The sequence below is a fragment of the Enterococcus raffinosus genome (assembly GCF_019175485.1).
Taxonomy (GTDB): Bacteria; Bacillota; Bacilli; order Lactobacillales; family Enterococcaceae; genus Enterococcus_A; species Enterococcus_A raffinosus.
In genome coordinates this window covers 115,343-229,570 of record NZ_CP072888.1, presented here as the reverse complement: position 1 = coordinate 229,570, position 114,228 = coordinate 115,343, and the positions used below count along the sequence as shown (strand labels likewise).

Here is a 114,228-nt window from a genome sequence, read left to right as displayed (position 1 = left end):
TTATTCGGGAAGGCCATCCAACCTTGCGGGCGGTTGCCAAAGAAGTCCCGATTCCTCCAACCGCTGAAGATGTGGAGCTTGGCAAAGAAATGCTGCAGTTTCTTAAAAACAGTCAAGACCCCGTAAAAGCAGAAGAATTAAATCTACGAGGCGGTGTCGGCTTGGCCGCTCCCCAGTTAGACATCTCAAAACGGATCATTGCTGTTCATGTTCCGAGTGTTGATCCAGAAAAACCTGAGAACGGAATCAGTACAGTGATGTACAATCCGAAAATTTTAAGCCACTCGGTCCAAGAGGCCTGCTTAGGCGAAGGAGAAGGCTGCTTATCGGTTGATCGAGAAGTACCAGGTTATGTTGTTCGTGCTGCACGCATTACTGTTTCTTATTTTGATGCAGAGGGCGAGAAACATAAAATACGTTTGAAAAACTATAACGCAATCGTTGTACAGCATGAGATTGATCATATTAATGGCGTCATGTTCTACGATCACATCGATGAAAAGAATCCGTTACAACTAAAAGATGGCGTTTTAGTCATCGAATAGAAACACCATTCACTACGAATGGTGTTTTTCTTCATATAGAATCCCTTTTTCCGAAAGCGCCTGTTTGATTTCTGCTAAATCTTCTAACGTTTCATAGGCAATCGTGTGTAAATGAATCCCCGCTGTCAACTCGGATAAGAGGGTTACTTGCAGCTCATTCGCTTCTTTAATAAACGTATCCACGTCTTGCTGCGTTGTAAGATGCAAGCCTCCGACAAGTTCACCATACAAAGGGTGTTCTACGACGACATCAATCACTTCACCGCCATGTTCAACGATCGTTCGCAGTTCTTCCTCTGTCTGCTGTGGCGTATGTTGTACTGCTATCTTACTAATTAGCTTTTCAGATTCACGTTCTAACAGATAACCGCGGGCAGTTGCGATGATATTTTCTCCTGAGGCTCGCAATAATGCGACATCACCAACTACGATCTGACGGCTCACGCCAAATTCTTTTGCAAAGCTGGTGGCACTGATTGGCTTTTCCGTTTGCTGCAGCGCGCGTAATATTTCAGCTTTACGTTTATCCCCATCCATCATGCTATTTCAACCGCCTTTCTTGATAATTCCGTGATTGTTTCATAATATCCTTAAATGTCTCTACAATCGTTTCTCGATAGTTTTCATCCTTTACCAAATTCGCGACATTTTCCAACACTGCTTCTTCTCGATTAGTGTCTAAGACCGCTTTTTTTGTTTGCGCTTTATAAGTAGTCACTTCACTAACTGCCGACATTCGTTTTTCTAATAGACTCACGAGCTCCTGATCAATTTGATCAATTTTTTCACGCGCTTGAGTTAAGGCGTCCTTTTCCTTGTCTTCCTCGATCGTCTTGATAATCCGCGCTGGATTCCCCCCTACCACGACATTGTCTGGGAAGGACTTCGTCACGACTGCACCCGCAGCAACAACAACATTATCACCCAAAGTCACACCTGGAATGATGACAGAAGAGCCGCCGATCCAAACATTGTTCCCAATAGTAATTGGTTTGCCAAGTTCTTGTCCGCTGTTCCGTTTTCCTGGCTCTAATGGATGACTAGCTGTATACAATTGAACATTCGGTCCAAACAGGCAGTTGTCGCCAATGGTAATTGGACAAATATCTAAGAAAACATTATGGAAATTACAATAGAAATTCTCTCCAACAAAAATATTGTAGCCATAATCAAAGGAGATCGTCGGCTCGATGTATACACGGTTTTTAGTCCCGCCAAAAGTCGCCTTTACCAGTTCCTCGCGTTTTTTCTTATCCATCTCTTGATTGATTGCATACAATTTCACTCGTGCATCTTTACGGTCGGCTACTAATTCAGGATCACCGGCAAAATATAATTTGCCTGCGATCATTTTTTCTTTTTCTGTTAACTCCACTCATCTTCCTCCTAGCTTTTATGTCACAATACTCTTCTATTCTCTTAAAAACTGCAGATGGGACAGATAGGTATCTACAATTTACTAAAAACTGCTACACCATTTGTTTGCACAAAATTATACTCGCCTGCCAATTGAATCGGTGTCTGGTTTATTACTAAAACATTCGCAGACTGTTGTTTTTCATAAATTAAATCACAAAACGGATGAACTTGAAAGCTTGTTCCTACGATAACCACAAGCTCAGCATTTCCAACTGCTTGGATTGCCTGCTGAATCACCTTCTCTTCAAATCCTTCACCGTATAAAACAATGTTTGGCCGAATCTGTCCACCGCATACGCGATGCCGATCACTTTGTGAATACTCTTCCCATGGCACGTCTTCTCCGCAATTACGACAATAACAGTCATATAACGAACCATGGAAATTCACTAAATGCCGACTTCCTGCTGCTGCATGCAGACCATCAATATTTTGCGATACGACCCAGATTTTTTTCGTTTTTTCCATTTCCGCCATTGCTAGATGAATACTATTGGGTTGCGCCTCTTCATGGTATAAATGCTTTACAAATTGATAAAATTTTTCTGGCTCATGAACCAAGCACGCATTACTTAAAAGATATTCTGGTGCCTCAAGTCCATGATACACCCCTTGCAGCGAACGATAATCAGGGACTCCAGAAGGCGTTGAAACACCTGCTCCTGTTAGAAATGTAATACTTTTGCTTTGTTGAATCATTTCTACAGTTTGATCAACTGTGATTTCCATTTCTATCACCTCAAGAATCAGTATAGTATAAATTCAACACAAAACAAAAAGAGTTCCCCCAATTAAAAATTGAGGGAATTCTTTTTTATAGGCTGTTTAGTTGTTCTAAAATTTTCGTCGTCGTCAAGCCAAATTCCTCCTGTAGGAAAGCTGGCGTTCCTACTTGACCGAAACGCTCATCAACACCAACTCGTTTCAAAGGTATCTCCAACCCGTTATCGGCTAAAACTTCGGCCACAGCACTACCAAGGCCACCAGTAATCGAATGATTCTCAATCGTGATAACGGCTTTCTTTCCAATGAATCGTTCCAGCAGCAATTCCTTATCTAAAGGCTTGATAGTAAACATATCAATGACTTCGACTGATTCTCCCTTCGCTTCTAAGGCGTTCGCTACTTCTAATGCTTCAGAAACAAGCTGGCCTGTGGCAACAATCAAATAGTCTTGTCCTTCTCGCAATACATTGCCTTTACCAAGCTTGAAGGTCGAACCGGGTGCATAGATATTTTTTACGCCTTTACGATTACCGCGAACATAGTGTACACCTTTTAATCTAGCGAATTCCTTGATGATCCAATCCATCTGCACTTCATCGGCGGCGTCGCATATGATGACTTCTGGGATTGAACGCAATAGTGCGACATCCTCCCATGTGGTATGTGTCCCGCCATTATGCCCCGCAGTAAAGCCTGGATCTGAACCATAAATATTTATCGTGTTGTCTGAGTAAGCACCAGATAGATAGATTTGATCTAACACACGACGCGTCGCAAAAGGACCAAAGGTGTGGATAAATGGTGTGTAGCCAGTCAGACTAAGTCCTGCTGCCACCCCGACCATGTTGGCTTCAGCAATTCCAACATTAATAAAACGTTCTGGTGTACTTTGAGCAAGCTCTGTCCACTTACTTGCGCCGCCCAGGTCCGCATCCAGTGCGATGATTTTCTCATCTACTGACATCGCCGCTTTCAAGGCATCTACTACCGTTGCCCGCAATTCTTTACCAACCTCATGATTATCTGCTAAGGTGAACATATTAGGCACGCCCCTTTCTTAATTCCTCTAGAGCTTGATCTGTAGCTTCTTGAACGGCATCCTTATCAAATTTTACTGAATGGTTGGCCGCCATTTCTTCAAAATATTTTACCCCTTGCCCTTTTACGCTATCTAAAACAATACAAACTGCTTGGTCTTCAATTTTTTTACATGCTTCAATCGCTTGATCAATGGCGATTAGATCGTTTCCTTTGGCTTTTTGTACAGCAAAACCAAACGCGCGCATTTTTTCTGTAAGATCAAACGGATTCAATATTTCCTGTGTCGTGCCATCCAATTGCTTCTTATTTTCATCAATGATTACGATGCAGTGATTCAATTTGAAATGAGCGATGTATTGAAAAGCTTCCCAGCATTGCCCCTCATTTAATTCGCCATCCCCGACAATTAGATAGACATAGCTCTCGCTCTTTTGCAGTTTCAATCCAGTAGCTATCCCTGCCGCTAGAGAAGTTCCTTGTCCTAGTGAACCTGTAGTAGCATCCACACCAGGAGTTTTTCTTCGGTCTGGATGTGAGGGCAACTTGGTTCCCCCCTCATTCAATGTCCATAACCATGCTTCTGGAAAGAAGCCAACTGCCGATAATGCACTATACCAAGCTGGACCCGCATGCCCTTTTGACAATACTAAGCGGTCACGCTTTTCCCACTGAGGATTTTCGGGATCATAAACCATTTGCTTCCCATAAAGCACAGCTAATAGTTCAACAATTGATAGCGAACCCCCGATATGCCCCGCTCCGACTTTTCGAATAGCTTCAATACTATTGATTCGAATTTTTGTCGCCAAATCCTCTAACTCTTTGATTGTCACATTCTTCATTCCACACTTCTCCTCTTACTCTGAGACAGCTTTTGATTTTTTGTTTTTGCTTATAGCCGTTAATCCAACCAATACCGCTAAGACAGCCACAATTCCAGAAATGACTGCGATTTGTCCACCAGCATTTGCTAAGTTTCCTAAGAAGATACCCACGACACCATAGTCGGTATCTGAGAAGGTGGATCCCTGGAAGCCTAAATCACCCATAACCGGCATTAAAAGAATCGGCATAAAGCTGATAATTACTCCATGAACAAAAGAACCAACGACCGCTCCTCGCAGTCCCCCAGTAGCGTTCCCGTAAACTCCAGCTGTTGCTCCGCAGAAGAAATGAGGTACGACACCAGGAATAATCACTGTCGTTCCAGTAAGAACCATGATCACCAAACTTACAATCCCACCAACAAAACTAGTCAAGAACCCGATCAATACGGCATTTGGCGCATATGGAAATACGATTGGACAATCTAATGCAGGTACTGAATTTGGGACTAATTTCTCTGAAATACCTTTGAAGGCTGGAACAATTTCCGCTAAGATCAAACGAACCCCAGCTAAGATGACGAAGACGCCCGCCGCAAACGACCCAGCTTGTTGTAAAGAATAGATGATGTAGTTTGTCCCATCACTTAAATTAGTCGTAACATAAGAATTTCCGGCGAAGAGAGCCACAATCACATAAACAACAGCCATCGTGATCGTGATACTGACAGTAGAATCTCGTAGGAAGGATAAGCCTTTCGGAAAATTAATATCCTCTGTTGATTTTTCCTTGTTGCCAACATATTTTCCGATGAGACCACTCAAGGCGTAGCCGAAGTTTCCAGTATGTCCTAAGGCAACGGTATTATTCTTCGTAATTTGCTTTGTAAATGGTTGAGCCACCGCTGGGAAAATAGTATTGGCTATCCCTAAGGCTAGACCGCCAAACAGCACTAATGGAACGGCACCCATTTTCGTTACGCTTAAAATGACACCAATCATACAAGACATATATAAGGTTGCATGCCCAGTCAAATAAATATATTTGAAGCACGTAAAACGTGCGATCAAAATATTAAAAATCATTCCGACTAACATAATAAGTGCTGTATACGTGCCATACTTCGTTAGAGCCAGCGCTACGATAGCCTCATTATTTGGTACTACTCCCTGCATGTTAAAGGCGGCTTGAAACATCTCGCCAAACGGTGCCAATGAGCCCTCAACTACACCAGCACCCGCAGTTACTACCAAGAATCCAACAAACGTTTTAATTCCGCCTTTAACAATAGACGCTGTATCTTTTTTCTGCAAAACATTCCCTAAAATGGCTATTAATGCAACCAATAAAGCAGGTGTACTGGCAATATCGATCAAAATATCCAAAATTCCGTTCATTTGTATTCCTCCTATATCGTTTTCAAGTAATTCTTTTGCTATCCGTTCAGATGGCTAAGAACAAGATTTCTTTACTATCTAGCAAAAATGTTAGGAAAGAAGGCCCTTTTCTTGGCAAACCGCTTGAACCTTCGTTTTTAATTCATCCATATCAATAATGCTGTCTAAAACAACGACTTCTCCAAGATGCTTCGCGCTATCTGCTAAGTCTGTCCCCACAAAAAAGACATCCGCTAGATCGGGCGCGGCACTCCCCATATCGTAATGAGCAACTTCGACGTCTTTTACCCCTAATTCTTGTAATACACTGTTGATATTCATTTCTACCATAAAGCTTGAGCCCAAGCCTGAGCCGCATACTGCTGCAAATTTCATTAGTTATTCTCTCCTCTAGTTAAAATAGTTGTGATTTCTTCTTTGGTTGTTGATGCCAATAGATCATCCAAGTTCTCTCGATTGGATAATAGTTTAGTTAGACTAGACAATGCACGCAAATGAGCTTCGTTGTCGACTGCTGCTAAACAAACAAATAATTGAATGGCATGCTTTTCATCATTTAATAGTAAAACGGGCTTCTCCACCTTTAAGAGCGACATTCCTAGTGCCTTCACGCCGTCTTCAGGTCGTGCGTGGGGCAAAGCGATCCCTTTACCGATATGGATAAATGGTCCATACTGTTTTACTTTTTCAATCATTGCCTCCGAATAACGATCCTCGATTTTTTGGCTATCTACCAAAGGCTGTGCCGCCAAACGAATCGCTGATTCCCAATCCGCAACCTCTGTGCTGATTTGGATCATATCCGGAGTTATAAGTTCTGTTAACATTGGACGATTGTCCTCCTTTTTCTCAATTAATCGATTCATTTTCTTATTTAACACTTTGTACAGCTTTTCTTCCGTCACCCCTTTTTTCAAATCAATATAGGGGTTCAGTGCCTTGAGTATTTCCTCCGCACTGGGCAGTGAATAACCAGGAACAAGCAATTCTTCCTGAACATGATTGATCAATTGATTTTTTTCCAGCTGCGACATTAGCGGCTTAACAAGATACACACGTTTCTTGCTATTCAATGGAATGGTTGAGAAAACCGCATCATAATTTTCCTCCGAAATATTCTGCAGCTGATCGATCGAGCCAGCTTCCTGGAAGCGAATCGTCGAAAACATTTTTTTTAACTCTGTTTGTAAGATCAAAGAAGAGCTGATCCCACTTGGACAAACAATGAGCGCTCGGACTTCCTTTTCAGCTTCTTCAGCCTTCTGGTTGGTAATCGCTCCACCAAACAAGATGGAAAAGAAACCAACTTCTTCAATGGGAATTTTTTGTCCTACAACTTGCTCTAACGGATAAAGTGCTTGTTTTGTAAAATCGAAAATCTCCGGATAATCCAGTTGAATATTTTCAATCAAAACATTAGGCAAGTAAAAACCGAACCGAATGCGAAAATAAGCGGGAACTAGATGATAAAAAAGATTCATCAATAATTCTCTAAAATTTGAAAATTGAATTGCTGAATAATTTTCCATCCGATGGATAATTTCTGCCGAACAGCTTAGTAAGAAATCCAGTTGTAAATCACGAATTTCTCCTTGTACGATAGTCATTAATACCATCGTCAGATAGCCTGTTTCAATCGGATGATTTTTTTCAAAAAAAGTATCAAAAAATTGTTCACTAGCTTGATGGACCGTTAACGACTGTAAAATGTCCAAATCAGTCAATTGAGTCAAACGCTGTTCCTTGATACGCTTATAGGACAATCCGATCAATAAGCAGACTTCCTCAATTCTACTTGGTACAATGGTCAGCCCTAGGTTACTCGTTAATTTCTGAATATGATCACGAATGCTCGCATACAATGTCAGATCAAACTGATTCAACCAATAGAACAAACCAAATTTCCCCGTCGTTTCCTGTACTAAACGAGCAACAAAATTTTGCGCCACTCGCCGAATCTCCAGTTCATCACCAGTTAGATAAAATCCTGCTCTTCTGGAATACACCAATTCAATCCCTTGGGTGGATAAATAGGTTCGGAGCTTTTTAACGTCAGCGATCGCCGTGCCTTTTGAAATCTCTAAAAAATCTTGAAAATGAAACAGTGACAATTCCTCAAACGCAGAGTAACTCAACAAATAAATCAATGCCTGACGCTGCTCCTCAGTATAAACAAGGTATTCATACGTATGATTCACAAGTTTTCGTGTCCACTGCTCGATAGAGAGCGGCTGAATGAACACATGCTGTTCTTCTGAAACTGCCCCGCTTTCAACGGTCAAATTTAACTCTGCTAATTGAGTCGCGAGCTCATTAGTAGATAATCCCGTCTGCTGGGTCGCTTCTTTTAATGTTACGTAACGATTAAAATAATTGGATAGGAGATAGCTCATTTTGTAATTCACTTTCTCCTCACCTCCTGACTAAAGTATAGAGTGTAACCGTTTTATTATCGAACCTTCTTCAGTACAATTTACGTTTTGAAAATCAAAATGATTGTACCGAAAGCAAAATTATGTGCTGAGGCTGCCTAATCGTATTATTCAGAACGAATAGTACTGTTGCAATACTTTTATCCAAACGAAAAAAGGCCTTTTTTACTAAAAGAAAAATTATTTGCCAATATCTTTGGACTTTTCGAACAAATAATTCAAAGTAATTAAAAAAACGAACAAGTTTTTTGTTCGTTTCAAATGATTTCCATTGACTTTTTCATTTCTAGGCTTTAGACTGTGAAACATAATAACTGAATACGAGATGCCTCAGAACAATGAGGTAGAGGTCGCGAACCTTATTAACCCTATGGAGTGCAGAGACACGTTGAAATAGGTCTAGGAAGTTTCGCCGAAATGTACAAAATTCTCTTTGTTTTGTACGTTGGGACGCAAGCGAATAACTTGCGGACTGTCTTAGCAGTGATGCTAAGTTGCGCTATGTTTTTGTGAGAGGGAACATCATCTTCTTATTATCTGCAAGCGGCCTTATACACAAATCGGCGGCTTTTTTTGTTGCAGATTTTCAAAGACAGCCCTTACCCAATCTCGTGATTTCAAGAAAGGGAGAAATTATGAATAGAAGAAAATTTTCAGTTATCGCACTCATTGCCTTATTTATTTCATTTCTAGGAGCCCCGCTAGTCACTCGGGCAGATGAAAAGACCCCTGAAGGAGAATTACGCGTGGGCATGGAAGCCGGCTACGCTCCTTTCAACTGGACACAAAAAGATGACCGGAACGGTGCTGTCCAAATCCAAGGAGACAAGGCTTACGCCGGAGGCTACGACGTTCAAATGGCGAAAAAAATCGCTGATAAGATGAACCGCAAACTGGTCATTGTAAAAACCGAATGGGACGGATTACTCCCTGCACTGCAATCTGGCAAGATCGACGCGATCATCGCCGGAATGTCCCCGACGGCTGAACGCCGGAAGGAAGTCGATTTTTCTGATCCTTATTACGAATCTCAACTAGTCATCGTCACTCGTAAAGATACAAAGTATGCAAAAGCAACTTCAATTAAGGATTTTGCTGGCGCAAAAATTACCGCTCAGTTGAGCACGTTCCATTATGATGTCATTCCTCAGATCCCTGACGTAAACAAACAGGAAGCCATGGATAATTTTCCAGCGATGCGCGTCGCTTTGGAATCTGGAACCATCGATGGCTATGTCAGTGAACGACCTGAAGGGGTGACCGCTGAAAGTGTCAACCCTGATTTAAAAATGGTTGAGTTTGATAAAGCCGATGGTTTCCAAACCAATCCTGAAGATGTACAAGTATCTGTGGGGATGCGCAAAGGAGATTCTGATATGGCACAAGTCAATCAGATCCTAGCTGAAATTCCACAAGATGAACGTGTTGACATCATGGATCAAGCCATCAAAGACCAGCCAGCGACTGACGAAACACAAAGCTCTTCAGGTAAAAAGGAAAATGTCTTTGTTCGTATCTTAAAACAAAATGGTTCGATGTTTCTTCGCGGTACAGGAATGACCTTACTCCTTGCGATTGTCGGTACGACTGTTGGTACCTTAATTGGTTTATTAGTGGGCGTTTTCCGGACGATTCCAGAATCGGACAACCGTGCAAAACGTGGTCTGCAAAAAATCTTTGGCTGGCTGCTGAATGCGTATATCGAAATTTTCCGCGGTACCCCAATGATTGTTCAATCAGCGGTTATCTATTATGGAATCGCGATGGCCTTCGGAATTGATTTAAATCGTACCGCAGCTGCGCTATTCATCGTTTCGATCAATACTGGTGCTTACATGTCTGAAATCGTCCGCGGCGGAATCTTCGCTGTTGATCAAGGTCAGTTCGAGGCTGCTCATGCCATCGGGATGACCCACGGGCAAACAATGCGTAAAGTCGTTTTACCGCAGGTTTTACGAAACATCCTGCCAGCAACCGGAAACGAATTAGTCATCAATATTAAAGATACCTCTGTATTGAGTATCATCTCTGTCTCTGAATTGTTCTTCCAAGGGAAATCAGCGGCTGGTACAAACTACATGTTCTTCCAGACCTACTTCATTATTTGCGTGATTTACTTCGTATTGACCTTCACGGCCACACGTATCCTACGAGCGGTAGAGAAAAAGATGGATGGTCCCTCCGCTTATGTCCGTTTAGACGATGTAGATGTAGCTGTTGGTGAGGATAAATAGGAAATTTCTATACGTTTTTCGCAGTTTGTTACTATGAAAGAATACTTATCCAAGGAGGATCATTATGAGCAGTATCATTGAAATCGAACATTTGAAAAAAAGTTTCGGCGATAATCTCGTCTTAAAAGATATCAGCATGAACGTCAACAAAGGAGAAGTTGTAACGATCATCGGTGCATCAGGTTCTGGTAAATCAACCTTCCTTCGTTGCATCAACTTGTTAGAAACACCAACAGATGGAAAAATCATGTATCAAGGAGAGAATGTTTTAGCTCCGGGCTATAATCTCCCAAAATACCGTACACATCTAGGCATGGTTTTCCAATCCTTCAATCTCTTTAATAATATGAACGTTTTGCAAAATTGTATGAGCGGTCAGGTCACCGTTTTAGGCCGTAAAGAAGAAGAGGCTCGGAAAATCGCATTAGAAAATTTAGAAAAAGTTGGCATGGATCGCTTTATTGACGCGAAACCAGCACAGCTTTCCGGTGGTCAGAAACAACGTGTAGCAATTGCCCGTGCTCTGTCCATGAACCCTGAAGTGATGCTGTTTGATGAGCCCACTTCTGCCTTAGATCCAGAGATGGTCGGTGACGTGCTGCAAATCATGAAAAAATTAGCCGAAAGCGGCCTTACAATGGTGATTGTCACTCATGAGATGGCTTTTGCCAAAGAAGTCTCAGATCGTGTGATCTTCATGGACAAAGGCGTCATCGCTGAAGAAGGACATCCAGATGATATTTTCGGCAATCCGAAAGAAGCACGAACCAAAGAATTTCTACATCGTGTACTGCATCCAGAACCTTAAAAAAATCACGACGGAAGTGAGCCGACCCCCAAAAGTTAGACCAAAATCTAACTCTTGGAGGTCGGTACTTTTTATGGCTAAATATAGTTTTGAATTCAAATTGAAAGTCGTTCAAGAATACTTAGATGGGAAAGGAGGTTATAGCTATTTAGCAAAGATACATTCGGTTAAGGATAGGAAACAAATACTAGATTGGGTGAATTCCTACCGGGAATTTGGCGAAGAAGGTCTTCTCAGAAAACGTAAAAATGCGAATTATTCTGTTCAATTTAAGTTGGATGCGATAGAGTTATATCAAACTAGTGAGCTGTCTTATCGTGAAATTGCCAATGTACTTAAAATGAATAATCCGTCTCTCATTGCCAGTTGGATGAGAAAATTTCGGGATGATGGTATCGATGGACTCACAAAAACGAAAGGACGTCCATCTACCTTGGCTGAGAAAAAAGAACAGAAAAAGAAGCGTTCAATTGAGTCAACACCGGAAGAACGAGACCGTATTAAAGAATTAGAAAAACAAGTGCGTTCCCTTCAGATTGAGAATGCCTTTTTAAAAGAGCTGAGGAAGCTGCGAAAACAGGAAGCCCAACAAAGACGAACGAATCAATCGCACGAATCATCAACAGCCTCCGAGGATCATTCAAATTAGTTGAGCTTCTTGAGACGTTAAACTTTCCTAAAGCGACGTTTATGTACTGGCAAAAACGATTTGACAGAGACAATCCCGATCAAGGAATCGAAGCCGAAATGCTTCGTATTCGTAAAGAACATAAAAATTATGGCTGTTTACGAATGACGAATGAACTAAAAAATCGCGGATTTCATGTCAATAAAAAGAAAGTTCAACGTTTGATTCGAAAGCTAGGGATCGAAGTCCGTTCCTACACACGTAAATCACGTCGCTATAATTCTTATCGAGGAAAGATTGGAAAAGTGGCGAAAAACCGGATTCGTCGTCATTTTTATACGAGTATTTGTCATCAAAAAATTACGACAGATACAACAGAATTCAAGTATTTTGAAATAGATACCAAAGGCGTGATCCGACAAAGAAAGTTATACCTAGACCCGTTCATGGACATGTATAATAGCGAGATTCTTTCGTACCGCATTTCAGAAAAGCCGAATGCCTTGGCAATTATGGAAGGTTTAGAAGAAGCGATCGCGATCACGGCTGATTGCCCCTATCGTCGCACCTTCCATTCTGATCAAGGTTGGGCTTATCAAATGAAGTCCTATCGGCAAAAACTAAAGAAACAGAAAATCTTTCAAAGTATGTCTCGCAAAGGAAATTGTTTAGATAATTCAATCATGGAGAACTTCTTCAGTCTTCTAAAACAAGAAATCTTTCATGGGGAAACCTATCACAGTTTTGATGAACTAAAAACGGCGATTGATGACTATATCTATTACTACAACAATCACCGGATGAAACAGAAATTGAATTGGAAAAGCCCTGTTCAATTTCGAAAAGCTGCACAGAAAGCGGCGTAATTGCCATGTTAACAAACAAAAAACGGAGTAGATTTCTCTACTCCGAAATAAGTCTAACTTTTTGGGGTCACTTCAAAGTGTTCAACTTCTGTCGTGATTTTTTTTGCCAATGATTCTTTGATAGTATTGATCGGCTTTACGATAGGAAACAATCCAAATGCCAGAGACCAAAAATCGTCCAAAGATACCGATGGAAGGAAAAAAGAAGACTCCTGCTAAAACAGCCAAATTGATGATCATGGATAATTTGCTTCGTTGATCTCTTTTCAAAACCTTCACTACATGACTTTCTGGAGCATTCGCTTTGATGATTTGCTTCGATAAAATCCCATAGGAAAAACTCCACATCGTGTAGACGACGACATAGGAAAATTCAGGCCAAAAATGGTCAGGATTACGACCTACCCAACTCGTCACTGCGGGGCATAAAGTTAGCCAAAATAACCAAAAAATATTCGCCCAAATAACACGATAATTAATCTTTTCTGCCATTTGCATCATCCGATGATGGTTTACCCAGATAACTGCAACAAAAATGAAGCTAACCACGTAAGCAAATAATGTATTCGTAATACTTAGTAAAGAAGCCAAAGTTGGCGCATCTGGTATTTGAATATCCAATACCAGAACCGTTAAAACAATCGCGACGACTCCGTCTGTAAATGCCTCTAAACGTGACTTTGTCATTTTTTCACCTTCTTTCTTAGAATAGCATGAAAATTGTTTTTCTCTATATAATTTTACTCACTTTTTACCAGTTAATAACTGACAGGTTTTTGTAAATAAAGTACAATATAGGAGAAATATGCTTAAAAAAATTCAGATTAATCGCCTAATTTAATAAAGGAGGAAAACAGATGTTATATGAGGAACTTATGTTTGATGCGTCGCTCCTCTTGCGTTTTAATATCTTCAAATATTTAAACCAATCCACAAAACAAGTGCTTGCAATTAGCCAATTGTCAGAAGATATGGATTTAAATTATCAACAAAGCGTTATCGAACTAAATGAAATAGATCAAGAATTGGCAGAAATCCGACCGAACCACGAAACCATCATGATGCGTGCCGGAAAAGTAAATTTGGAAAACCTTAATGCTACTGTTGATGAATATCGTTACCATTTACTCCAGCAGGCTGTCCCATTCCAGTTCATGTTATACTTTTTGAATGAAGAAAATCCAACAATTGAACAATTTTGTGAGAAATATTTTGTGAGTCGTTCCACAGTTTCTCGAAAAATCGATAAGCTAAAGAAACATTTGAAACGATTTAATATTCGCTTTACATATACAGAAGCCGGCATGTCAGGAGACGAACGGTTGATTCGCTTAGCTCTTTTCAATCTTCTATGGCTGGGAACTCGAGGAATCGAATGCCCGATCAATGTTGATCAGCAACAATTAACGCGAATCATTGATACTTACAAGGACTATTTTCCGCTATCACGAACTTATTTTGGCACACAAGAAATTAAATTGTTCACCAGTATTAATTTGACTCGTGTCAATAATAAGAAATTTGTTAAATACGATCCCCGCTATAATTTCTTAATGAAGGACAATCCTTATTACGACTTTACTTCATTACGCGATCTAGTGGATGTTCCGATGACCACACGACAGTTAAAGGGCGAATCTAGCTTTATTTATTTCCTAGCTCACTATTCCCCATTCTACACGATTCGTGATGATCAAAGCATGAAACAAACGATTCATGACTTTGAAGTACGAGCAAATCCGGTCAACGATTTTGTGACTGAATTTCGTAATTTCGCGAAAAAGGCGCTCTTCCCAGATCGGCCTACCGTCATGGATGACCCGCTGATTGTCGCCAACATGTTAAATATTACCTTTGGCTATTTTATTTTCCGTCAGCCATTTCCAAGTATTATTGAACTAGTCATGGACCCTAATGAAAAGCAAACTCGCGGTGAATATATTTTGTATCAAAATATCCAAAACTTTATGCAGATGAATAAGGACAATCCATCCTATAGTTTTATCAGTTCTGTTCATCCAATGATTACCCGAGCATTTAAACGATTGTTGCTGCCTTATTTCAATCAATTTCCTTATGCTCAAAATTTGAAGGTAGGCATCGCTCTCGAACACAATGCGATTTTTGTCCGAGATTTGTATCGCTTCTTAGAGGATTTGCGTTTTATCGATGCAGAACCTTACGACGTATCCTTGAAGGATGATTATGATTTGATTATTAGCTCTTCATCATTACTGAAAAAGGAAAAACCAAATATTCAGCTGTATCAGCTTGATTTTCCATATACAAAAAACGAGTTGGTTCCACTTTATTTGGAGCTGCGGAATATTTACGACAAGAAAAATCGAGTGTATGAATAAGAAGAAGCAGGAGCGATGCGCTCCTGCTTCTTTATTATAGAATCCGTCCTAGCTTTTCAACAATAAAGACTCTGCATCCAATTATCTATAAAAATCGAATAGGAACAACTTTCATTTTTATTGTTTATCGTTGATTCATTCAAATTTTTTTAATCACAGCGTTAATTATCCTTATACATGTATATAAGTGAGCTTTATTTTTTATAAAATTAATGGTTTCGCTAGTCTTTCATCATATTTTATTCATAACTAGTTGCTATTATATAAGCATACCAACAAACAACCCTAACACTTTTTCATTTTTTAACTCCTTTGCTCATCGGCCACCCACCGATGAGCTCCTTTTTTTATAAAAATAAAGACGAATAAATTATTCCGTTAATTATTGTTCAATTTTTTTATAGATTTTTTAATTTTCGAACAATCATCGTTCACACTTTTTTCACAACTAGTTGCTATTATATATGTATACCAACAAACAACCCTAACACTTTTTCATTTTTTAACTCCTTTGCTCATCGGCCACCCACCGATGAGCTCCTTTTTTTTTATAAAAAATAAAGTTCTGTCATCTTTTTTTTGACCTACTTTTTTTATTTTTCTGCCAAGCTTCGTTCACAAATAATTCACAACTAGTTGCTATTATATAAGCATACCAACAAACAACCCTAACACTTTTTCATTTTTTAACTCCTTTGCTCATCGGCCACCCACCGATGAGCTCTTTTTTTGCCATGAACACAACAAAGAAGCGTTCCTTTTTTCAGGTACGCTTCTTTTTCTTCGATTAGACTTCCAGCATTTTTTCTGCGATCTGACTCTCTGAGCCGACACTATTGCTGAATCGATCATAGATTTGTCCATCCTTTAAAAAAATGACCTCATTCGCCGCCTGAGCGACCTTACTATCATGAGTAATCATAACGATCGTAATCCCTAGCTCTTGATTGATTCGTTGAAAAATTTTAATGACCTCTGCTCCTGCGTTACTATCTAGGTTTCCTGTTGGCTCATCCGCTAGAATTATTTGTGGTTCATTCATAAGGGCGCGACAAATGGCGGCTCGCTGTTTCTCACCGACAGATAATTCATGTGGAAGTTTCGCTAATAAATGTTCAATTCGCAAAATTTTGAAAAACGGACTCATCCGCTCCTCTGCCTTTTTCGTATCCTGCTTATCCAAAATTGCCGGCAAAAGAATATTTTCTTTAACAGTGATACTTTCCATTAAGTTAAAATCTTGAAAAACAAAACCGATTTTCCGTCTGCGGATATCAGAAATTTCATCAGGAAATAATTCATGGGTCGCCCGCTTTTCAAACATGACCGCCCCTGTAGTTGGCGGATGCATCAGTCCTAAGATTTTTAATAGTGTCGTCTTACCACAGCCTGAACGCCCCATGATACAAGTAAAATCACCATAGTTGATGGCCAAATTGATCCCCTTGAGCACTTCTTGTCGGCCATAATTTTTAGTAATGTCAGAAGCTTTGATAATAGGCTCCATGTCTCGTTACCTCCACTTTTCAATTCTGCGATAAATCAATGCCCCAATGATTCCCCAGCTTATTAAGTAAACACTGTAATCCATTAAGAATAATCGACCAAATTCCAGCCATTCTCCAACTGAAAAGAAGCGTAGCGTACCCATAATGCTAATAAAAACAACACTCACCAGTAATCCAGCAACTATTGGCAGCACAATAAAGAAGCTTACCTGTTTTTTCAAAACCCTTCGCTGTTCTTTTCCTCTCATCCCTAATTGATCCAATAGTCTTCTTCGAGAAATCAGCAGACCCTGCTCACTCTCAAATTTTGCGACGAGTATTCCTGCATTCATGAAGATACAGATAGCTAACGTGAAGATCAAAAGTAAGACCTGCAGATAATTTTCAGTAACCACATTGTCTCGTCGCTGTGTTCGCTCATATATCGGCTCAATCGTGGCATCCCAACGTTTATCCTCAAGATAAGTATCCTTCAAGAAAGTCAATGATTGAAGGATGCTTTTATCGCCATTAATCAGAAATAATTGTCGCGGATTTTCTTTTTTTGTCAGTTTTTCAAATTCATCATTTGAAAAAACAAGAATATTTTCTTGTAACCCCCGTTGAAACATTCCAGTCAGTATCAAGCGTTCTTGACTCTTGATAGTTCGCATAGGAAAAATCAGGTCGACATTGTTTGTATTATAGCTTTCTAATGGGGTTCCGATTCGCAAACGCGGCCGCACACTTTGCGGATCCCAATCGATCGGCTGTGCGCGGATACTGATGGCCTGTTGATAAACCACATGCCATTGCCCCATTTTTAAATCTAGTGGATGATTTTCTAACTCGGTGGCCTGTCGCAACTGTTGATAAGTGGTCTCAGAAATACCGATATGCTGTCCTTGAATAAACATCACCGGGCGACTGGTACCGAAAGTTTCCCATTCTGGATCACCATCTATAGAAGTGACTGAAAAAAATGGGTACTTTTTCCACAATGCCTTCTCTCGAGTCAATATTCCTTCCACTTGCTGAACTTCTGGCTGCTTCACCTTTGCAACCACCTCGTAAGGAAATAAATTTTCCACAGTCGTTTGTTGAAATGTCACTAGCCGCGGTAAAAAGAAGCCGACTATTAAAACATTCAACAGGGTCGCTAATGTTAAAACATTGATACTCTTATGGAATCGATAAAATAAATCATTACGAGAAAGTAATAGGTCGGTCTTTCCCCGCCTCTGTTTCACATAAAGCCCACCGCCGCCAAGGAATAGTCCCCATAGGGCAGCGATCAGTGTTGCAATTACTAATAATGTTTCTGCCGATTTCCGCCGATGGAACCACAAAAAAGTAATGGTTAACATGATCAGACCCGCCAATAAAAACAGCGGACTCCAGCGTTGATTGGGCTGATCCGGTTTGGCTTGTTCCCGTGGTCTAAACTGAATTAAACGAAGGATTTTTTCTTGATGGAACGCCATCGCCAAAATGACCAAACCTGCATAAAGCGGCAGAGCCCAACCAAAGCTTGCAAACTCTCTAGTAAGTACTAACCCAATGGTGCCCCCAAGCAAAATTCCCGTTAAGGCGCAGAAGCCGAATTCTTCCAAAAGCATCATTAAAAAGGTTCGTTTCCGAATGCCCAGCTGGATAAACAATTCCATGTGTTTTGCCTTAAAATCAACGTATAACCCGTCCATGAACGTTAGAAATAGCAATAACAATAATAAAAGAACGCCGCCTGATTCGATAAAAATACGTAGCAGTCCCGTCTTATCAAAGATAGATTCCTGTGTATGCATCCCACTAAAATCACGATACGTAAAGAAAAGAATGATCAGTGAAAAAAATACCAGCGCGTTAGCAAAAATCAGCAGCACGTAATTCTTATGATAAAAACGAAAATTTTTTCGAATTATTTGGTGAAACTCTGGCGGATACTTACCAGGAAAGGCTAAACGTCGCTTACGATCCTCATTGTAGGCTTTCTCAACTTTTTGTGACGCCGCATACTTCTGGTCACGCGCGATTTTATCCTCTAAATACCGATTCAACAGGAACTCCATCGCACCAACAATCAAGAATAGAACCAACCACATACTACTTGTGTAAAATTGAATAAAGATAAAATAGAAAAACATCGTAAAATAGAGCCACGCTGATTTAACAGCGTCCAAAAAAGACAGCTTTCGCTGACAGGTGATTAAAACAGCATCGGCAATATAAATGATGGCTAGTAATAAAAACATTGCTGTCCCTACTAAAACACCCATTCCAGAAGAAAAGCCTGTCCGCCAAAAATGTAGAAAATCTCCGCTGATCAAGCTGCGAAACCAAGCTCCTATTAAACTGAATCGCTGCTGTTCGCCGCCGATTATTTTAAAAAATAGCGCGATCACTAACATCCCGTAGCCGGCTACCAGGGAAATCCCATTCATTCGCTTTTGCATAATGCCCTCCTGCACTGTTCTTCTATCTATCATCATAGCAGAATAGGAACACGCTGAAAGCGTTTGTTAGAAAATAATTCATTGCCAAAAAATGAATCTAGCATAAAAAAACTAGGTACCCTACGGAGAGTACCTAGTGAATCAATCAATTATTTTTTATGTGTTTCGAATAATGGGCTGACTGGTTTATTTTCGTGGATACGTTTGATCGCATCCCCCATTAATTCACCCACACTGATTTCATCAATCTTATCGATTTTTCGTTCATCTGATAAGTAGATTGAATCCGTTACAACTAAATGTTCAATGGCTGAATCTTGGATTCGTTGCATTGCTGGTCCAGATAAGACAGGGTGGGTACATGAAGCGTAGACTTGTTTCGCACCAGCTTCTTTTAAAGCGTTGGCAGCTAACGTAATCGTACCGGCAGTATCGATCATGTCATCGATAATCACACATGTTTTGCCATCGACTTTCCCAATAATATTCATTACTTCAGCAACATTCGCTTTTGGACGGCGTTTATCAATGATCGCAATCGGCGCCTTTAAGAATTCAGCTAATTTACGAGCGCGTGTTACCCCACCATGGTCAGGTGATACCACCACAACGTCATCTCCGCAAATTTCTTTTTCTAAGAAATAATCGGCAATCAATGGTGCACCCATCAAATGATCGACAGGGATATCAAAGAATCCTTGAATTTGTGAAGCATGTAGATCTAGCGTCAATAGACGAGTCGCGCCAGCTTTTTCAATCATGTTAGCAACAAGTTTAGCAGTGATTGGTTCCCGTGCACGTGCTTTACGGTCCTGACGGGCATACCCGTAATAAGGCATTACGACGTTGATTGTTTTTGCACTCGCACGTTTCAAAGCATCGATCATAATCAAAAGTTCCATCAGATTATCATTTACTGGACTGCTTGTTGACTGAACGACATAGACATGACAACCGCGAATACTTTCTTCAATGTTTACTTGAATTTCACCATCACTAAATTGGGTAACTGAACTTTTTCCTAATTCAACACCAACTTCTTCAGCGATTTTCTCAGCTAGGGGACGATTTGAGTTCAAAGCAAAAATTTTCAATCTTGGATCAAAATAATGTTTCGACATGGGGACCTCCACTTTCTTTTTAAGCATACGTTACCGATTATATACCATTTCAAATAAAATACTAGTCATTTCCATTTAAGAAATCAAGAGAATTCCCTTAAAAAGGCAGATGATTAGCATAACCTTCTTTGTTGACTTGACGAGCGCGAGCAATAGCCATATCACCTTCAGCGACATCATCAGTAATTGTTGAGCCTGCTGCTGTTACACTGTTATCGGCAATGTTGACTGGTGCGATAATATTCGTGCTAGAACCAATAAAGACATGATCTCCGACATTGGTATGGTGCTTGTTTTTGCCGTCATAATTGACAAAAACTACCCCGCAGCCAACGTTGATATCTTTTCCAAGCGTCGCATCACCCACATAGGTCAAATGACCCACTTTAGTGTTTTCACCAATAGAAGCTTTTTTGATTTCCACGTAGTTACCAATATGAGCATTTTCACCAATATCCGCTTGTGGACGTAAATGTGCATTCGGGCCAACATCCGCGTTTTTACGAACAATACATTCTTCTAATACAGAAGCGGTGATCTCCACATTGTCTTCAATTGTACTATCAACGATTTTTGAGTGAGCACCGATAATACAATCGGAACCGATCACGGTATTTCCTTGGATCTGCACACCAGGTTCAACGATGGTATCAGAACCGATTTTGACACCCGCATCTATATAAGTGGTTGCAGGATCAATAAAGGTTACACCGTTAACCATATGCTGACGGTTGATCCGGCGACGCATGATTTCATTCGCATTCGCTAAAGCGATCCGATCATTTACCCCTAAGGATTCTTCAAAATCCTCTGTTTGATAGGCCGCCACTGTTTGTCCATCATTTTTTAAAATCTCAACGATGTCAGTTAAGTAGTATTCACCTTGTGCATTATTCGTACCGATTTTTTCCAATGCTGCAAATAATTGTTCGTTGTCAAAGCAATAGGTTCCAGTATTGATTTCTTGCGTACGCGCTTCTTCTGGTGTCGCGTCTTTTTGTTCTACGATCTTTTCTACGATACCAACATGGTCACGTAAAATACGGCCATAGCCTGTTGGGTCTTCTGCATGAGCAGTTAGGATCGTCGCACTGGCCTTTTTACCTTGGTGGTAATCAAACAGGTTGTTTAATGTTTGCGTCGTAAGTAAAGGAGTGTCTCCACTGATAACTAAAGTAGTTCCTTTTTTGCCTTTTAAGAATTCTGCGGCCTGCATCACGGCATGGCCCGTTCCTAATTGCTCTGCCTGCAGCGCATATTGACTGCGTTCGCCTAGCTGCTCTTTGACCATTTCTGCACCATGCCCTACGATAGTCACGATATCTGTCGGCTGTGTCTCAACCACTCGTTCGATAATGTGTTCCACCATTGGTTTTCCCGCCACTGGGTGCAGCACTTTGTATAATTTTGATTTCATGCGAGTTCCCTTACCCGCCGCTAAAATAATCGCATAACGATTTTCCAAAAGAAGTCACTCCTATTTCGTTTTAATGTATTCATTTTTCTCAGATGAAAAATGAGTCTGATTCTCAACACGTATATCATTCTACTAATGAACTAAAAGTACATAGTAGAACTGACATCCTATTTCGTTTTAATGTATTCATTTTTCTCAAAAGAAAAATGAGTCTGATTCTCAACACGTATATCATTCTACTAATGAATTAGAAATACATAGTAGAACTGACATCCTATTTCGTTTTAATGTATTCATTTTTCTAAAAAGAAAAATGAGTTTGATTCTCAACACGTATATCATTCTACTAATGAACTAAAAGTACATAGTAGAACTGACATCCTCATTCATATTAATGAAATAATTTTTCTAAAAAAAATTATCTCTGATGTTCATTCCGTATATCATTCTACTGGATTGTAGAATGGATTTTCATTTATGAAGTTCTTGCTATTTTAAACGCTTATCCCATTTTACTAGCCAGACGCAAAAAAGGCTAGCCCGTTAGACTCTCCATTAAAAATTCGGGAGAGTCCAAACAGCGTAGCATTTCTTTCATCTATTTATCGAAGCAGTTGCCAGGTACGACCGAAATGGTTTTTGTACTTGTATCGACATCCTGTACAAATAATAATGAATTATAGTCGTCGATCGCGCGTTCACCTTTAAATTTAGATTCCGCAAAGACTGTAATCCCTACAAGCTCCGCCTCAAATTCTTCGATCAGACTCTTCATGCCATTGACGGTTCCGCCGCCTTTCATAAAGTCATCTACGATCAGAACTTTCGAGCCGCGTTTTAAACTGCGTTTTGATAATTCCATTTTTTCAATGCGTTCAGAAGAACCTGACACATAATTGACGCTGACCGTTGACCCTTCGGTAATTTTCGAATCCCGACGAACGATCACAAAAGGTGCGTTCAAATAATAAGAGACCGCTTGGGCGATCGGCACTCCTTTTGTGGCCACAGTCATGACTGCATCAACCTTTTTATCTAAGTATTGAGCCGCAATAATTCGACCGACCTTGCGTAACAAGTCGGGTTGGCCTAACATATCTGATAAATACACGTAGCCGCCAGGCAGCAACCGATCTTCTTCTGACAAACGTTCTGCCAAAGAACCGATATATTCTTGCGCCTCTTCATCCGTGATACTCGGCGTAAAGACAACTCCACCTGCTGCTCCAGGAATCGTCTCTAAGAAGCCTGTTCCTCGTTCTTTGAAGGTCTTCTTCACAATGGCTAAATCTTCACTGATAGAAGATTTGGCTGAACCGTATCTGGCCGCAAAAAAAGTCAATGGGATCAAGTCATGTGGATGATCCAACAAATATTGTGTCATGTCGATTAATCGTTCGCTTCGACGCACTTTCACGTAATTCACTCCTATTTCGTATTTAGTATAATCATTTTTACTTGGAAAAATAATTTTGATTCTCAACGCGGATTTTTGCACCGTTTCTTTAAAAGAAGCGCGCATGACCCCGATTCTGATTTATCGTTTCCCATTATAAGGGTTTAGCCAATAAAATTCGAGCATTTTCTCGTTTTAAAGTCGAAAAGTTCGGAATTTATTAATTATTACACAAAAAAAGAGGAAAAGCTTTCGCTTTCCTCTATTTTTGAACTTGTTTTCGTTGAATCAGGATTCGTAATTGACGAATCCCATTAAGAATCAGAAACAATAAAATGAAGCCAAGCGTAATCGTCGCTCCTGGCGGCGTATCTAAATAATACGAACCCGTCAGTCCGCCGATCATGCCAACAAAACCAACCAGCACACTAACGAAGATGACAATATTGAAGCTTTTGCCAACGCGCATTCCGATCGCCGCAGGCAATACCATAATCGCTGAGATCAGCAGAGCTCCTGCGATAGGAATCATAATAGCGATCGCCACACCAGTGACAACATTAAAAATCATCGACATCATGCGAACGGGCAACCCATCCACGGCGGCAATATCTTCATCAAAGGTCAAAACATACATTGGTCGTTTGAATAGCAAGAACAAAATACCTACCAGAACAAACAAGATGCCTAAAAATAATACCTGCTGCCAAGTGATCGTCACGATCGAGCCAAACAGATAAGACTGAATGCTGACCGCCGAACTGCCAGGCGCTAAACTCATCAGCACTAGTGCGACTGCTAAACCCGCCGCCATCAAAATGGCGATGGATATTTCCGAATAGGAACTGTACATATTCTGCAGGTATTCCATGATAATCGCAGCAATCACAACGACTAACAGTGTTGTACCTGTTGGATTCAAGTTTAAGAAGAAGCCCAGCGCGACTCCTGCCAATGAAACGTGGGATAGCGTATCAGCCATCAAAGATTGACGACGAATGACAAGAAAGACACCTAGCATAGGCGCGATTCCTGCTATAAAGATCGCAGCTAGAAAGGCACGTCTCATGAACTCATATGAAAGCAACGCCATTTAGAATTCTCCTTTCGTACCAATCGAATATGCCGATCAATATATTTTTTCGTATCCTCATGGTCATGAGTGATCATTAAAATGCTCTTTCCATGGGCATGAGCGCTGTGTCGCAACAATTCATAAAAATCATTCCGAGATTTTTCATCCATCCCTGTTGTCGGTTCATCCAAAATCAACAGATCAGGATCTTTCGCAAATAAACGCGCCAAGCTGATCCGTTGTTTTTGACCCCCGGACAGCTCGCCGACCTTTTTATGGCGCATGTTCCACATATCTACTGACTCTAATGCCTTTTGTACATGCTCATGATCTCGGGGGGATAATTTTTTGAACCATTTTCCTTGTGGGTAGCGTCCGGAGGATACTAGCTCTAGCACCGTGCTGGGAAATCCAGCATTGAAGGATGCTACCTGCTGAGGAATATAGCCGATACTCAATTTTGTTCCTTGGGCATTTTTTTTCGCAATCGTCACTTTTCCACTGCTAGGCTTTAATAAGCCTAATGTCGCTTTGATCAATGTCGATTTTGCGGCACCATTTTCTCCAGTCAAAATGACGAACTCCCCCGGATCCACATGGTAGGAAACATTTTCCAAAACCGGTTCGTTATCATAATAGAATGAAAGGTCTTCCACCTCGATATACGACATGTTCGTCTCTCCTTTAATCATTGTTTTGCTGTTATTGGATACTTTCCTTCAAGGCGTTCAAATTCTCCCGCATAACAGAAACGTAATCTTCACCGTCTTTGATTTGTTTGTTCGTTAAGCTTTCCAACGGATTCAACACTTCTAATTTCACACCAGTCTCTTTCGATAATGTCTCGGCAACTTTTGAAGAAGCATTTTCCTCAAAATAGATCACTTTCACTTGATGATCGTCCACATAATGCTTCAACTCGCTTAAGCGACTTGGAGACGGCTCTTGATCCGGGGAAATACCAGCAATTGCTTCTTGCGTTAACCCGTATTGCTTCGCTAAATACCCGAAGGCCGCATGCTGTGTCACAAATGTTTTGTTCTTCGCATCTTTAAACGCCGCTTGATATTCTTTGTCCAACGTTTTTAGTTCTTCGATATAGTTCGCAGCATTTTTTTCAAAATCCGCTTTGTCATCTGGATATTTTTTGCTTAATTGGTCCTGAATCGTTTCAACTTCTTTGATCGCTAGAACAGGATCTAACCAAACATGGGGATCTAACTCATGGTCGTGTCCGTGTTCTTCATGTTCCTCTGCATCATGATCCTCATGGGCTTCTTCGTGATCGTGCTCGGCACCATCCATTAAAGTAATCTCTTTAGAGGCTTGGATAATCGCTGTCTTCTTCGTATCAATCGTGTCCGTCAGGTTGTCTGTCCATGTTTCCAACTCTGGACTATTATAAACAAACACATCTGAATCAGAAATTTTTGCTAAGTCTTTAGCAGAAGGTTCGAAATCGTGAGGCTCTGTTCCAGCGGGAATCAACAATTCCACGTCCCCCTTATTTCCTACTACCTGCTTAGTGAATTCATACATTGGATAAAATGTTGTCATCACTTGGATTTTATCATTAGATGAGGCTTCTTTCTTCTCTTGACTACCGCAAGCAGTCAGCAAAACTGATAGTAACACAGTTCCGATTAAAAGCAGTCCTTTTTGCATCTTCATTTATATACGCACCTTCTCTTCTCTTTTTAAGACAAGAATTAATTTAACAAATGTTTTTCTATCCGTCAACTTAAAACGTAAAAATTACGATTTAACTCAAAATAATGCTGTTAAATCGTAATATAGATGATATACCATTCATATGAAGAGCAAAACCTGTATCCGGTTCATTTTTATTACATTGTTATTTTATAAAGAGCTTCAATTCCTTTTCATTCCACAAAAAATAGACCCCGCGGGATCTATTTTAACGTGCGAACAAGATAGACTTCCTCACAAAAGCCCTTCAATGCATTAAATACATGCTTCGCTCGTGAGTATTTGTGGCACAAGGCATAAACGGTTGGCCCACTGCCGCTCATCATTGCAGCATCAGCACCATATTTCAGCATCCGATCCTTCAGTTGCTGAATAACTGGATGCTTTCTGATCGTTACGACCTCCATAGAATTGCCTAAGTTTTCCGTCATTTTCTGATAATCATTTGCTTCAATCGCAGATACAAGCGCCGCAATATCCGGATGATACAAATCTTCCATGACGATTTGCGCAAAGATCGTTCGTGTTGAAACACTCATTCGTGGTTTCACTACTACGACCCAGCATTGGGGCATCGGTGCAATCGGCGTGACCTTCTCTCCGAAGCCTTCAACCAAGGATGTTTGCCCGTAGACACAATAAGGAACATCCGAACCGACTTCGGCACCTAAGCTAGCTATTTCTTCAATGGACAACCCCAAGTCCCACAGACGATTCACTGCACGCAAAGCCGCCGCAGAATCTGTCGAGCCGCCGCCAAGACCGGCTGCTATGGGAATCTCTTTATGAATTTTAACCCGCAAACCTTTTTTTATTTCAAAGCGTTCTTTAACCAGTTCCAACGCTTCATAAACATGATTCTTTTTATCCGTGGGTAAAAAAGCCTTGTTGGTCTCAATAATGATTTTATCTTCAGGAATTTCTTCCAAATACAAACGATCCGCTAGGTCGATGCTCGCCATGACCATCGCCAGCTCATGCAACCCATCCGGTCGTTTGCCTAAAATGTCGAGGCCCAAATTGATTTTCGCAGGGGCTTTCTCCATAATTTCCATTTTCTCACCCGTTCAAATTTTTCACTAGACGATTCTATCATAGCCCATCCTAAATGTATAGATAATTCATTCTAGCATAGCCACCCTAAATTAGTTGAATAATTCCTCCTAAGGCTTTACCATGAAGTTAGAAGAATCGGTCTGTAATGTATTTATGTGTTGTCAGAAGGTTATTCATTACGAATTAGGAGGAAGCTGTATGAATCTACTACCGAAAAATGATTGGTTAGATGGAGAAGATTTGGTTGGAAAGCTGATGAATACGTTTTGGGATGATCGAAAAATGAGCGTGGACATTCGCGATTTGGATGATCACTATGAGGTAAAAGCGGATCTGCCAGGCTTTGATAAATCAGAAATTTCCGTTCATTACAACAACGATATCCTTTCAATTGATGCAGAACACACGGCTGAAAACGAAGTTAAAGACGATGGTCGATTCGTTCGCAGAGAGCGATCCAGTAGTGCCTACCATCGTCAATTTGCTGTAAAAGATATTATTGAAGAAAAAATCAATGCGAAATTCGAAAATGGGGTTCTTACCTTAATACTGCCAAAAGCAGAATACGAAGAACGAAAAGGCAAAGCGATTACGATTGATTGATGGCTCTATAATTTCTAGGACTGATAGAAAATCATTCTATCGGTCCTTTTTGAGCATGAAAAAACAAAACATACAGAAGCTCCGTTAGAATTGAATCACCACAACACAATCAAAGGAGCGTTCTGTATGCCTGATCTTCATCATATCAAACTACTACTTGGAATCAAAGATAAAAACATTTTCATCACAAATGTGGAATCGAAGAGCATTAAGAATATCAAGAGTCTTGTTGTTTCTGCGACGTTAAGTAAAGAAATTCGTCGCTGTCCTTTGTGTAAACAGATGAATCATGAAGGCATGATCGTTAAGAACGGAAAGAAAAAATCGCTCATTCAACTTAATAAATGTGCGAACCAACTGACTTATCTTGCTTTAGCGAAACAACGCTACCACTGTCGTGGCTGCCACACCTATTTTACGGCGAATACCTACATTGTCGATAGAAACTGCTTTATCGCTAAACAAGTGCGCTATAAAATTTTAGAAGAGCTAACGGAAAAACAAGCAATGACGACAATCGCTAAGCATTGCGGAGTTTCTTGGTCGACCGTTTCTCGGACACTCGCTTCTCTGATCCCCATGACAAAAGTAAAAAGAAATTGGTTACCGCGTTGTTTATTAATGGATGAATTTCGTTCACTGAAAAATCAAGTCGGTCCCTACTCCTTTTCTTGTATGGATGGCGATACTGGAAAATTACTGGATATTCTTCCTTCACGGAAGAAAAAGGCTCTCGTTTCTTATTTTATGCAATTTGAACGACGCGCACGATTGAAGGTAAAGGTCATCGTGACGGACATGAATGTTTCTTATGCCTCTCTGATAAAGGAATGTTTTCCAAAGGCAAAACTCGTTGTGGATCGTTTTCACATTGTCAAACATCTCATTCGTAAATTTGAGGATATTCGCGTACGAATCATGAAAAGCTTTGATCGAAACGATCCAACACAAGCCAAATATTATCGACAATTAAAGGCGTTGTCTCGGCTTCTGATCAAACGACAGGACAAGCTTGTTTATGACAAATGGACCAAATGGCGCAATTTTGGTTGGGCGTATCTCACCGAAAGTGAAGTGGTGGATCGTCTGCTTTCGATCTCTGACGAATTACGAATCGCCTATTTTTACTATCAAGAAATTCTTCAAGCGTTTCACGACAAAGAGGCGGACACTTTCTTTAAACTTGTAAGAACGATGCCCAATTCCGTTCCAAAAGAACTGCATTCTATAAAAAAAGCTTTTATAAACTATGAATCCGGCATTCGTTTAGCCCTCGAATTGCCTTATTCAAATGCCAAAATAGAAAATCTGCATACCCACATCAAAGCATTGAAACGAGTCGCTTATGGCTTTCGAAGCTTTCGGAAAATGAAGACCAGAATTTTCTTACTAAATAATCTGATTACCTATGAATCAAAAAACATCTAAAGTAGAAAAGGAATTCTACCTTAGATGTTCTTATCTCACTCTATCAGTCCTATTTGACAAAGAGCCTGATTGATTCCAAAAAAGACGAGCCAACTGAAGATTCTGCAAACGTGTTAACTTTTGCAGAATCTTCAGACTTGGCTCGTCTTTTTATAGCTCGATCATTTCCTCTGAAATGGTTACACCTTTGTTTTTTCCGCGACCGATCAGCAACAATAATTGCAGTGCAGAAAACAGGAAGCTGCTATCTCTCCTATAAGCAAAATATCTCGGCCGCCACTGATCGACATAAATGGTTTTTTCTTCCGCCACTTGTTGAAAGGCATAGATGGAATGGCCATATTTATAGATCAGGTTCATGATTCGTTCGCCTAAGAAGGCAAAAGAGGTCTCTCCAACCTTGGCTAGCGGTGCCATCCCCTGATAAACTTCCCCATAGCCTTGCTTTTTCAGCTCATCCATTAAATGAAGCTTTAAAAACGTCGGTAATTCATTAGGAACATCATTTCGAAAACGCAGGAGATCAAAAGAAGCTTTTTCCTGGTTGATGGGCTGCTCCGTGACAAAGCCGACAATTCGATTCTGCGGATCTCGAGCAATCCCGACATTGCTGGTCTCAATATAAGAACGGTCAAAACGTCCAACAGAGAAACATTTTTCCTTTTCTCCATTCAACCATTCATCTGATATCTCCTCCAACTCATCAAATACCTCTTCAGGAAGCCTTTCAAAATAAATAAATTGATAGCCTTCATTCGTTAATCGCTTAAATTCAAAGCGATCAGAGAAAACATCCAGCTTATGTTCCGTGAAATCTGTCACCCCAGTTTCTCCAATCTTATCAAAATGGAAACCAAGATCATGTAACAGCAGCACATAGTCTTCAGAGATTTTATAAAAGGCTAACTGATAGCCCAAGCGATCGGCATGCTCCATAAACGCAAACGTCGCCGCCTGCCATTTCTTCGGATTTCCTACGGGGTCTCCTAAAACAAAACACTTATTGGCCCGCGTTTGAAAGCCAAAAAGAATTTGATCATTGCCGTTTTCTTGATAATAGAAATACTGATACCCGGACACCCGCAGATAATGACTAGCTGGTGTCCCACCATAGCGACTAATCAAATAATTGAACCTTTTTTCATCCCAAGGCGCCCCAAGCTTTGTTTCGCTTTGCGTCAAATACTGATAAAGAATCGATAAACACAGAATAGATAAAATCAAGCCAATCAGCCCAGAGAACCAAATCTCTTCTGATGGAAAGGCGAAATATTTCATTGACAAGCGTTCTGTGCTCCAAATTTGTCCACTGTGATAGCCTGCCACTGCATAAAATATAAAGAGCAAGCCGAACAGAATACCATCGAAAGCCAACGCTCCCCAAGAATAAACAAAACGTTCCCGATAAAATTCCTTCCGAGACATCCAAACAATCAGCAGAATCACTAGATAAACCACGATTAAGCGAACCGATGCTGTCCGCGCCACGGTATTGACGATCCCAAAAATCAGTAGCAGAATCGTCGGCCAAAATGCCCGCTTCACCTTTTGCGAAATGCCTCGAGCAAACCCCAGCAGCAAGAAGCCGATCAAGAGATTTAGTGTCTGATCCAAGAAATCAAATGAGAAGGGCAATAAAACTTGAAATAGCCGACTAATATTCGATAAATTGGTCAACGTTGACAACAAAATCATCATGATACCCGCAAAATAAACGGCACTTACCATAAAGACATGCGCCACTTTTTGTGATAACAGCCGCGGCAAATTATCAAAGTAACGATTCATTTTGACACTTGTGTTGGTCAAGAAAATGACGATCCCCGTTATAAAGGGCAGCAAATAATAAAAGATTCGATAAAATAAGATCCAAACAACTGCGGTACTTTGATTCAATCCGAGATGCCCTAATCCTAAAATCATCATGACATCAAAGGTTCCTGCACCTCCGGGAACCATTGTCAGCATTCCCAAGCCTGTAGCAATTACGAACATCGGATAAACTTCTCCAATGTTTAACTTCACACCCATGAGATACCCTACAATTAAAAAGACAGCTAAAGCACCTATCCATTGGCCTAAAGATGCTAAGTACAACTCAAGGATTTGCTTTAAGCGAAACTCTTTAAAAATCGTGCGGCGGCGTCCGTAAACAAAAACAAATAAAATCGGCGCAAAGAATCCGCCAGCTAATAACCAAAACCGGTAACGAACAAAGGGATTTTGCGTTCGAAAGAAGATCAAATCTAAAGACGTGATGAAGGCCATAATCGAAAGACCCGCCAACATGAAAATAGCGATCTTCGAAATCACAGCTAATACCTTCTTCTTCTCCATTCCTTTCCCGTAAAAGCTTGATCGCAGACTTACCCCAACGACTCCGCCAAAACCGGCCAGATTATTAATGGTATTTGTGGTCCAGGCTGAAACTAGCCATTCTCTTCGATTCATATGCGGCCTGCCCGCTGCTTCCAGCGTCGTGATAGCCACATGATCATATAAAAGCATGGGGAGAACGCCGCAAAGGCCGATCCCAAACATACTTAATAATGTCCTTTGATCCTGTTGTTTGATCGTTTGCCAAACGGTTTGCCAGCTCATGCCGTGGGCGATATTTTTCACCTGATTTGCGACGAAAAACAAAACAATCCCGAAGAAAATGATCTTCAGCAAGGTGGCATAGCGTTTGAACCAGCGACTGATAGTCGTCATCCTTCTACTCCCATTCTTTCTTTTCTTGTATTCTATTTTAAATGAATTCTTACTTTGAAGCTATCCTTTTAAATTTAGGATTCCCTTAAAAATTAATTCGTTATTTTTTATAGATTGCATCTGGCAAAAAGAAAAAGCCTCAATAGGAGGCTTTTTACTATTTTGCATAGTCTATCTAGGGTAGTCCTAACCTATTCTAGATAGACTCAAATGCAACCATGTCGAAGTTTATTCTTCAATTCGAAGTTCTGGAATATTCTAGTTTCTTCTATTATATATGGTCAAAGTATGGTCATTTCATTCTTAATAATTTGTTCGCTCGACAACGCGAACGTACATTCGTATAATATCGGCAAGAGGTGATCATTATGATCTATGATGATGAATCGGCAATCAAACTTTTTATGGAAGCGAAACAGGTATATGAAGATCGTGGGATGCAGAAATGGCTAAATGGTTTCTATCTGTCCGATCACACTGCAGCAATGAAAGCAGATGTCGCGGAGCGATCGAGAGTAGTCAAACAAAAACCTCAGATGGACGGTCAGGAAATCGAACAAGTATTGGAACAGGCCAGAATCAAAAACAAACCCGTGGCAGTACAATTGAATAGCTTGAACCAAGAGAACGCCTATTCTGACGATATTGTGGGATTGGTTCGTGGCTTTGATTCATTAGGCATCTATATCGATAACAAGCGGGTGCTTTATGATGAAATAAGAAACGTTCAACTATACGATTGGCACAAATGGAGTGAACTAAAAAAAGTTTAGGAGTGATCTTATGCAATCAATAACAGGAACAGTTAACAAAATTAAAATTTTAAAGATGTCGGAACGTCCCCTTGTCTATTTTAAAATAGATGACACCAACTGCTTGATTGCGGGCCACTCACTAAATTTTTTAGCAGATGTAGAAAACGCCATGCGAATTACGATTTGCGGAGATTTTAATAGTAGAAAACAATTTATCGTAAAAAAATACTCAGTTGTCGGTAAGACAAGTATCATGCTAGAATTTGAATCAAGTAGATTCCAACGGAAGAAGGTATGAAATGAAGGCTGGCGAATTACTGAGACAACTAACTGCAAATCCTTTTCATGAGGAATATACAGGGATTTTTACACAGATGGGTAGTACATTAGTTCCGCTGACTACTGCCAAACCTGATGACGAAGGAAATCTTATCTTTTTTCGCCAGAGCAGAAAGACTCCAATGAGTACTAAAACCTTATTCTCTATTTTACTTCTTCATAAGAGTAAACAGATATTCTGCTGGAATAATAGGAAGATCGCAATATATAGTTACAGAATTAATCGCGGTAAAATTATAGTATAAAAAAAGACCTTAGCTCTCGCTAGGGTCTTTAATATTGTTTTAATCAATTAATCTTGGATAATAACGGATTGAGAGCCAATAATACTCCTTCTTCTAATACTTTACTACCAAAATTTGAAAAAGAAATTTTTTGCATTACTTCATAATACATTTCTGAACATACGTCTCTTCTGGAAGAAGTTAATAGAGAACTATCTACATGTATCCCCTTTAGTTCGAAGCAATAATCACAAGCAATAATCGTGTCTCTCTTGAACGGATTTTTTTTAATATCTGCTTTACAATCCACATATCTATATGGAGGTCTATCATTTCTTAGTAATAACGGTTTTTTAGTTTGACAAGATAATATTTTCTTATTTTCACCAGCTTGAATACATAAATACATATGTGCTTTTGTAGCAAGATTAGAAGAGATGTCTGGGAAAGGTAGTTTCACTGTAAAAACATCTTTGACTTTAGTCAATTATCAAATCTCCTTCATTACCGATCTCTACATATACAGGATTAATTAAATCCTCTTCCAATGCGATCTTCTCTAAAGTAGACTTTTGTATTTCATTCAAGCTAGCAAAATCCTTTTTAGTGAATAGGAAATGCTTATCCCCAACGATTAATACTTCTGATCTATCTACAAAAGAAATATCATATAAATCGAACAATTCTTGTGCTAACTCACAATCAGAATGTGTGAAATCTTTCTCCTTCATTTCAATCTGTAATACTCCATTTTCTATTTCACTCTCGTGCGTTCTCCACATGTCAAACTGATGAGTTAGAGTAGATAATTCATCATTATTCATAATTTGAGTTAGAAAATGAGCTTTTTTCGCAGTGATAGTATCTATATTATCTAGTGTCATTTTCGAACTTTCTTCCGTAAGTTCTTCAAAGTTATATTTATAATCACCATAGACTTCACTAAAAACAGGCCCGTTCTTATACGCTTTTAATTTAGAGAAATCATAGTCTTGATTATTGATTTTTGAAAAAGACTCAAAAAAGAATAAGAACTTCTGAGTTTTGAGAGCAGAATAATACTCTTTTGGTCCATTTTTTATTAGCCAAGAGATTAATTTTTTTCTTCGTTCATTAGTCCAAATCATTCTAGTCACCTCTTTCACATTTTATCAATCATCAAAAGCACAAGAAAACAAGCGTACTTTATACATATACGCTCATCTCATTACAAAAATGACGTATACGTCATTAGCTAACTTAAGTAAACTACAAAAAACTTACGCTGTCAATTGGTGAAAACTCTTTATAATCAGTTTTCATAAATTTTACATTTACTTTAATAATGTACCCTGTAGGACTCGAACCTACGACCGGACGGTTATGAGCCGTCTGCTCTAACCAACTGAGCTAAGGGTACAAATAACCATTTGTGCAAACGTATACAAAGCGTTAGAATATAAATCAGGGATTCCTGATCTTCCCCACAGCATATCCTATTTCTCTCTCAATGGTGCTGTATCAGGAATCCCTATTTAGATAGTATTCGTATGTTGGTCGTAGAGCAATCATTTTGCTTCCAAAATATAAAAGGCTGACCAAACCACGGGGGTGGTCGATCAGCAAGTCTCTAATACTGGTATCAGCCACCAGCGGTAGTTAGTATAACTCATAAATAAAATAAGATGCAAACCCTATTTTACAAGTCGTGATACCAACGTGTTTCGTAGAAGTCTTGATGACCTCCACTTACATCACCTTTAGCGTCATTTGTGGCTCTTGTCATAACAATGACTGACTTACCACTAAACTGCTTAGCATTGAAATTCACATCATAACCGACATTCCCAGTCGTCCGATAAGCTGCATTCACATCTGGTCTTGCAACCCCTGGTGCTTTTTGACGAGCTAACTCTTTGCCGGTTGTACGATCAATGATAAACACATACTGGTACTTGTAGTTTGCTACATGCCAGCCGCGTGCTTTTAATGTATTTCCGATTCTTCCCCACTGATCAACGTGAGCATGATTTCCTTTACCGTCATTCATTACTGAATAGCCAGAGCCTGCCGTCGTTGGGTCAACTGGATTAGTTGGTGTTGGTACCGGCTTGTTATCATTTGAATCGAAGCCATATTTTACATCATGTGCAAATTGAGCTTGTGAGACACCATGACTTGCTAGATACCCATAAGGATCTGTGTGATCACCCCACCAGTTGGTTGACACATATTGATGGCTAATAACACCTTTACCGCCAATAGGACTATCTACTGTTAATGGTATACCAAATCTTTTTGCACTATCTCGAATTAGTTCAATATATACCTTATAGTTCTGTTTGAACAAGGCAGGATTTGGCGTTGCCTGCAGTTCAATTTGAACAGGTGAATTTGCATTCGCAAAAGCTCCGGCTCCATATTGTACGTATCCTGGTTCACCAACTTGGTAGACAATACCGTCACCAACAATATAGCTAGTGTAGGCATTCATCCAATTGCGCTTCATAAAGGTAGCTTCGTTACGACCTGTTGCGCTAGGATTTGCAGTATCGTGAGCAATAATGTAATTAGGATTCGCTCTAATTGGACTGCCTTCATTCGCCCCTAAATTGAACTCGTTATTGATCGTGTAAGCAGACCCATTAATAGGCAATAAAAAAAGAGCCATTAAAAGGCTCAGTAACGTAATTTTCTTTTTCATATATTCTTCTCCTATTCATCTGACGAAAACATTTTGTACGTTCGGTTAGATACACCTAACACAGTTCCTAAGAACGTTCCCAAAGCAGTGATCACAATTACTGTGATATCGGTGTAATCCCAATTAATCGCTTTGCCTACAACGCCAACAAACGTTGCTAATGCAGGAATGACAATTGCTGCCACCCATTTTAAAACTTCAAACGTCCTATTTCGCATGATCCTCACCTCCCCTCACCATTAGTTGGCGTTTCATTTCTCTTTCCTGAATAAGGTTCTAATTTGCTCATCATGCTTGCCAAGTAATACATCATGACCGTCTAACCGACGATCTTGTTTAGCTAGATCCTCATGAATGCCTCGACGGTCATTTTTACTATCTTCTAAATCTTTGTTGAGTGTTTGAATCGAGTAATTCAACCCGTCTACTGATTTCTTCATGTCTTGAAATGGTTTAGAAATTTTCTCCCCTATCAGAATTGAACCAGTCAAAATGCTGATCACTACTGCTACTGTTTGCAACAATTGCCTATCCCCTTCCTCTCTCAAAAATAAAAAGCACACCCGAAAGTGTGCTAAAAAAACTAAGTTTTATTCTTGGACTTCAAAAAAGAACATCCCGTGGTAACTTGATGCAAAATTACTAGATCGTTTCCAACGAATAGCACCATCAGTGTCAATTGACAATTGTGCACTATTCAAAGCTGATCGATCGTCAGAAGTGAGTAAAAATTCTAGATTTTTTTTTGCTTTGAAAGGCATTGAACCGATAGAAGAATCCAGGCCGCCTCCACCACGTCCATTTAAACTATTGACCATACAAAATACTAAGTTTCCAATTCTAACCCAATTCAATGACCCAGTATTTCCGCCAGTAATTGCAAGAGTCCCACTTTTTAAATTCAGAAGACTTTTTAAACTATCTGGCAAATTAAAATCAAAGTGTTGTTTGACATTAAGCGGTGTTGCAAGTTTAGTACTACTTTCGCCGACTTCTGCATCATTTTGAGAAGCGATCCTTTTGTCTATCTGTTGTTTAACTCTTTGAGGAGTCATAAGTTTTTCTGTTGCCGTCCCGCTCTCAGCTTCTGTCTGAGAAGCTATACGCGAGCTTACATGCTGCTTTGTACGTAATGGTGTCATGAACTTGTCCGTTGCCGTTCCACTCTCAGCATCTACTTGAGTAGCAGTTTCATAATTATCAACATTGCCTAAGTTTTTTTCGTAATAGGCCGCTATCAATGTCTTAAAGTATTGATTCAGTGACAATTCGATGGTTAATTCTAAGCAAGCGTAATCAATTATTACGGTTGATAATGTTGTGCCATCCGATGCCTCTGCATAGACTATATTTGATCCGAATCCGCTATCCTGAATGTAGCTGTTGATCGTATTTTCATTTTCAGATGGAAGTTCTAATTTTGTGATTGAGGATGAAGTAGTGCTTGTTCCTCCACTTTCCCATGAACCAAACCAACGTTTATGGCTCAATTTGTTTCCACCTACAGAACTACCTCGCCCATAGATAATTGGGTTAATTTTTTTTGTAATGCTTCTAATGAATCGAACCTTTTCAAGCGTTGTTGATGCTCCTTGATCTCTAAAAAAATCTACTCCTAAAACTCTAGTTAGTCCTTCAACAATATTCCATTGAATCAAGAAATAGGTCATATCTTTGTTCGCAGCAGTGTATGGATTAGTGACATTTCCATCAAGGGTGGACAGAGCGTTGTATGCATTTTGACTAACTTCACCCGTTGTTTGAGAAGGTACTGGAAGAACACTCGAAAATCCGGCTGTTGCTTTATGAGGATTTTCGATAACTGAACTAGCAATTTTTCCTTCAAAATCAAGGATGATTGGGATTTTAACTGTCTCTTTCCCAATTGCCTGATAGATCACGTTTGCGGAAGTTTCTTCTGCTGTTAATGCGCCCACTTGATGAGCTGTGACCTCGTGAGGATTCTCTTTATCATCTAGATGGGCATCAAATTCAATTTTTGTTGCTTGTGCTTCCACGCCATCCTCAATATGATTCATACGTTCAGCAGTAACAACTGCACCAGTTTCAATGTTCTCTTCTTCAGTTTTGTTATCGTCATACGAAATCCAAGTTTGCTTTTCATAAGCCATTTACTCACCTTCTTTTGAAGTCGATTTTACAGTTGTGGTAGATTGATTTAGAATTGCTCTTAATGTTGCGTTATCCAATTCTACTTGTGATATTCTCTTCAACAATTCATTAATAACTTCTTCCGCGTCTATTTCATGTCCGTTACTTTTTTCAGTCATTTAATTACCCTCTCATATGATATTAGTTTTCTTGTTTTTGTCTCTCTCATTTCTGATATGTTAAGAGGATACTGTAATAATTTAGGCGTTTTGTCATCATTAGTAGATGGCGTTTCCAGATAAAAATCCTCATAACCTTTACGATAAGCTACTAATTGCCAACTTAATTCAATGTTTGGTTTATCCGATTTTATAAAGAATCGATCTCTCTCTAAATTACAGGCGAATGCATTAGAATCATCATAGGTTGAAATAAACACATGATAATTTTCTGAATCAGTATTTATTGTTTCAAGGAAAATCGGATCTATATTAACTTCGCCATAACCATCTTCATTTGTTCTGATCTTTCCATACGTTGCAAAAAGATACTCTGGTGTTTCATATGCATAGAGTAAACGCTCGCCATAATTTTCCGTTCGTACCAAGGAACTCTTAGTCCCATTCACAGAAAACTTACCCATAACTTTGAAATCTCTTAAAGTCGAAATTGTTTGCCACGTCATGGTCAAGTTATTTGTCATGTTTCCACCAGTTGTTATAAGTGTTAATTGTCGTTGATCTCCCAGGATTTGCACTTGGTCTCTACTTGATGAACTACCATTCCCTGCTCCAATCGAAAATGTTTTTGTACTGGTATATAGCATTGAATCATCGCCATTATTACCAAATCTGATTTCGCCAAGGATTGTTCCGTCAAAAGTGTTAGAACCAGACCCTTGTTTCCCCTTAAACCATATACCGCTTCCTGAACCATCCGATCCGTCAAATACTAAATAGGGTTTATTATTTATTGTAGAGGCCATCATTGATACGGTTTTTTTATTGTCGCTTTTCCTTGTCCACCAATAATTACCTTTGCTCATAGTCATTTGAAATTCAGAATCATCTGCCACTATTTTACTACCAGTAATGGTTACTCCCTGAATATCTATAGCTTTTAGAGTTCCTGTTGTGATTTCTGACGCATCAAGATTCTTTACTTTGATTTTTGAGGCATCTAATGTACCTGTTGACATTGCTGAAGCATCAAGATTGACGACTCTTATTTTAGAAGCATCTAGAGTACCAACACTAATTGTTCCAGCATCAACTGATCCAATCATTGCCGATGTGATTATAGCTTTGTCAATCTTCGTCTCGTTAGTTAGCCATAATTTTGCGCCTTTAATTTTCAGCCACTCTTTACCATCCATCTCATCACTCAGGTTAATGGTTTTAACTATTTCGTCTTTAGGAGTCGAGTTTTCAATTTGCTCTTTGATACTTTCCTCTAAAGCGGTGGATGTCGTCATTACCCACTCGAATACTCCAGGTGCCGTTTGCTTATAAACCCATATTTCATCATCTGGTCCATTCTTTTTAAACCAGATGTCACCTTCTTTGGGATTTTTTGGTTCTTCTGTTCCTTCATAAACATTGTTCTTGCCAGCTGCATCGATTCTATAATCGATGTCATCAAGCTTTTGTTGCAACGGTCCTTTGAATGATGAGACGTTAGCTGAATAAGCTTTAGTATCAGCACTAATAGTTGAGCTGAAACCACCGTCGAAAGACATCGCATAATTTAGAACAGGAGATTTAAATTTATTTCCCTCTCTATCTGTCATAGTTACCCAGTCTCCAACCTCTAAAGCTGGATTCCCTCGCCACTTCAAACTGATTGGGTAAAAATTGATGTATCTTATTTTCTGGAAAACATCATCTAATAAAATCTGAGTCATCGCATTATTTTCCAGAGAAATCTGCGCTCCATTTGTTGATCCTGATTGAAGAATAACTGTTTCATTACTAGATTCATCAGTTTGGTTAACAACTTTACATGTAATCCCTCTAGGTTGATAAAGTAATTCACTTTTTACAAGACCTTTTAAAAAGTATTCATTTGGTTCAATCTTAAAGTTCGGGTCTTCTAGTTTTCGAATTGACAGTCTACCTTCTCTATCAAAACAAATAAACCCACCTTCAAATTGTCCGACTAAACCTATTGCTTGCCGATATGTGTATCCCTCAAACTTATTTATCGTGTAATTACTCAAATGGTTAAACGAAACAGGATCGATAATACTTCCACTTTTGTTTGCTATTTCTAAAGCAATGTCTGCTAATTTTGCTGGATATTTCAACTCGGACTCATATTTGTCTTCCAAAAAAATAAATCCGTCTCTAGCTTCAACAGTTGTAGTCTTTTCATTCCTGTCGGGATCAACTCGATCACTAATGTAAAACGTTCCTAGAGGAACAAATTCATATCTATCGGGAACATAGCTCACCAATCTTGCTCTTCCAACTTTTGCTCGATCCACTTTTGAAACATGATTGATATTTGATGGCAAGCCGGTTCCTCTTATTTTAAATCCTACTTCTACCTTGATCTCGTCTAGTTCTTTTAACCCTTCAATAATTTCAGAAAAAACAATTTTAACTGCGGCTGATTGCGTTGACCCAATCTGGAAACTTTCTCCTCCCAAGGCCCCCATTGAATAATCAATTTTCTTTATTTTGTCTTTAAGATATATGACTTTATCATTAACAATGATGCGTGCAAAAGCTTCCCTTTCTTTATCTTTACAGGCTTCAAAGAATTCATTTGAAACTATCAGCATTCAGTATTCACCTACTTTTCAATTAACGATACGGACAAGCCCTGCCACATCATCTTCGAGAATTTTTCATTCCAAGAGTAAACAGGTACTACTCTATCACCACAGTAAAATGTTTTTGTAATCAATCCAGCTTCCTGTGGATCAAAATACCTTACTGTAAAAAAGGCAGAATCAATTAAACGCAAAATTAAAGAGACCTCTGAAATTTCCAAAGGTCCCCATTTTACATCTAATTTAGTTTTTCTACCGAGAATATCGCGAACCATATCTCCATTAGCATTTCTTCCACTAGAACCACTGTCTAAGGTTTGTATGCTGACAGATAATTCTTTTGGTGTTACTACATTTGACCCTGATATCAAGAAATCCATTAGCTCATCTCCTTATAAGTTTAGTTCTACATTTCCTATCTGTTCATGATATTGATTAATGCCTCGTACAGTTACTTGTCCTAATCTAGTTGAATCTACCTCTAGAACAACTTCCAAGGGCCCGTCGTTCCCCTTCAGATCCAAATTAGAGAGCGCGTTGATAATGGCATTCGCGATTGTATTACCAAGACTTGAAAGTAGATTATCTGATAAGTTTTCCATCCCATTACCAGTAATAGAAAAACCTTTATTCTTTTTACCAGATGAACTTGAACCAGTATAACTATCAGATGAATCTCTAAATACTTCTGGCATTGTTAAATCAGGGATACCATCATACCCCATGAAATCAAGCGCTTCGTTGATTCTTTGAAAGGCTAGTTCTGGCTTAGTTACAGGAACAACCCATTCAGTGTTATTGCCTTCAGACATTTTGTACCAGCCAAACTGATCTACTCTACCTCCGTTAGCAAATCCCTTTTTCTTACTTTCGTTTTCTCGATCGAGTCGGAATAGTTCAGAAATACGATCACTCACGACACGAAAAGCACTTGATTTAATTCTCTTAGCCGCACCTAGAGCCATCGAAGCTCCTGGTTCAGGTATACCTGCTACATCAACGAATTTTTCGAATGCTCGATCTAATAAAGCACTCGGACTTATCGAACCAAAGAAATTCTTAACACTGTCGATTAATCCACCTTTATAGTGAGGAATATTATTCATAAAGTTATTGGTGTCTCTGCCATTTAGGACTTGGGTACCTTTGGGAAGGTTAACCATGTAATCCTTTTGTTTAGGGAACATGCCCATCTGGCCACTTGGCAACTTATACATCTCACGCCAGTTGCTGCCATCTCCGTCATTTACCATAGCTAATCCGCCAGGATGAAAACTCGTCCCAGTTGCATAACTGAAATATGGTACCTGCCAAGAGGATAACCTCCAGCCTGCGCCTAAACTACTCATCACCCAGTTAACTCCTGAGATAATGCCATTAACTCCTTTTCCTATACCAGACGCTAATCCATTGGCTATATTATTCATGGCTTGCTTAATCGTATTCAGACCGCTAGACAATCCTTTTGCAATATCGCCAGGTAAATCGGACGCCCATCCCCCGACTTTCTCAAATACTTCTGAAGCTATAGTTTTTATTGAATTTAAATGTCCGCCGACTCCATCCTTTAAACTTGAAAATGCGGAAACAGCTTTACTCCTGGCTGTCTCTGCGCCAGACCTAACCGCTTCAGCTGCGCTGTTCATTTTCGAACCAGCCGTTGAGCGTATTTCTTCGAATTTACTTGAAGTGGAATTCTTTAAATCAGACCATTTGCTAGAAACCCAATCTTTTGCTTGACCTGCTTTATCGCGAACTGTATTTGCAGTATTCGTAAATTTATCTTTAGCGGCGTTATAAATTTCACCTGCTTTACTAGTCACAGCATCTTTCGCTGCATTCCATTTTTCCGAAGTCCAATTTTTGACATTATTCCAAGCATTAGATGTTGCCGTCTTTATACCTTCCCATTTTTCACCGATCCAGTCTTTCAACTGGCTAGCTTTCTCTTTGATGGTATCCCAATTTTGCCAAAGAGCTACGCCTACTGCTATGGCTGCAGCAGCTGCAACGGTTAATGGTCCACCTAAAAAGGCAATTAATCCGCCAATCGCAGTTCCTACTGCTGAAAGAACTCCCGATAAACCACCAATAGCACTCAATCCAGCAAAAAGTCCTCCAACTATTTCTATTACAGTTGAAAGAGCACTAATTACCTTCAGAGCGGCAACAAAAGTTCCAAAAACCGTTACAAATGTAGAAAACCCTTCTTGATGTTCAGATATCCAATTCCCAATACCCGAAAGAGCGTCACCTAGTTTTTTCAATACATCAACGATTACTCCTCCAGTCCATTCAGCAATTGGTTTCAGCATGGAATTCCAAAAGAAATCAAAAGCGGGTTTACATCCATTGATTATCCCGTTAAGTGCATCTAGTGCACCACTTAATGCTTTAAGGAATGCTGGAATTAAATCTTGAATTGTGTATTTGGCTAAAGGAAGTAAAACATTCTTATAAAACCATTCCAAGCCAACTCCAATGTTTTTTGTCAATGGTTGTATTGATTTAAGTAATCCGTTAATAGAATTAAGAAGTGGACGGAAGTCAAGAGTCTTAGCCCATTCTGCAGTCGCTCCTGTCATTCGTTTGATCGTCCCAAGGACTGTGTCAATTATCTTCATAATCCCTTCAAAGATTGTTTGACCTCGGTTATTTTCATCCCATGCCTCTCGAAAGCTTTTTGCCAGATTTCCAACAGTATTGAAAATATTGGTAATGATCTCCATGATATTAGCTAGAATACTTTCGCCAATTCCTGAAGCAAAAGCCTTGTCAAATGCTGTCATGATTGAATTGATTAGCTTAAGAACTTCTGATAACGCGTTAAAGATAGCTTGAATGATCGCCGTCCCTCGACCGTTGTCGTTCCAAGCATTTTGAAATGCTTTACCTATAGTTTCTATTAAATGAAATAGCTTAGTATAGAATTCTATCAATTGTCTTGCAAGCTCTACCCCAGTGCCATTATTCCAAACTTCTCGGAATGACTCCGCGATATCATGCAAGACTTCTAACCACTGATTTAAGGCATTAAATATTTGCTGAATCAATTTAGTGCCTCGGCCGTTTTCTTCCCAAGCAATTCTAAAAGCCCTTGCAATATCACCAATGATATAAAGAACATCGCCCAATAATACTAAAAGATTTTCTACAAACTTTTGTCCGGTTCCATTAGTCCATACCTCCAAGAATGATTTACCAATTGCCTTAATCAATTTTCCAATTTCAGATAATGAATACTTGAACGCATCCATAACACGTTTTCCCTGAGCGTCCCAAGCTTTCTTTATTGGATCAAAGAGTTTTGACATGATGTCTTTAAATTTCTTGGCAAAATCCGTTAACCATTTCGGGGTTTCTGGAACTGCTGCTGATCCAAAGTCAGCCCAAGGATCAGATCCAGACCCACTCGGATTCTTCGGTCTTGTTGGAATTTCCTGAGGAATGAACTCATTTGATTCGTCTTCAGAGTCATCACTGAAATCCAAAATGTTTAATTCATCAAACCCAGCTAAAAGACGTTTATATTCTTTGGCTTTCCTTTCGAGCTGCTTCCGTTCTATCATGCTGATCTTTAAGTTGCTTATTTGAATCCTTGATGGATTGAGCCATCTCATCGTATCCATCTGATGCATCAGATGCAGCACTTCCAGTATCATCTAAAGCTTGGACATTGTTCATTAGTCCCTGAGCACCGTTGAATGCATCACCGATGTTCATTCCGAAAAGTGTGGATATAAATCCAGCAATATAGCCAGTAACTTTAGCTAAGGCCGACATCAAAGCATTTATCGCTGGCAAAGCTGCTTGGTAAATTGGATAAAATGCAGTTAGTAAATTGACCTTAATTTGATTTAAACTAGCTGAAAACTGTGCGTTAGTCTGTAACGCTTTAAAAAGCCCGCCAGCTAGAGTCATGATTCCTTGGTATAAGAACGTGAACAAGAATAACTGCGACCATAGCATCTTCATGGAGCGTCCAAAACCACCCATGCCTTGAGCCATTCTAGATGTTCCGCTAGTGACTTGTTTCGATTGTCTGTCAAATAAACTTCCAAATCTACCAATAGAATTACTCATCATATTTTTGAAACGTGAAAAGAGTCCTTCTGATTGTTTCGTGGAACCCGACAGATTCCTCATTCCATTTGCTGCCATACGAGCTTTTACAGGTTGCTCGCCAAGTTCCGTATTTACACTAGACAACGCTGTCTTTAGAACACCAGAACGATCTTCCAACTGAGCATATGAACGTTGCAAAGCATCATTGTCTGCAATCAATTTCTCCATTTTTGCTGATTGTTTAGAAATAGTTTCAGCGGTTTTGGTCGATTGTGGTGTATCTTGAATCCCTGTAGATTTCCACTTTCCAGATGCGAAACTTCCTGTTTCTGTTTGCTGCATCTTCATTTCATTTTTCAGAGCCTTAACTTTAGCTCTCATAGCTTCAATCTGCCGCTCATTGCCTTCCATCTTAGCTGAAATGTTAGACAGAGAATTAGGGATAGCATCATATTCGGATTTTATTCCGCGCACAATCGCTTGTGCTTGTTGTTGCGACTTGTTCATCTGAATTTGAGCTTTTGAAATTTGTTCGCCTATTCTCGATTCACTTTTAGTATCCCCAGACAACCGCGCACCATTTTTATTAGCCTGCAAGTTGGCAATTCGTTGTTGTGCTGCTTTGGCTTGCTGCATTTGCGTGTTCACTTTATCAACTGCGGTTTGAACATCTTTTGTCATTTTAACAGCGCCTTTGGATACTCCAGCAGAAAGTGACTTCCCAACTTCTTCGCCATTTTTTGACGCCGATTGATTCATTCTCTTCAGCATAGAATCAAAATTTGAATTCATTTTCTCGAATTGTTTGGTAAATTTATCGAACCCTTTTGAATCAGATAAGTTTTTTTCTACAGCGTCCATCCCTTGACCAGATGAACTCTTGACTCGGCTCATCATAGAATCCATCTTTTGTTCAAATCGTGCGACCTTTTCCTCAATGGGGTTCAAGTCACCATCAAAAACGACTTCAAGTCTATCCAGCTCCATGATCTATCCCTCCTTTTCCTGTTTATTTTTCCGCTCTCGTGTAGCTTTAATCAATTCCGTTCGTTCAATCATCCGAGCCTTCATAATTTCCCAATCTTGCGGCTGATTTGATTGTTCCTGCTTATCTTCCGTTTTCAAGAATGGATAGTGTTGATCTGGTTTAGGCATTTTCTTCGGATCATTAAAACCATAAGCATTTAATTGTGCAGCTTTGTAATCCATCATGGCTTTTTCTTCTAGCTGTTGCTTTCTAATCGCAACATTTGCTTCAGCTTGTATGACTATTTCTTCATAGGTCATTGACCAGTATTTTTCTGCGGGTATTCCTGCTTCTACTGCTTTTGGATACATCTCCTGCAGCAAATCAGAAAAGGAAGAGAAGCCTACACTAGACTCTCTTCCTCGTTTTTCTCTTCCCCAACTAGGTCTTCTTCGTCCGTCGTTTCCGACTCGAAAAAACCTGCCTTCTCCATCAATTCTTGAATGACTTCGAAAAGCTTCATCATCGATCCGCCTTTAGAAATATATTCATCATAAAGTTTCGTCATATCGGCAGACTTGATGTTTGCTGTTTGGTTCGCAGAATGCAAGATAGTTAGCATTTCACCTAATCGCGGCATTTTCATTCCACCGTTGCCAGTCATCATAATTCCAAATAACGATTTACCTAATTTCTTCTCAATGTCTACCGTTGCACTTCCATCTAATACAAGGGATAGAGTTTTAGTTCCAAAATCTACTTTCATCGGTTTCATATTTGCTAGTCCTCCTAAAATTAAATAGGCTAGGTATAATTCCTAGCCTAAATTTGTTCTCGTTAATTGTTTAAGCCCAATTTGGACCATCTGAGACAGTTACAGCTAAGGTAAATTGATAGGCTCCGTTTACTTCACCAGACCCCATTTTCACGGTTACACCACCGGTAAAAGTGCATTTCGCACCATCAGGATAAGACAATTCAAATTGTGCTTCTTTTCCTGACGTTTGCACTGCTTTTAACTTTGTAAATACAGTTTTATCATATAAGAAAGTGAACTCTAATGAATCCATATCTTGAATACCAGAAATATATTTTTTATTTGCGTCTTTTAGCGTCGTAACATCAACTTGTTCTGGATCTCCACCGATTTCAGGAACAGCTTGTAATCCTTCAATTTCAGCGAAGGCAGACTCGGAGCCTGATTTCATTGATAACGCCGTGTCCTTAGTTAGTAAACCGGCAAATAATTGTAAGTTCATCGGTAAGATTTTTGTTTTCTTCATGGTATTTCCTCCTTGTTATTGGTATACAAAAAGCGTTCGATTATCTACCACTCCTCGGAATGTTAGAATCGAACGCTTCAATGCATCTTGATTGCCATCATCACTGGCTGTATTCTTAAATCCAATCTCTTTCAATACTTTAATTATTTCACTCTGTATTGTAGATAAAGATTTGTTCCCGTATAAATCAATTTTTACTGTCCATTCAGTTAGTGCTTCTTTGTCGGATATATCTTTCTTGTGCGGCTTTGCCTTTGTCGAATAAATTGCAGCTGGCATATTCGACCATGTGTTAGGATACTCCGCAGATACGAGTTTTAGCTCAGCAACCTTTTTCAACTGAGTAACAATATCAGACTTTATGTTATAACGCTCTGTCATAGTTTCCTCAGTCCTTCCTGCACACGATCTTTATAAATGTCTTCGGCCATTTCAACCACTTCTTTCATTGAAGGATATAGCCAAGGTCTGGCGGGTTGTCCGCGAGTCATAAAGAAGTCTTGACCCTTGATAGTCACTCTTGGAATACCGTATACCGTCTCAAGGTCAACAGGTGTTTTGTGGACAGGAATGAACCACCGTTCAGTAGAATAAATAGGATTAACTCCAGGCGGCAGATCTTTTGGTGACTCTGCTCCGACTGGACCTGTACCAAACTCTCGAAACAATGCTTCCATCTTGTCTGACCACACACGCCCTATTATTTTACCTTTACCATCGATCACGACTTCCTGCTTTGGAGAACCACTTAATTCACCTGATCCATACTTAATTGACGATTGCAGGTGACTTGTTGCTCTTGCCACAGTTTCATCTACAATATCGAATGTCGCTTCAAAAACAGCGTCTTCCATCACTTTAGGAATCGCTCGTATTTTTGACATCAGTCGGTCAGCACCTCTGAACTCAACGCCCATCGTTATCACCTAGTTTCTTCAAGGTCACATTACAATGCGTAGAAAATGTTTGAATGGCTACAATTTCATAGTCTGGTTCTTTATCTTCACTCACATAAAGACAAATACCATCTTTTTCATTTTTCCCTTCTTTGATTTGATCTCCCTGATATTTACATGACTTGATATAAGGAAGACTCTGTCCATATACAGAAGCCATGACTTGTCCGCCAGCTGACTGCACACTCATTTGAAGTTCGGTTGATTCAGTCGAGAATCCTTCTTGAAAGTTCCCTTCATCGTCTTGACCAGTTAATCTCTCTTTTAAATAAACAGTTGAAAGATCACGTTTCCTTAGGCGCATAGAAACTCACGACCTTTCCCAACCGATGATTGTTCAGCCCCGATTTCAATTTATCAGGAATATCAGTAATGAATGTGTGAGAGACACCACCCTCAGAACGAGCAGCATCACCTTCATTTCCTTCTTGATTCCAAGCAATCACAACTAGTTGGCGGGCATAGTAATAAAGCTGGTCATTCATCTGTTCAGTAGTCCGATCAGTGTAATCAAGAATGAGGATAATCGCATCTTCTAGCAATGCTTTGATTTTAGTTCTCTCTTGTTCTTGAACACCGTCAAGTCGATCCATCAATACATCTGTGTGTTGTTTCAGCAATTCCTCATTCATTTTATTCACCTCCTATTCGCCGCTTCCGCCTCCACCAGGTACAGTAACATTAGGAACATAAAGTTTATGTTTAAATTGAACAATACGAACATTTTTAGGTTCGTAAACGCGTTCCCAGTTTGCTCCTGTTCCTAATTCAGCATTTGTTGGTGAAGAACCAGCAACAGAAGTATTTTTGAATTTAACTCCGCGAGGGTGAAGAATGAAATGTTGACGGTTGATTAGAATATCATCTCCTGCTAATGCGTCACGATCAGTTTCAGTCGAAACTGGTGCAGCGCCATTTCCTAAACCAATGGCGCCTTGTCCAAAGATATAAGATGTGAATACATCTCCGTCCACAGGCATCCCATCATCTACAATTACTCGTTTACCCATGTAAGTTGGAATAGGTTTATTTTCAGAATCAAACGAAAATTCAATTAAATTCTGTTTCCGAAGATTCGCATAAACTGAAGAATGAACCCCGATTGCTGTTAGCTTTTCTTCGGCATCGCCTAGTTTGTAAGAAGCATCTAAGAATGTTTCCCCAGTAAATGCAGCTGCATTCCCTGTTAACGTGGAAATATCCAATGCATTTCCAGCCATTTTAGTCCCTGAAGCGGCATAAATTCCCTTCAACACAGATAATAAAGTGACTTGCTGCCGACGTGCCCAGTAAGCAGCGACTAAATCTCCAATAGCGCGCATTGGATCATCCCCAGAAAGTGCTTTTGCTAAATCGTTTGCTTTCCAAGCTTTACCACGCATTAAAAGAACAGCAACATCTTGGCTGGCAACGATCTTATCTGTATCTAGCGGATCAGTGTCAGATAGCACTTCGTCATCGCCAGACAAATCTTGCCAGAATGGCATATTGATTAACTTACCTCCAGATGCAGCAAGTGCGTCTAACTCTGGATTTTTAGTAACGATTCCGGATTGATATAAAGCAGATAGTTCTGCTGTACGCTCAATGACATATTTGTTAAATACTTCAGGTACGATAACATCTTCAATTTTTGTCTTTGCGGCGAATAATTGAAGATTTAGTTTTAGTGATGATTTTTCCATTTTAGTTCCTCATTTCTATTTTTTGTTTGCTAATGCTTGTAAAGCTTTCGCACGTTCAGGATCTTCTTTGAACAAACGCCCTTGCTCTGTTAGGTTTAAGGTGTCTTTAGCAAAAGGATTCGCCTCTGACTTGTTCGCACCAGCCCCTAACGGATTGTCTACAGAATCCAACAACGCTTGGTCAACGGCTACTTTCAAAGCTTTATCCCATTCGGCTTTAAATGACTTCACATCTTCAATGGCTTCTTCTGCAGTGTCCCCGTGAATACGGGAAGCTAGGATACTTGGAATACCAATTTCTTGAAGCTGTTTGCCTTTTTCTACTAACAATTGTTCTTGACGGAAAACCGCTTTTTCCTTTTCAAGCTCATCCTTTTCCTTTTGAATCAGAGCTTGTTGACGTTCTTCTTCAGAAAGCTTCGCAAGTCGAGCAGCTTCGTTCTTTTCTTCTTCGATACGTTGTTCGATTTCAGTCTTTGATTCTTTTTCCCACTTAGCTTTTTCAGCTGCGATCATTTTTGCAATATCTGAACGCGTAAAAGTTTTTTCCTTCGTTTCTTCATTAATTTCGTCCTCCGAGGTTGTTTCGTCAGCCGCCAGTTCATCCTCTGCGAAGAGTTGAAGATCCCAAGAAATAAGTTGACTATTTTTCATACATTTTTCCTCCAGTCATTACGTGACCAATCGAATCTCGTTTTACGGTCGGCACCGAAACAGCTACAATTTATAACGCCCTGAGCAGTAGAGGGCAAAATAAAAAGCCTAGCAATTGCTAAACTTGCAGTTCCGGTATTAATTGTTGTTTGGCTATTTCCATCATCCCGATAGCATTAGTTGATGTGGATTGAGTATAAAACGTACTAATGACTCCATCTGGATTAATACCGACTACTACAATGCTGTCGGCCTTCTCGAAAAAATCCTTCGATCCATCCATAAACTCAGCGTTTGTCACTCCGCGCTCTTTCTTTTGCTTTAATTCAAAAAAAGTCCATTCGGCAACCTCCACTTTAGTGTGTCAATTTCCTCTCTTATCTCGATATATCTTTTTTAAATCTTGCCATCTCTTTTTATTCCCATACTTGATATCCTGATAATCGTCTAACGTTGCAGGAGTGTCGTCTTTTCCAACAACATTTTTTAGACGCTTGTATTCAAGTAAATCTTTCTTCTGATTCTGGATCTTTTTCTTTTGGATCTTTATTTCTTTGTCAGAATATTTTCCCTTAAGCTTTTTCATCCAATCATCGTAGGTATCACGTTGTTCAATGCTCATTGTTTTACCAGTAAATGGATCATTAGCAGCTCGTTTACCAGTCAATGATCGCTTGCCTATATAAGCAACTGCAATTGTTCGACACCAAGGATGGAACGGCGGGTATGTACCTGAAGCTCCATTCACTACAGCTTCGGAAACAAGATAAATCTTACCGTCTTTGTCCTGACAAATCTTTGAAGTTCTGAAATCCAAAACAGCTATAAGACGATACTCTTTTACGCCTCTATCGCGCCATGCTTTGAGCTTTGCTTGGTTTGCCATGTAATTGGCCTCAGTTCGAATTAAACGCTGCGCAACCCCAATTGAGCGGTCAAATTCGGCGGCTATCGCTTTAGCCATTTCAAACTCAGACATACCTGTCATTGACTCCACAGTAAACAACTCTTCAAGACGTTTGGCTAAAGCTTCGGTGTCCTTCCAAATCCGCTTTGAATAGTTTGATCCATGCCAATGAGAGTCAAGAATGTTCTTTGTGTATTTTGTCGAAAGCTCCTTAAACTCGTAATCAGTTGCCCTGTATTTAGGATCATTCCAAACCTCTATAGGAACGCCGCGCTTTTGGGCTTGATTGACCGTCTCTATCTTGGAGTCATATTGTTGGCCGTCCCAAACATTAATGAGCGAATCAGACTTTGCTTGATCAATCTGCTGAATCACGGCTTCTGCAGTAGCTTCATTGTATGAATCATGAATGACATCAACATAAAACTCAGTCGACTTATCCAGCTGTACATCAGCGATCTGTTTAGAAACTAAAAAAGACTTGGCTTTCAAGTCTTCGGCTCTTGTTATTCGCTCTTTAAAAGCTAGTCCATTCAATCGTTTTCTGGCTGATGCTTGGAGATCAGGATTAGATACATCATCAGCAAGTTTTCTAAGTTCTACCAGTTCGTCAGGCTGTACAGGTTGATTAAGCAAGGCTCTCGTTTCTTCTTCATCCATTCCTGCCCGTTGCTTTGCTCGACTGAATAAATTTCTAGCTTGTCTTGTTAAATAGCTTTGAGCTTGACGGTAGGCAGAAATAACTTTTTGTTCGACTTGTTGAGCGGCATCATTGATCTTTTTCTCTTGCTTTATACCGCGATCGAGCCAATAGAAGTCATTTTGTTTTTGTTTCTTTTGAGCCATTTAATCAGCTCCTCGTTTTGGTATACTTTCTTTATCAACGAGTGGTCCGTTGAAATTACTAATAAGGTGGTGTTCACATGAAAAAATCAGAATTTGATAAACTTTTTCAAGACGCTATTGAGGAAGTTCAAAAAGAAAATTTTTCTCAAGAAAACTTGTTCAGTAGATTAAAAGACTATGCTAATGAAAATGGCAAACTCGATTCCGATGGTAAGTTTCTTTTTTCTGTTATGGAATCTCAAGCATACACTCAGGACTTACTAGAAAAAGTTCTTTCTAAAGTCTTAATTGATGAGTAGATAGCTTTTGGGCTAGTTCTGATATTGATGTCGTTTGCTCCTTGCTACTCTCAATAGCTTGGAGCAATTCTGCTATTTCTTTCGGTTCCCCTTCAATTTGAATTTTCATCTTCGATCACCTCTACTTTTATATTTTCTGTATATTTTTGCTGAATATCAAACAAGCCACAAAGCAACGCTTCGACTAACGCATTATCAATTTCATTAGGATTCAAAATTGATACTCGCTGATCGTGTACCTTCACATAAGATTTGCATATCAATTGATTTGTAATGGTAATAAATAGCGTGGATACACCTGCACAAACAATATCTTTCCCAGGTTCAGCAAAATAGGCATGACCGGTAACTTCATACTCAATAAATGAGCCATTACTCTTTTTGAATGTTGCTTTGATCATTAGGCTAAGCCCCGTTTCCTGAAAATAATCCAATAACCAGTTTTAGAGCTTGGTCTTCGGTGAATCCATTCGCGATACATTCATCAAACATGAACCTACTTTGCTTGGCCACCATACTCAAGCCTTTCTGCGTCTCAAAAAAAGTTGTTTCCAAAGTTCTATTATTCTCATGTACTTCAGCAAGTTTCCTGTTAATTAGCTCATTCATCGTCATTCTCCTCTTCTCCTTCTGGCGGATCATCCAAATCTGAATTACTATCTTGTGCTTGAACGCCCATTGCTTTTTTCTGAAGCTCAATCTTTTCTTCTTTTTCCAAATTCAATTGCATAATAACTTCATCCACATCATCAATGTCTGGCAACCAACTAAGTAAAACCTTTAATGGTAAAATTCCTGCATTATACGCCGCTACAATCTGATTGATGATATCGCTGGTGTTCACCGGTAAATTAGGTTTTAGTTTAATCTTCGTACCTGTTGTATCTAATGATGAATCCTTAATTTTAAGGATGTTTTCGAATAGTTGTAGGCGTTGACGTAATCCCTTGATCATATACCGTGACTTAACTGACATCAGTTGCAATAAACCAAATAACTTATATTTCATTGCTTCCCCGCTAATATTTCCTGCAAATTTTTCATCGTTCATATTAGGGACATACGTTACCTTGTGGATATCGTCCAAGATTGCTTCTCTGAGAAGGTTTACCCCATCTTCATTTAGTTCCTTTGTTAAATAATCTGCGGCAACTTCGGGTGGTTTAGCACTTGTTTGAAGCATTTTTTCGCTCGCTAACTTCGCACCGTCACCATCTTGTAATGTAAACCCTCGGATAAATAGAATCGCGTCCACAAATGCTTCTTTGTCATTCAGACGATCTGATTCAAGCAAATTATATGCATCAATTAATGAAATGGCCTGTTCAAAATCACCTTGTTTTTCCTCGTTATTTCGATATTCAATCACTGGAACTTTTTTGAAGAAATGTTGTTTCGCATCAATTAGTAAATACTCTCCGAACCCTCTCGATTGTGTTTTATAAGTGATAACACGGTTATCGTTATAATATTTTACGATGTAATGGTCAATTCCACCTTGTAAGTCGAATACAGGTTGATAATGTACAGCAAATAGAGAATTTTTGTCCACAGTATCATCTGTAACTAAAAAGATTCCTCTTGGATCAATACATTTAATTCGTATTTCAGTTGAGTTCACTTCTTTCCCTCTTGCGAGATAAAGCAGTTCATAAGCAATGCCGAATGTAGACAAGTCTTTTTCAAGCTCTGTATCATGTGAAACGATATCCAATTCGTTATATACGTCCAATACAGGTTGGATATTTTTAGTTGCATCGGAAACATAGGAGATAGGATTACCAACCATGAAACCAACGTTCATATCAACTACATACTTCGCGTGATTGACAAGTATCTTATTATTTGGTGCAGCTTCATTTTCTTTCTTACGTTTTGTGATATCATGTTTGCCATCATAATAGTCCGATAGTTTTTCTAAACGTCTCAACATTTTCATATGCTCTTGTATACAATAATTAAGCAGTTCAGCAGTTGGATTGTTTAGATCTCCAGCTATTTCTCTGTTTACAACAATTGCCATTTTCTCACTCCTTTAGTTAAACCCGAATTGTACTTTTGGAGAAATAATTACTTTCACATTTCTCATGTCTTCGCTGAAGGCATATCGAGTAGCATCAATCGTATGATTGTCTTTATCTTCAAGTCTTGGTTTAGGATTTCCATCCTTATCTACTTGGTAATCTATATTTTCAAATTCTCTTGCAATATTGGGTGTTCGCAACGGGTCAATACAAATAAAATTTAGATCATCAAGCCACTCTTCACCATATTCGACTGAATCGGGGCCTTTCTTAACTCCTCTAATTCTCCGAATCTCATGCTCACTTTGAAGTTCAGCAATTGATTTAGGCTCAGCAGAATCGGCAAATATTTCATCCGATTGATACCCTTTTGCTTTTGCTTGATTTGAGAACTCTCGATTGCTCATTTTTACACCATAGATTTCATCTATAGCGTAAACCCCATTTTTCTTTTTGTCATAATGCCAACGAACGAATGCTAGCGGATCAGTAGCATATCCGAAATCGAGACCATTCCTGATGTTGTCAAAGTTCGCTACCATCTCATCCGTAATACTTCCTGGTTCTACTTGAAGATTATCGAACGGAACAACACCTGAACCGATGGCTTTGCCTAAATACTCCCAATCATAACGCCTCGAATTACGTTCTTTTGTTGCTTCTGCCTCTTCTATAAAGGCTTTAGCTATAAAGGGATTGTCTTTATATGTTGTATGGTGGACATACGTATTTTTTGGTTGAAAACTAGTCTCGTATTTTTTATTTACCCAACTTTGTTTTCTCTTCGGAGGGTTGTAGCTGTAAAAGAACTTATAAAAAAGACCATCTGCAAGCTCTCCACGTAAAAGGGAGTTTGTAATGGTCGTTACATCTTCTTCTGTTTTGAACTCTGCTAATTCTTCTATCCAAGCCATTGTGAAAGGAAATCTGCTATCCTTTAAAGACTTGATACGTTCTGGATTCTGTGCTCCACGAAAAGTAATATAGTTTCCTCTAGGCAGATATGTAATTCTCATTGGACTTTTATTGACCTTGAAATAGCTCGTTACCTGTTGTTCTTCGATTGCCCACTTCAATTGTTCAAAAACCGATAATTCAATTGTGTTGTCGACGAATCTGATAGCAACCGCGTTGACTGGATACCTCATGATTAATTGTATGATCACATGTGCAATATCAGAAGATTTACCTGAACCACGACCGCCTTTTTCAACAATATGAAGAATTTCTGGATCAATTGCTGCTCTCCACGTATTATGAAAAGCTTTTGGCAAATACTCAGATAGTTTAACCATCTGACTCACCACTGATATCATCCTCAAATATAGGTGGCTCAATTGCAGTGATTTCCTTCTTATCAACAGGAGCATATCCTCCTCGATCAAGAATATCTTTAGCTGCGTTAAAACGAACCATTTCTGATCTGGCCGCTAAAAGTTTCAACATTGTATTCAATGCTTTACCAGATGACTTACCCATAATAGTTTTTACATATTCATCATAAGCATGAGTGAAATCTTCGTCCTTTAGCCAGTTATAAAGTGTCTGTTCGCTTATCTTTAGTTCTTCAGCGATTTCAATCCGCTTTAAGGAACCTTCGAACAGTAATTCTATAGCCTTATTATGCCTCTTAGTAAGTTTCATAAAATCACCTCCAAACTAAAACAAACTAAACGTATTTCTTGATATTTTTTTGAATATGATCATCTTTCCAATAACCAAACCCACAATATACTAGCTTGCAATGATCAATCTCATCTGGCGTTGCTTCTCTGGTCATTTCTACAATTGAATACTTCGCCTTCATTTGAACAGACATAACTACACGTTTACGTTGTCCTTTCATCGGCGGCGGATATTTATTGTTTAGCGATACGTACCAGTAAGTTCTCATGTCGTTACTAATCCATTCGTACGTCCGAATAGTTTCTTGATACGGTCTAATACTTTCTTCATGGTCAATAATCACCTTTCATTGAAAAATAGAAAACGTGATGCTAAAATAATGTTTCTAAAAGTACTTCTTACATTTAGGCCGTTGCGGAAACAGCGGTCTATTTTTGTGTGCAAAATAAAAAGACCACTCAAAGAGTGATCTAATAAAAATCGGACCAACGCCACTAAAGCTCGCTAGTCCTACAAACAATGATTTGTTTTTTTTCCTTATGCATTAAGCAACCTACATAGCACCGTCATCGTGCTGATCCTCCACGTACCACTTATATCCTCGGTTGCATTAATTGACGTGGCCGGATTCGAACCGACATTGACCTACATAGCCTCTAAAGAGGACACACGTCAACTTGGAGGAGCTACCTCCTGCAAGCTTGCTTGTAATTGAGATTGACTTCTTCTGACGGTGCTAACTAAAGAAGTTCAGTACCTTTCGGCTCGGAACACAGTCTCAATCTCTAAGTCACTGGCAAGGATTCGAACCTTACATGCCTCAACTACTCATCGGAGCTAGACCTCATTCGTCAATAAGGCGGCAGTACATTTAGTTCTAGCTCGTCGGCTCGTGAATGCGTCTACCCTTTCCGCCACAGTGACATAAAGACGGCACGTGAACTTTAAACGGAAATGGAGTTTTTCAACTCCATTCATCTTTTATTTTTTTGCGTGCCGCCATTAAATCCACCAAGCTAGACGTTTGTATGTTAAGGAATATAAGGAGAAACTTCATGCCAATAAAGTTAGGTTGAGTCGTCTACTCGGTGGATTATCTACTCTATCATTTTATTACGGAAATATACGTGTTGTGTGTAGTCTTTTTACCCCGTTGTGTGCCGATTTTACGGTCACTTTAATTTAAGTCTTCTGGCTAGAGTTGTTACAATCATCGTGTCTTTTTTCTTACACGCATCTTCTGAAAGGTGAATCTGATTGCTAACCTTTACCCAATTAGGTAAATCTTTTGGTCTTCTGCATTGTTTTCCGTCATCACTCAGATATCTTGCCTGTAGCAACTCAACTGCATCATCACTTAAATCCTCAATAAGATTTTTGACAATCTCAACATGTCTTACAGTTGATAAGAACTCTTCATTTGTCCAGACTCTTTCCGCTTCTGCTTCTTGCGGGGCGATATTAGAGGATACGTGGGAACCACCGATATTTTCGTCTGCTTCTCGATAAGGATGTCTCAGACTCTCTTCGATGGATTTAATTTGCCTTGCTTCATAGTTATGACACCGTAATACTTTTCTTGCGTAATTCCTTGCTTCTTCACTGACTCTATAGAATTTCAATCACTCGACCTCCGTTACATTTTTATGCATACCCTTGTGTTGTCGCATATTTTTGCCAAAGTCCTTTTTCATAATTATTGCAACGATAAATCGTCCCTCTTAAACCACCATCACAGAAAACATAAATCAGTCCTTCGTGATGTTTATAGCACTTATAAACATCATCTAAAGTTATAGGCTCTCCAGTTTCATTTGGATAATCTACTCTTTTTAAGCCCCATGCTATTTCTAAAAATATCTCTATTGATTCACCAACTGGGCTTAGTCTTGTTTTTCCTATATTTTCCATAATTTATCACTCCTATTTTTTAGGTATATTATAATAATATTCTGATAAAGCTACGTAATAGGCTGAGTTAGATGAACTTTTTAATATCAAACTCAGCCATTAACATCTCCGTTTTTGGCATTACAAAGACTTCGCTATATTTTAAAAACTCTGTCGATTCATTTCGAATGAAATAGACTTCTTTGAATGTCCGTTCCAAACTATCACCGTGCAATATCACACCATTCATTCCACGAATAGCCATATTGAAGATTAAGAACGGAACGGCTCTATCTGACAGCTCTTCTACTTGATACCAATAGGCCCTTGAATCTAACCTATGTTCGCAAGCTTCAGCTCTGTTCTGATCCCATGCACTGATCAGTAAACCGCCTGACCCTGCTGCTGATTCGAAATAGGTTCTTGAATTTCCAGCCAGTTGATTTAATAGTTCGGCCATTGGTAATGGAGTAAAATCTTGATTAAATCTCTTACGTTCTGAATGCTCTTCTTGAAAATAATCGACAAACCAATCGCGATCTAATTCTTGTTCGATCTTTAAAAAATCATCAAATAATTTGACTCTTTCATCATTGTCTAGCATCTTTTTTAAAAGTGATTCCGGCGCCTTATAACTGTCATCGACTCCCAAAAGATCATTTACTATTTTGCTCGTTAACATATTTACGCCTCTCGTTTATATATTTTGTGCCAACCGTCTCTTTCTTTGTAAGGCATGCGTCTATAAGCAATTCCGTTTCTCGCACAATAAGAACGGACAGATTCATACTTTAAACCAAGTTTCATTGCGATTTCTTGAATGTACAATCCCTCTGAACTCAACTTTCTAATTTCATTATCATATTTTTTTAGGGTGCGGACTTTTTTAGTGATGTTTAGCGAACTTGCTTTTTTACAAACAGCATCTCCAGAACGTCCGATCCATTTACCTATTTCTTCCGCGGTTTTGTATAGATAATATTGTTTAATTATTTGAATTTCTCTGTCTGTATAATCGGGTTGAACTGAATCTAATTTCTCGTTCCTGCGCTTCATTTCATCCTTACGCCAATCTGTTATCTGTTTCGTAGTAACGCCTAAATACTCCGCAGCTGCTTTATAATTTGGTTCATCTTTACAAAAAATGTAGTAAAGCAAATAATCTTTTTGTTCCTCTGAAAATAATTTGCTTTTCCTCGCCACGACAATCACCTCACTATGCAATCTGCATCAGAACGCTCATCATCTTCTGATCGTCTTTTCTCTTTAATTCGTCTAAAACATGAGCGTATGTCTCTTGTGTCACTCCAACATCCGCATGCCCTAAGCGCGCTGATATTGTGTTGATTGATACGCCTTCAGCTAAAAGAACACTGGCATGTGTATGCCTCAAGGCATGCAATGTGATTTCTGTAATGCCTAGCTCCCTGCATTTTGACAATAGATAGTTCCCATAAGTTGAATTATGCTGCCTTTTGTATCGTCCATCAGATAGCTTTTCAATAAAAATAGGTTCATCAGATTCTAGCCCCTCTAAAAGAGGTTTAAACTGTCCGACGATCTGCCAATCAATAGCGATTTTTCTAATACTGCTTTCGGTTTTAGTCGTTTCAAAACCACCATTAGAGCTTTTGTAATTCCATGTTTTATTTATCGTCAACTGATTCGTAGTCCAATCGAAATCATCCGGCGTAATAGCTAATCCTTCTGCGAAACGCATTCCTGTTTTTGCTAGTAATAAGATGAACCAATCTTTATTGATGCCATGCGATAAATCCAAAGAGTGAACAAGTCTTGTCAATTCATCTTTCTGTAGAAACTTCATACGTTTCTTGCCAGGTTCTTTTCCTTTAATAACAGCGCGATACGTTGGGTCTTTATCAAGTACGCCATCGTGAAACGCGTCTAAGATGCACCCTTTAATGTTGTGGTGGAAATCAACGGTGGTTTGTTTCTCATGCGTTTTGGCATACTCGTTAATGATTTTTTGATACTCAATGCGATCAAAATTTGACATGAGTAATTTAGGACAAATCTTCCTTAATTGTTTGCCGGACATATAGTACTTACTAAGAGTGACTTGTTTTATTGCCCCGACCTTGTAGGTCTCAACCCATTGATCAAAATAATCGCAAAAGAGGATTTCTTTTTGTTTCTTTCTCGTCATAGGTTCTCCTTTCCTACTCTAATGGCGTGGTTACCGGAAAAAATTATCTTGAAAACTTGTATATTTTTTCAATTCATACAAATAAGATTCCATTTTCCTTTTTGTAAAACGATAAAGTCGTTTGTACTTTAAATGTGGAGCTGGAGGAAAGAAGTAGATTCCTTGCTCACCAATAGAAGCTTCACCGTTATTGTCTAGTTCCTTATCGTAATACTCCCGATAGTCATTCCCGAAAGTAGTTGCTTCCTTTGGTTCAATATAGCCCCACACATCTGCCGCAAGTTCAAAAAGCTCAGAATAATAATCATCAAAAGATTCTGTATCCATTTCTACGAAAAGTCGTACTGCAAAAGGTTTGCTTGATACATTTTCTAAGATAATCGATTTATCTTTTTTGAATCCGTGTATGAGAACTTCGTCTGTTTGTTCATCTAAAACGTAAATACTCATGTTTTTCACTCCTTTCCTACGTGAATGTGGTCGTTACTTAACTTCTGATAGCCACAGGCGACAGTAATGATCAAAATTTTTATCAATCCAATTAGCTATCGAGTCATCAGATATTTCTTCACTCGAATTGTTGAAATATGATTCTTCTGCTAAAGCTTGCTGTAAAGATTCATATCGTTTCAATGTCTGCAAAACCTCATTGGGTACACCTTTTATTAAGTCAGGAGTTTCTAAGTCCCAATGATTTTCAAGTAAAACTTCTGGGAAAAACTTTGCTAGTATTCGGATCGCTGAGTAATCGTCAGCAACTGTATTAAGCATATTGATTACAGCATCAGTAAATGGACTTACGTGACCGAAATTGAGAAGATTGTACTCCTCACGTAATCTTTCATACTCTTCAACTTCATCTTTTGATAGTTGCGCATTTCTCATAGAAATCCTCCTTTGTATCCTCCGTTAGCTGATTTTTTCCGCTTCTTCTGATTTCAATTCATAAATTATTTCTTTTTTCTCGAAATCTCTTGTCATCTTCAACCAATGTTCATTCCATTTTTCTCTAAAAGTTGCACGTAATGAAGCTTTAGGATTCTTGTAATGTTCAGAAACGATCGGAACATTTTTGATAATTTCATCCAGTGTTGCTGATCCATTCTGTTTCAGGTATTCTTTTACAGCACTAATCATAAATGAGTAATCTGTTATAGTTTCCCCGCCCTTAGAACCTCCGATATTCTTATGCGCATATGCTTTTATATGCCCTCTAAGTCCATATTGCTCAAACTTACCCTTTAGACGTTTCTTAGGTGCGTTATGGTTGAATTTCGCGTCATACGCTACTGACGCTATATACTTTGGATATGGTTCGTCATGATATTTTCTCCATAATTTTTCACTTGTCTTATTCTCGCTTACATAAATCAGTCCGATATTTTTTGGAGAAAGAAACTCGTGATAGATAAACCAGTGCGACGTTTTTACTTTTGGAACGGCAATATACACGAAATGACCCCATTGTGTAGCGTGATAAGCCTGTTCAATTACTTTGAAGTTTAGTGTTTTTTTCATTTCAACAATCACATCAGCACAACCTCTTAATCCAACTACATCAAAATTCATGATTTCTCCGTAAACGTTGCTACAACCCAGTTCTTCTAACAATAACTTTACGGGTTCAAACATATCTGTCTCTTTCAAATACTCACCTCAATTTCTACTTGATAGCCCCAAACTTGGGCTGTTTTCTCCTCTAGCTTACTTTCTGAGTAAAAAACCAATTATCTTCTTATAAACAGGGATCGATCTTTTTTCGAGTTCTTTCTGTTTCCAACAATAAAATTCGTTATCGTCAGTTAAATTTTCAATCTTAATACCTTTCTTTTTTTCAAACTTAGCTATTAGGCTCCATTCCAACTGGGCTGAGGGATTCATGATAAGATTTTTCTCGTCCTCATAACCTATCAAATTTTCTCGAATATCATTCTTGTACGTCAGTAGTCTTTCTGACAAGACCATTCATCTCCTTTAAAAAGATCTTCTATAGCCCATTTGTGGACTGTTTCCTCCGTTAGCTGACTAAGCATACCCTTGCGTGACCGCGTACTTTTGCCAGATGCCTTTTCCGTAATTTCCACAACGATATATTTCTCCGTTTAAGCCTCTGTCACAAAAAACGTAAATCATCATAGGGTGATCATTAAACGCTATATAAATATCCTCTAAAGTAAATTGATTTTTTTCATCAGCTGGATAAAAAACTCTTTCTAATCCGTTTGAATTCTCTAAAAAAATATCAACGGAACAGCCTAAACGATCAATAACCGTATCTTTAATATCTTTCAATTCTTACACTTCCTTTCCTATGCTAATGCCCCAGTTATATGAACTTTTAACACTTAAATTTGTCTATTTTAAGCAATAAAGCGCTCGTGAATCTGTTTAAAATCCATGCCACTAACATCAATGTAGCCCTGTGTTGTGCTGATCGAGCTGTGACCAAGAAATATCCTGACATTGTTGATTTCCATTCCTTGCTTTATCGCAAATGTAGCGGCTGTTCTTCGAAACTTATGTGGATGCGCGTGTCCAACACCTGCACGTTTTGCAATCTCTTTGACCATTTTTTGTATTCCATTAGCGGTCATTCCTGTTCCAACTCCATGTAATCCACAAATGATTGGACCCGTAAAATGTGGCTTCACTTTCAAATAGTTATCGATAGCTACTTTAGCTCTGGCATTTACGAAAACGCGGCGCTCCTTGTTCCCTTTCCCAATAACAGTTATCGATCCTGACTGCTGATCGTAGTTTTCCATAGATAACATTGTGAGTTCTGTCACTCGACAACCCGTCGATAGCAACAATTCAAATACTGCTTTCTCTTTTGGTTTGATACATGCATTCCGCATTAATTCAACTTCAATGGGCGTGAATGCCTTCTTAAGTCTCTTTTCGACTTTTATTGCTTCGACACGCTTTGCTGGATTCTTAGGAATATACTCCTCTTCGAACAGCCAACTATAGAACCTGCATATAGCGCCACGCTCACGGTTCAACGTCGCTTTTGATAAATGATGTTCCATATCCCTGCTTGCAATGTATAGCCGTATATCGTTAGTCGTAACTTCCTTGAAAGGTTTACGCATATAACGGTTGAAACGGTCCACTGTGCGCATAGCTAAATTGATCGTTCCATCCGCAAGCCCTCGCAATTTCATACTCACAAAATACTGCTTGTATGCTGCCAAATCTGAACTTTCGTCATATATGACAACCTCGTTCTTTGACTCCTCGATTCTAAACTTCGAAACATCCATTGTTAGGACTATTTTTAGCTTTTGAAGTTGCCTTACAGTCAACTCTGTTTCCATGTGGCGGACAACATTATTAATAAATTTTTCTGCAGGTTCCACGTTTACTCCTTTGAAGCTTTTTTCTGCCATGCGTTTGACAACCAAGCAGATCGAATCTCACTCCTGCACGGTTTGGTTTTCGCTTGAAGTCGGGATCAAGTGTTTCTCTATGAACCATGTGTTTGTCGCCGTTAGAATCCTCCACGATAATTATGTTTTTGTAGGGTTGATCTAGATATTCGATTTCTTCACCCACGATAGACTCGCCGTAGATATTTGCTATATGCATGCTAATCCTCCATTTCGTTTATCACATAGTTTCTTTCAATTCCGTATTTCCGCATCCATTGATAAATCGTTCCTTGGGACGCACCAAAATCTCGACTCGCTTTCTTCCAACCACCGCTTTTGTATGACTTTTCCAATTCTTCGGCAGTAGGAACCACTAGCTTTCTAAATTTTGGTAACTGGTGTTTGTGCCTCACATAAGCAAATATCTTACGATCAATCGTGTATACCTCATGGATCTGAGCTATTGTTTTTCCCTGTCTAATCATTTCAACTATTTTCTTCTCCATCCCTGGACGTTTGTTCAAATAGTCCTGATATTTTTCTTTTTTTCGATTTTGAGGAGTCGTCTTTGTCATCCGCTAATATGATTTTCATAAGCGTTTTATGCCTATCACTTTTTTCCCTGTCTAAATACCACTCTGGATCATTGATCAATAATAATAATTCGCCCCATGCCTGTTGCTGCGCTGGTGTTTTTCGGCTTCTCATATGAACACCTCCTAGAACGGCAGATCGTCGTCACCAATATCGATCGATGAACCATTGAATGGATCAGACTCCACATTGTTTGTATTTGTATTCTGCTGTGACTTATCATCTTGACGTTTCTCATTGTTACTACGAGATTCCAATAACTGGAAATTGTCAGCAACAACTTCTGTCACATAGACACGTTGGCCCTGCTGATTTTCATAATTTCGTGTTTGGATACGTCCTGTTACACCAATCAATGTTCCTTTTCGTGCATAGTTCGCTAGTGTCTCTGCAGACTTACGCCAAATCACACAATTGATGAAGTCAGCTTCTCGATTTCCATCTTGATTCGTGAAATTTCTGTTCACTGCTAGAGTGAATGTAGCAACCCCGGTGCCGCTCGCTGTATATCGTAGGTTTGGATCAGCCGTTAACCTTCCTACTAGAACCACATTGTTTATCATTTGTTTTCCTCCAAGCTTGTAATTTCAATTTCTATTCGCGGATTTAACGAATAGAGTTTTTGTGACGATAGTGCAGCTACCTGCCCATCATCTTTGAAGAGTATTTCATTGCTACAGTCCAAAATAGCTTTGATATAGTTATCTATGTCTGGTCGCTTATCAACATAAATCGCCTCTGATTCGAGTTCTAAGCGTTTCTTTTTCACCTCGGCTATCCGTTTAGGTGGATAGATGTAAAATGCCATAGAAACAAATATAGCGCCCTTCTCGATAATTTTAGGGTTCATCAACCTAAGCTGACTCTCGCAGTTGCGCTTCCACTGTTTCATCTTTTTGTCTTCATAGGTGCCATTTCTTCCAAAGCGTGGCCGAGATTGCGGCTTTGGTTCTAAATGCAATGTATACCTAGTCATTTTCTCTCCTTCATTTTGGGTACATGTCCAAACACTTTTTCGTACATCTTTTTCGCAAAATCAAGTTGTGTTTCATATGATTGACCATTTAGAACCCAAAAATCATATTCCTTATTTTTTTGTTGGTAATGATAGATGAAATAGCCTACCCAGTATTGTTTAAACAATTGTTTGGCTCGATCGTCAGAGACATTTCCCCCTTTTACGATATGTTGGCTATACCTTGTTAAATAAGGTATCTGTATCTCTTTGTAATCCTGAGGCAACTTATTGTGTAGTGTTTTTAGCAACTCAAAGTCATTCACTCTCTGCACCTCTTTCAGCGAGAGAACGTTCTGCCTCTGCTACCCAGTCAATGTCAGACTCTTTTTTATTCGGTTGGGTGTTAATGTGACTTGGCACCTCTTCAATACGATGTTTATTGTTTTTGTAGTTACTTTTACTAACTTTCGGTGCCAGATCGTATTCATCCTTATACCGTTCATCACGAATCCACCTAAATAATTCTTGAGGATGATACCAATCATTTAGTTCAATATATTTCAAGTAATTAAGGTACCCTTTATCAAATTCAGATAAATCAGCGTCCGATTTCACTTTCTTTTTAAATTGTTCTAACGCTTTCTTTTTTTGAGTCTTTTTTGGGTACATTTTCCAATACCCCTCGAAATCGACACTATATATATATTTATTATTCTTTGTATTATTAGATTGTATTATTCTATTAGAAGTTTTTTTCATGGGGGGCTGGAAATTTTCTTCTATACCCTCATGAAATTTATTTCTACCCCCATAGAAATCACCGCTTGTCGGAAATGGAGAAATATATATGCACCGTCTTGCTACTTCAAAAGAATTTTCTTTATACTGAAGATCAATAGTGATGTATTTTCTCTCTTCCAGTTTTGCGATCCAATTACTAATGGTCCGCTTACTAACTTTATAGAGTTCGGCGAAATACTGATTCGTGGCCCAGCAGTAACCCATCTCATTGGAGAGAGCCGTCAGTTCTCCGTACAACAACTTAGCATTACCTGGCAACTCTGAATCGTACCTAACAATTGCCGGTATTACTGCGAAATAACCTTTATGTTCCACTTTTCCCCTCCTTATCCGGCAACTGCCAATCTTTTATTTCATAATCTGGGTTGTCATCCAATTGTTTCATTTGCTTCTCGCTCATCAGTCCGAAGTCTAGAATTTGCTGATCAGAGAGCTTGATTGCTCCTACATGCCATTTTTGACAAAACTCGTCATATCCAAGTTGATGAATCTCATTGTGTAATTCGGCTCTAAGTATCATGTAATAGCGCCCTCGATGATCAACCTTAGAACGTTTTCCCATCCCTACAGCATTTACATGGTGTATGTGTAGCACCGCATCTTGTCGGCGCGCTTGAGTGACGAAACAACGGTTGTGGAGCGCTGACAAAAACATCTTTCTATTTATGTTATGGACCAAATACAAATCTTTGCCGTCAAATGGAATGTCATAACGAAAACAATATTCGACCAACCATGAGATAAACTGAATTGCTAAATCTTTGCTGCAATTCGATAACGAGAATAGTTTTTCATAAGGCAGTCCTCGATCAATACAAAACTTAATCTTTAGATCATCTTCGGTATTTTGAATAAACCACTCATTATCCGTATAGCTATCAATGTCTCTAATCAACGCATGAGCGATTTTCTGTTGCGGGCGTGTTACTTTATTCGGATTGAATGCTTGAGCCGTCAGCAACGTTTTACGTCGTTTGACGAGCAGTTCTAACTCTTCTTTACTGTCATCAATCGGTCGAACAACAAAGTCGCCGTTAGACTGCTTGCCTACGATTCTTATGTTCAACATTTCATCACTCTCTTACAGGTGGTTTGTCCTTATCGAACAATTCTTCTTGTTTTACTTCTTCATCCTCTTTAGGATCGTCAGCTTTAGGTTCTTCCGTTCTTTCAAGAATCCCTTTTAAATTTTTCAAACTCTTTATTGGTAAATCATCAATTCTTCTTCCGTTAGCTTTCCCCATCATTTCATCGAAGACAGACTTTCTCGCTGATGATTCTTCAGACATGCCTATGATATCCATCACTAATTCCCGTCTCTGTTTTTCTAGATCGATTCCCTGATCAGACCAATCATAAATTTTCCGTCCAGTTTCCAATGACACGTTAAACGGAAGATCAAACATATTAGAGTTATCTTTCGTTGCTTCGGCAATATGGTCTTGATCCATCCTCAATGCAATAGCGAATTCATATTCAAGGGCATCTTTTTGGTCTGGCTTAAGCCCCATTTTTACTATCTTCGTTTTACCTTTTTCATCCTTATCGAAATCATAGGCTTGTTTGCTTCGAGATGTAGCAATCACATAAACTGAGTTGCCAGTCACTAGTTTAAGAAATTCTTTTTCCAGTGGTTTTACTTTCGCCCAAGCCTGCATATTTTTACTTGAGTTCCCTTTGGTAAAACTTTCTACTTGTTCCAAAATCCCGCCTTCACCGCTCCAAGCGTGAGAAATTGAATCAATTATCACTACTTCGATGCCTTCAGCTTTCATTAACCGAAATGCCTGAATATAATTGTTCACTGTGTATGGAGGCTCAAAGTCCAAGTGTAAGAATTCTCCGATATATACACCAGCCACAGTGGACTCTGCATATAAAAGTGCTCTCTTATGTTCCGTATCAATAACCCCGATTTTCAACCACTGTTCCTCGTCTGATAAATCGGGATACATTTTTTCAACGATCCCTTTTGCAATTAAAAGAGCTGATACTGTTTTACCGCTCCCGCTTGCTCCAGTGATCATAATGGGAACTTTTAGCTTTTCCCGCTTCGCCTTTTTAACTTCCATGCTATTTTTCCACCTTTACGGATAATTTTTCGCCTTGCGGAATAACCTTAACCGCTTCAATTAATTCACCATCACTATTTACAATTCGTCCACCTTCAAGAACCGATACCGATTTCTTAAATGCTGCTTTATCAACTTCTTCCTTAATCCTCACGTATTCAGTCATCCCTAATTTTTTCAACTCTGCAACAGCCTCTGAAGAGTATTCCCATTTATCGGGAACTTTCCTTGTCCCAACTGTTCCATGTGGTGTTTTGATCCGAGCTTTAGGGTCATCTTTCCGTAATTTATTTAAGTAGTCACTTAGTTTCATTTCGAAAAAGCTGATTCTGTCATTATTACTTTCTGTTTCTTTTGTCTCCCAATTGGCGATTCTTTCTCGTTCCAAATCAGCGAACTTCTTAATTTCATCATTCTGACTTTGAAGAGCTGAAATTTTTCTTAACGCCCAATCAGCGCCACCGATATCATCGATAGTCCACCCTTCTACAGATGACTGTTCAAGTTCTTCAATTTCATATTTTTCAAGTGCGTTCATATTATTTTTCTCCTAACTTTTAATAAAGGCAGTTGCTGAGATTTTGTCTTGTGTAGAAAAAAGCCAAATAGTCCCTCTGCTAGACTCGATTTCTGGTTTTCCAATCATTGATGTGAATAATTCAGCTTTTTCCAAAGAATCATTATGTCTGTAAAAACTTACTGATTCACATTCTTTGTACAAAGCTAATATTTTTTGTTCTTCAGTCGAAAGATACTTTTTACGAATTCGCCTATTCATGTTATAATCACCTCAAATCATTATGCATTTGCTCACTAATTGCTTGCCGGCGTAGTGAGCTTTTTTTGTCCCCATGCTTTTCTGCGCTCGATGTTCTGTTTGGCTAGAATCGTTGATTCGTTATGATGCCACCAACGATCAGCAATAATTCTGCCAATTTGTAACGCTTCTTTTCTGTTCATTACTATCTCACCTCTTTCAATTTGATATAATGGTTTAAAAACTGGTGGTGTATGTTTTGGACAACTCCTTATCTAAAGTTCAACTCAAAATTTTGAAATCTTTTCAGCAATATTCAATAGATAAAGTCAACTATTCTGCTGATTTGATTTCTAGAGATACTAAGCTTTCGATTTATTTAGTTAAGGAAGAGTTACCTTTCTTTTTGGAAAATGGATTGATAGATATCAGTCCTTTCGGTGAGGATTCAACTTATTATCAAATTACTAGCAAAGGGAAGATCGTTTTAATTAATGAAAAGGAAAGCTTCAAAGATAAACTTATATGGTCCATCGTTGTTCCTTTAGGAACCGCAGTAATTGGTACTGTCATAACAAATTTGTTATTTCCTAATTAGTAACGTTGCGATTACTGAAATCAATAATGGAATTATTATTGAAAAGAGAAGTCTTTCGAAAGTAACTTTTTTCATCCTAGTCAGCCCCCTCGGCTGGCTTTTTCTTTTCCCATCCGATCGCTAGGAGAAAGATTCCGATGTAGCCATAAGCTGCCAGCATGTTGAAGCTTGAAATAATCGGAACTGCCAACATGCACATGATTGTTGTTGCTAAGTTGATTTGTTTCATTTCCAACTTCCTTTCTTTGATATACTCACTATAGAAAGTGAGGTGAAAATTATGACTAAAATATATGCAAATCTAATTGGAAATTGGGTCTGTCTAAACGATGATGATGACTGTTTGATGGGACCAAACATGGTATCTCCTAACGCTTGGTGGGAAGAAAATGCCGAATTATGGGCACCTATCCATAGGGAATCTCCCGATACCCTTTATCAATTTCCTTACGTAATGATTCACTACAAAGGAACAGATTATCGCGTTGCTCCTTGTCATATTCAAATAGTCTTTACTTAAAGTTTCTTTGGCAATTAGCTTCTATTTTATTTAGATCATCTTTCGTAAGTTGCACCTTATGTTGATGACTTGAATAGAAGCTTCTTGCTTGTTGAACGAGCAACTCAAACTGTATTGCGCTTATTCCGTCTAACAGTTTGGTAAACTGCTTGATTTTGCTTTCTGGTATATTCATGCTGTTACCTCCGTTCCATCATGTTCTCTAGCGCTAAACCAGCTGCTTTAAAAACAAATGTCTGATCATCTATAGATAAAATAAAGCCACCAGTGAAATCGATTAAGATCTTTCGATACTTTCCCTCTTTAGCTAGCATCATTGCTAATGCTTCTACATGTTGTTTCATCTCTTCATTCATGCTATTGCCTCCTTTACATAGCTATTTTTGTTTTCTCGAATGCCTTTCTAAGATCAGATCGTTCAATCCGAACTGTGTTCTCTCCCCACGCCATCGGTGTTGCACCATTAGCAATTAGATGATTAAGTGTATCTTCACCGATCCCTAGAGTCTTTTTGATTTGAGACTTATTAGGTGCTGGCGGAAGATCGATTATCTTATCCCAGATATCCAACTGATCTTTAATTTTTTCAAGCACAATATCAGCGGTAATATCAGCAATTTGATGTAAAATTTCATCTGGTATAAAAATTTCATTGCTGACTTGTACAGTTTTCATGAATATTCCTCCTACGCTGTTTGTTCACGTTCAATCATCGGCAAGCAATTATTCTTCTTCAATGTTTCATATAGGAAGATGTGTCCTTTTTGTGTCCATTTCATACGTGTTTTTACTTGCGGATTTCCGTTTTTATCTTCATAATCAAATGGTTCGATATGCGTGTATCCTTTGTCTTGGAACTTGCTGTATAGCAGCCATGTGCCACTTTGATTGAACTGGATACCTAACTCATGTAGCAATTTATTAAACGATACAGCGCTCATACCGTAGTTCTTAGCAATCGTACTAACTGTAACTAATCCTTTGTTGTTCAAGATTCGGTCGTAATAGTCCGCCTTTGGCTGTAATTCGTTTACTCGTTGTTCTGCAATCAGGCGTAGTGTCTTTTCTTCTTTGAGTTTGGTTGCTACTTCGATCAGCAAGTCTGGATTGTTTAGTAGTTCATCTGTTGCGTACATGCCGTGCTTTCTGATTTGCGGTAGGACTTCCGTTGCTAACCAGTCTTGGAATTTTTCGGCTAGAGCGTTATTTGCTTTGAATGCTAGTTTGTAGACCATGGGTTCGCTGATGAAGTCGTTTTTCGACACTTGTGTCGAAAGATATTTTTCAAGGTACTTATTGACTCTTTTCCAAATTACATAGTCTTTACCGTTCTTGGTTTCGGTAAATCCTAAACTTCTTGCTACCATCTCAGCGTCAAACAATGACTCACCGTTTTCTGTTTTGACTTCTAATTGAAATAGATTGTTTTCAAATTTTTGAGTTTTCATAGTATTCCTCCTTCAATATGATTTTTAATCATATCAAGATTAAAAAAATTAGACTGGTGTCTTGTCTTTTTTCTCAATACCTAAAATATCATCGCTTGATACATCAAAAAACATAGCCATTTTAATAATGTTACTAGCGTTCATTGATAAGGGATCTTTTTCCCAGTTGCTAATAGATGTTTGAGTCGTTCCGAGTTTTTCAGCCAATTCACGTTGTGACATTTTTCCTTTTCTAGCTCTAAGCTCAGCAATTCCCACCATGCGAGTACCTCCTTTCTTTGGATTAATCAAACTATAGCATGATTTATAATCATAGTCAACGAAAATATATGATTTATTATCACGTATTTTTTATTACTATATAACTAGTTGAATCACTAAAAAAACTTTTCGCACCCGCTTGATTTTAAATCATATCATGATATAATAATCTTATCATAGGAGGTGTGATATGAAAACTATTGGTACTCGTATACGTGGATTGAGAGAAAAGAAAAATATGACACAAACAGAACTTTCCGAATATTTAGGCATGAAAACTTACACAACTGTCTCAAAGTGGGAAAGTGATGACAATTTTCCAAAAGGAAAAGACCTTAAAAAGTTAGCGGAACTATTTGGTGTTAGCTCTGATTATCTATTAGGATTAAGCCAAGACACTTCTCCTTCTTCTATTTCCGACATCTACAACAAATTAGAACCACCTCGGCAAGCAAAAGTTTACAACTTCGCTGAGGAGCAATTGGAGGAACAGCAGAAAGAAAACGTTCTGGAATTCCCAAATAAAGAAAAGATCCCAACCGTTCACAATTCGGCTTCTGCTGCCAATCCAACAGAACTTGCTTACGGCGATACTGTTGTCGAAGAGGAAGAATTTGAGAGAGTTCCTAATAATGCTGATTTTGCTGTTCCTATTATAGGTGATTCAATGGAACCCGTTATCAGAAACGGACAATTCGTATTCGTTAAAGAACAACCCGATGTGGAAGACGGAGAAATTGCTATTGTGGAATTAGACGGTGACGGTGTTACGTGTAAAGAGATCTATAAAGATTATGAAAATCAAACCATCATTCTACGTTCTATAAATGAACTATATGAAGATCGAATTGTTTCGCCAGAACAGATCAGGATTATTGGTAAAGTTGTATTTTAAAAATACCCCAGTCGAATTTGCTTCTTCGGCTAAGGTTTATATATCACACTATTATATGGAAATGGGGAGTTAGAATGAAAAAAGTATTGTTAGGAATCTTAGTTTTATTATCAACATCTTTTTTGGGTGCGTGTGGTAGTGACAGTAATACCGAAAAGGATGGTAACGCCAGCCCTAACACAGAAGAAAAAAGTAAGAATGATACTGCAGATAGTTCACTACTGAAAAACAATGATAAGTTCAAATATTTAGCCATAAATAATGGAGCGGACAATGCAAAAATCGTCGATCAAAAAGATTATAAATCATCTTGGGCAGACAGCTCTTGGTCAGGAGTTAATATCTCAATTGACGAAGTAACAATTATTAAATTAGAAAACTACCAAGACTATTCAAATCGACAATACCCTGGTTTTATAATTGTGCATTATATTATAGATAATGCAGAAAGAGATATTAGCATATATCCTGAACAAGCAACCATGAGCACTAATACCGGAGAACAAAGTGAGGGCGACATTTCAATGACAGGTTTTGCAGGTGATTTAATGAGCGGTACTAAAGTAAATGGTTATGCGGCCTACTCATTAAACAATTTAGATGATGTTAACGCTATTAATCAAATTAGATTAAAATTTAATGCAAACTATTCCACCGACAATTACGACGATGAAAATGCAAACCATGAATATGATGTCACACTTGATCTTCAATAAAGAATACTAGTAAATCAAACTATCTATAATATTATTTTGTTAAGCTTCTATCTAGGAGCTTAACTTTAACTACAATAACGAACATACATTCGGAAGGAGGATTAATATGAACAAATATGAAGTAACTCAGCGACTTTGCAAGGAATTAGGCATCGAATATCTTCACTTAAATTTGGGCGGACAAAATATTTCATTTACAGAAGAAGAATATCAAGATTTCAAAAAATCATTCGCTCAATTATATCTAGATTTAGCAAAGAAAAAGGAGGAAAAATAAATTGCTATATTACGAATTTAAAGAATGGTTAGAGGAAAATGCAACAGGGCTAAAAGTTTTCGCTAAAAAAGCGCTAGAGAATGAACTAGAAAAAAACAAAAAGCGTTCCGGTAAGGCTAAATGGAATGATGCAAAAGTCCAGAAAGCCGCTGATGATGCATATAAGAGAGCAATCACTAATGCTAACGATCAAATCAAAGCTAAAAAAGGTGTACCAAAATATAACCGTGAGCAAGTATGGATTGATTTTATGGAAGAAGTAAATTTCATCGAAACGTTTAATGAAAGTGTAGATGAAGTGGAGTTTGAATAGGAGAGTTTAATTATGGCAATGATAAAGCAATATCAGAAGAAAAATGGTGACAAAGCGTGGTATTTTAAAACGTATCTTGGGATCAATCCATTAACTGGTAAAAAGCAGTACACAACTAAACGAGGTTTTAAAACTAAAAAAGAAGCCAAAATAGCTTTAGCAAAGTTGGAACTTCAAGCTAAAGATAATAAGTACACGCCGCAATCAAATATGACTTTTGGAGAAGTTGCTGACAAATGGCTCAAAGGTTACAAAAATACAGTGAAAGAAAGTTCATACAGTAGAGTGTATACTATCTTCCAAAGCAATATACTGCCACACTTTAAAGAAAAAAGAATTTCCAAGATTAATATTCCTTATTGCCAAAATATTGTTAATGAATGGTATCAGGAGTACAAAACTTACAAAGCTATTCGTTCTTACACATCGGCTGTCTTTGACTACGCAAAAGAACTACGTCTTATAGATGATAACCCTATGGAACATGTGCCTGTTCCAAAGAAAAAGAAGGAGGTAATCAAAGAAAAGAAATTCTTCGAAAAGGAAGAACTTGAACGATTCCTAAAATGTTGCTCTGAGGATAGCTACCCTTTAACATATCCTTTATTTAGACTTCTATCTTTTACAGGAATACGTAAAGGAGAACTCTTAGCATTAACATGGAACGATTTAGATTTCGATAATAAAACCTTAGACATTAATAAAACTGCAGCAAGAAATTATAATGGTCGACCTATAATTACCGATCCTAAAAATCATAGCTCGAATCGCCGAATCTCCTTAGACAATGAAACAATCAAAATTTTAAAAAAATGGCGAATCGATCAAAGGAAATATTTATTGAGTTATGGTATTAATTCGTTAGCTCCCAATCAATTGGTTTTTTCAAGCAAGTCTAATCAAATTCTAGATCACGCAAGAATAAACCGCATTTTATCTAGAATATGTAAGGCTAACAATTTTGAAGATATAAAAGTTCATGGACTTAGACACACTCATTGCAGCCTTCTGTTTGAAGCGGGCTTGTCCATTCAGGAAGTTCAATATAGATTAGGTCATAGCAACGCTAGAACAACCCTCGAAATATATTCCCACGTAACAAAAAATCAGCAAGAAAAATCTGCTGAAAAATTCGCGAAATACATCAACTTTTAAATGGTATGGTCAAAAGTATGGTCAAAACAAAAAAAGAAGCGCTAAACCCCTTGATATAAAGGAATTTAGCACCTTGTAACTATTTTGCATAATCGGTTGCTCGTGTTTCTCGAATAACCACTACTTTTATGTGCCCTGGATAATCCAGTTCATCTTCGATTCTGCGACGAATATCGCGAACCAAACGAGTTGCATCTAAATCAGAGATTTCCTCTGGTTTAACCATTACACGAACTTCACGTCCTGCTTGAACAGCGAAGCTTGAGTCTACTCCGTCAAAACTATTCGAAATATTTTCTAAGTTTTCTAAACGACGGATATAGTTTTCTAATGATTCACTACGAGCGCCTGGTCTAGCAGCGGAAACTGCATCGGCAGCAGCTACTAAAACAGAGATGACTGATGTTGCTTCAGTATCCCCGTGGTGAGAGGCAATCGCATTAATCACAACAGGATTTTCACGATATTTGGCAGCAAGTTCTGCACCGATCTCAACGTGGGATCCTTCGATCTCATGATCCAGCGCCTTACCGATATCATGCAGCAATCCTGCCCGTTGCGCTAACTGAACGTTTTCACCTAACTCTGCAGCTAAAACGCCGGTCAACTTGGCAACTTCGATCGAGTGATTCAACACATTTTGACCATAGCTGGTCCGGAAATGCAAACGACCTAAAATCTTGATCAAATCTGGATGCAAGGTATGAGCGCCTACTTCAAAGGCTGCCTGTTCCCCATATTCACGAATACGTTCATCCATTTCCTTGCGAGATTTTTCAACCATTTCTTCGATCCGTGCCGGATGAATCCGACCGTCTTGAATCAATTTTTCCAACGTCATACGGGCAATTTCCCGTCTGATTGGATCAAATCCGGATAGAACGACTGCTTCTGGCGTATCATCGATGATTAAATCAATGCCCGTCAATGTTTCCAATGTGCGAATATTCCGACCTTCACGTCCAATGATGCGACCTTTCATCTCATCGTTTGGCAGTGTAACAACCGAAACAGTCGTTTCAGAAACAGCATCAGCGCCGCAACGTTGGATAGCCATTGCCAAAAGATTTTTGGCTTTGCGATCGGCTTCTTCCTTCGCACGTTGCTCAGATTCCTTGACCATTACTGTTAACTCATGGTTCAATTCCTCTTCCGTCTTCTTCATAATTACTTCTTTTGCTTCATCTTTCGTTAAAGAAGCAACTTGTTCCAATTTTGTTTGTTGTTCTTCAATCAGTTGTTCTACATCTTTTTCTCGCTCGTCAATTAATTGCTGTCTAGCACTGATTTTTGTTTCTTTTTCTTCCAGTGAGTGCTCACGCTTCTCGAGAGAGTCGTCTTTACGATCTAAAGTCTGTTCTCTTTGAAGCAAGCGATTTTCTTGCGATTTTAATTCTTGTCTGCTTTCTTTCAACTCACTTTCAACTTGTGCGCGATACTGCTGGTTTTCTTCCTTGGCTTCCAACAAAGCTTCTTTCTTCAAGGTTTCCGCTTCTTTATTTGCATGCGTGATGATCCCTCTAGCTGTGTTTTGTGCCCCATCAATTTCTTTTTCATGACGTGATTTTGCTACCATGAAACCCAAACCAAGACCGACAATTAAACCGATGATAGCGAGGAGAATAGGAACTAACATTAAATCCACCTCCGTACTATCTTATTTACCTATCTGTAGTTTTTTGATAAACGAATGTCAAATTATCAATATGCCTACTTGCATATGTGTGAGAGTCACACAACTTTATTCTAATGTTTGTCTGATAGCGTGTCAACTTTATTTCTCTTTTGCTAAATCCACAAATAAAGCGCTTTGATTTATTTCAAAATACTGCGCAAAAAAACACTAATGACTCATTTTGTCATTAGCGTTTTTCGTTTTTTATTCATCTAAAGGCAATTCTTCTTGTCCTGCTTCTTCAGCATCTGCTGCTGCCGTATCGTCGCCAATACCGTACGCAGCTCTGACACGAGTAGCAACTTCGGCCATCATTTCTGGATGATCAGCCAAATATTTCTTCGCGTTCTCACGCCCTTGACCAATACGATCTTCTTTATAGCCATACCAAGCACCACTCTTATCAATGATGTCTTGTTCAACAGCCATATCCAGCAATTCGCCCTCTTGTGAAATCCCAAGTCCGTACATAATATCGACTTCGGCTACCTTGAATGGCGGCGCTACCTTGTTCTTAACAACTTTGATCTTCGTGCGGTTGCCGACAATGTCAGTCCCGTTCTTCAATTGCTCTGCACGACGTACTTCTAAACGAACTGTTGCGTAGAATTTCAACGCGCGTCCACCAGGAGTTGTTTCAGGGTTCCCAAACATTACGCCGACTTTTTCACGGATTTGGTTGATGAAGACCGCGATTGTTTTGGTTTTGTTAATCGAACCAGACAACTTACGTAACGCTTGAGACATCAAACGTGCTTGCAAACCAACGTGAGCGTCTCCCATCTCTCCATCGATCTCGGCACGCGGTACTAAAGCCGCTACTGAGTCGATAACGATGATATCAACAGCGCCACTGGAAACTAACGCATCAGCAATCTCTAGACCCTGTTCCCCAGTATCTGGCTGTGAAAGCAGCAGCTCATCGATATTTACACCTAAACGCTGTGCGTATTGAGGATCCAACGCATGTTCAGCATCGATAAAGGCTGCGGTACCACCATGCTTTTGGACTTCCGCGATGGCATGTAATGCCACCGTTGTTTTACCAGAACTTTCTGGTCCGTATACTTCAATGATTCGTCCGCGAGGGTACCCGCCAACACCTAACGCAACGTCCAATGCCAAAGAGCCACTCGGAATCGTTGAAATTTGTTGATCGACCTTCTCACCTAACTTCATGATCGAACCTTTACCATAATTCTTTTCAATCTTCTTCATTGCAGCATCTAAGGCTGCCTTGCGATCATTTGCCAATAGCTGATCCTCCTATTTCCTATAATAAATATGCTTTCCACACCATTATTGCTTTTTCAATATCCCTAGTTTATCGGTTTGAAATCAAAAAAGCAAGCAAAAAACGAACAAACATTCGCATTTTTAATTTTTGTTTAGAATTGCTCTTCGCAGCATATCTAAGCCCTTCATGACTGAACTATGGCGAACATACGAACGGTCACGGGTAAAATGATTTTCTGTAATCAGGGTCTCACCCTCTTTTTGTGCCAATCCGATATAGACTGTTCCCTTCGGCTTTCCTTCTAACTCATCAGGACCAGCCACACCTGTAAAGGACAATGCATAATCGGTTCCAGCAAGACGCAGCGCGGCTTCTGCCATCTCTTTTGCACATTCTTCACTAACTACACCAACACGGTCTAGCAGCGTAGAATCGAGCCCTAAGAAGCTTACTTTTGTTTCCTTGGAATAGGTGACAAAGCCTCCAGGAAAGACTTCAGAAACACCTGGAATTGTTCCCAGCGTTGCTTGGAACTCTCCAGCAGTTAAACTTTCTGCCGCCGTGATACTTAAATTGTTTTCCTTTAATAGATCAACAACGACTTCAACTAAGCTATTTTCTTCTCCATAGCCGTAAAAGAATTCGCCGACTTTAGCCATGATTTCAGCCTCTGTCTGATCCAATAGAGCATTGGCTGACAACTCATCCTCTGTCTTCGCAGTGATCCGCAACGTGACTTCGTTCGGCTTCGCATAAGGTGCAATCGTTGGATTTGATTGCTGTTCGATCATTTCTGCCAAATCTGTCACTAGTTTTGATTCTCCGATTCCGAAGAAACGTAACACACGTGAAGTTAATTTTTCCGTTGTTGGAAATTCTTTTTCTAGTAATGGACGTGCTTGCTCCAAAAACATCGGCTTCAATTCACTAGGTGGCCCTGGTAGTAGAATGTAATTGTTCTTCTCCCCTTTATATAAGCAGCCGATTGCTAATCCTGTCCGATTCGGTAAAGGAATACCATCTTGGAGAGTTTCGATTTGCCTTAAGTTATTCGGCGTCATAGTGCTTTGACGCTGCGCAAAGAACGCATTTAATGCTTCTAACCCTTCTGTATTTTGAACCAGTGGTACCCCTACATGATCCGCCAATACATTTTTGGTTAAATCATCATCTGTCGGTCCCAAACCACCACATAAAATGATCAATTCACTGCGAGTATCTGCTAATTGAAGCAACTCTTCCAATCGTTGAGGATTATCCCCTACGACTGTGTGGAAATAAACCTCGATCCCCATATCCGCTAATTTCTCTGATAAGAATGTCGCATTCGTATTTACGACCTGTCCTAATAAAAGTTCTGTGCCCACGGCAATAATTTCTGCTCTCATTTTCTCTCTTCTTTCTTAACATACGCCATTTTTCCTCAACTATACCAGAAAACGCTAAATTTAAGGAGTGATTGGCAAACTTATTTACTGTCACACCCGACAAAGGCGCTTTTTATCTCGATGTTTTCTTCAAACATACGCAAAAAAAAAGAACGACACCGAAAGCATCGTTCCATTTCTTATTACATCGAACCTTTGAAGATCGATGTGTTTTTAGCAAAGTAATCGTAACCTGAATAGATTGTAAAGAATAGGCAGATGTACAACATAATCTGATCCATTGGAATACCAATAAAATTGAAGGGAACATTATTTAGATAAAGCAATACGATCCCTACCATTTGTGTCGCTGTCTTAATTTTTCCAGGCATGGCTGCAGCCATAACACCACCGCCCTGCTCTACGATCAATAAACGCAGACCTGTTACCGCTAATTCACGACAAACGATGATAGCAATCACCCATGAAGGGGCTTTGCCTTGCTCTACTAAAATAATGAAGGCTGTCATCACGAGCATTTTATCCGCTAACGGATCCGCGAACTTTCCAAAGTTCGTGACTAAGCCGCGTGCTCTGGCAATTTTACCATCTAGATGATCCGTGTAGCTGGCTACCGCGAAAATTATCGCTCCGACTAGCTGCGTCACCGCTAAACTCGTATTTCCGATTTGTAATGTTCCCCAGTCCCATGGGGCTAGAACAACGATCATGAACACTGGAATCATAAAGATTCGAATGACAGTCAATTTATTGGGTAAATTCATTGTTGTTTCCTCCTAATTCTATTTACGCATCCCTTTAAGATGCGTAGGCTATATTCAGAGTTACGTTCTTTTGCTGTAACGAATCTCCTGGTTGAAAATCAAGGCTTTGATCATTCACTTTGATTTCAGCATATTTCGCCATACCGACCGTAATGACTGCTTGAGCAGCATCGGCGGGTAATTCGGTGGTTTGTGATTCTCCTGGTTGTAACGTATATTGATACGTCAAAGCGCCGTTGATCTGCACACCAACCCAGACACGTTCCTTTCCGGTAAAAGTGAGTTTTAAAGGTTTTTCCGCATTGTCCACCTTCATCGTTGCCGCATTCGTTGCATTGTTCTCCATTGCAAATGCCATCTTAGGCTTCTCCGGTTTTTTTGACGATTCCGTCGTTGGTTCCGGTTTTGATGACGAAACCTTTTCTGCCGAAGAGGATGAAACATCCGAACGTTCAACTTGTACAGAACTGTTTTCTGGAATAATTGCGGTTTCTTGATGGTCCAACCAAGTTATGTAGCCTACCACAGCAATAATCGCTAACGCCACAAGTCCTAAAACGACCATCGGCATTGTTGCTCTAAATCGAGCGCGGGTAGGATTTTCAGCGTGCTTATTTTTTCTAAGCTCATCCACGGTTTCCAATTCCGGATAGCTGGGCAACGGTCGATCTTTGCCATCCAGAACATCGATCAAATGATTGCCGTCAAGCTTTACCTCGTCAGCATATTGTCGAATAAACGTCCGCAAATAATAATCGCTTGGCAGTTCTTGAAAGTCATTTTCTTCAATTGCCAGCAAATAACGTTTTTGGATTTTCGTGCGCTGTTGCAGTTCATCTAAACTGATTTTTTTATCGATACGGGCTTTGCGTAGCGTTTCTCCAATATTAATACTAGCCACTTGATTCTCTACTCCTAATTCATAGTAAGGTATTCATTTTTTTACAAAAAATGAGTTTGTTTTTCATCACGTATATCATCCAACTAAACTGTTCTGACTTTATTTTGAGTTCACACATGAGTTTCTTCTGCTTTTTGTTGACTGGCAAAAGTTGGACTGACATCCTAATTCATAGTAAGGTATTCATTTTTTTACAAAAAATGAGTTTGTTTTTCATCACGTATATCAGCCAGCTAAACATTTTGGGGGTTAACTTCTGATAAACTGATTTCTTGCTGCTATTCCATCCAGCCGCCGGCGACAGGTAAAATGATTCCTGTTGTATAGCTGGCTTCTTTGGAAAAGAGATAATTACAGGCCGCTGCTATTTCTTCAGGATCGGCTAAACGACCTAAAGGAATTTCTGCTTTCAACTCAGACAGCTCTTGTGGATCCCAATGATCGTTCATTTTCGTTTGCACAGCTCCCGGTGCCACCACGTTTACAGTAATGCCTAATGTTGCCACTTCCTTGGCGTAAGCCTTCGCAAAGGCTTCTTGTGCACCTTTAACAGCACTATAGACAGTCTCCATGCTGCTGCCGCGGTGTCCATATACGGAGCCGATGAAGACGACTCGACCATTTTTATTAGCCGCAAGCTTACTCTGCAAACTCTGCAGCAAAAGCAGAGGGGTTTTTAAATGAACCTGCCACAAAGCCTCCATTTGGTCTGCTTTGGTTTCAGGCAGCAATTCATAAAAGGTAAAGCCCGAAGCAAAAACGATCCCATCCACTTGAAATAATTGCTGTAAAAAATTGGGGATTTCCACTTCCCTCAACATGTCTAAGGATACCATAAAAAAATCTTGCTGAGGATAACGTTTCTGTAAGTCTGAAACGAAATTTAAAACTTTTTCTTTCTGCTGATTGTAGTGGCAGTAGAGGGACCAGCCTTGCCCCGCCAGTTTTTCGCAAACGGCTTGCCCGATATCGCCGCTTGCGCCCATCACTAATGCATAAGGCATCTTAAGCCTCCTTCTCCATATAAAAGCGCGTAAAGGCCTCTTCCTGGATAAACAACTCACCGGCCGCTAAAACATCCGCTAATTCGATTTCCTGAATAATTTCCGGCATATCAAACAAGGTCCATTCACCAAACAATGACTGAGTAAATTGGTTAGCAACATACTCTAAAGAATTTAAGGATTGGAAATATTTTCCCAACATTTTTTTCTTCAGTAACGCTAAATTCTCTTCGTTGATCTCTGGATCAGTTGCAAAATGCAACAAAATTTCAGTTAAACGATCGGCTAATTTTTGCGGTTCTTCACTATCTCCGCCAAAATCCGCAAAGTAAAAACTACGGTCCATTGAAAATTCATACCCAAAGCTGTCATCTAACAAGCCCTCATTGTACAAGCGCAAATAATTTTGAGAAGTCGTTCCAACTAACATTTGGAATAGCAAATCCATCGCTATTTTAAAGATCAAACGCTGCTTGTCATCTGTAGGCAACTCTGCCAGCCCTTTCACACCCACGATTGCCTTGGGCATTGTAATCGGCATTTTTTCTTCACTAAGCTTGATGATTTCCTCCGGCGTTTCTTGTGGGAAGCGACGTTGAATAGGCTCTGGCGCCTCAAAGGTCTTTTTCGCTTGATTGTCACGAATAAAGGCCATCAAGGACTCTGGATCCAGATTTCCAACAACAAATAGCGTCATATTGCTAGGATGATAAAACGTATTGTAGCAAGTGTACAAATCCTCTGCTGTAATTTCTGCAATAGATGCGACTGTTCCAGCGATGTCAATGTGCAGCGGATGCTTTGGATACATGTTTTTTAAAATAGCGAAAAACTGCTGCCAGCTTGGATCATCCTGATACATTTGAATTTCTTGACCAATGATCCCTTGTTCCTTTTGTACCGATTCTTCAGTAAAATACGGCTCTTGAACAAAGTCTAATAGTGTTTCTAGGTTCAACTCCAATTGATCCGTCGTTGAAAATAAATAGCTGGTTCGAGTAAAACTGGTAAAAGCATTCGCCGATGCTCCTTGTTCCCCAAATTTTTGGAACACATCACCGTCTTCTTTTTCAAACATCTTATGCTCTAAAAAATGAGCGATACCGTCAGGAACTTTAACATACTCTGTTCCGCCACGGGGCACAAATTCATTGTCGATTGAGCCATAATTGGTACTGAACAGCCCATATGTTTTGTGATACCCAGCTTTCGGCAGCAAATATACCGTCAAACCATTCGGTAAAACTTCTTTATATAGTGTCTCATTGATTTTTTGATATGCTACTTTATCCATTTTGACGTCCTCCATCTAAAAAGAAGATCGCTTGAAGACGAATTTTTTTCGCGACGTTCTGAACATCTTTTGGTGTCACTGCCGCCAAACGTCTCAGCCATTCTTCGTCTGTCAGCTTACTTTGCGGCAGCCACTGTGCCAAGTAAGTTGTCTCAATCGTGTTTTGCATACTGTCTAAGCCCAGCAGATAATGATTTTTCAGCATGGCTTTGGTTTGTTGAAAAGCCAACTCGCTAAAGTTACCAGCCTGCAGCTCAATCAACTGTTCATCGATCAGCCGTAAAACTTTTTCACGGTTGTTGCTATTAATCCCCGTTTGTACTTGTAAATAACCGCGGAAGGTATCAAATGAACTAGAGGCATAATAGGCTAAGCTGGCTTTTTCCCGCACATTCATAAAGAGCTTGGAGTGTGGAAAGCCGCCGAACAGGCCGTTAAAGACCAACAATGCAAATCGATCTGTATCCTCATAATAAATATCTGTCCCATAGGCCAAGTTCAATTTACCTTGTGTGACGGTTTCTTGGATCTGTTGCTCACGGATAACATTATCATTTGTTTGATAGTAATAAATTGCTGGGAAGCTCTCCTCCCGATCTACAAACGGTAGTTGCTTAAACAAAGCTACCATCTCTGCTTCTTCCACATCACCGATCACAAACAGATCCACCTGATCTTCAGTGATCATTTCATAATAATAAGCTGCTAAGCCTTCATTTGTCTCTTTTTCTAAATCCGTAACCGTCCCAAAACTTGGGATTTTTTGTGCCTCATCTGTAAAATAGGTCTCTTTGATTTTCAACGAAGCCATTGTTTGCTTGTCTTCCTGTAACGTTTCAATATAGCTTCGCAGATTTTCCTTTTCAAGCTGAAAGGTCTGTTCATCAAATTTCCCATCGTGGATATTTGGATGGAATAAAACCTCCTGCAGAAAATCCATGGCAGCTGGTAACAGCTTCGGATCATCTACATACTTCCCGTTTACAATGCCTAAGCCGATGTCCAGCCAGTGAAGATTTCCTTTGCGTCCAACATTCAAGCCAAAACTGGCCCCATACAGCTCAGCCAACTGTCCGCTTAGTTTCGTCTGATCAGGGTAACGCAAAGAACTGGTTTCTAATAGATTAGCTAACAAGGCACGTTTAGTCATGATGTCCTTTGTTAAACGAGTCGTTAATCGTCCATATAATTGAATGGTTTTGTATTTTTTTGTTGGAATGACGTGCAGACGCACGCCTTTTTTTAGTTCAATCATCACAAAGCTCCTTATTTCTTATTTTTTGCAGAAAATTAAGGCTGATATTCCTGTGACAGAATATTCAACCAGAGGTTTGCCTATTTCAGGCTAATTTAAAAAAATTCAATTTATTCTCGTATAATTTCGAGCATATCACGAAAGTAAAAAAGAGACGAATCTCCACTATTATCATTAAAGATAATTATAGCACAGGAACAGTATAAGAACTGAATTCGGACATAGCTCCTAGTCCCTTTTATTTCTAATTTTTTTCTTCTTTCGCTATACTGAAAATAAGGACGAAGAGAGGAGTGACACGATGTTTAAAGAATTTAAAGAGTTCTTGATGCGAGGTAATGTCATCGATCTTGCAGTTGGTGTGGTTATTGGTACTGCCTTTACCGCGATTGTGACAAATGTCGTCAACGGATTGATCACGCCCCTAGTGGGATTAATTGTTTCCTTATTTACGAAAGGAAAAGATTTGAACGAAGCCATGTCTGTTTTAGATTGGACACCTGTTAAGGGAGTTACCTTTGCCTTTGGCGACGTTGTCAGCGCATTGATCACATTCATTATTACTGGTTTTGTGCTATTTTTAATCGTTAAAGCTGCCAACAAAGCAAAAGATGCAGCCAGCAAAGAAGAAGCTGCTGAACCTGAAGAAACGGTTCCTACAGCTGAAGACTACTTGGCGGATATTCGTGATCTATTAGTCGAACAAAAAAAGGCGACTCGAGAAGATTTCGAAGACAAATAAAAACCATGGAGCTTTCGCTCCATGGTTTTTAAATTGCTTCTGTTAAAAATTCGATCTCTACTGTGCGAGTCAATACATCGGAATAGCTGTATGAAACACGTTCGAAAGAATTTTCTTCTGGGTCCAAATCAACTACAAAAACGGAAGGATAAGTCTCTGTTAGGATTCCTTTTCGTTGTGTTTGACGCTTGCGTCCCGTCTGAGCTACAAGCATAATCGGAGCACCAATACGATCTTCCAAGTTTTTCTTGATAGTCGCTAAAGTTGTTGGCATACAGTTCACCTCAACATATATTATAGCACAAATATAAAACTTTTCAATGTTATCATAAGATAAAAAAATTTGCAAATTCTTATTTATTTAATAGGAAGGATTCCTGTTGCGCTATTCATCTAATTCATATATTTTTTTCTTGATCTTATTCTTCGTCCGATTCAGTGCGTTATGAATCGCTTTTTCTGTTTCATTTAACTGCTGCGCGATATTTTTGGTTTCTTCGCCTTTCAGGTAAGAATGCAGCACCCGTAGCTCTAAGGGAGAAAGGACAACTTCACCCGTCAGGATCATCTCACTGATAAACATCGTCTCCTCTAAAAACTCGTGATAATAAAAACGCTCACTAAAGGTCTCCGGTCCAACCTTCTCAATCGATACAGCCTGCTGCTGTGCCAGACGCTTTTTGGCTTGTTGACGGCGTAAAAGGGAACGGACTCGATTTTCAAAAATCATTTTGTAGTACAAACCGAATGTCGTTCCACGATTTTTGCGGTAGCTCTGTATGGCATCATTTAACGCAATTCGTCCTTCTTGCAACCAATCATCGAAATCAAAATCGCGTATCTTGTAACGATTCTGCATACTGTACACAACGGGAATATATTGATTAAACATTTCTTCAAAGGCAACACTATCAAATGGTTCTGATTTTTTTAGTTCTTCCATTCCAAAAAACACCCCTCTCACAAGTAAAAGCATACACTTTGTCTAAAAATGAGAGGAGTGTTAAAAGGATATTTATTTTTTTCGACTTAATTCGTCCAGTTTTTGCGACAATTTTTGCAATTGTTCATTATTCCAAGGAGAATTTCGACGAAAATTTTTAAAATGCGTATCTTTAGTATCACCAGTTATCAAAGCTTCTGTCTCCTGAACCGTCTTGTACAGCTCACGCGCAGAAGTCCGCAAAGCTCCCTGAGAAAAAATCGTCCATTGCTCTGCTAAATCACTCGTCGCTACCGTTACCTGTGTTAACCGATCATTTAATTCGCCGGCGATTCGCTCAATGTAGCTGTCGGCCGTTTCGTCCTCTTTAGTAAAGACAACTGTTAGCTGATATTTTTTATAGCTTTGAGTGATACCAGGTACAAACTGAGCATCAAACACTACAATCGTCTCAAGCCCTTGATATTTTGCAAAGTTCGATAGACGAAACAACAAGGCTTCCCGCGCTTCTTCTAATCGATCTTGATTTTTCAAGGCTGTTAATTCTGGCCAGGCGCCGATCATGTTATACCCATCAACGATCAATAATTGTTTCTTCATTACAGCTCACTTCGCTTTCGGAAGACCTCATACATCAGTAATCCGGCAGCTACGCCCGCGTTCAAACTTTGAACATGCCCGGTCATAGGAATCGTCAGCATTTCATCGACTTCCTTCTTCAGACCAGCACTCATGCCTTTTCCTTCGTTGCCGATAATCAAGGCAATCGGTCCAGAAACCTTCCACTGACGATAGTCTGTTCCAGCCATATCTGTCCCAAAGATCCAGTAGCCCGCATCCTTCAGCTGTTTGATGCTTTGGGCTAAGTTCGTTACTCGAGCGATTGGTACATATTCCACCGCGCCAGTCGAAGCCTTTGTCACTACAGGGGTGATACCGACTGAGCGATGCTTCGGAATGATCACACCAGATACCCCGCTGGCATCTGCCGTTCGCAGAATCGATCCAAAATTATGCGGGTCCTCCAAACTATCTAAAATCAGTAAGAAGGGCGCTTCTTCAGCGGACGTTTTTGCCAACAGCTCCTCTAACGTCAAATATTCATAGGGCGTTATGCCTAGAACGATCCCTTGGTGGACGCCGCCATCACTTAACGTATCTAATTTTTGCTTGGGCACCCACTTCACCGGAACTGCTTGTTCCTTTGCTAACCTTTTTAATTGATCGATTTTCTCGCCATGTGCATCCTCTTGTAAGAATAATTTATTCCCTCGGCCTGCTTGTAATGCTTCTACACTCGCATGATGCCCAAAAACAAAGTTATTTTCTTCCGACTCAGTCACATCAATCGATTCTTTGCGACGGTCTTTCGGACGATCATTTTTTCGCTGATTGCGCCGATCATTTCCACGTCGTTGTTTTTTATCCTTCATTTGCTTCGCCCGCTTTCTCTAAACACCACTTGATCAATTCTTCCAGTCGTTCTTTTTGCTCCAATAGATGCAGGTAGCCCATCAAGGCCTCAAAACCTGTGGACATTCGATAGGTCATGATATCTGTATTTTTAGCAGAGGTATAGCTTTTAGCGTTTCGTCCACGCCGATAAATACCCTGTTCTTCTTCTGTCAGCATACCATCTTCGATCATTTTTTGGATCAACATTGCTTGGGCTTTCGCCGAAACATAATGTGTTGCCATGTGATGCAGTTTATTCGGGCGTGTTTGTCCTTCTCGTACTAAATGATCCCGCACGTAGGTTTCATAGATTGCGTCGCCAACATACGCCAGTGCTAATGCGTTTAATTGTTTATAATCGGTCATTATGCTCGTCTCCAACGGACGCCTTGAGGGGTGTCTTCTAAAATAATTCCTTGCTCTTTTAATTGATCACGAATTTCATCACTGCGGGCAAAGTTTTTGTCTTTGCGGGCTTGGTTTCGTTCTTCAATCAATTGATCAACCTCTTCGTCCAATAGACCTGCCGTTTGGAAGACAATGCCGAAAACGCCCAACATCTTCGTAAATTCCTCCAATGCTGTCGTTAGAACTGCTGCTGAAACCTGCTCCTGCTCGCTATAATGATTCAACCATTTCGCCACTTCATAAACGACGGTGATTCCATTAGCCGCATTGAAGTCGTCATCCATTTCTTCAATGAATCGATCTTTTAGTCCTTGCAGCTCAGCGATTCTCGTCGGATCGTCAGCCAATTCCGCGACTGCTGATTCTTGTCGGAACGTCGCATTTTCAAACGCTGTCCGTAATTTTTGCAAGTTCGCTTGAGCATCCTTCATGGTTGCTTCGCTATAACGAATCGGGCGACGGTATTGTGTCGTTGCCATGAAGAAACGCAAAATTTGCGGATCAATTTCTTTCACCAAATCATGCACTGTCACAAAGTTTCCTAAAGACTTGCTCATCTTCGCATCGTCTTCTCCAATCGTTACATATCCATTGTGCATCCAATAATTGGCGAAACGCTGTCCAGTTTTCGCTTCACTTTGAGCAATTTCATTTTCATGATGGGGAAATTCCAAATCCTGACCACCGCCATGAATATCAATCGTATCACCTAGATGCTTGGTCGCCATTACCGAGCACTCGATATGCCAACCTGGACGGCCTTCACCCCAAGGAGAATGCCAAGAAATCTCATCTGGCTTCGCACTCTTCCATAAAGCAAAGTCCAAGGGATCCTCTTTGATCGCTTGCTCTGCGCCAGTTCGTTGACTCGCGCCAACCTCCAGCTCATCAATAGATTGATCGCTTAATTCCCCATAGTGTTCAAACTTACGTGTTCGATAATAAACATCGCCTTCAGCTTCGTAAGCATAGCCTTTTTCAATCAGCGCTTCGATGAACGCCAAAATATCCGGAATATGGTTGATGACGCGCGGATGAAGAGTCGCTGGCTTCACATTTAGCGCAGCAGTATCTTCTTTGAAGGCCTCAATGAAACGATCCGCTACTTCTGGCGCAGTAATTGATAATTCTTTCGCCGCTTTGATGATTTTGTCATCTACGTCTGTAAAATTCGATACATAGTTTACCTCGTAGCCGCGATACTCAAAATAGCGACGAATCACATCAAAGGCGATGGAACTACGGGCATTTCCAATATGGATATAGTTATATACTGTTGGTCCGCAAACATACATGCGAACTTTATTTTCTTCTATTGGTTGAAAAATCTCTTTCTCCCGTGTCAATGTATTGTGTATTTTAATCATGTTGAACCTTCTCCCCTTTTACTCTAACTACTCTTGCTGGAACACCTACCGCGGTCGAGTCCGCGGGTATATCCTTTAAAACGACCGCTCCTGCGCCGATCTTCACACGCTCGCCAATCTCTATAGGACCTAATATCTGTGCGTTCGCCGAAATAAACGCTCCCTGACGTACCGTCGGATGTCGTTTCCCTGTATCTTTTCCAGTTCCTCCTAATGTTACCCCATGAAATAATACAACGTCACGTTCAACCTCCGCTGTTTCACCGATCACTACACCCATTCCATGATCAATGAAGACTCCGGGAGCTATTTTGGCACCAGGATGAATCTCGATTCCTGTTAAAAACCGCCAAAACTGCGAATGAATCCGTGCTAATAAAAACCAACGGTGCTGATAAAGAAAATGCGAGAACTTATGAAAGAATAATGCGTGAACACCTGGATATGTAAGGACTACTTCTGCGCCAGTTCTGACTGCCGGATCATTGCGTTTCGCCGCTGCGATTGCTTCTTGCCACCATCCCATTTACCTCAACTCCTTTATTTTCCTATTGTCAGAATCCATACTATCGAACTCTGACAACTTTTTCATTTTGTTCAAGTTTACTGACTTTCTTCGTTTTCATTAGTTAGCTGCCTATACGGCTAAAGCGTATTAGTATCAACTTTTTCAAAATGCGAAAAAGTTCGTTTGATTTTCATTACGCATACCATTCCACTAACTTGCTAAAGCAAGAAGTGGAACTGGCAGCTAGCACCTTTTGGATGACATCCTTTTTCCAAAAAACAGAAAAAGGATTTTATCGTTGCCTCGCATACGATTCCGCTAAACATCTCATTCTCAGATTCGTCAAGAAATCTTATTTAATTCTTGTACACTATATAACTGCGAAAAGCGTAACTCGCAAAAAAGCGTCTTTTGAGTTTCCTCAAAAGACGCTTCTACGTGGTCCCACTTTTGTTTGCAATGATGCCTTGAAACAGGTAACGTCTGTGAACCGTCCTTGGCTACGTATCGCCAAGACCACTCGGAGATGCATTTCGCAAGTATTGATTTGACTGCTTCCACCTCCCGCAGTCTCTCTGAAAAATCGCCACTTGCTACTTCTTCTCTTCTATGTGTTTACATTACTTGATCTAAATGTGCTAAGGCTTTTTCTTTGCCTAATAATTCAACGGTTTCTGGTAATTCTGGACCATGAACCATGCCGCTGACTGCGACCCGGATTGGCATCCATAGATTTTTCCCTTTGATACCCGTTTCTTTTTGGACCGCCTTGATTGCAGCTAAAACACTTGCAGCATCGACCGTTTCTAATCCTTCTAGCTGTGCCTTGAAGGCCGCTAATACAGTTGGTACGCCTTCGCCTGCTAAAACTTCTTTCGCAGCAGCATCAAGCTCTAAATGGTCTTGGAAGAATAAGCTAGAAACCTCTGTGATTTCCGCCGCATAGCTCATTTGTGGTTGATACAAGCTGACTACGCGTTTCACCCAAGCCTTATGCTCTGCTGTAGGATTTTCTTCGACTTTACCAGCCTTGATCAAATAAGGCAAGCACAAGTCTGTTAATTTATCCAAATCCATCGCTTTGATGTAATGGTTATTGACCCATTCTAATTTCTTTTGATCAAAGGCTGCAGGTGATTTACTCAATCGTTCCGTATCGAAGATCTTGATCAATTCATCCTGCGGGAATATTTCGTCTTCGCCCACTGGTGACCAGCCAAGTAACGCGATAAAGTTGAACATCGCTTCTGGCAGATAGCCTAATTCACGGTATTGTTCGATAAATTGCAGAATGCTTTCATCCCGTTTACTTAATTTCTTGCCTGTTTCTGTATTAATGATCAACGTCATATGACCGAATGTTGGACGAGGCCAACCAAAGGCATCATAGATCATTAATTGTTTTGGTGTATTGGCGATATGATCATCTCCACGTAAAACATGCGTAATCTTCATCAGATGATCATCTACTGCAACCGCAAAATTATACGTCGGCATACCATCACGTTTTTGAATGATGAAATCGCCGCCGACATTGTCAGATTCAAAGCTGATTTCTCCTTTGACCATATCGTCAAACGTGAAGCTCGTATTGCGAGGAACGCGGAAACGAATCACTGGCTCTAGCCCTTGTGCTTCTTTTTCTGCTTGCTCTTCAGGTGTTAAGTCGGCACATTTACCTGAATAATGAGGCATCTCACCGCGAGCACGCTGCGCTTCACGCTCTGCTTCCAATTCCTCAGATGTACAGTAGCATTTATAGGCTAAGTTACTCATTAATAATTGATCAATTAACGGTTGATAAACATCGCGTCGTTCAGATTGACGATAAGGGCCGTATTTCCCAGGATTCTCTGGTGATTCGTCCCAGTCGATTCCAAGCCAAGCTAAGTTTTCCAGCTGGCTTTTTTCGCCGCCTTCGATATTTCTTTTTAAATCGGTGTCCTCGATTCGAATGATGAATTCTCCATCATTGTGGCGAGCAAATAGATAATTGAACAACGCTGTTCGGGCGTTTCCGATGTGTAAGTGCCCTGTTGGACTTGGTGCGTAGCGCACACGAATTTTCGACATATAGTAGTTCCTCTTTCCCGCTTATTTAACAAATGAAAAACATTTGCTACTCAACACAAATTGTACAATCAATCCATTGTTTAGTAAAGCTGCACTCTTATTTTCCACCCTTATCATGAGTGTAATCTAACTTTTTCTCTGGTGAATCGTCCTTGATGTTACGGCTTGAATGTGCGGGCTTCGCAAAGATCATCCGTCCAGCCGCTGTTTGCAGTGCACTTGTTACAACGACTTCTATGTGTTCATTCATATAATGCTGTCCATCTTCAACAACGACCATTGTTCCATCATCCAGATACGCGACCCCTTGCTGACGTTCCGTTCCAGCCTTCACAACCAAAACATTCATGTTCTCACCTGGGATCACTACAGGCTTCACAGCATTTGCCAACGCGTTGATATTCAAGACTGCAACATTTTGGAATTCAGAAACTTTGTTCAAGTTGTAGTCATTTGTTACGATCACGCCATCTAGCAACTTAGCCAATTTGATCAATTTACTGTCGACTTCGCTGATATCTTCGAAATCCCCATCATACATTTCAACAGCGATGCCTTCTTCTTTTTGCAGTGAGTTTAAAATGTCCAACCCGCGGCGTCCCCGTACACGCTTCAAGCTGTCACCAGAATCGGCAATGTATTGCAATTCATAGAGGACAAAATTCGGGATCATCAAAACGCCTTCTAAAAATCCGGTTTTCGCAATATCATAAATTCTTCCGTCAATGATGACACTTGTATCCAAAATTTTATATTTATGGAAATGATCATCGGCTTTTCGTTCTAAGACTTCGCCTTCATTTGTTTCAGATTTCTTGCTTCGGCCGCTGAAGAATTTTTTCAATTCATCGATCCGCGTCGTTCCCATCCGAAAGCCTAGATAACCCAATAACAGCATGATCAAAATCGGCAAGCCGCTGTTAATGAACGGGATCGGAATCTGGTACAAAGGAGTCGTCCCGATCAATCCAAGGGTCAATCCAAGGATTGCACCTACCACTCCAAATAAGATATACGTTAAGCTCAATTCATTTAATTGTTTTTCAATTCTTTTTACACCAACTGTGATTGGTTCCACGATAGCCAAAGAAATAATATAAAAAATAATTGCACCGATCAGGCCATTCGTTAGTGAATTATTCAACCACATGTTGTCTGCATAACCAACCGCTGTCCACGCTATGGGCAGGAAAGTAATTCCTAAACTAATCCCAACGAGTAAAACGATTACTGTCAACACACGTTTCTGCATGCCATCCCTCCTAAATTCTAATAGTTATTTTTTTGAATAAAGGGCGTGCCGGAAAATCTCTCCGGCACTGCCGCTTATTAACGAAATACTTTTCTTAAGGTTTCCCCTAAGGTTGCCACAGGAACCAATTCGATTCCTTTTGGCGGTTTCCAATCGCCCATATTGTTCTTAGGCAGATAGATTTTTTTGAAGCCCAATTTGCTGGCTTCTTTCACCCGCTGTTCAATGCTGTTGACCCGACGAATTTCACCCGTCAAACCAATTTCACCGATAAAGCATTCGGTGGCTTCCGTGCCGTTTTCTTTGTAGCTGGAGGCAATCGCCACAGCCACCGCTAAATCAATGGCCGGTTCATTTAATTTTACCCCGCCTGCCGCTTTTAAGTAGGCATCTTGATTTTGCAGCAGCAACCCGGCGCGTTTTTCCAAAACAGCCATGATCAAAGAAACACGGTTGAAATCTAAGCCGGTCGTTGTGCGCTTCGCGTTGCCGAAAACAGTGGGGGTTACCAATGCCTGCACCTCAACCAAAATTGGTCGGCTGCCTTCCATGGCAACCACGATTGCTGAACCGGTTGCACCTTCTAGGCGTTCCTCTAGGAAAACCTGTGAAGGATTGGCCACTTCGACCAGCCCTCGTTCTCTCATCTCGAAAATTCCGATTTCATTAGTGGAACCGAAACGATTTTTTACCGCGCGTAAGATTCGAAAGCTGTGATGCTTCTCGCCCTCAAAGTATAAAACAGTATCCACCATATGCTCCAGCATTCGCGGACCTGCGATATTTCCCTCTTTGGTCACATGACCTACGATAAAAATCGCAATACCGTTCGTCTTCGCTAGCTTCAACAGCTCTGCGGTGGTCTCCCGAACCTGGCTGACCGAGCCCGCCACACTAGTGATATCTGGTTGTGTCATGGTTTGGATCGAGTCGATGATCACATAATCCGGCTTCAGATTTTCAATCGTTCGGCTGATTTCTCCCATGTCTGTTTCCGCATATAAATAAAAATCTGTCTCACTTGATCCTAGGCGCTCCGCCCGCAATTTTATCTGCTGCGCACTTTCTTCTCCAGAAACATACAAAACTGTACCGCCGGTTGCCGCTAATTGATGGGATACTTGCAATAGTAAGGTGGATTTCCCAATACCGGGGTCCCCACCGATTAATACCAATGAACCTGGAACCACTCCGCCGCCAAGAACGCGATTCAATTCAGCTAATTCTGTCTGAACGCGCGTTTCCTTTTTGAAGACGACATCCTTTAATTTGGTAGGTGTCGCACGCTCTCCGGTTAAACTGACACGGTTGCGTCGATCTTCGGGATGATTTTGCTCAATCTCCTCTACCATCGTGTTCCAATTTCCGCAGTTAGGACAACGCCCTAAATACTTAGGCGAAACATAACCACATTCTTGGCAGATAAATTGTGTCTTGGATTTTTTTGCCAAACCCTTCGCCTCACTCATTTAATTGATTCGTTATTTCTGATCGGATGAACCAAAGCCGCCTGTTCGCTCCGCTTCGGCCACATCATTATCGGCTTTTAGAAACGGCAGGAAGATCCCTTGACCGATCCGTTCGCCTTTTTTGATTTGTACGTCTGTCAAACCAAAATTTGAAAACTGGAACATAATATGCCCTTCGTTGTCCGGGTTATTATAATAATCGCTGTCAATCACTCCAACCCCATTGCTTAGCGTCAAGAAACGCTTCAATGGATTGCTGGAACGGTTTGCCAGCTGTAAGTATTCATCTTGTCCCATATAGGCTTTGATCCCTGTAGGAACCAATACGGGTTTAACAATTTTTTCAGATACCTCAGATCCTTTTGTAAAATGCTGAATGACTTGTTTCCAAATCGCTGGAATCACGATATCCTCTGCAGCCTCAAAATCATAGCCTGCCGCATTTTTTGTCGCCCGTTTTGGCAAGTTGATTTGTTTATCCTGGTAAGCTGCTGTTACTTCAAAACCACGTTTTTTCATTGTAATCTCCTTTAGTTCTTTGTGCCTTATTTGGCTCGTCTGTCCAGTTGCTTATTTCGCAAGAAACGTACGGAAAAAGAAGCGGACATCCTTTGTGAAATATATAGCTATTCTACCATAGAGCACGCTTCTGTTCGAAAATCTTTTACGAAAACTCTATGGAAATTTAATGAATTTTTTTCGCTTTATTTTAATTCTCGCTGATTCGTTCATCCAAAGCTGGCAAACGGTTGATATACATCTCAATTCGTTTTGCATAAGAAGGGCTCTCCTCATACGTTTTAATCTGTTTCTGCAGCGTTTTAAGATCATCTGTCACAATGCCATTCACATTTAGTGAGATCATTCGATCCATCGAATCGGCATCATTGACTGTCCAAGCATAAACATCCTTATCTTCTTGATGCGCCCGTTGAACAAAATCCCCTGTCAAGGTTGTTTCTTCCATTGTATAAGCATTTGCTGGTGTCTGGGGGAATACTAAATTATAAGGCAAGACATAACTGACATACAACTTTGGTGCCTTTTCCTTCAATTCAGTCACCACGTCATAATCCAACGAATGAATCCGGTGATGATGGGTTAAAATATTCTGTTGATACTTTTCAATAAAGTTCTCCACCATCTCTTTAGAATCTGACGAATTGGTTTTGATCTCAATCAATAGTTTTTGCTGATGTTCATTGGCAAAGGATAAGTACTCATCAAAGCTGGCAATAGAAGCAACATGACCATTTTCCACAGCTTGCAGGTCTTGAGCCTCACTCAGTGTCAAGTCATGGGTGGTTTTGTCACGCCCAGTCAACTTCCGGAAGTTTTTATCATGAAAGACGACAAATTGATGATCTTTGGTTTCTTGAACGTCCATCTCGATATAATCGGGTTTTTCTTTAATGGTTGCGGCCATTGCCGGAATGGTATTCTGTACTCCGTTGCCGTTGTCTACTCCCCGATGAGAGATAGTTAAAGGAATAGAATCTGCCAACCCTGTCAGATACAACACATTGCTAAGCAACGTTGTCCCACCTAAAAAGACAAACAAAATGGCGGCTGCGATACGTGTCCACAAGCTTGGACGGATCAAACGTAACGGACGCTCGCCGCTAATCACCAGTGGATAAAACTTTTGAACCAAGACACTAAAATAAAGCACCGTCGCCCAGGCTAGCATCAATTGACTGAAAAGCTGGATACTTGTGAGTGTGATCATCGCACCGATTGCAGGAAATGGTTTAGGCAACAAGTCCAAAACGACCTGTAGACCATAGCTCAGACCGTAGCCGAGGTACGAAACAATGGTTAAAAATACGGTCAAAATAAATATACGCCAAGCATAATGCCAGTATCGGTGATGGGTCAACGCTAGACTCTTTTCAACCGCTTGTTTTGGCGGCTCATCAGAAAAAATCATTAAGGGCAGGACAAACAGCAAGCGGATTCCGATATACGATACAACAATGGAGGCAAGAATCAATAATAGAAGAAATAATAGGTTCTCACTTAAATAATCTAAAATAAATACTGGTATCGTCACTTTGCTTAATAGAGGAGTTCGGAAAATGGCGTTAGCAAAAGGCAGGATCAGTACAAAATAAAAGAGAAAGAAAAAGAAAGTGGCCGGCCGTAAATGACGCATATGATACACCGATTGCTTAAAAAGCGCCCACAGAGAACGGTCTTCCTTTGTTTGAATACTTTTGATACTGAATAGCTGAAACGTAAATTGTAGAAAAACCAAGGTTAGCACGATGGCTAGCAAAACTAGTAAACCGGCTAAAACTCCCGGATGTTTCGTTAAAATCGTTAAAATATTAGTGCTAGATACATAAGGTATATTTCCTTGTTTTAAAATGAAGGCAATTGAAAATTGAACACACGGAATCACCAACATTTCTAATACGATATTGGTGCCAACAATCAAAAGAATGTAACTGCCCCAATGACGCAAAAATTCTCTTGAGTAGGTAAAGAAAAAACGCAGCGATGACATTTGATACCCCTTCTTTCAAATAAATAATGCAGGTAAATTTCTATAGGACGGTGAATTGCCAAAAATGATGCAAAGGCGAAAAACGAATTGGCAGCTAACTCGGTTTGAGGAAATCATTTTTCTACAAATTAGAAAAATGGTTTTATTTTCGTACGCATACCATTCCACTAAAAAGCTTGCCACTATAGCTCACTCTAACAATTGTTTCTGTTATCAACTTTTAAATAACTGCGAAAAGTGGCACTGGCAGCTAGCTCGGTTTGAGGAAATCATTTTTCTACAAACAGAAAAATGTTCTATTTTCGCACGCATACCATTCCACTAGGTTCTATGAGCAACAATTTGTTCTAACTTAATAGTTTGTTTTCTCTCTAAATAAACTGCGAAAAGTGGAACTGGCAGCTAGCTCGGTGTTGAGGTCTCATTTTTCTACAAATCAGAAAAATGGTTTATTTTCGTACGCATACCATTCCACTAAGTTCCATGAGCAACAATTTGTTCTAACTTAATAGTTTGTTTTCTCTCTAAATAAACTGCGAAAAGTGGAACTGGCAAAAAATCGGGCACACGGGTTTATGTGTCCGATTGTTGTTGGCGTTTTTGATCGTATTCTGGATCAAACTCGTCGGTTTCGATATAAATATAGGCCTTTTTATCCGGTAATGCCCTGCGAATGACGCGTTCGATTTGGTTAACCACATCGTAGCTGACGCCTTCATAGGAATCCGCAATGTCAATTTTCGCAGCGATCATGACTTCCGTTGGACCTAAATGAACGGTTTTGATATCGATGACTTTTTTGACTTCATCTCGTTTAAACGCATCTTGAATTTTTATCAGATCGTTCTTTGAGACGCTCTCGCCAATGATTAGACTGTAAAATTCTCGTGCTAAAAAGATTGAAGCAAACATCAGCATCATCCCGATCAACAATCCGCTCAAGGCATCGAACATCGGGTTTCCAGTAACCATCGTCAATACGGTTCCGATAATCGCCAACACTAAACCAATCACCGCACAAAAATCCTCTGTGAAAATAATCAGAATTTCGCTGTGACGGCTTTCGTGCAGAAACTTGAATAATGACAGCTTCTCTGTGTTCAGTTCATGGATCTCCTTGATCGCTATTCGCAACGAGCTTCCTTCTACTAAGATACCAAAGACTAAAATCGCTAATACGATTAGAGGATTGGCAACCTCATGGCTGGGATGGAATAATTTTTCCACTGCTTCCCATATCCCTAACGCCCCACCACCAAAGAACAACATGGTGGCAACAATCGTGCTGAAAAAATATTTGGCGCGACCTTCACCAAACTGATGCAGCTCACTTTGACCGCGAGCAGCACGACGATCACCAAATAATAGTAAAATTTGATTGCTGCAATCCACTACACTGTGGATACTTTCATTCATCATCGCGGCACTGCCGCTAAGCATGTAACCGACAAATTTACTAACAGCCACTAACACATTGGCCAATAAGGCCGCCAGTACCGCCATCGATCCCTGCGTCTTTTTCTCTTCCATTTGATTCACTCGCTTCCTAATGCCTCTATTATAAAGCAGAAGCGAAAAATCATGAAAGCAAAGCCCTTCAAGTCCGCTATTGTTTTCATGATTCTTTTAATAAGCAAGTAGACATCCTTTAGTTTACGTCTTGAACTCCGTCATATTCCCGCGAAAACGCAACGGTAAATGATTGCGCTGCGCCACATAATTGGCGCGTTCATCGATTGTAACTGCCCGCAAGAAGGTTTTCCATTGTTGACGAATATCCTGTTCATTACTCGCTTCGGCAAATTCTGGGCAGCTGGTGTTTTCCATTAAATGGATATTTCCATGATCGATGATCCCCAATAGCTCGTGGGTCTCATCATAGATCATGATTTTTTCCTGAGGATATCTTTCCGCAAAATGGGGACAAAGATAAGGCATCACATAATGTTTGGGATTAATCTTACTAAAGAGCACATCGCCGACATACTCAAAACGAACAAAGCCTGTCAACAAATGATTTTCTCCCAACAGCGTGCGGATACTTTTTCTCAGGGCTAAAATCGAAGGGTGTCCTAAATGATTTTCCAGCAAATCTTTTGTCTGCAGCGCGATCTCGATGGCATCTAGCAAATAGCGCTCTTTGCCTTCAAGCGTGGCGTAAAAACCATTTTGAATAAACAAAAAATTTTCTGGGCGCAGACGTTGCCGCAATCGGCGATAGATTTTCTCGCCTCGTACTGGATCGGTTGCGACCCATTCTGCCAAAAACAAGCTTTCAACCGCGGTTTCCGGCGACAAAATCAGGGTTGGAAACTTTTTCTCACGAAAGCTGCGATCCACCACCGTCATAAAGCCAAGAAAACTGCCGTCATATTCCCAATGTTCCGCAGATTCTTGCATCCTAATCACCTACTCTTCGCATGTTCAAATCGTTCGACATCAAATAATGATAACTGTTCACTGACTGATTGTGTATTGTGCTTTTTCAATACTTCATATTGCTTTGAGGAAATCAAAGAAGTAATGATCCACTCAGGGTCTTTGATTAAGCCGGCAGGTGTTTCATGATTGCAGGCAATAAAATATTGTGCCCGTTTGATCACGATGCCTAATTTCTTTAAGTCGGTCAAATGGAGCCGATAATATTTACGCGCCTTGACAATATTTTGCGCACTTTTTGGACCGATTCCCGGAACGCGCAGCAGCTGATCATACGTCGCAGTCTGGACATCTACGGGGAAGCGTTGATAGTTTTGGACTGCCCAATTCGCTTTAGGATCAAGATAAAGGTTGAAATTTGGCTTGTCCTCAGATAAAATCTCATCCGCTGTAAACTTGTAAAACCGCAGCAGCCAATCCGCTTGATACAGGCGATGTTCCCGCAGGAGTGGCGGTTCTGTCGTTACCGCTGGCAATAAATTGTCCTGATTGACTGGGATATAGGCCGAATAATACACCCGCTTCAACTGATATTTTTGATACAAATTCTCGGAAATCTTCACGATCGACCGATCACTCTCAGGACTGGCTCCGATAATCATCTGTGTTGACTGTCCGGCAGGCACGAAGCTCGGACCACGGCGGACCGCTGGTAAAAATTCCTGTTCTTTCTTTACCGTCGTAATTTGCTTCATTGGCTTATATAAGTCAAACGGATCTTTGTCCGGAGCCAGTAATTTCAGACTTTCGCGGGAAGGAAGTTCGACATTGACGCTCATTCGATCCGCCAGAAAGCCTAACTCCTCAATCAATTTTTCATCCGCGCCGGGAATCGCCTTGACGTGGATATACCCGCGAAAGCCCTTTTCTTCACGCAAAATTTTCAAGGTCTTAATCAAGAGCTCGCAAGTGTAGTCCGGATTTTTAATAATCGCCGAACTCAGAAATAAGCCTTCAATGTAATTGCGCATGTAAAAATCCATGGTTAAATCCGCCACTTCTTGCGGCGTGAAGGTTGCTCGTGGAATCCCGTTAGATTTACGGTTAATACAATAGTGGCAATCAAAAATACACGCATTGGTAAACAGCAGCTTCAATAACGAGACACATCTGCCATCTGGGGTGAAGGAATGACAAATTCCCGAAACCTGTGTGCTGCCTACCGTTCCTGTCCGTGTATTATTTTCGACACCGCTGCTGGAACAGGAAACATCGTATTTCGCTGATTCCGCTAAAATTTCTATTTTTCTTTCCAGTTCCATCGAAAATCACTCCTTATACATACGGATGCCATCATTATCAAAAAAAAAGCATTTTATACGAACATATGTTCTTATTTAACCAAAAAAAGGACGAATTGTCAAAAAAGAATTTGAGAGATACTCCTAAAGACGGATGAAGAAGGCGCAGAATTTGCTATAATTTAAAGCATCCAGTAGGACATAATAAAAGGAGTGGGAATAATGGAAAGGAAACAATATGTTTGTGATAAGTGCGGGTCGCAGCACTATACGTCTGACCAGTTTCAAGCAACTGGCGGAAACTTTGCGAAGATTTTTGATGTTCAAAACAAAAAATTTACGACCATCAGTTGTAAGCGCTGTGGGTATACGGAGCTTTACCGCGGAGAAACCTCTGACGGCTGGAATATCCTCGACTTCCTAATGGGCGGCGGGTAAATAAAAAAGCGGCGATCGCCGCTTTTTTATTTTGCCTTCGATTATCGAACGACTACCGCATATTTTCTTGCATTGTAGATGTTTTCAAAAGTCGTACGACTCAACCAATAAGAACCGCTGATCGGATCAGAGACATGGACTTGATTGCCGGCTTTATTGAAGCCATCCAAAGTGACCGCATGATTGTTGTTGGCGGCAACCCCAAAGCTCCAATTCCCCCAGCGAATCGGTTGGAAGTTGATGGTTACCCACGCCACGACTGGATTGCCGTTTTTCACTTCGTTGATCAAGGTGTTCATCGAGCTGCCGGAAATATTTTGAACATTCCCGTATTTTTGCCCCCAGCTGGTCAATGGTGCTGGATAAATCGCGGAATAGGTATAGGAATTTTCAACAAATGGCGAACCAACAAAGCCGCTGTTAGGATTACCATTTGAGGATTTCGGAATTGTATTTAAGAACGAACGCAGACTCCAATTTGTCAGCTTGCCTTTATACTGCAAGGCTTGAAGTAAAGAAGCGCCTTCGCAGCCGCTTGGTGCGCCTAATGCATATTGGTTGTAATTCTTCACTCCGAGCAGGCGATAATCTTCGTGACTCTGCTCACCACCGCCAACCGCATACCAAGCGATCCCTTCATAACGCCAGCCAAGCTTTTTCAGCTGATCGCGCTCAGAAGTAATCGGGGTGTAGTGATGGGCTCCCGCCTTCGCATTCGGATTGTATAGACGATAAAGCGGCGTACCTGAGCTTGGTGAATACCAAGAGATTCCTTCGTAACGCCAGCCAACTTTTTTCAAATGATCCCGTTCACCCGCATTTAACGTGTAGTGATGGTCCCCAGCGTTTGGATTATATAGACGATAAACAGGATTTCCACTGGCTGGGGCTTGCCAGCCGATCCCCTCATAACGCCAGCCGACTGAACGCAGATGATCCCGCTCACTGGTCGTTTTTGTATAGAAATGCTCTCCGCTGTTGGGATTGTATAAGCGGTACATCGGAACCGATGCCGCAGCAGCTCTAAAGGAGCGAGCATTGCCTTGGATCAATTCTTCTTTTGGTGCTTGTGTTTCATTGGCTTCGGTTTGCCCTTCTTTGTGAGGCGGCTCCAGCTGGACAACCTCGCCATTTACGACCGCTGTTTGCGGTTCTTCAGCAGGGGCCGAAGCTTGAGCAGCATCCTGTGGTGGTTCTGAGCTAGACGTCTCCGACGAAAGAACGCTTTCAGAACTTTGACTTTCTATTACTGAACTACTTGCTGTTTCCGTAGAACTTTGACCAACATCCTCTGCTTGAGTGACTGCGGGCGCTGCAAACGCTGCAAGAGTTACCACACAAACAAACAGTACACTTTTTTTCATTTAAACATTCCTTTCTAAAATTATAAATAATAAAACAAGCATTTATACAGCGAAATCACATACTTAACTTGCATTAATTACTATATTATACTTTTTTCATTTGATTTAGTCTTTCTTTCCGCTTGCTTTAACAATAAAAAATCCGCTAAGAATATTCTCAGCGGATAATTATTTTATTTACTGATGGATACACGCGTCGGACTCACCCAGGTGCCTGTCCCGAAGCCTAAAATTGTTTTGATTGCCGGAATAAAGGTTGTTGCTACTGTCAATGTATTCATCATCCAATAGATCAACATGTAAAAAGGTGCAAAAATCAGATATTTGAGCTTCCGACCGCCATCATCAATAATGAGTGCGGCCGCAACCTGCAGAAAACCAGCTAACATTTCAAAATTTATGAAGATGAAGGACAAGGTCAGCATATGGAAGACTCGATGGTATTCGCCCAAAATTAGTGAATAGATCATCATTCCAACAAACGGCACTGAAAACAGCCAATAATAAAGGCTCCACAAAATACTGAAGCTTTGATCTAAAAACAACAAAAACTGTTCAAAATACTTAATCGGGTGTAGCGGAACCCTCTCCATATTGGTCAGCCACACTTCCGTTCCGCCTTTTGACCAACGTTTTCGCTGACGATACAGCATCTTTAACGTGTTGGGAACACCCATGAAAAACATAATATCCGGCGCAAAGGTCGGAATCCATCCCTGCAGTTGTTGGTCCCACGCGATACTGATGTCCTCAGTTGCCCGATCTTGGCGGAACAAGCCGACATCAATCAGGGCATCCTTGCGATACATTGTATTGGCACCACTGTAAGCATACATCGTCCCAAGAGTCCCTACCTGTCCCCGTTTGATCACTCCGACAATACTTGAAAATTCGACGGTTTGCGCCTTTTCAATGATCTTCGACCGATTTTGAACATCCATATTCCCTGTCACTGCCGCCACATTTTGATCGGCATCCGTCATGAAGTAATTCATATATTTCCAAAGCGCGTCAGCTTCAGGAATAGTATCTGCATCATTACTTAATATGTACTCACCCTTGGCAAAACCCACGCCAATATTAAAGGCATGGGCTTTCCCTTTATTCTTTTCAATCCGCAGCACGCGTAATCGGGGATAGCGGCTCTGTAAACGAGCTAAAATTTCAGGGGTTTGATCGGTTGAGCCATCGTCGGTAACAAGCACCTCATAATTGTGGTAATTCAGTTCATTTAACAAATAGGTCAGTGTATCTTCGAGCACGATTTCTTCATTATGTGCCGGCACCATGATCGTCACGAAAGGCTCATCTGAAATAGGAATCTTTCTAAAGGTCGTTCGTTTATAGCGATAAAAGAAACGATAAAAAACAACCTCAATTAACCAAATAAACGCACCAAGCACTGGATAACTAACCAAGACAAACAGTAAAGTTTTCACTATCCCATTCAAAATCGAATAACTCAATTCAACTGCCATGCCGCTCTGCCTCCTTATAAAGCTCGCGAATCGTTGCATCCGCTAGATTCTTCTCCTCCGGCACAGAATAGTAACGGCTCTCATGACGGGTCTCTTCTGAGCCAAAGCGTTCCGAATAGAAAGTATTCAACGCCATTTTTCTGATGCGCAGACCTTCGTCATCGTAAAGCTTTTCTACCCGCTCGTGGTATTTGATTCGATGATTATTTCGCAGCACCAAAAAAAAGAGACCGATTGAGAGAATCCCAAGAGAAACTAAAAACTGAAAGCCAGTGTGATAATAAACCGCCTCTCCTGTACGATCCTTCCACACATGATAGACTTGTGAATTATTCTTCAAAAGTGTCGATGAAAGTGTCCAATAAACTGGAATACCTACAGCAATCCAGCCGATAATCGTTAGTATACCAATATAGAATTTATTCCCCCAATGTCCCTTCTCAAAAAAGTGATCCTTTACAAAACGCTTTTCCGCATTATGATCTTTTCTTTGGTTTTTCATATCTATCCCTTCTTCTTTCATCATTATGGCTTCGGTTTCCAAAAATACAAATTATTCGTTCTCATTCATTAGCAGTTTTTAATTTTTTCTGTTATGCAACCAAAGCTTACCAATTTTGTTATCTGAGGTTGATACTCTTTTATAGACAAATAAGTTAAAGTGTAATCAAGGGAGATGAAAAATATGAATAATCAGAAAAATCCGATCGCGAACAACCTGCGATCATTAAGAAATCGAAACAATTGGTCATTAGAATATGTCGCAGAAAAGTTAGAGGTATCACGTCAAGCCGTTGCTAAATGGGAAAGCGGCGAGTCTTTGCCAGACGTATTGAAATGTGACGCACTAGCGAATTTATACGAGGTTACATTAACGGATCTCATCAGACACAATCAAGAAGAAGAAGGGGTGCCGATTGGACCAGCCGGCAAACACATTTTTGGAATCGTTCCTGTGGGGGCACGGGGTCAGATTGTCTTACCCAAGAAAGCTCGTGATCTTTTCAACATTGAAACGGGTGATACCTTAGTGGTTCTTGGCGACACGAACCCAACTTTTCCCGGCATCGCTTTGATCGACAGCCAAAGCTTCATACAACTAACAGGAAATAGTCTTGAACCGCTTTTTAATCGAAAGGAGGAATCCTGATGAACCTGATGGAAGTCACAGAACTGACTAAAAATTATCCGACATTTTCCTTAAAAAATGTCAGCTTTCAAGTACCCAAAGGCAAAATCATCGGATTGATCGGTATCAATGGCGCCGGTAAAACTACTATTCTGAAGGCTTTATTGAACCTGATTCCTATTGATCATGGAAAGGTTACGATGTTTGAAAAACTCTTTTTGGAAAATGAACTGGCCTGCAAGCAGCAGACTGGGGTTGTTCTAGGCGGCATCGATTTTTATAAAGAGAAGAAGATCAAAGACATTACGAAAGTGACGAAACGATTTTACGAAGATTGGGATGAAGCAGCATATCAAAGCTTCTTAACGCTTTTTTCCTTGGACCCCAATAAAAAAGTCAAAGAACTATCTGCTGGGATGCGGGTGAAATATTTGATCGCCCTGGCACTGTCTCACAAAGCAAAACTATTCATTTTTGATGAGCCTACTAGTGGTCTTGATCCAGTTTCACGGGATGAGCTGATCGAGATCTTTCTTCAAATCGTTAAAAATGGTGAAAAAAGTATTCTTTTCTCCACGCATATTACCTCCGATCTGGAAAAATGCGCGGATGGCATCGTTTATATCCAGGCAGGGGAACTGGTTAAAGCAGCGCCGAAACAAGAATTCATTGATTATTTCCAAAAGCTGAAACGCCCTGAGGAAACAGAGGCGCTGAGCTTAGAAGATATTATGGTACGAATGGAGAGAAAACACTATGATTTCTAACTTACTCTATAAGGAATTTCGTCTGGCCCTTCATCCTAACTTGATTGTCTTTACACTGATGGGACCACTCATTTTAATACCTGGATATCCTTATACAATGGTTTTTCTTTTCAGTTTGATTGGGAATTTCATTAATTTGATGTATACGCGAGAAAACAACGATATCTATTATTCTGCGTTGCTTCCACTGAAGCGTTCGGAGGTTGTTTTAGGAAAATGGCTGGTTTTATTGATCTCTCAGCTATTAACGATTGTAATTTCTATTCCTTTTGCCTTTTTACGACTTAGGCTTCTATCCATGCCAAACCCTGTGGGAATCGAAGCGAATGTGGCGCTTTATGGCTTTGGTCTGATCATCTTCAGCTGCTTTAATTTCATCTTTCTAACAAGTTATTTTCAAACAGGCTACAAAGTCGGGACTTCCTTTTTAAAAGCGTTAGCTCCAGCGACTTTTATCGCGATCATCGTCGAAGTTCTTGTCCATTTTCCACAGCTGGCTTGGTTGGATTCAGTCGCTTTTGACGGACAAATCAAGCAGCTGCCTATTTTAGCTGCAGGCCTGCTGATTTATCTTGTTGCCATGTGGAGAACCTATAAAGTTTCTGTTCGTCGATTTAGTCAAGTGAATTTATAAGCTCTACGAAAAAAACGTTTTGATCGTTTGCCGATCAAAACGTTTTTTACTTCTCGAAATACCCCGTCCAAGAGAGTCCATCGTCGTTTACTTTCGCTCCGACAAACTCTTTCTGAGTGGCTTTTCTGACCAATTTTCCCTCACCGGTCAGGTCCTCCATCAGCTCTTTATGGCGCGAGTATGTCACCTTTTCTAGCTCATTTAAGTCGCGATTCGTGAAAAAATCTTCACTAGGCGCAACCTGTTCTGTCTGCGAGAAATCAGGCGTTTCCTGCTCCTCAACAGCAACATCCTTCCTTTGAGTAAACCAAAAGAATAAAAATGCTGCACCCAGTACACCAACCAGTGCCACTACTTTCTTCATTACGTCCTCCCCTGAAGCATCTTCTTACTTTTAGTATGCCACAGTTGAAAACGTTTTTGAATGAAAAATTAATTGTTTAGCGAATATTCCTTTATTTTTGAAAGAAATATATGAAGACGCCTTATTTTCCTGAAAAAAATAAAATGAAAATCAGCTTGTTTTACTCAAACTCTTCGTATTCATTCGGATCTTGACCCTCAATGCGGCCATCCGCCTTTTCTAAAAGATTGATTCGCTCAATTTCTGTTTGAGACAATTCAAAATCGTAAATAGCCAGATTTTCCCGCTGATGTACCAAATTCCGGGATTTAGGAATAGGAAGAATTCCCCGTTGCGTATGCCAGCGTAAAATGATTTGTGCCGGTGTTTTTTCGTATTTTTCGGCTAGCTCAGTAATCACTGATTCCTTCAAGGCGTCGCTGCCGCGACCCAAAGGACTCCACGCTTCAGTTATAATCCCGCGTTCCTGATTTGCTGCGACCATTCGTTCTTGCACCCAATAAGGATGAATCTCGATTTGATTAACCGCCGGTGTCACACCGGTTTCTTCAATGATCTTATCTAAATGCTCCGGTTCAAAGTTAGAAACCCCGATCGAACGGATCAGTCCTAATTTTTGCGCAGTCACTAGCGCCTGCCAAGCTTCAACGTAAAGTCCTCGTTTTGGTAAAGGCCAGTGAATCAAATACAAATCAAAATAGTCCAGTCCCATCCGAAAGAGTGACTCTTGGATCATCATCAACGCGTCTTCATAGTGATGGTACTTTCCTGGCAGCTTTGTTGTTACAAAAAATTCTGAACGAGGAATGCCGGAACGACGAATCGCTTCTCCAACAATTCCTTCACTATCATAATTCGTGGAGGTGTCTAACAGACGGTAGCCATCCTGGATCGCCGTTAAAACTTGATCAAGCCCTGCGCCTCCACGAATCTGGTAGGTGCCTAAACCAATCGCTGGTATCTGATGCCCGTCATTCATCGTAATTAATGGTGCTTTCATCATCAAAATCCTCCTTTTATTTAACCGCTCCATCAATCATGGAGCACGTTTCAATTTCTACCTTACCATCAACTTCTTCTATCTGTTAAATCCTCTGCTCACTTTAAAAGAAATACTTTCCAGATAAGGCAGAAAAAAATGCGGAAAAGAGGTATACTACTGATTGAACACTTTAGAGGGAGAAGATCACAATGGATTCAATTATTTGTATCGTTTTGGGTATGCTGTTTGCAAATGGTGTTCCCCACTTTGTCAAAGGGATCACCGCTGAAAGATGGGATGTTCCTTGGAAAAAATCAGCTTCTGCCTCCACAAATGTCCTATGGGGAATAGCAAATTGGCTGGTCGTCGTCATCCTTTACGCACTTTTCAAACCAGATGTGAATAGTTTTGATGCCGCCTGCTTTTTAATTGGTATGGGCATTACCGGCTATTACCTTGCCCTGCATTGGTCAGAAAATAAAAATGAAAATGACGCTGCCTAATTCAGCAGCGCCATTTTTTTATGCTTCAATTTCCGCTTTTTGTTTCTTCGTCAGCTTCTGATAGACTAGCTGATACGAGGTTTCTATCAGTTGCTGAATCGCGTCATCCGACAACTCGTCGCTGGCCAGCTTGATAGAGTTCCAATGATTTTTGTTCGTGTAGTATCCCGGAATCACTGTCCCGGAATAAATCTCCCGCAGCTCTTCATTTTTTTCCGGCAAGTTTTTCAAGGTAATAATCGCATCCTCGCTCGCCTGATCACTCATCATCCCGAACATCTTGCCCTGCAAATCAAAATAAAGCACTTCCCAATCTTCGCGAAAATAAACTTTCGCTCCCTTTAGCGTTTCCCCAAACGTTTTAAACCCGTCGATACGCTGCTGCATCACTGAATTTTCCATAGCTCCTCCTCTGTCACGCCCCTCTAACTCAGGAACAGATCACTTTACTAATTAAGGTATCATGCAACGAAGGGACAATCAAATACAAAAAAGCAGCCCTTCTTTTAAAAATAGAAGGACGTACTTCGACAAACGTTTTTTTAATAATTTTTTTCTTTTTACTATAAAATTTCGCGAATAACTATTTCATTCTTTACGCTACAAATCTTGTCCTTTAAACAGCCAATATGCCGCAATAAAGCCCACTATCCCTGTCAAAAAGATACTTCCCAACGTTATCAGATCATCCTTGAAGGGCAGTTCCATCAAGCTTTGAACAACTACTGCTGACCAAGGAATGAATTTTGCCATTTTGTAGGGCATATTCATGGCGAACATTTCAATTCCAGTAAATGCCAAGGCCACCATAATCGTTGGATAGAACAGCTTTCGCTGCAATACACTTACCGTTAACAACGGGATGGCTGCTACAAAACCTAAGAGACAATACTTGAGCAAGGTAGTAGTCAAAATTTTTGTTCCCGCTAAACCAAAAGTAGTCGGAAAAATCAGCCAACCGCCAATCGTATAAATGAGAACAACGCCGATCAACGTTCCTACATACCAGATCAGCCAGATTGCTAGCTTTCCCATAAGAAACCGCAGTCTAGAGGTCGGAGCAGTTAATACATTGTTAATCGTTCGGTCTTCATACTCCCGTTGCATTAAAAATGTAATGATGAAGCCGCTCATGAGAGACAAAACGGTTCCTACCACCATATACACACTCATCATCCATGCTTGATAATTTTCTGGCGGATGTTCCACAATCACCAAATCTTTGAAAACCATATAAGCAGAGACAAACAACGTCAACAACGAGCACACAGCGAAAATCCGATTACGCTTCAGTTTCATCCATTCAGCAGAAATAATATTAAGCAATCCCAACACCCCCTGTAATCGTCCGAAAGTGTTCCTCTAAGTTGTCTGAACCGATAAACAACCTCGAGACCGCTATGCCATTTGTCCCAAACAATCGATTGAGTTCTTGCGGTTCATAAGTAAAATCAAAAATTTTGATCGTATCACTTTCATCTACTGAGTAATTGGTCACATTCAAAGCTTCCTCCAATAAGCGCGCGGCCTGATGAACATCGGATACAGTAATACTAATGTAGCGTTGATTGTGCTGGGCAATCTGACTCATATCGCATTCCTCCATCAGCTCCCCTTCATGCAGAATACCAATAATATCCGCGATTTGTTCAATCTCTGACAGCTGATGACTGGAGATCAAAATGGTTTTTCCATGAACCTCTGCCAACTCCTTTAATAATTGACGAATCTCCGCGATCCCGATCGGATCTAGTCCGTTGGTTGGCTCATCCAAGATCAATAATTCCGGATCATTCATAAGCGCATTGGCAATCCCTAAACGCTGCTTCATTCCCAATGAATAGTTCGCAAAACGTTTATGCTTCGCTTGGGTCAGGTCAACCAGCTTTAAGGCCTTTTCCACACTATTTATTTGGACCTGTCCCTTCAATTTAGAAAAAACGCGCAAATTCTCAGGTCCAGATAAATACGGATAAAAGCTTGGTGTCTCGATAATATTTCCAATTCTTGAATAAACCTCCGGGTGTTTACTGGGGGCTTGACCGAATAACCGGACTTCCCCAGAGCTTGCCTTTGCTAAGCCTAAGAGTATTTTCATGATCGTCGTTTTTCCCGCACCGTTACGACCTAGCAGCCCATAGATCTTCCCCTTAGGAATTGCCATCGAAACGCCTTTGACAACAGTCTGATCATTGTATTGCTTTGACAAAGCGGTTGTTTTAATAATAAAGTTTTCCATAGCGACCATCCTTTCTATACCTTTAGCTTAGCAATGCTACCTTGTCCTAACCTTGCCGAAGTCTTGTTTTTTGCTGGTTTATTTTGGTAAGCGGACATGAAAGGTGGTTCCTTCACCTAATTTGCTGCTGGCTGTAATTGTGCCATGATGAGCGGCGACCAGCTCTTGAACAATTGCCAATCCCAAGCCGTTGCCCTTTGACCCGCGAGCTTCATCCCCTTTATACAGACGATCAAAAATACGCGGCAGATTTTTCTCAGAAATTCCTTTGCCGTTGTCGCCAATTTCAAGCTGCAGCAGCTGACCTTGCTCGGTTAACTTGATCGTCAGCTTATTTCCTTGGCTATGCTTCATGCTGTTTTCCAATAAATTATCAACAATCCGACGAAAAGCCGCGAAATCCACCTGGTAATACAGTTCCTTTTCAGAGATTTGAATATCATAGGAAAATTGCGGCTCCATCCGTGGAATCCACTCACTAACAAGCTCCCGCAGCAGCTCCGCAACATCGTGGGTTTCAAACTGATAGCGGCGTTCTCCTGATTCAAGCTTGACCCATTCAAACAGCGTGTCGATATATTTTTCCAATTCAAACGCTTTTGCCTGTGAAGCCTGTAAATACTCCCGCTGCTCTTCCTCCGTGACCAGACCATCGTTAATCGCCTCTAAATAACCAATCAAGGAAGCCAAGGGGGTCCGAACGTCATGAGACAAGCTAGTGATCAGCTGGCGGTATTCCTTCTCCGAAACCTGCAGACGACTCAGCTGCTGCTTGATTTCTACGACAATTTCATTCAAACGAAAACAAAGCGCTGCAACGTCTGAACCTTCATCCGCAATTATTTTTCGATCAAGATTTCCTTCACCGATATCCTCCAAAACCTCCATTGCTTGAGCAATCTGTTGCTTATTTGTACGAAGACGTGCCACCAGATACAAACAAGCCGCGGCCAGTAAGAGACAAAGACTGCTTAAAATCATCATTTCCTATCTCTCCTGGTTAAACCGATAGCCGACACCGCGAACGGTTTGAATGAAGAAAGGCTGCGTCGGGTCTGGCTCGATTTTCTTCCGCAGCTTGCTGATAAAGGACATGATATTACTATCATCAAAAGCATACTCATCGCCCCAAATTTGTTGATAGATTTGCCGCTTCGTAAAAATTTGCCCTTTATGGGAAGCCAAAAAGTACAAAAGATCGAACTCTTTTCCAGTCAATTCCAGCGACTCCTCCTTCAATAAAACGATTCGCGTCTGCGTATCGAAGGACAAGTGATTTAACGTCAGCGTCTTTCCTCCTGCCGCTGCACGATTAAAGGTTGTGTAGCGCCGAACCAGCGAATCAATCCGAGCCATCAGCTCCGCCATGCTAAAAGGCTTCGTCAAATAATCATCCGCCCCCAGCTGCAGGCCACGAATCTTATCCGCCTCCTCGTTCTTTGCTGTCAACATCAAGACCGGCACCACACTCTCCTTGCGAATCTCTGTTAGAATGCTCAACCCGTCAATTTGCGGCAGCATAATATCCAATACGATCAAGTGATACTCCCCTGTTAAGGCCATTTTCAATCCGCCCGCACCCGTATGAGCAAACGCCGCCTCATACTCAGCACGCGTCAAATACCGTTCAATAATCGAGCACAGCTCTTGATCATCATCAATAATCAATACCTTTATTTTCTCCTGCATCGGTCATCTCCTTATAAAAATAATGGTTTTATTCTTAATTTTAGCAAAGATCACCCTCGTTCCGGATGAAAATTACAGAGTTTAGGAATAAATGAAGAGACAAAAAACACCTTCCAGCTTGGGAACGTGCGTTTTCGGAGGTGCTATAGAATTTTTGTGGGGTTAGTGTTTTGGAATTAGAGAAGTTTCCTGGGTGAATTGGTTGTGTGATAACACAATTTGCGTTCCATTGTTTTAGATTTAGATTACAATCAAAGGGCAAGAAGTATTTCCTGGACAAGGATTTACATTCCACTATTTTAGATTTAGATGAGTCGGAATAGATCAGGGATCGTCGCCGTTTGCGGACTTTTTTCGCTCTCATGTTTCGATAATTTTTATGGTACAATGTTCTAAAATCATCTTGGAGGATCTATTATGAAAATTGGAATTATTTCTGCTATGGATTTGGAAATACAACCTTTGATAGAAATACTAGTTCCTGTACAAACATTCGAATATCTAGGTAGAAAATTCTATGTTTCAAAACAAGGTGCCCATCAATTTGTTTTACTGTGTTCCGGTCAGGGAAAACAAATAGTTCCGTTTTTACCCAAGTATTAATTGACAAATTTTCTCCAGACTTAGTTCTCAATATCGGTATTTGTGGAGGAATATCCTCTAATTCTTGTTTATCAGATATTTATCTCGGTAAGAAATACTGTCATTACGACATACGAAAAAAGCAATCGCAACTTAAATTTCCTTATCAACTCTTTTACGAAGCCGATAAAGATGCAATTCATTTGTTCTCAAAACATGATTCCTCATTAAAAATAGGTACTTTTGGTACAGGTGAAGGTTTCGTCACAGAACATAAACAAAGGTCGTCTTTAATAAATGACTTTCACATTGATTGTGTTGACATGGAATCAGCCTCAATAGCCCAATGTTGCTTTTTGAACAAAATAAGATTTTTATCCATACGTATTGTTTCTGACAAGGCTAATTCACAAGCGGTCAATATTGGCGAAATGGAGCAAAAAAAGTTGATGTCAAAAATCTTTAATTTAATCTGCCTAATTTACATAATAGAGTAAGCTTTTCTATTTAACTATTCATTCATGCCTTTCTACGTGATAGCCCCAGCTACATTTACATTCCACTATTTTAGCTTCAGATGGGTCTGAAACTTCCTCAGTTGCAGGCGTTTCGATATTTACATTCCACTATTTTAGATTCATATCCCGCCTTAAATTATACCTGTTACCATGCGGCTCTAGAAGAGACTTTCTGTCGATCTCAAGTTTATTACGTCGTCACTCAATAAAAATAACAATATACTTAATAGAAAATCCTTAGAATTCAACATTTTCATGCTGCTGTCGCAACTACAGAAATTTCTGATTTTTTGAGGTCGACAGATCCCCCCAAAAAAATAGCGCCAATTTAATTGTGATTGGTTCACTTGTACTAAGCTTTTTACTAGAAATCCTTGATGAATATTTGATTTATCAGCAGAATCCACTCCTACCCTCTCATAAACTCTATCCCTTAAAAATATTCCTCACAAATTTGTTCAATTTCACTATAACTTAACCCATAGTTAGAGTGTTTAAGCTGATTTTTAAACCAAGTAAACATTGTCTCTTTTTCTTGTATAGTCGCTTTCTCAAGAATTGCTTCCCAAACGTAGCGACATTCTGCAGACACTTCATACAACTCTCCTTCTAAATCATCCATATCTACTTGCTCAACTTCGAGAAGAATATAGTTTGTTAAGTGAAAAGCAGCAAGATGTGCCTTTTTCTCTACTAACGATACGATTTCATCGTCAATAAAACTAATTAAATCATTGACAAATTTTTCGATTTTGTCGTATTCAATATAATTTTCATCCCCCGCATGCCGAAGAACAATTTTGTCAATTCGGTGCTTTAATTGCTGCACGTCCTTTTCTGTGATTTCTGGAGAAGTAAGTCGAGTAAAACGTTGAACTAAA

General features: G+C 39.9%; 135 protein-coding genes, 1 tRNA gene, 1 riboswitch and 1 other annotated feature (2 of these 138 only partly in view). Of the genes, 25 read left to right on the top strand and 111 right to left on the bottom strand.

The window, feature by feature from the left end; genetic code table 11:
- Positions 1-545 carry the 3' portion of a peptide deformylase gene (gene def / locus J9537_RS01240; protein ID WP_218256435.1) on the top strand. Its footprint begins 19 nt before the window's first position, so only the last 545 of its 564 coding nucleotides appear in the window; the start codon falls outside the window, past its left edge; the stop codon is at positions 543-545.
- Positions 546-557: 12 nt separating this feature from the next.
- Here def and J9537_RS01235 read toward each other — a convergent pair whose 3' ends face one another.
- The 8 genes from J9537_RS01235 to J9537_RS01200 form a co-directional block, all read right to left on the bottom strand.
- A complete protein-coding gene (locus tag J9537_RS01235; protein ID WP_218256434.1) occupies positions 558-1,085 on the bottom strand; it encodes a transcription repressor NadR in 528 nt (175 codons plus the stop codon).
- Position 1,086: 1 nt separating this feature from the next.
- Positions 1,087-1,920 carry a chorismate mutase gene (locus J9537_RS01230; protein WP_245001273.1) on the bottom strand — a complete coding sequence of 278 codons (834 nt, stop codon included), beginning with the start codon at positions 1,918-1,920 and terminating at the stop codon, positions 1,087-1,089.
- A 74-nt stretch (positions 1,921-1,994) separates the two neighbouring features.
- Positions 1,995-2,693, bottom strand: a complete 699-nt coding sequence (locus tag J9537_RS01225; RefSeq protein WP_218256433.1) for an NAD-dependent protein deacylase — start codon at positions 2,691-2,693, stop codon at positions 1,995-1,997.
- 85 nt (positions 2,694-2,778) lie between these two features.
- Positions 2,779-3,729 (bottom strand): transketolase family protein, encoded by a 951-nt coding sequence (locus J9537_RS01220; protein ID WP_218256432.1) that lies wholly within the window; start codon positions 3,727-3,729, stop codon positions 2,779-2,781.
- A gap of 1 nt (position 3,730) precedes the next feature.
- Complete coding sequence (locus tag J9537_RS01215) at positions 3,731-4,573, bottom strand: transketolase (protein WP_218256431.1); 843 nt, start codon at positions 4,571-4,573, stop codon at positions 3,731-3,733.
- A gap of 15 nt (positions 4,574-4,588) precedes the next feature.
- Positions 4,589-5,953 (bottom strand): PTS ascorbate transporter subunit IIC, encoded by a 1,365-nt coding sequence (locus J9537_RS01210; RefSeq protein WP_218256430.1) that lies wholly within the window; start codon positions 5,951-5,953, stop codon positions 4,589-4,591.
- Positions 5,954-6,043: 90 nt separating this feature from the next.
- Positions 6,044-6,328 carry a PTS sugar transporter subunit IIB gene (locus J9537_RS01205; protein ID WP_218256429.1) on the bottom strand — a complete coding sequence of 95 codons (285 nt, stop codon included), beginning with the start codon at positions 6,326-6,328 and terminating at the stop codon, positions 6,044-6,046.
- Positions 6,328-8,358 carry a BglG family transcription antiterminator gene (locus tag J9537_RS01200; RefSeq protein WP_218256428.1) on the bottom strand — a complete coding sequence of 677 codons (2,031 nt, stop codon included), beginning with the start codon at positions 8,356-8,358 and terminating at the stop codon, positions 6,328-6,330. The genes J9537_RS01205 and J9537_RS01200 overlap by 1 nt, the downstream gene beginning before the upstream one ends.
- Positions 8,359-8,721: 363 nt before the next feature.
- Positions 8,722-8,895, top strand: a riboswitch (Lysine riboswitch).
- Between the two features lie 125 nt (positions 8,896-9,020).
- Here J9537_RS01200 and J9537_RS01195 point away from each other — a divergent pair.
- The 3 genes from J9537_RS01195 (at position 9,021) to J9537_RS01185 (ending at position 12,921) form a co-directional block, all read left to right on the top strand.
- On the top strand, positions 9,021-10,619 hold the full coding sequence (locus tag J9537_RS01195; RefSeq protein WP_010747243.1) for an ABC transporter permease subunit: 1,599 nt from the start codon (positions 9,021-9,023) through the stop codon (positions 10,617-10,619).
- Between the two features lie 64 nt (positions 10,620-10,683).
- Positions 10,684-11,427, top strand: a complete 744-nt coding sequence (locus J9537_RS01190; protein WP_218256427.1) for an amino acid ABC transporter ATP-binding protein — start codon at positions 10,684-10,686, stop codon at positions 11,425-11,427.
- Positions 11,428-11,500: 73 nt separating this feature from the next.
- Positions 11,501-12,921, top strand: a protein-coding gene (locus J9537_RS01185) for an IS3 family transposase (RefSeq protein ID WP_376713219.1) whose coding sequence is annotated in 2 segments (ribosomal slippage) — positions 11,501-11,978 and positions 11,978-12,921 — 1,422 coding nt in all. Because the reading frame shifts where the segments join, the coding sequence is not laid out codon by codon here.
- A gap of 81 nt (positions 12,922-13,002) precedes the next feature.
- Here J9537_RS01185 and J9537_RS01180 read toward each other — a convergent pair.
- Positions 13,003-13,608, bottom strand: coding sequence for a TMEM175 family protein (locus tag J9537_RS01180; RefSeq protein ID WP_010747245.1), 606 nt, complete (start codon positions 13,606-13,608; stop codon positions 13,003-13,005).
- A gap of 170 nt (positions 13,609-13,778) precedes the next feature.
- Between J9537_RS01180 and J9537_RS01175 the strand changes: the two genes are divergently transcribed.
- On the top strand, positions 13,779-15,281 hold the full coding sequence (locus J9537_RS01175) for a helix-turn-helix domain-containing protein (protein ID WP_218256426.1): 1,503 nt from the start codon (positions 13,779-13,781) through the stop codon (positions 15,279-15,281).
- 787 nt (positions 15,282-16,068) lie between these two features.
- Here the strand turns inward: J9537_RS01175 and J9537_RS01170 are convergent.
- From J9537_RS01170 to ispE, 9 genes are all read right to left on the bottom strand, one after another.
- Positions 16,069-16,788, bottom strand: coding sequence for an ABC transporter ATP-binding protein (locus J9537_RS01170; protein WP_218256425.1), 720 nt, complete (start codon positions 16,786-16,788; stop codon positions 16,069-16,071).
- A 6-nt stretch (positions 16,789-16,794) separates the two neighbouring features.
- The gene (locus J9537_RS01165) at positions 16,795-19,221 is read right to left on the bottom strand and encodes a hypothetical protein (RefSeq protein WP_218256424.1); all 2,427 of its coding nucleotides are present in this window, start codon (positions 19,219-19,221) and stop codon (positions 16,795-16,797) included.
- A 149-nt stretch (positions 19,222-19,370) separates the two neighbouring features.
- Complete coding sequence (locus tag J9537_RS01160; protein WP_010747250.1) at positions 19,371-20,342, bottom strand: ribose-phosphate diphosphokinase; 972 nt, start codon at positions 20,340-20,342, stop codon at positions 19,371-19,373.
- Positions 20,343-20,439: 97 nt separating this feature from the next.
- Positions 20,440-21,807 carry a bifunctional UDP-N-acetylglucosamine diphosphorylase/glucosamine-1-phosphate N-acetyltransferase GlmU gene (gene glmU / locus J9537_RS01155; protein ID WP_218256423.1) on the bottom strand — a complete coding sequence of 456 codons (1,368 nt, stop codon included), beginning with the start codon at positions 21,805-21,807 and terminating at the stop codon, positions 20,440-20,442.
- Between the two features lie 550 nt (positions 21,808-22,357).
- Positions 22,358-23,176, bottom strand: a complete 819-nt coding sequence (purR, locus tag J9537_RS01150) for a pur operon repressor (RefSeq protein WP_010747252.1) — start codon at positions 23,174-23,176, stop codon at positions 22,358-22,360.
- Between the two features lie 241 nt (positions 23,177-23,417).
- Positions 23,418-24,248, bottom strand: coding sequence for a metal ABC transporter permease (locus tag J9537_RS01145; protein ID WP_218256422.1), 831 nt, complete (start codon positions 24,246-24,248; stop codon positions 23,418-23,420).
- Positions 24,221-24,901: a metal ABC transporter ATP-binding protein gene (locus J9537_RS01140; protein WP_010747254.1), complete on the bottom strand. Its 681-nt coding sequence runs from the start codon at positions 24,899-24,901 to the stop codon at positions 24,221-24,223. Before J9537_RS01140 ends, J9537_RS01145 begins: the two co-directional genes overlap by 28 nt.
- Before the next feature lie 31 nt (positions 24,902-24,932).
- A complete protein-coding gene (locus J9537_RS01135) occupies positions 24,933-25,901 on the bottom strand; it encodes a metal ABC transporter substrate-binding protein (protein WP_218256421.1) in 969 nt (322 codons plus the stop codon).
- 242 nt (positions 25,902-26,143) lie between these two features.
- Positions 26,144-26,995, bottom strand: coding sequence for a 4-(cytidine 5'-diphospho)-2-C-methyl-D-erythritol kinase (gene ispE / locus J9537_RS01130; RefSeq protein ID WP_218256420.1), 852 nt, complete (start codon positions 26,993-26,995; stop codon positions 26,144-26,146).
- A 199-nt stretch (positions 26,996-27,194) separates the two neighbouring features.
- On the opposite strand from ispE, the gene J9537_RS01125 reads away from it, so the two are divergent.
- Together J9537_RS01125 and J9537_RS01120 are read left to right on the top strand one after the other, a co-directional pair.
- Positions 27,195-27,599, top strand: coding sequence for an Hsp20/alpha crystallin family protein (locus J9537_RS01125; protein ID WP_010747257.1), 405 nt, complete (start codon positions 27,195-27,197; stop codon positions 27,597-27,599).
- A 126-nt stretch (positions 27,600-27,725) separates the two neighbouring features.
- The gene (locus J9537_RS01120; protein WP_002302440.1) at positions 27,726-29,027 is read left to right on the top strand and encodes an ISL3 family transposase; all 1,302 of its coding nucleotides are present in this window, start codon (positions 27,726-27,728) and stop codon (positions 29,025-29,027) included.
- A gap of 150 nt (positions 29,028-29,177) precedes the next feature.
- On the opposite strand, the gene mprF is transcribed toward J9537_RS01120, so the two are convergent.
- A complete protein-coding gene (gene mprF, locus J9537_RS01115) occupies positions 29,178-31,739 on the bottom strand; it encodes a bifunctional lysylphosphatidylglycerol flippase/synthetase MprF (RefSeq protein WP_218256419.1) in 2,562 nt (853 codons plus the stop codon).
- Positions 31,740-32,107: 368 nt separating this feature from the next.
- Here mprF and J9537_RS01110 point away from each other — a divergent pair, with 368 nt between their 5' ends.
- Together J9537_RS01110 and J9537_RS01105 are read left to right on the top strand one after the other, a co-directional pair.
- The gene (locus J9537_RS01110; RefSeq protein ID WP_218256418.1) at positions 32,108-32,512 is read left to right on the top strand and encodes a hypothetical protein; all 405 of its coding nucleotides are present in this window, start codon (positions 32,108-32,110) and stop codon (positions 32,510-32,512) included.
- A gap of 10 nt (positions 32,513-32,522) precedes the next feature.
- Positions 32,523-32,792 (top strand): hypothetical protein, encoded by a 270-nt coding sequence (locus J9537_RS01105; RefSeq protein WP_218256417.1) that lies wholly within the window; start codon positions 32,523-32,525, stop codon positions 32,790-32,792.
- A 329-nt stretch (positions 32,793-33,121) separates the two neighbouring features.
- Here J9537_RS01105 and J9537_RS01100 read toward each other — a convergent pair whose 3' ends face one another.
- From J9537_RS01100 to J9537_RS00995, 23 genes are all read right to left on the bottom strand, one after another.
- The gene (locus tag J9537_RS01100) at positions 33,122-33,544 is read right to left on the bottom strand and encodes a hypothetical protein (RefSeq protein WP_218256416.1); all 423 of its coding nucleotides are present in this window, start codon (positions 33,542-33,544) and stop codon (positions 33,122-33,124) included.
- A complete protein-coding gene (locus J9537_RS01095) occupies positions 33,537-34,184 on the bottom strand; it encodes a hypothetical protein (RefSeq protein ID WP_218256415.1) in 648 nt (215 codons plus the stop codon). Before J9537_RS01095 ends, J9537_RS01100 begins: the two co-directional genes overlap by 8 nt.
- Positions 34,185-34,382: 198 nt before the next feature.
- Positions 34,383-34,456, bottom strand: a tRNA-Ile gene (locus tag J9537_RS01090).
- Between the two features lie 279 nt (positions 34,457-34,735).
- Positions 34,736-35,740: a peptidoglycan recognition protein family protein gene (locus J9537_RS01085; protein ID WP_218256414.1), complete on the bottom strand. Its 1,005-nt coding sequence runs from the start codon at positions 35,738-35,740 to the stop codon at positions 34,736-34,738.
- Between the two features lie 11 nt (positions 35,741-35,751).
- Positions 35,752-35,958 carry a phage holin gene (locus J9537_RS01080; protein ID WP_218256413.1) on the bottom strand — a complete coding sequence of 69 codons (207 nt, stop codon included), beginning with the start codon at positions 35,956-35,958 and terminating at the stop codon, positions 35,752-35,754.
- A 33-nt stretch (positions 35,959-35,991) separates the two neighbouring features.
- Complete coding sequence (locus tag J9537_RS01075; RefSeq protein ID WP_195967677.1) at positions 35,992-36,264, bottom strand: hypothetical protein; 273 nt, start codon at positions 36,262-36,264, stop codon at positions 35,992-35,994.
- Between the two features lie 66 nt (positions 36,265-36,330).
- Positions 36,331-37,872: a hypothetical protein gene (locus J9537_RS01070; RefSeq protein WP_218256412.1), complete on the bottom strand. Its 1,542-nt coding sequence runs from the start codon at positions 37,870-37,872 to the stop codon at positions 36,331-36,333.
- On the bottom strand, positions 37,873-38,031 hold the full coding sequence (locus tag J9537_RS01065) for a hypothetical protein (protein ID WP_218256411.1): 159 nt from the start codon (positions 38,029-38,031) through the stop codon (positions 37,873-37,875).
- A complete protein-coding gene (locus J9537_RS01060) occupies positions 38,028-40,637 on the bottom strand; it encodes a gp58-like family protein (protein WP_218256410.1) in 2,610 nt (869 codons plus the stop codon). The genes J9537_RS01065 and J9537_RS01060 overlap by 4 nt, the downstream gene beginning before the upstream one ends.
- A gap of 11 nt (positions 40,638-40,648) precedes the next feature.
- Entirely contained in the window at positions 40,649-41,008 is a 360-nt protein-coding gene (locus tag J9537_RS01055) for a DUF6711 family protein (protein WP_016178327.1), read from the bottom strand.
- A 12-nt stretch (positions 41,009-41,020) separates the two neighbouring features.
- The gene (locus tag J9537_RS01050) at positions 41,021-44,266 is read right to left on the bottom strand and encodes a phage tail tape measure protein (RefSeq protein ID WP_245001272.1); all 3,246 of its coding nucleotides are present in this window, start codon (positions 44,264-44,266) and stop codon (positions 41,021-41,023) included.
- Positions 44,154-45,680 (bottom strand): coiled-coil domain-containing protein, encoded by a 1,527-nt coding sequence (locus J9537_RS20570; protein WP_245001271.1) that lies wholly within the window; start codon positions 45,678-45,680, stop codon positions 44,154-44,156. Before J9537_RS20570 ends, J9537_RS01050 begins: the two co-directional genes overlap by 113 nt.
- Before the next feature lie 3 nt (positions 45,681-45,683).
- Positions 45,684-46,031, bottom strand: coding sequence for a hypothetical protein (locus J9537_RS01045; RefSeq protein ID WP_185937995.1), 348 nt, complete (start codon positions 46,029-46,031; stop codon positions 45,684-45,686).
- Positions 46,032-46,063: 32 nt separating this feature from the next.
- A complete protein-coding gene (locus J9537_RS01040) occupies positions 46,064-46,435 on the bottom strand; it encodes a DUF6096 family protein (RefSeq protein ID WP_218256409.1) in 372 nt (123 codons plus the stop codon).
- A gap of 70 nt (positions 46,436-46,505) precedes the next feature.
- A complete protein-coding gene (locus tag J9537_RS01035; protein WP_218256408.1) occupies positions 46,506-46,943 on the bottom strand; it encodes a phage tail tube protein in 438 nt (145 codons plus the stop codon).
- 15 nt (positions 46,944-46,958) lie between these two features.
- Positions 46,959-47,324, bottom strand: coding sequence for a hypothetical protein (locus J9537_RS01030; protein ID WP_010743585.1), 366 nt, complete (start codon positions 47,322-47,324; stop codon positions 46,959-46,961).
- Positions 47,321-47,860, bottom strand: coding sequence for an HK97 gp10 family phage protein (locus J9537_RS01025; protein ID WP_218256407.1), 540 nt, complete (start codon positions 47,858-47,860; stop codon positions 47,321-47,323). The genes J9537_RS01030 and J9537_RS01025 overlap by 4 nt, the downstream gene beginning before the upstream one ends.
- Positions 47,850-48,203 (bottom strand): hypothetical protein, encoded by a 354-nt coding sequence (locus J9537_RS01020; RefSeq protein WP_218256406.1) that lies wholly within the window; start codon positions 48,201-48,203, stop codon positions 47,850-47,852. Before J9537_RS01020 ends, J9537_RS01025 begins: the two co-directional genes overlap by 11 nt.
- Entirely contained in the window at positions 48,184-48,531 is a 348-nt protein-coding gene (locus J9537_RS01015; protein ID WP_218256405.1) for a phage head-tail connector protein, read from the bottom strand. Before J9537_RS01015 ends, J9537_RS01020 begins: the two co-directional genes overlap by 20 nt.
- 12 nt (positions 48,532-48,543) lie before the next feature.
- Complete coding sequence (locus J9537_RS01010) at positions 48,544-49,584, bottom strand: major capsid protein (protein WP_218256404.1); 1,041 nt, start codon at positions 49,582-49,584, stop codon at positions 48,544-48,546.
- A gap of 15 nt (positions 49,585-49,599) precedes the next feature.
- On the bottom strand, positions 49,600-50,238 hold the full coding sequence (locus tag J9537_RS01005; RefSeq protein WP_218256403.1) for a DUF4355 domain-containing protein: 639 nt from the start codon (positions 50,236-50,238) through the stop codon (positions 49,600-49,602).
- Positions 50,239-50,356: 118 nt separating this feature from the next.
- Positions 50,357-50,539 (bottom strand): hypothetical protein, encoded by a 183-nt coding sequence (locus J9537_RS01000; protein ID WP_245001270.1) that lies wholly within the window; start codon positions 50,537-50,539, stop codon positions 50,357-50,359.
- 63 nt (positions 50,540-50,602) lie between these two features.
- On the bottom strand, positions 50,603-51,991 hold the full coding sequence (locus tag J9537_RS00995; RefSeq protein WP_218256401.1) for a minor capsid protein: 1,389 nt from the start codon (positions 51,989-51,991) through the stop codon (positions 50,603-50,605).
- Between the two features lie 77 nt (positions 51,992-52,068).
- On the opposite strand from J9537_RS00995, the gene J9537_RS00990 reads away from it, so the two are divergent.
- A complete protein-coding gene (locus tag J9537_RS00990) occupies positions 52,069-52,290 on the top strand; it encodes a hypothetical protein (protein WP_218256400.1) in 222 nt (73 codons plus the stop codon).
- 92 nt (positions 52,291-52,382) lie between these two features.
- Here J9537_RS00990 and J9537_RS00985 read toward each other — a convergent pair whose 3' ends face one another.
- The 29 genes from J9537_RS00985 to J9537_RS00845 all read right to left on the bottom strand — a co-directional run bounded on the left by J9537_RS00985 (position 52,383) and on the right by J9537_RS00845 (position 68,756).
- Positions 52,383-52,691, bottom strand: coding sequence for a ribosomal-processing cysteine protease Prp (locus J9537_RS00985; RefSeq protein ID WP_218256399.1), 309 nt, complete (start codon positions 52,689-52,691; stop codon positions 52,383-52,385).
- A gap of 4 nt (positions 52,692-52,695) precedes the next feature.
- The gene (locus tag J9537_RS00980; RefSeq protein ID WP_218256398.1) at positions 52,696-52,899 is read right to left on the bottom strand and encodes a hypothetical protein; all 204 of its coding nucleotides are present in this window, start codon (positions 52,897-52,899) and stop codon (positions 52,696-52,698) included.
- Entirely contained in the window at positions 52,892-54,313 is a 1,422-nt protein-coding gene (locus J9537_RS00975; protein ID WP_218256397.1) for a phage portal protein, read from the bottom strand. The genes J9537_RS00980 and J9537_RS00975 overlap by 8 nt, the downstream gene beginning before the upstream one ends.
- Positions 54,314-54,325: 12 nt before the next feature.
- A complete protein-coding gene (locus J9537_RS00970; protein WP_245001305.1) occupies positions 54,326-55,609 on the bottom strand; it encodes a PBSX family phage terminase large subunit in 1,284 nt (427 codons plus the stop codon).
- Positions 55,602-55,958: a phBC6A51 family helix-turn-helix protein gene (locus J9537_RS00965; protein ID WP_218256396.1), complete on the bottom strand. Its 357-nt coding sequence runs from the start codon at positions 55,956-55,958 to the stop codon at positions 55,602-55,604. Before J9537_RS00965 ends, J9537_RS00970 begins: the two co-directional genes overlap by 8 nt.
- Before the next feature lie 25 nt (positions 55,959-55,983).
- Positions 55,984-56,208: a hypothetical protein gene (locus J9537_RS00960; protein WP_218256395.1), complete on the bottom strand. Its 225-nt coding sequence runs from the start codon at positions 56,206-56,208 to the stop codon at positions 55,984-55,986.
- Positions 56,209-57,112: 904 nt separating this feature from the next.
- Positions 57,113-57,562 (bottom strand): hypothetical protein, encoded by a 450-nt coding sequence (locus J9537_RS00955; RefSeq protein ID WP_218256394.1) that lies wholly within the window; start codon positions 57,560-57,562, stop codon positions 57,113-57,115.
- A gap of 22 nt (positions 57,563-57,584) precedes the next feature.
- Positions 57,585-57,851, bottom strand: coding sequence for a hypothetical protein (locus tag J9537_RS00950; RefSeq protein WP_218256393.1), 267 nt, complete (start codon positions 57,849-57,851; stop codon positions 57,585-57,587).
- Between the two features lie 67 nt (positions 57,852-57,918).
- Entirely contained in the window at positions 57,919-58,512 is a 594-nt protein-coding gene (locus J9537_RS00945) for an N-6 DNA methylase (protein WP_218256392.1), read from the bottom strand.
- Positions 58,513-58,514: 2 nt separating this feature from the next.
- Positions 58,515-59,033: a hypothetical protein gene (locus tag J9537_RS00940; RefSeq protein ID WP_218256391.1), complete on the bottom strand. Its 519-nt coding sequence runs from the start codon at positions 59,031-59,033 to the stop codon at positions 58,515-58,517.
- Positions 59,034-59,046: 13 nt separating this feature from the next.
- Positions 59,047-59,997: a site-specific integrase gene (locus J9537_RS00935; protein WP_218256390.1), complete on the bottom strand. Its 951-nt coding sequence runs from the start codon at positions 59,995-59,997 to the stop codon at positions 59,047-59,049.
- Positions 59,998-60,027: 30 nt separating this feature from the next.
- The gene (locus J9537_RS00930; protein ID WP_218256389.1) at positions 60,028-60,447 is read right to left on the bottom strand and encodes a hypothetical protein; all 420 of its coding nucleotides are present in this window, start codon (positions 60,445-60,447) and stop codon (positions 60,028-60,030) included.
- A gap of 33 nt (positions 60,448-60,480) precedes the next feature.
- Positions 60,481-60,882, bottom strand: coding sequence for a hypothetical protein (locus tag J9537_RS00925; RefSeq protein WP_218256388.1), 402 nt, complete (start codon positions 60,880-60,882; stop codon positions 60,481-60,483).
- Positions 60,883-60,906: 24 nt separating this feature from the next.
- Complete coding sequence (locus J9537_RS00920) at positions 60,907-61,644, bottom strand: hypothetical protein (protein ID WP_218256387.1); 738 nt, start codon at positions 61,642-61,644, stop codon at positions 60,907-60,909.
- Positions 61,645-61,701: 57 nt separating this feature from the next.
- Positions 61,702-61,956 (bottom strand): hypothetical protein, encoded by a 255-nt coding sequence (locus tag J9537_RS00915; RefSeq protein WP_218256386.1) that lies wholly within the window; start codon positions 61,954-61,956, stop codon positions 61,702-61,704.
- Between the two features lie 66 nt (positions 61,957-62,022).
- Positions 62,023-62,289: a hypothetical protein gene (locus J9537_RS00910; protein ID WP_218256385.1), complete on the bottom strand. Its 267-nt coding sequence runs from the start codon at positions 62,287-62,289 to the stop codon at positions 62,023-62,025.
- Between the two features lie 68 nt (positions 62,290-62,357).
- Entirely contained in the window at positions 62,358-63,359 is a 1,002-nt protein-coding gene (locus J9537_RS00905) for a tyrosine-type recombinase/integrase (protein ID WP_218257301.1), read from the bottom strand.
- On the bottom strand, positions 63,334-63,588 hold the full coding sequence (locus J9537_RS00900) for a hypothetical protein (protein WP_218256384.1): 255 nt from the start codon (positions 63,586-63,588) through the stop codon (positions 63,334-63,336). The genes J9537_RS00905 and J9537_RS00900 overlap by 26 nt, the downstream gene beginning before the upstream one ends.
- Before the next feature lies 1 nt (position 63,589).
- Complete coding sequence (locus tag J9537_RS00895; RefSeq protein ID WP_185969649.1) at positions 63,590-63,856, bottom strand: hypothetical protein; 267 nt, start codon at positions 63,854-63,856, stop codon at positions 63,590-63,592.
- Position 63,857: 1 nt separating this feature from the next.
- On the bottom strand, positions 63,858-64,079 hold the full coding sequence (locus J9537_RS00890) for a hypothetical protein (RefSeq protein ID WP_218256383.1): 222 nt from the start codon (positions 64,077-64,079) through the stop codon (positions 63,858-63,860).
- Positions 64,080-64,090: 11 nt separating this feature from the next.
- Positions 64,091-64,528: a single-stranded DNA-binding protein gene (gene ssb / locus J9537_RS00885; RefSeq protein ID WP_218256382.1), complete on the bottom strand. Its 438-nt coding sequence runs from the start codon at positions 64,526-64,528 to the stop codon at positions 64,091-64,093.
- Complete coding sequence (locus J9537_RS00880) at positions 64,525-64,941, bottom strand: RusA family crossover junction endodeoxyribonuclease (RefSeq protein WP_218256381.1); 417 nt, start codon at positions 64,939-64,941, stop codon at positions 64,525-64,527. Before J9537_RS00880 ends, ssb begins: the two co-directional genes overlap by 4 nt.
- On the bottom strand, positions 64,938-65,246 hold the full coding sequence (locus tag J9537_RS00875; protein ID WP_218256380.1) for a hypothetical protein: 309 nt from the start codon (positions 65,244-65,246) through the stop codon (positions 64,938-64,940). The genes J9537_RS00880 and J9537_RS00875 overlap by 4 nt, the downstream gene beginning before the upstream one ends.
- Entirely contained in the window at positions 65,239-66,039 is an 801-nt protein-coding gene (locus J9537_RS00870; protein WP_218256379.1) for a helix-turn-helix domain-containing protein, read from the bottom strand. Before J9537_RS00870 ends, J9537_RS00875 begins: the two co-directional genes overlap by 8 nt.
- Positions 66,029-66,793, bottom strand: coding sequence for a putative HNHc nuclease (locus J9537_RS00865; protein ID WP_218256378.1), 765 nt, complete (start codon positions 66,791-66,793; stop codon positions 66,029-66,031). Before J9537_RS00865 ends, J9537_RS00870 begins: the two co-directional genes overlap by 11 nt.
- A gap of 4 nt (positions 66,794-66,797) precedes the next feature.
- Positions 66,798-67,796: an AAA family ATPase gene (locus J9537_RS00860; protein WP_144319158.1), complete on the bottom strand. Its 999-nt coding sequence runs from the start codon at positions 67,794-67,796 to the stop codon at positions 66,798-66,800.
- Between the two features lies 1 nt (position 67,797).
- A complete protein-coding gene (locus tag J9537_RS00855) occupies positions 67,798-68,334 on the bottom strand; it encodes a host-nuclease inhibitor Gam family protein (protein WP_218256377.1) in 537 nt (178 codons plus the stop codon).
- A 12-nt stretch (positions 68,335-68,346) separates the two neighbouring features.
- A complete protein-coding gene (locus J9537_RS00850; protein ID WP_218256376.1) occupies positions 68,347-68,574 on the bottom strand; it encodes a hypothetical protein in 228 nt (75 codons plus the stop codon).
- A 35-nt stretch (positions 68,575-68,609) separates the two neighbouring features.
- Positions 68,610-68,756, bottom strand: coding sequence for a hypothetical protein (locus J9537_RS00845; RefSeq protein ID WP_218256375.1), 147 nt, complete (start codon positions 68,754-68,756; stop codon positions 68,610-68,612).
- Between the two features lie 56 nt (positions 68,757-68,812).
- Between J9537_RS00845 and J9537_RS00840 the strand changes: the two genes are divergently transcribed.
- Positions 68,813-69,151 (top strand): hypothetical protein, encoded by a 339-nt coding sequence (locus J9537_RS00840; protein ID WP_218256374.1) that lies wholly within the window; start codon positions 68,813-68,815, stop codon positions 69,149-69,151.
- Positions 69,152-69,227: 76 nt separating this feature from the next.
- Here the strand turns inward: J9537_RS00840 and J9537_RS00835 are convergent, their stop codons facing one another.
- Positions 69,228-69,380, bottom strand: coding sequence for a hypothetical protein (locus J9537_RS00835; RefSeq protein ID WP_176673295.1), 153 nt, complete (start codon positions 69,378-69,380; stop codon positions 69,228-69,230).
- A 51-nt stretch (positions 69,381-69,431) separates the two neighbouring features.
- Between J9537_RS00835 and J9537_RS00830 the strand changes: the two genes are divergently transcribed.
- Positions 69,432-69,671, top strand: a complete 240-nt coding sequence (locus tag J9537_RS00830; protein WP_218256373.1) for a hypothetical protein — start codon at positions 69,432-69,434, stop codon at positions 69,669-69,671.
- On the opposite strand, the gene J9537_RS00825 is transcribed toward J9537_RS00830, so the two are convergent.
- Genes J9537_RS00825 through J9537_RS00805 form a run of 5 tightly spaced genes read right to left on the bottom strand, consistent with a single transcriptional unit; the run spans position 69,664 to position 71,380 of the window.
- Positions 69,664-69,846, bottom strand: coding sequence for a hypothetical protein (locus J9537_RS00825; RefSeq protein WP_218256372.1), 183 nt, complete (start codon positions 69,844-69,846; stop codon positions 69,664-69,666). The genes J9537_RS00830 and J9537_RS00825 overlap by 8 nt on opposite strands.
- A 4-nt stretch (positions 69,847-69,850) precedes the next feature.
- Positions 69,851-70,027, bottom strand: a complete 177-nt coding sequence (locus tag J9537_RS00820) for a hypothetical protein (RefSeq protein ID WP_218256371.1) — start codon at positions 70,025-70,027, stop codon at positions 69,851-69,853.
- Between the two features lie 13 nt (positions 70,028-70,040).
- On the bottom strand, positions 70,041-70,346 hold the full coding sequence (locus tag J9537_RS00815) for a hypothetical protein (RefSeq protein WP_218256370.1): 306 nt from the start codon (positions 70,344-70,346) through the stop codon (positions 70,041-70,043).
- Between the two features lie 11 nt (positions 70,347-70,357).
- The gene (locus tag J9537_RS00810; protein ID WP_218256369.1) at positions 70,358-71,119 is read right to left on the bottom strand and encodes a phage antirepressor KilAC domain-containing protein; all 762 of its coding nucleotides are present in this window, start codon (positions 71,117-71,119) and stop codon (positions 70,358-70,360) included.
- Positions 71,120-71,167: 48 nt separating this feature from the next.
- Positions 71,168-71,380: a helix-turn-helix domain-containing protein gene (locus tag J9537_RS00805; protein ID WP_218256368.1), complete on the bottom strand. Its 213-nt coding sequence runs from the start codon at positions 71,378-71,380 to the stop codon at positions 71,168-71,170.
- A 190-nt stretch (positions 71,381-71,570) separates the two neighbouring features.
- On the opposite strand from J9537_RS00805, the gene J9537_RS00800 reads away from it, so the two are divergent.
- The 5 genes from J9537_RS00800 (at position 71,571) to J9537_RS00780 (ending at position 74,736) form a co-directional block, all read left to right on the top strand.
- Positions 71,571-72,275: an XRE family transcriptional regulator gene (locus tag J9537_RS00800; protein ID WP_218256367.1), complete on the top strand. Its 705-nt coding sequence runs from the start codon at positions 71,571-71,573 to the stop codon at positions 72,273-72,275.
- Positions 72,276-72,349: 74 nt separating this feature from the next.
- Positions 72,350-72,991 carry a hypothetical protein gene (locus J9537_RS00795; protein WP_218256366.1) on the top strand — a complete coding sequence of 214 codons (642 nt, stop codon included), beginning with the start codon at positions 72,350-72,352 and terminating at the stop codon, positions 72,989-72,991.
- Positions 72,992-73,097: 106 nt separating this feature from the next.
- Complete coding sequence (locus J9537_RS00790) at positions 73,098-73,268, top strand: hypothetical protein (RefSeq protein WP_218256365.1); 171 nt, start codon at positions 73,098-73,100, stop codon at positions 73,266-73,268.
- A 1-nt stretch (position 73,269) separates the two neighbouring features.
- Positions 73,270-73,581, top strand: coding sequence for a hypothetical protein (locus J9537_RS00785; RefSeq protein ID WP_218256364.1), 312 nt, complete (start codon positions 73,270-73,272; stop codon positions 73,579-73,581).
- A gap of 12 nt (positions 73,582-73,593) precedes the next feature.
- Entirely contained in the window at positions 73,594-74,736 is a 1,143-nt protein-coding gene (locus tag J9537_RS00780; protein ID WP_218256363.1) for a site-specific integrase, read from the top strand.
- Positions 74,737-74,815: 79 nt separating this feature from the next.
- On the opposite strand, the gene rny is transcribed toward J9537_RS00780, so the two are convergent.
- The 8 genes from rny to yfmF form a co-directional block, all read right to left on the bottom strand.
- On the bottom strand, positions 74,816-76,372 hold the full coding sequence (gene rny, locus J9537_RS00775; protein WP_010747259.1) for a ribonuclease Y: 1,557 nt from the start codon (positions 76,370-76,372) through the stop codon (positions 74,816-74,818).
- Positions 76,373-76,615: 243 nt separating this feature from the next.
- Positions 76,616-77,665 carry a recombinase RecA gene (gene recA / locus J9537_RS00770; RefSeq protein ID WP_218256362.1) on the bottom strand — a complete coding sequence of 350 codons (1,050 nt, stop codon included), beginning with the start codon at positions 77,663-77,665 and terminating at the stop codon, positions 76,616-76,618.
- 123 nt (positions 77,666-77,788) lie between these two features.
- Positions 77,789-79,036, bottom strand: a complete 1,248-nt coding sequence (locus tag J9537_RS00765) for a competence/damage-inducible protein A (RefSeq protein ID WP_218256361.1) — start codon at positions 79,034-79,036, stop codon at positions 77,789-77,791.
- Positions 79,037-79,218: 182 nt separating this feature from the next.
- A complete protein-coding gene (gene pgsA / locus J9537_RS00760; RefSeq protein WP_010747262.1) occupies positions 79,219-79,800 on the bottom strand; it encodes a CDP-diacylglycerol--glycerol-3-phosphate 3-phosphatidyltransferase in 582 nt (193 codons plus the stop codon).
- Between the two features lie 34 nt (positions 79,801-79,834).
- On the bottom strand, positions 79,835-80,701 hold the full coding sequence (locus J9537_RS00755; RefSeq protein WP_218256360.1) for a RodZ domain-containing protein: 867 nt from the start codon (positions 80,699-80,701) through the stop codon (positions 79,835-79,837).
- Between the two features lie 278 nt (positions 80,702-80,979).
- On the bottom strand, positions 80,980-81,705 hold the full coding sequence (gene ymfI / locus J9537_RS00750; protein WP_218256359.1) for an elongation factor P 5-aminopentanone reductase: 726 nt from the start codon (positions 81,703-81,705) through the stop codon (positions 80,980-80,982).
- Position 81,706: 1 nt separating this feature from the next.
- Complete coding sequence (yfmH, locus tag J9537_RS00745) at positions 81,707-82,999, bottom strand: EF-P 5-aminopentanol modification-associated protein YfmH (protein WP_218256358.1); 1,293 nt, start codon at positions 82,997-82,999, stop codon at positions 81,707-81,709.
- Complete coding sequence (gene yfmF / locus J9537_RS00740) at positions 82,992-84,254, bottom strand: EF-P 5-aminopentanol modification-associated protein YfmF (protein ID WP_218256357.1); 1,263 nt, start codon at positions 84,252-84,254, stop codon at positions 82,992-82,994. Before yfmF ends, yfmH begins: the two co-directional genes overlap by 8 nt.
- Before the next feature lie 301 nt (positions 84,255-84,555).
- Here yfmF and mscL point away from each other — a divergent pair, with 301 nt between their 5' ends.
- Entirely contained in the window at positions 84,556-84,996 is a 441-nt protein-coding gene (gene mscL, locus J9537_RS00735; RefSeq protein ID WP_218256356.1) for a large conductance mechanosensitive channel protein MscL, read from the top strand.
- Between the two features lie 28 nt (positions 84,997-85,024).
- On the opposite strand, the gene J9537_RS00730 is transcribed toward mscL, so the two are convergent.
- From J9537_RS00730 to J9537_RS00660, 15 genes are all read right to left on the bottom strand, one after another.
- Positions 85,025-85,270 carry a Veg family protein gene (locus J9537_RS00730; RefSeq protein ID WP_010742697.1) on the bottom strand — a complete coding sequence of 82 codons (246 nt, stop codon included), beginning with the start codon at positions 85,268-85,270 and terminating at the stop codon, positions 85,025-85,027.
- 111 nt (positions 85,271-85,381) lie between these two features.
- Positions 85,382-85,939 (bottom strand): sigma-70 family RNA polymerase sigma factor, encoded by a 558-nt coding sequence (locus tag J9537_RS00725; RefSeq protein WP_010747268.1) that lies wholly within the window; start codon positions 85,937-85,939, stop codon positions 85,382-85,384.
- Between the two features lie 72 nt (positions 85,940-86,011).
- A complete protein-coding gene (locus J9537_RS00720; protein ID WP_010747269.1) occupies positions 86,012-86,539 on the bottom strand; it encodes an NYN domain-containing protein in 528 nt (175 codons plus the stop codon).
- A complete protein-coding gene (gene rlmB / locus J9537_RS00715; RefSeq protein ID WP_218256355.1) occupies positions 86,539-87,372 on the bottom strand; it encodes a 23S rRNA (guanosine(2251)-2'-O)-methyltransferase RlmB in 834 nt (277 codons plus the stop codon). Before rlmB ends, J9537_RS00720 begins: the two co-directional genes overlap by 1 nt.
- Positions 87,362-87,760 (bottom strand): Mini-ribonuclease 3, encoded by a 399-nt coding sequence (locus J9537_RS00710; protein ID WP_010747271.1) that lies wholly within the window; start codon positions 87,758-87,760, stop codon positions 87,362-87,364. The genes rlmB and J9537_RS00710 overlap by 11 nt, the downstream gene beginning before the upstream one ends.
- On the bottom strand, positions 87,760-89,169 hold the full coding sequence (cysS, locus tag J9537_RS00705; RefSeq protein WP_218256354.1) for a cysteine--tRNA ligase: 1,410 nt from the start codon (positions 89,167-89,169) through the stop codon (positions 87,760-87,762). The genes J9537_RS00710 and cysS overlap by 1 nt, the downstream gene beginning before the upstream one ends.
- Positions 89,162-89,695: a serine O-acetyltransferase EpsC gene (epsC, locus tag J9537_RS00700; protein ID WP_218256353.1), complete on the bottom strand. Its 534-nt coding sequence runs from the start codon at positions 89,693-89,695 to the stop codon at positions 89,162-89,164. Before epsC ends, cysS begins: the two co-directional genes overlap by 8 nt.
- A 403-nt stretch (positions 89,696-90,098) precedes the next feature.
- Positions 90,099-90,296 (bottom strand) — a binding site (T-box leader).
- The gene (gene gltX / locus J9537_RS00695) at positions 90,293-91,750 is read right to left on the bottom strand and encodes a glutamate--tRNA ligase (protein WP_218256352.1); all 1,458 of its coding nucleotides are present in this window, start codon (positions 91,748-91,750) and stop codon (positions 90,293-90,295) included. It overlaps the preceding feature by 4 nt.
- A 97-nt stretch (positions 91,751-91,847) precedes the next feature.
- Positions 91,848-93,002, bottom strand: a complete 1,155-nt coding sequence (locus J9537_RS00690; protein WP_010747275.1) for a PIN/TRAM domain-containing protein — start codon at positions 93,000-93,002, stop codon at positions 91,848-91,850.
- A 77-nt stretch (positions 93,003-93,079) separates the two neighbouring features.
- On the bottom strand, positions 93,080-94,453 hold the full coding sequence (radA, locus tag J9537_RS00685) for a DNA repair protein RadA (protein WP_010747276.1): 1,374 nt from the start codon (positions 94,451-94,453) through the stop codon (positions 93,080-93,082).
- 30 nt (positions 94,454-94,483) lie between these two features.
- Entirely contained in the window at positions 94,484-94,990 is a 507-nt protein-coding gene (locus tag J9537_RS00680) for a dCTP deaminase/dUTPase family protein (protein ID WP_218256351.1), read from the bottom strand.
- A 190-nt stretch (positions 94,991-95,180) separates the two neighbouring features.
- Positions 95,181-96,980, bottom strand: coding sequence for a glycerophosphoryl diester phosphodiesterase membrane domain-containing protein (locus tag J9537_RS00675; RefSeq protein WP_218256350.1), 1,800 nt, complete (start codon positions 96,978-96,980; stop codon positions 95,181-95,183).
- A 573-nt stretch (positions 96,981-97,553) separates the two neighbouring features.
- Positions 97,554-98,510 carry a cation diffusion facilitator family transporter gene (locus tag J9537_RS00670; RefSeq protein WP_218256349.1) on the bottom strand — a complete coding sequence of 319 codons (957 nt, stop codon included), beginning with the start codon at positions 98,508-98,510 and terminating at the stop codon, positions 97,554-97,556.
- A 123-nt stretch (positions 98,511-98,633) separates the two neighbouring features.
- Complete coding sequence (locus tag J9537_RS00665) at positions 98,634-99,380, bottom strand: TIGR03915 family putative DNA repair protein (protein ID WP_218256348.1); 747 nt, start codon at positions 99,378-99,380, stop codon at positions 98,634-98,636.
- A gap of 5 nt (positions 99,381-99,385) precedes the next feature.
- Entirely contained in the window at positions 99,386-100,681 is a 1,296-nt protein-coding gene (locus J9537_RS00660) for a putative DNA modification/repair radical SAM protein (protein ID WP_218256347.1), read from the bottom strand.
- A gap of 201 nt (positions 100,682-100,882) precedes the next feature.
- Here J9537_RS00660 and J9537_RS00655 point away from each other — a divergent pair, with 201 nt between their 5' ends.
- Positions 100,883-101,098: a zinc ribbon domain-containing protein gene (locus J9537_RS00655; RefSeq protein ID WP_010747282.1), complete on the top strand. Its 216-nt coding sequence runs from the start codon at positions 100,883-100,885 to the stop codon at positions 101,096-101,098.
- A gap of 41 nt (positions 101,099-101,139) precedes the next feature.
- Here J9537_RS00655 and J9537_RS00650 read toward each other — a convergent pair whose 3' ends face one another.
- The 3 genes from J9537_RS00650 to J9537_RS00640 form a co-directional block, all read right to left on the bottom strand.
- Positions 101,140-102,462: a C39 family peptidase gene (locus J9537_RS00650; RefSeq protein WP_218256346.1), complete on the bottom strand. Its 1,323-nt coding sequence runs from the start codon at positions 102,460-102,462 to the stop codon at positions 101,140-101,142.
- Positions 102,463-102,635: 173 nt separating this feature from the next.
- Positions 102,636-103,940: a glycosyltransferase family 2 protein gene (locus tag J9537_RS00645; RefSeq protein ID WP_218256345.1), complete on the bottom strand. Its 1,305-nt coding sequence runs from the start codon at positions 103,938-103,940 to the stop codon at positions 102,636-102,638.
- Positions 103,930-104,442: a hypothetical protein gene (locus J9537_RS00640; RefSeq protein WP_218256344.1), complete on the bottom strand. Its 513-nt coding sequence runs from the start codon at positions 104,440-104,442 to the stop codon at positions 103,930-103,932. The genes J9537_RS00645 and J9537_RS00640 overlap by 11 nt, the downstream gene beginning before the upstream one ends.
- Before the next feature lie 183 nt (positions 104,443-104,625).
- Here J9537_RS00640 and J9537_RS00635 point away from each other — a divergent pair, with 183 nt between their 5' ends.
- Genes J9537_RS00635 through J9537_RS00625 form a run of 3 tightly spaced genes read left to right on the top strand, consistent with a single transcriptional unit; the run spans position 104,626 to position 106,470 of the window.
- Positions 104,626-105,090, top strand: coding sequence for a helix-turn-helix domain-containing protein (locus J9537_RS00635; protein ID WP_218256343.1), 465 nt, complete (start codon positions 104,626-104,628; stop codon positions 105,088-105,090).
- Positions 105,087-105,836, top strand: a complete 750-nt coding sequence (locus tag J9537_RS00630; protein ID WP_218257300.1) for an ABC transporter ATP-binding protein — start codon at positions 105,087-105,089, stop codon at positions 105,834-105,836. Before J9537_RS00635 ends, J9537_RS00630 begins: the two co-directional genes overlap by 4 nt.
- Positions 105,826-106,470 (top strand): ABC-2 transporter permease, encoded by a 645-nt coding sequence (locus tag J9537_RS00625; protein ID WP_010747288.1) that lies wholly within the window; start codon positions 105,826-105,828, stop codon positions 106,468-106,470. The genes J9537_RS00630 and J9537_RS00625 overlap by 11 nt, the downstream gene beginning before the upstream one ends.
- A 46-nt stretch (positions 106,471-106,516) precedes the next feature.
- Here the strand turns inward: J9537_RS00625 and J9537_RS00620 are convergent, their stop codons facing one another.
- Both J9537_RS00620 and J9537_RS00615 read right to left on the bottom strand, forming a co-directional pair.
- On the bottom strand, positions 106,517-106,834 hold the full coding sequence (locus J9537_RS00620; RefSeq protein WP_218256342.1) for a hypothetical protein: 318 nt from the start codon (positions 106,832-106,834) through the stop codon (positions 106,517-106,519).
- 160 nt (positions 106,835-106,994) lie between these two features.
- Positions 106,995-107,834, bottom strand: coding sequence for an aldo/keto reductase (locus J9537_RS00615; protein ID WP_218257299.1), 840 nt, complete (start codon positions 107,832-107,834; stop codon positions 106,995-106,997).
- A 191-nt stretch (positions 107,835-108,025) separates the two neighbouring features.
- Between J9537_RS00615 and J9537_RS00610 the strand changes: the two genes are divergently transcribed.
- Positions 108,026-108,319, top strand: coding sequence for a hypothetical protein (locus J9537_RS00610; protein ID WP_218256341.1), 294 nt, complete (start codon positions 108,026-108,028; stop codon positions 108,317-108,319).
- A gap of 18 nt (positions 108,320-108,337) precedes the next feature.
- Here J9537_RS00610 and J9537_RS00605 read toward each other — a convergent pair whose 3' ends face one another.
- From J9537_RS00605 to J9537_RS00585, 5 genes are all read right to left on the bottom strand, one after another.
- Complete coding sequence (locus J9537_RS00605) at positions 108,338-108,721, bottom strand: MmcQ/YjbR family DNA-binding protein (RefSeq protein WP_218256340.1); 384 nt, start codon at positions 108,719-108,721, stop codon at positions 108,338-108,340.
- A 198-nt stretch (positions 108,722-108,919) separates the two neighbouring features.
- A complete protein-coding gene (locus tag J9537_RS00600; RefSeq protein WP_245001269.1) occupies positions 108,920-109,654 on the bottom strand; it encodes an ABC transporter permease in 735 nt (244 codons plus the stop codon).
- Positions 109,638-110,558: an ABC transporter ATP-binding protein gene (locus tag J9537_RS00595; protein ID WP_218256338.1), complete on the bottom strand. Its 921-nt coding sequence runs from the start codon at positions 110,556-110,558 to the stop codon at positions 109,638-109,640. The genes J9537_RS00600 and J9537_RS00595 overlap by 17 nt, the downstream gene beginning before the upstream one ends.
- Positions 110,559-110,636: 78 nt before the next feature.
- On the bottom strand, positions 110,637-111,542 hold the full coding sequence (locus tag J9537_RS00590) for a sensor histidine kinase (RefSeq protein ID WP_218256337.1): 906 nt from the start codon (positions 111,540-111,542) through the stop codon (positions 110,637-110,639).
- 3 nt (positions 111,543-111,545) lie between these two features.
- The gene (locus tag J9537_RS00585) at positions 111,546-112,247 is read right to left on the bottom strand and encodes a response regulator transcription factor (RefSeq protein WP_218256336.1); all 702 of its coding nucleotides are present in this window, start codon (positions 112,245-112,247) and stop codon (positions 111,546-111,548) included.
- 417 nt (positions 112,248-112,664) lie between these two features.
- Here J9537_RS00585 and J9537_RS20565 point away from each other — a divergent pair, with 417 nt between their 5' ends.
- Together J9537_RS20565 and J9537_RS00580 are read left to right on the top strand one after the other, a co-directional pair.
- Positions 112,665-112,850, top strand: a complete 186-nt coding sequence (locus tag J9537_RS20565) for a nucleoside phosphorylase-I family protein (RefSeq protein WP_245001268.1) — start codon at positions 112,665-112,667, stop codon at positions 112,848-112,850.
- Entirely contained in the window at positions 112,802-113,326 is a 525-nt protein-coding gene (locus tag J9537_RS00580; protein WP_245001267.1) for a 5'-methylthioadenosine/S-adenosylhomocysteine nucleosidase, read from the top strand. Before J9537_RS20565 ends, J9537_RS00580 begins: the two co-directional genes overlap by 49 nt.
- 454 nt (positions 113,327-113,780) lie before the next feature.
- Here J9537_RS00580 and J9537_RS00575 read toward each other — a convergent pair whose 3' ends face one another.
- On the bottom strand, positions 113,781-114,228 hold the 3' portion of the coding sequence (locus J9537_RS00575; protein ID WP_218256335.1) for an SWIM zinc finger family protein. Its footprint extends 377 nt past the window's final position; only the last 448 of its 825 coding nucleotides appear in the window; its start codon lies off the right edge, out of view; the stop codon is at positions 113,781-113,783.

Bases quoted from the DNA above. Each gene is read 5' to 3' on its own strand.
- yfmF (WP_218256357.1), bottom strand. From the start codon at position 84,254: ATGATTGAACTAAAAAAAGGCGTGCGTCTGCACGTCATTCCAACAAAA.
- J9537_RS01225 (WP_218256433.1), bottom strand. From the start codon at position 2,693: ATGGAAATCACAGTTGATCAAACTGTAGAAATGATTCAACAAAGCAAA.
- J9537_RS00945 (WP_218256392.1), bottom strand. From the start codon at position 58,512: ATGTTAACGAGCAAAATAGTAAATGATCTTTTGGGAGTCGATGACAGT.
- J9537_RS00680 (WP_218256351.1), bottom strand. From the start codon at position 94,990: ATGAAAAAACGTGGTTTTGAAGTAACAGCAGCTTACCAGGATAAACAA.
- J9537_RS00975 (WP_218256397.1), bottom strand. From the start codon at position 54,313: ATGGCAATTGTTGTAAACAGAGAAATAGCTGGAGATCTAAACAATCCA.
- mscL (WP_218256356.1), top strand. From the start codon at position 84,556: ATGTTTAAAGAATTTAAAGAGTTCTTGATGCGAGGTAATGTCATCGAT.
- J9537_RS01195 (WP_010747243.1), top strand. From the start codon at position 9,021: ATGAATAGAAGAAAATTTTCAGTTATCGCACTCATTGCCTTATTTATT.
- J9537_RS00645 (WP_218256345.1), bottom strand. From the start codon at position 103,940: ATGGCAGTTGAATTGAGTTATTCGATTTTGAATGGGATAGTGAAAACT.
- J9537_RS01025 (WP_218256407.1), bottom strand. From the start codon at position 47,860: ATGGGCGTTGAGTTCAGAGGTGCTGACCGACTGATGTCAAAAATACGA.
- J9537_RS00810 (WP_218256369.1), bottom strand. From the start codon at position 71,119: ATGAAAACTCAAAAATTTGAAAACAATCTATTTCAATTAGAAGTCAAA.
- J9537_RS00780 (WP_218256363.1), top strand. From the start codon at position 73,594: ATGGCAATGATAAAGCAATATCAGAAGAAAAATGGTGACAAAGCGTGG.
- J9537_RS00610 (WP_218256341.1), top strand. From the start codon at position 108,026: ATGGATTCAATTATTTGTATCGTTTTGGGTATGCTGTTTGCAAATGGT.
- J9537_RS01005 (WP_218256403.1), bottom strand. From the start codon at position 50,238: ATGAAAAATAGTCAACTTATTTCTTGGGATCTTCAACTCTTCGCAGAG.
- J9537_RS00790 (WP_218256365.1), top strand. From the start codon at position 73,098: ATGAACAAATATGAAGTAACTCAGCGACTTTGCAAGGAATTAGGCATC.
- J9537_RS00930 (WP_218256389.1), bottom strand. From the start codon at position 60,447: ATGAGTATTTACGTTTTAGATGAACAAACAGACGAAGTTCTCATACAC.
- ispE (WP_218256420.1), bottom strand. From the start codon at position 26,995: ATGGAAATTATGGAGAAAGCCCCTGCGAAAATCAATTTGGGCCTCGAC.
- J9537_RS01085 (WP_218256414.1), bottom strand. From the start codon at position 35,740: ATGAAAAAGAAAATTACGTTACTGAGCCTTTTAATGGCTCTTTTTTTA.
- J9537_RS00625 (WP_010747288.1), top strand. From the start codon at position 105,826: ATGATTTCTAACTTACTCTATAAGGAATTTCGTCTGGCCCTTCATCCT.
- J9537_RS01020 (WP_218256406.1), bottom strand. From the start codon at position 48,203: ATGCGCCTAAGGAAACGTGATCTTTCAACTGTTTATTTAAAAGAGAGA.
- J9537_RS01015 (WP_218256405.1), bottom strand. From the start codon at position 48,531: ATGAATGAGGAATTGCTGAAACAACACACAGATGTATTGATGGATCGA.
- J9537_RS20570 (WP_245001271.1), bottom strand. From the start codon at position 45,680: ATGGAGCTGGATAGACTTGAAGTCGTTTTTGATGGTGACTTGAACCCC.
- J9537_RS01205 (WP_218256429.1), bottom strand. From the start codon at position 6,328: ATGAAATTTGCAGCAGTATGCGGCTCAGGCTTGGGCTCAAGCTTTATG.
- J9537_RS00990 (WP_218256400.1), top strand. From the start codon at position 52,069: ATGAAAAAATCAGAATTTGATAAACTTTTTCAAGACGCTATTGAGGAA.
- J9537_RS00765 (WP_218256361.1), bottom strand. From the start codon at position 79,036: ATGAGAGCAGAAATTATTGCCGTGGGCACAGAACTTTTATTAGGACAG.
- epsC (WP_218256353.1), bottom strand. From the start codon at position 89,695: ATGGGATGGTGGCAAGAAGCAATCGCAGCGGCGAAACGCAATGATCCG.
- J9537_RS00850 (WP_218256376.1), bottom strand. From the start codon at position 68,574: ATGAATAGGCGAATTCGTAAAAAGTATCTTTCGACTGAAGAACAAAAA.
- J9537_RS00815 (WP_218256370.1), bottom strand. From the start codon at position 70,346: ATGAAAACTGTACAAGTCAGCAATGAAATTTTTATACCAGATGAAATT.
- J9537_RS00640 (WP_218256344.1), bottom strand. From the start codon at position 104,442: ATGAAAAACCAAAGAAAAGATCATAATGCGGAAAAGCGTTTTGTAAAG.
- J9537_RS01065 (WP_218256411.1), bottom strand. From the start codon at position 38,031: ATGACTGAAAAAAGTAACGGACATGAAATAGACGCGGAAGAAGTTATT.
- J9537_RS00845 (WP_218256375.1), bottom strand. From the start codon at position 68,756: ATGAACAGAAAAGAAGCGTTACAAATTGGCAGAATTATTGCTGATCGT.
- J9537_RS01095 (WP_218256415.1), bottom strand. From the start codon at position 34,184: ATGATTTGGACTAATGAACGAAGAAAAAAATTAATCTCTTGGCTAATA.
- J9537_RS00665 (WP_218256348.1), bottom strand. From the start codon at position 99,380: ATGCAAGAATCTGCGGAACATTGGGAATATGACGGCAGTTTTCTTGGC.
- J9537_RS00995 (WP_218256401.1), bottom strand. From the start codon at position 51,991: ATGGCTCAAAAGAAACAAAAACAAAATGACTTCTATTGGCTCGATCGC.
- J9537_RS01055 (WP_016178327.1), bottom strand. From the start codon at position 41,008: ATGGATTTCTTGATATCAGGGTCAAATGTAGTAACACCAAAAGAATTA.
- J9537_RS00675 (WP_218256350.1), bottom strand. From the start codon at position 96,980: ATGTCATCGCTGCGTTTTTTCTTTACCTACTCAAGAGAATTTTTGCGT.
- J9537_RS01140 (WP_010747254.1), bottom strand. From the start codon at position 24,901: ATGTCGTATATCGAGGTGGAAGACCTTTCATTCTATTATGATAACGAA.
- J9537_RS00830 (WP_218256373.1), top strand. From the start codon at position 69,432: ATGACTAAAATATATGCAAATCTAATTGGAAATTGGGTCTGTCTAAAC.
- J9537_RS00595 (WP_218256338.1), bottom strand. From the start codon at position 110,558: ATGGAAAACTTTATTATTAAAACAACCGCTTTGTCAAAGCAATACAAT.
- J9537_RS01030 (WP_010743585.1), bottom strand. From the start codon at position 47,324: ATGACAGAGCGTTATAACATAAAGTCTGATATTGTTACTCAGTTGAAA.
- rny (WP_010747259.1), bottom strand. From the start codon at position 76,372: ATGTTAGTTCCTATTCTCCTCGCTATCATCGGTTTAATTGTCGGTCTT.
- J9537_RS00615 (WP_218257299.1), bottom strand. From the start codon at position 107,834: ATGAAAGCACCATTAATTACGATGAATGACGGGCATCAGATACCAGCG.
- J9537_RS00800 (WP_218256367.1), top strand. From the start codon at position 71,571: ATGAAAACTATTGGTACTCGTATACGTGGATTGAGAGAAAAGAAAAAT.
- J9537_RS01050 (WP_245001272.1), bottom strand. From the start codon at position 44,266: ATGCATCAGATGGATACGATGAGATGGCTCAATCCATCAAGGATTCAA.
- J9537_RS00650 (WP_218256346.1), bottom strand. From the start codon at position 102,462: ATGAAAAAAAGTGTACTGTTTGTTTGTGTGGTAACTCTTGCAGCGTTT.
- J9537_RS01105 (WP_218256417.1), top strand. From the start codon at position 32,523: ATGCAATCAATAACAGGAACAGTTAACAAAATTAAAATTTTAAAGATG.
- J9537_RS01040 (WP_218256409.1), bottom strand. From the start codon at position 46,435: ATGAAACCGATGAAAGTAGATTTTGGAACTAAAACTCTATCCCTTGTA.
- J9537_RS00805 (WP_218256368.1), bottom strand. From the start codon at position 71,380: ATGGTGGGAATTGCTGAGCTTAGAGCTAGAAAAGGAAAAATGTCACAA.
- J9537_RS00730 (WP_010742697.1), bottom strand. From the start codon at position 85,270: ATGCCAACAACTTTAGCGACTATCAAGAAAAACTTGGAAGATCGTATT.
- J9537_RS00820 (WP_218256371.1), bottom strand. From the start codon at position 70,027: ATGAATGAAGAGATGAAACAACATGTAGAAGCATTAGCAATGATGCTA.
- rlmB (WP_218256355.1), bottom strand. From the start codon at position 87,372: ATGAAGGATAAAAAACAACGACGTGGAAATGATCGGCGCAATCAGCGA.
- J9537_RS20565 (WP_245001268.1), top strand. From the start codon at position 112,665: ATGAAAATTGGAATTATTTCTGCTATGGATTTGGAAATACAACCTTTG.
- J9537_RS00670 (WP_218256349.1), bottom strand. From the start codon at position 98,510: ATGGAAGAGAAAAAGACGCAGGGATCGATGGCGGTACTGGCGGCCTTA.
- J9537_RS00950 (WP_218256393.1), bottom strand. From the start codon at position 57,851: ATGGAAAATATAGGAAAAACAAGACTAAGCCCAGTTGGTGAATCAATA.
- J9537_RS01010 (WP_218256404.1), bottom strand. From the start codon at position 49,584: ATGGAAAAATCATCACTAAAACTAAATCTTCAATTATTCGCCGCAAAG.
- J9537_RS00620 (WP_218256342.1), bottom strand. From the start codon at position 106,834: ATGAAGAAAGTAGTGGCACTGGTTGGTGTACTGGGTGCAGCATTTTTA.
- J9537_RS00860 (WP_144319158.1), bottom strand. From the start codon at position 67,796: ATGGAAGTTAAAAAGGCGAAGCGGGAAAAGCTAAAAGTTCCCATTATG.
- J9537_RS01220 (WP_218256432.1), bottom strand. From the start codon at position 3,729: ATGTTCACCTTAGCAGATAATCATGAGGTTGGTAAAGAATTGCGGGCA.
- J9537_RS00895 (WP_185969649.1), bottom strand. From the start codon at position 63,856: ATGATTAGACAGGGAAAAACAATAGCTCAGATCCATGAGGTATACACG.
- ymfI (WP_218256359.1), bottom strand. From the start codon at position 81,705: ATGCCTTATGCATTAGTGATGGGCGCAAGCGGCGATATCGGGCAAGCC.
- J9537_RS00825 (WP_218256372.1), bottom strand. From the start codon at position 69,846: ATGAATATACCAGAAAGCAAAATCAAGCAGTTTACCAAACTGTTAGAC.
- J9537_RS00585 (WP_218256336.1), bottom strand. From the start codon at position 112,247: ATGCAGGAGAAAATAAAGGTATTGATTATTGATGATGATCAAGAGCTG.
- J9537_RS00655 (WP_010747282.1), top strand. From the start codon at position 100,883: ATGGAAAGGAAACAATATGTTTGTGATAAGTGCGGGTCGCAGCACTAT.
- J9537_RS01045 (WP_185937995.1), bottom strand. From the start codon at position 46,031: ATGTATCCAAAAGCAGTAGAAGCAGGAATACCCGCAGAAAAATACTGG.
- J9537_RS00865 (WP_218256378.1), bottom strand. From the start codon at position 66,793: ATGTTGAACATAAGAATCGTAGGCAAGCAGTCTAACGGCGACTTTGTT.
- J9537_RS00935 (WP_218256390.1), bottom strand. From the start codon at position 59,997: ATGACGAGAAAGAAACAAAAAGAAATCCTCTTTTGCGATTATTTTGAT.
- J9537_RS01035 (WP_218256408.1), bottom strand. From the start codon at position 46,943: ATGAAGAAAACAAAAATCTTACCGATGAACTTACAATTATTTGCCGGT.
- J9537_RS00590 (WP_218256337.1), bottom strand. From the start codon at position 111,542: ATGATGATTTTAAGCAGTCTTTGTCTCTTACTGGCCGCGGCTTGTTTG.
- J9537_RS01180 (WP_010747245.1), bottom strand. From the start codon at position 13,608: ATGACAAAGTCACGTTTAGAGGCATTTACAGACGGAGTCGTCGCGATT.
- J9537_RS01125 (WP_010747257.1), top strand. From the start codon at position 27,195: ATGAATCTACTACCGAAAAATGATTGGTTAGATGGAGAAGATTTGGTT.
- yfmH (WP_218256358.1), bottom strand. From the start codon at position 82,999: ATGGATAAAGTAGCATATCAAAAAATCAATGAGACACTATATAAAGAA.
- J9537_RS00720 (WP_010747269.1), bottom strand. From the start codon at position 86,539: ATGAAGAAACAATTATTGATCGTTGATGGGTATAACATGATCGGCGCC.
- gltX (WP_218256352.1), bottom strand. From the start codon at position 91,750: ATGTCGAAAATTCGTGTGCGCTACGCACCAAGTCCAACAGGGCACTTA.
- J9537_RS01190 (WP_218256427.1), top strand. From the start codon at position 10,684: ATGAGCAGTATCATTGAAATCGAACATTTGAAAAAAAGTTTCGGCGAT.
- J9537_RS01110 (WP_218256418.1), top strand. From the start codon at position 32,108: ATGATCTATGATGATGAATCGGCAATCAAACTTTTTATGGAAGCGAAA.
- J9537_RS00880 (WP_218256381.1), bottom strand. From the start codon at position 64,941: ATGACTAGGTATACATTGCATTTAGAACCAAAGCCGCAATCTCGGCCA.
- J9537_RS00900 (WP_218256384.1), bottom strand. From the start codon at position 63,588: ATGCATATAGCAAATATCTACGGCGAGTCTATCGTGGGTGAAGAAATC.
- J9537_RS00690 (WP_010747275.1), bottom strand. From the start codon at position 93,002: ATGCAGAAACGTGTGTTGACAGTAATCGTTTTACTCGTTGGGATTAGT.
- cysS (WP_218256354.1), bottom strand. From the start codon at position 89,169: ATGATTAAAATACACAATACATTGACACGGGAGAAAGAGATTTTTCAA.
- J9537_RS01135 (WP_218256421.1), bottom strand. From the start codon at position 25,901: ATGAAGATGCAAAAAGGACTGCTTTTAATCGGAACTGTGTTACTATCA.
- J9537_RS00925 (WP_218256388.1), bottom strand. From the start codon at position 60,882: ATGAGAAATGCGCAACTATCAAAAGATGAAGTTGAAGAGTATGAAAGA.
- J9537_RS00710 (WP_010747271.1), bottom strand. From the start codon at position 87,760: ATGACCGATTATAAACAATTAAACGCATTAGCACTGGCGTATGTTGGC.
- J9537_RS01060 (WP_218256410.1), bottom strand. From the start codon at position 40,637: ATGCTGATAGTTTCAAATGAATTCTTTGAAGCCTGTAAAGATAAAGAA.
- J9537_RS01165 (WP_218256424.1), bottom strand. From the start codon at position 19,221: ATGCAAAAGCGAATGAATGGGATTTCCCTGGTAGCCGGCTACGGGATG.
- J9537_RS01175 (WP_218256426.1), top strand. From the start codon at position 13,779: ATGTTATATGAGGAACTTATGTTTGATGCGTCGCTCCTCTTGCGTTTT.
- J9537_RS00960 (WP_218256395.1), bottom strand. From the start codon at position 56,208: ATGAGAACTTACTGGTACGTATCGCTAAACAATAAATATCCGCCGCCG.
- J9537_RS01120 (WP_002302440.1), top strand. From the start codon at position 27,726: ATGCCTGATCTTCATCATATCAAACTACTACTTGGAATCAAAGATAAA.
- J9537_RS01080 (WP_218256413.1), bottom strand. From the start codon at position 35,958: ATGCGAAATAGGACGTTTGAAGTTTTAAAATGGGTGGCAGCAATTGTC.
- J9537_RS00855 (WP_218256377.1), bottom strand. From the start codon at position 68,334: ATGAACGCACTTGAAAAATATGAAATTGAAGAACTTGAACAGTCATCT.
- J9537_RS01210 (WP_218256430.1), bottom strand. From the start codon at position 5,953: ATGAACGGAATTTTGGATATTTTGATCGATATTGCCAGTACACCTGCT.
- J9537_RS00725 (WP_010747268.1), bottom strand. From the start codon at position 85,939: ATGGAAGAACTAAAAAAATCAGAACCATTTGATAGTGTTGCCTTTGAA.
- J9537_RS01070 (WP_218256412.1), bottom strand. From the start codon at position 37,872: ATGGCTTATGAAAAGCAAACTTGGATTTCGTATGACGATAACAAAACT.
- J9537_RS00605 (WP_218256340.1), bottom strand. From the start codon at position 108,721: ATGGAAAATTCAGTGATGCAGCAGCGTATCGACGGGTTTAAAACGTTT.
- J9537_RS00980 (WP_218256398.1), bottom strand. From the start codon at position 52,899: ATGAATGAGCTAATTAACAGGAAACTTGCTGAAGTACATGAGAATAAT.
- J9537_RS01170 (WP_218256425.1), bottom strand. From the start codon at position 16,788: ATGGAGCCTATTATCAAAGCTTCTGACATTACTAAAAATTATGGCCGA.
- J9537_RS01235 (WP_218256434.1), bottom strand. From the start codon at position 1,085: ATGATGGATGGGGATAAACGTAAAGCTGAAATATTACGCGCGCTGCAG.
- J9537_RS00795 (WP_218256366.1), top strand. From the start codon at position 72,350: ATGAAAAAAGTATTGTTAGGAATCTTAGTTTTATTATCAACATCTTTT.
- mprF (WP_218256419.1), bottom strand. From the start codon at position 31,739: ATGACGACTATCAGTCGCTGGTTCAAACGCTATGCCACCTTGCTGAAG.
- ssb (WP_218256382.1), bottom strand. From the start codon at position 64,528: ATGATAAACAATGTGGTTCTAGTAGGAAGGTTAACGGCTGATCCAAAC.
- J9537_RS01160 (WP_010747250.1), bottom strand. From the start codon at position 20,342: ATGTCGAAACATTATTTTGATCCAAGATTGAAAATTTTTGCTTTGAAC.
- J9537_RS00970 (WP_245001305.1), bottom strand. From the start codon at position 55,609: ATGGTTAAACTATCTGAGTATTTGCCAAAAGCTTTTCATAATACGTGG.
- J9537_RS00890 (WP_218256383.1), bottom strand. From the start codon at position 64,079: ATGAGAAGCCGAAAAACACCAGCGCAGCAACAGGCATGGGGCGAATTA.
- J9537_RS00965 (WP_218256396.1), bottom strand. From the start codon at position 55,958: ATGAAACTTACTAAGAGGCATAATAAGGCTATAGAATTACTGTTCGAA.
- J9537_RS00835 (WP_176673295.1), bottom strand. From the start codon at position 69,380: ATGAAACAAATCAACTTAGCAACAACAATCATGTGCATGTTGGCAGTT.
- J9537_RS00985 (WP_218256399.1), bottom strand. From the start codon at position 52,691: ATGATCAAAGCAACATTCAAAAAGAGTAATGGCTCATTTATTGAGTAT.
- J9537_RS01215 (WP_218256431.1), bottom strand. From the start codon at position 4,573: ATGAAGAATGTGACAATCAAAGAGTTAGAGGATTTGGCGACAAAAATT.
- J9537_RS00635 (WP_218256343.1), top strand. From the start codon at position 104,626: ATGAATAATCAGAAAAATCCGATCGCGAACAACCTGCGATCATTAAGA.
- J9537_RS00660 (WP_218256347.1), bottom strand. From the start codon at position 100,681: ATGGAACTGGAAAGAAAAATAGAAATTTTAGCGGAATCAGCGAAATAC.
- pgsA (WP_010747262.1), bottom strand. From the start codon at position 79,800: ATGAATTTACCCAATAAATTGACTGTCATTCGAATCTTTATGATTCCA.
- J9537_RS01145 (WP_218256422.1), bottom strand. From the start codon at position 24,248: ATGGCGTTGCTTTCATATGAGTTCATGAGACGTGCCTTTCTAGCTGCG.